We start from the raw sequence: 113,723 nt of genomic DNA on the forward strand, positions 1-113,723 counted from the left end.
CTTCTCATTCCACTCCACCAAGAACGCGTCGAACTCTTCCCGGAACTTCGGATCCAAATACGGACGGTAATCCTCCATCAGCGCACCAGCATGACCGTCGCTGGAGATGATCGTGAACGCGTTACTCGTTGACATGGAACTGCCTCCAGCGTGGTCGAAGGGCGCTTACCGCGACGCTATCCAGTGTCTCACTGACGCCGTCGCCGGGACATCCGGGACGCCCCCCACGTCGGCACCAGGCCGACGTCCGCCGTCCGCCTGCGTCGCCGCGACAGGACGGCCAACTGCCCGCGTCGAGCCCCGGCTGAGCCGAACCGGGTGAAGGACCGCTGCCCGCCCTGATCATCCGACATCGGAAGGTTTTTGAAACGGAGTAGACCAGTCGCGGCAGAGTACGGGGAGCGCGGTGGGAGCGTCAATAGTCTGACTCCGGCAGTCAGTCAGTAGCTGGCCAGCTCCCGCACTGCGGTGACGATGTCCGCGCGGCCGGGCAACCAGGCCTGTTCGAGGTTCGGCGCGTACGGGACGGGACTGGCCGGTCCGCCCAGCCGGACGATGGGGCCGTCCAGATCGGCGAAGCAGTCCGCACCGACGCGCGCCGCGATCTCGGCGCCGAGTCCGTGGGCGGTAACGCCCTGTCCGGCGATGAGGAGCTTGCTGGTGCGGCGCACCGATCCCTGCACGGTGGCGTAGTCGACCGGCGCCACTGTCCGCAGGTCGATGACCTCGACATCGATGCCGTCGGTCGCGAGCTCCGCCGCGGCCGCGAGGGCCTCGTTCACCATCTGCGACCAGGCCACCACGGTCAGGTCCGAACCCGGCCGGACGACAGCAGCCGAGCCGATCGGGACGACGTAGTCCTCCGGCGGACGGGGTCCCCGGACCCCGTACAACAGCCGGTTCTCGATCACCACGACCGGATCGGGATCCAGAATCGCCGCGCGCAGCAGGCCATAGGTGTCGGCCGGAGTCGCCGGCATGACGACCTTGAGACCCGGCACGTGGGCGAGCAGGGCTTCCAGACTCTGCGAGTGCTGGCTGCCCGAGGAACGACCGATCCCGTACTGCGTCCTGATCGTCAGTCCCATCGGCGCCCGCCCGCCGGTCATATAACCGAGCTTGGCCGCCTGGTTCATGATCTGGTCGAAGCAGACCCCGATGAAGTCCAGGTACATGATCTCGACGACCGGCCGCATCCCGGCCATCGCCGCACCGACGGCCACGCCCACGATGGCCGTCTCCGAGATCGGCGTATCCAGCACGCGTCGTCCGAACCGCTCGTGAAGCCCCCGGGTCAACCCGAACACGTTGCCCCCCGCACCGACGTCGATACCGGCGATGAACACCTCCGGATCGGTCGCCAACGACACCTCGAGCGCATCGTGGACGGCGTCCATCGTGCGGAATACCGGAGTCGTGGCAGTGGCTGCCGCCGGCGTCCACGCGCCCGCAGCCGGCCCGCCCGAGACCGGTGCGGTGGACGTCTCGGCCTGGCTCGTCGCCGGCTGTCCGACCGGGGCGACGATCGGCCGGCGCCAGGTGTAGTCGGTCAGCGTGGCCGGATCCGGCGCGGCCGCGGACCGCGCCTGCTGCACCGCCTTGTCGATCAGCTCGCCGATTGCATCGTCGATTTCGTCCAGCCGCGAGACGGCGACGCCCTCGGCGATCAGCCGCTGACGCTGCCGGGCGATGGGGTCGCGTTCGGCCATGGCAGCCCGCAGTGCGTCGTTGTCCCGGTAGCGCTGCGGGTCGCCCTCGTAGTGGCCGCGCCAGCGATAGGTGGTGGCCTCGATCATGGCCGGGCCGGCTCCGGCCCGGACCCCGGCGACGACCTCGGCCATCAGCTCGGCGACGGCGACGACGTCGTCGCCGTCGACCGCCCAGAACGGGATGCCGTAGCCGGCCGCCCGGTCGCGCAGCGAGGCCGCGTGCAGCTGGTCGTGCCGGCTGAACTCGGCAAATCCGTTGTTCTCGCAGACGAACACCACCGGGCTGGACCACGCCCGCGCCAAGTTGACTGCTTCGTGGAAGGCGCCGTGCGCCACGGCGCCGTCGCCGAAGAACGACACGGTCACCAGGCCGTCCTGCCGAAGCTGGCTCGCCGTCGCGGCGCCCACGGCGATCGGCAGTCCCGCAGCGACGATGCCGTTGGCCCCGAAGATGCCCTGGGTGGGATCGGCGATGTGCATCGAGCCGCCACGTCCGGAGTTCGTCCCGGTCTGCCGGCCCATCAGCTCGGCGAGCATCGCCACCGGGTCCAGTCCCTTGGCCAGGCAATGACCATGGCCGCGGTGCGTCGAGGTGATGACGTCATGGGTACCCAACGGCCAGCAGGCGCCCACCGCCACGGCCTCCTGGCCGACCGACAGGTGGACGAAACCGGGTATCTCGCCCTGGCTGTACAGCGAACCGACCCGTTCCTCGAAAACTCGGATCAGGACGAGTTGGCGGTACATGTCGAGGCCGTCGTCGAGCTCGGCCGCGGCCTGCACGGACCCGGCTGCCACCGCTTCGGTCATGACCGGGAGTATGCGACACATCGACGTCGTCGACGGAAGGGCAGCCGGTGGACGACCCCACGGACTCGGTCGAGATCCTGGTGATGAGCACTCCCGGTCACCAGGAAAACGCCGACCTGCACGACGGCCTGGTGGATCTGATCGAAAGCGGCGACATCCGGATCCTCGATCTGGTCGCCGTACGGCGGCACCCGGATGGTTCGGCGACCTTGATCGACCGGACCGCCGCAACAGAGCGGTTCGGCTTCGCCGCGGTTATCGCCGTGACCGGCCAGCTGATGAGCCACGACCAACTGGCCGCGGTGGCCGATCGAGTTCCGCTGGGCACGACGACCGCGGTCATGGTGTTCGAGCATCTGTGGCTGCGACGGGCATTGGACGCCATCACCGCAACCGGGGCCACGGTGCGCCTCCACGAGCTCTGCCCGGCGTCCGACGTGCGGTCGCTGCTGCGCCGTACCCGGCTTCCCGCGAGCTGAGCGCACCCGACTCTGGTTGGCCCAGAACCCGACTCTGGTTGGCCCAGAAAAGGTCCCGCGGGTGACACCACGGTGAGTGGTCACGACGTCCGGGTGGTGCAACTGCTTGACAGGACCAAGTCGCTCGATAGCATGACCGCGAAATAGCGCAGGCGGTCGACTGTTTGCTGGCCGTTTCGGCACGTCACGGGGCCCGGTCGCCCTGGCAGTGTCCAGCCGGACTGATCCGCTGGTCGTCTCCGTCGTCGACTTCGCCGCACGACAGGTCCGCAGCCGCCACCGTGCGCGGCATCCTTCATGCGCCTGTGCCGACTGGGAAGGTGGAGGTCCGATGTCGACTGAACTGGCGGGCAAGGTCGCCGTCGTCACCGGCGGCGCACGCGGCATCGGTCGCGCCTGCGCCCTCCGGCTGGCATCGCTGGGCGCCAAGGTTGCCGTCGTCGACCGGAATCTGGCCGGTGCCGCCGAGTTCGGTGAGCAGCTCGGTGCGGACTCCGTCGAAGACGAACTGCGTGCGCTAGCCGGAGACGCCGCGGCCTACCAGGCCGATCTCGGCTCGGGCGGTGGGGCCGACGCTGTGATGGAAGCAGTGCGCCAGAACTGGGGGCGGCTCGACGTCCTGGTCACTGCCGCCGGTGGGGGGATCACGCCGTACGAGCGCAGCCGGGCCAGCGACACCACCGACGAGGATCTCGCCGTACAACTGCAGGCCAACCTGTGGTCGATGATTACCAGCTGCCGGGCAGCTGTCCCGCTGATGCGAGACTCCGGCGGGGGCTCGATCGTGACGATCGGCAGCACGGCAGGCTTTGCCCTGGCCATGCCGGACGGCCACGTCGCCGCCTACGGGGCGGCGAAAGCAGGGGTGCACCACTTCACCCGCTACCTGGCCGCCGACGTCGGCCGGTGGAACATCCGGGTGAACTGCATCGCTCCCGGCGTGATCGCCACTGCACGACTCAACGCGCAGTCGGTCAGCCACGGTCTCACCGACGACGTGGCCAGCTCGATTCCGTTGGGCCGGCGGGGGACCCCGGAGGACATCGCCGATGCCGTGCAGTACTTCGCCACGCCGCTGTCGGCGTATGTCAGCGGACAACTCCTCCCCGTGAACGGTGGCAGTCACTGATGGGCCTGAGCGAGTTCAACATCGAGGGCCTCGTCGTCGGGATCTCCGGTGGCGGCAAGGGCATCGGGCGCGCCTTGGTCCTCAAGGCCGCCGAGGCAGGCGCCCACGTGTTCACCTGCAGCCGCACTCCTGCCGACCTCGACAGTGTGCTGGCGGAGGCGAAAGATCTCCCGGGCCGCTGCGAAGCGACCACGATCGACCTGACCAGCCCGACCGGACCTGACGAGTTCATCGCCTTCGGAGCCAAGACCTTCGGCCGGATCGACGCGACGATCAACAACGTCGGCTACAACTTCGCCCGCCCCGCTCTGGAGTACTCGCGCGCCGAAGTCGACAACTTCTACCACATCAACCTCGGCTCGCTGTATGCCTGCTGCGTCGCGGCTGCGCAACACATGGTGGACCACTCGGTCGCCGGCTCGATCGTCAACATCACCTCGAAGGCCGGCCTGATCGCCGCGCCGCTGCGCGCGCCGTACAGCGCGATGAAGGCCGGCGCCACGCACCTCACCCGAAGCTTGGCCGCGGAATGGGCCGAGTACGGAATCCGGGTCAACGCCGTATCACCGGGTGCCACCGCAACGCCCCTGATGGCGGGCAACGTCAACCTCGACCTCAGTTCCGTCCTCGACAAGATCCTGCTCGGTCACCGGCAGGCGACGCCCGAGGAAGTGGCGCTGCCTGCCCTCTTCCTGCTCAGCCCGGCCGCCGGCCGGATGACCGGTCAGGTCCTCGCCGTCGACGGCGGTTCGTCGCTGGGCGTCTGACAAGGCCCGATACGACCGGAGCAGGATCATCGCTCGATTCGACCGACCAGCACCCGGACCGCGCAGCACTCCGCTGTTCGTCCAACCCCGACACCAGGGGAACTCGTCGCCATAGGAGGAACATGTCCGCCGACCCCGTCATCCTCGTCGCCACTGTGACGCCGCTGCCCGAGCACCGCGAGGAGGTCCGCGCGGCAGCCACCGCTGCGGTGCCCGCGGCCCACGCCGAGGACGGCTGCGTGCTGTTCGCCTTGCACGAGACCGACGACGCGTTCGTCATCGTCGAAATCTGGCGCGACGAGGAAGCCCTCACCGCTCACAGCGTGGGGCCGCAGTTGACCGAGTTCCGGGCTGCCGTGCGCGGCAAGCTGACCGGCCGCATCGCCGTACAGCGACTGTCGGCGATGCCGCTGGGCGAGGCGGACAAGGGCGTCCTGCGTCCCGTCGGCTAGCGAACCGCTCGGGGGTGGCTGCCGGTGCCGGCACCCCGGGCTGTTCGGCGGGCAATCCCGAGCCGCGGGCGGGGCACGAGCAGGTCGAGGCCGGTCGACGATCAGGTCCGCGATCGGCCCTTGCCCCGGGCCACCCGATCGCGACGCAGCAGGCCGGCACCGGCCAGACAGAACTCGACCACGGCAGACACCTCGGCCGGGGTCGCCGGTGCCAGTTCTGCGATGTGGCGGTTCAGGGCGCCCATCGTGACGTCGTGGACCGCGAAGGCGTCCACCCGGGGATTGCTCGCGCCGGCCTGCCGCATCGGCGTCACCAACATGAGGCCGAGCGTCTCGCGGATATCCGTGGCCTCGGCGACCCGGCGTCCCTGAATCGCGTACACCTGCCGGGTGACCGCCCGGGATTCCAGGGAGATCCGGCGGGTCTTGCTCTGCGCCAGCACGCCCTCGATCCACCGCACGACCTGGCGGTCCGGTTCAGTTTCCTTGCCCATCTGATGGGTCAGGTAGGACCGCAGCCGCTGTACGCCGCGGTCCATGACCGCGAGAATTACATCGTCCTTGCCGGCGAAGTAACGGTAGAAGGCCTGATTCGACGTCCCCGCCGCGGCGATGATGTCGGCAACCCGTGGGCTGTCCGGTTCGGCCGCGCAGATCACCTCCAGCGCCGCGTCCAGGATTCGCTCCACCTCGGCGGCCGCGTCGCGGGTACGTCCATCCAGGCCGCGCTCGATCGCCTTGGCGGCCAACGCCACTGGTGGATTGGCCCCGTTGCTGCTGGTCACGGCTGGACACTATGGTCGCCAGGCTCCCGCCGCCAAGAGAACAGTCGTCTCGTCGCGGGATTCGCTGAGAAAGGTCGGTCGCCGTGCTCGCAGCGCAGGTACCTGTCCACGGAGATCCCGAGGTCATTCAGATCCTCGAGATCCCCGATCCGGTGCCCGGTGCCGGCGAGGTCGTGGTGGACGTCGTGGCCGCCGGGGTGAACTTCCCCGACGTCCTGGTGGTCGCCAACAAGTATCAGGTGTCGATCGAACCACCGTTCGTCCCCGGCACGGAGTACGCCGGTATCGTCCGGTCGGTCGGCTCCGACGTGACGCAGTGGCGACCGGGCGACCGGGTTCACGGCTGGTCGATGGTCGGCGCGTTCGCCGAACAGATCTGCGTACCAGCCGACAGGCTCAGTCGGCTCCCCGACGGCGTCGGATTCGGCGTGGGCGCCACGTACTACGTGCCGTACCTGACCGCGCAGCACAGCCTGCGCTCGGTCGCCGACGTCCAGCCGGGCGAATGGGTTTGCGTCCTGGGTGCCGCCGGCGGAGTCGGCCTGGCGACGATCGAACTCGCGCAGACCATGGGCGCTCGGGTCATCGCCGCGGCCTCAAGTACCGAGAAGCTGCAGCTGTGCCTCGCGCGGGGCGCCAGCCACGCGATCGACTACGTCGCGGACGACCTGCGGGACCGTTTGAAGGAGATCACCGGCCGCGGTGCCGACGTGGTCATCGACCCGGTGGGCGGACGATGGTCCGAGCGAGCGATTCGCGCCACGGCTTTCGGCGGGCGCTTCGTGACAGTCGGCTACGCCTCCGGAGAGATCCCGCGGATCCCGCTCAACCTGGTCCTCCTCAAGGGCCTGGCCATTCTCGGCATCGACATGCGGACGTTCTCCACCAACGCCCCCGACCGTTACCGGCGTGACGTCGAGGAACTGGAACAGACCTTGATCAGCGGTCACATCAATCCCCAGGTGGGTGACGTCTGGCCGTTGCGAGACGTCCCGACGGCCCTGCGGCGGGTCGCCGACCGGCTGGTCCTGGGCAAGACCATCGTCCACGTCGCCCCGGAGGTACCCCTGCAGATTTGACGTTCTGCCATGGGGGAACGTTATTCTGCACGCGGAGAGAGGTGGTGTCGTGAGTTCGGTCCGCGAGACAGTGGACTCTGGCGACCTCGGCTACTTGCGTCCCGCCGCTCTCGCCCACTGGCTGGACGCGCACGGCGCTCCCGGCGCCGGCGAACCCCTGTCGATCGAACGGCTCTCCGGCGGCACGCAGAACGACCTGTTCGCACTCCAACGCGGCGAGCACCGCATGGTGTTGCGGCGGCCCCCCCGAGTCGTGCCGAGCGGGCGCGCCCAAGGGATGCGCCGGGAACACCGCCTGCTGCAGGCGTTGCGCGGCACCGACGTACCGCATGCGCGCCTGATCGCCGGTGATGACAGCGACGACTTGATGGGCACTCCGTTCTACGTCATGGAGTGGGTCGAGGGCTGGTCACCGACGAAGCAATGGGAAACCCCTTTCGATGTCGATCTCGAGGCGCGCCGCGAGCTGGCCTTCGAGCTGATCGAGAGCGCGGGGCAGCTCGCCCGGGTCGACTGGCGGGCCAACGGCCTGGAGGGCTTCGGCCGTCCAGAGGGGTTCCACGAGCGGCAGGTCGACCGGTGGCTGGCCTATCTGGACGAGTACCGGGTGCGCGATCTCGACGGGATCGACGTCGCGTCGGATTTCCTCCGCCGGCATCGCCCGGACACCTTCACCCCGGGCATCATGCATGGCGACTACCAGCTGTTCAACGTGATGTTCCGGCACGGGCTTCCGGCCAGCCTGGCCGCGATCATCGACTTCGAGATGACGACCATCGGCGATCCCCTGGTCGACCTCGGTTGGGCCGTGCTCGACTGGGGACCGGGCTGCGAGGACATCCGGCGCGTCGAGGTCGACCTCGCCGGAATGCCCGAGCCGGCCGAGGCGCTGGCCCGGTACACCGCCGTCAGCGGGCTGACCACCGACCGCCTCGACTACTACGTCGTCCTGGCCCGCTGGAAACTCGCGATCGTTCTGGAGAAGAGCTACGCGCGGTGGCAGGCCGGCGAAGCCGTCGATCCTGCGGTGTACCGGTTCGAGGAACTCATCCCGAACCTCATGCGACAGGCTGCCGAACTCGCCAGCACCTCCGACCTCGAAGAGAGACACCTATGAGCTATCTGGATGACGTGTTCGGCCTGTCAGGCAAGGTCGCCCTGGTCACGGGGGGCAGCCGAGGGCTGGGGCGCGAGATGGTGCTGGCGTTCGCCCGGGCAGGCGCCGACGTGCTGATCGCGAGCCGGAAGATCGAGACCTGCGACGAGGTCGCCGAGGAGGTCCGGCGTGAGACCGGCCGCCGCGCCGAGACCTTCGCCGCTCACATGGGTCGGTGGGAGCAGGCCGACGCACTGGCGGACTATGCCTACGAGACCTTCGGGCGGGTCGACATCCTGGTGAACAACGCCGGGATGTCCCCGCTGTACGACGGTGTGGAGAACGTCACCGAGAAGCTGTACGACGCCACGCTCAACCTCAATCTCAAGGGCCCGTTCCGGCTGTGTGCCCTGGTGGGTTCCCGCATGGTGCGCGACGGCGGCGGATCGATCATCAACGTCAGCAGCGTGTCGTCGATCCGGCCCGAGCCGGGCACTCTGCCGTACGGGGCGGCCAAGGCCGGTCTCAACTCCCTCACCCAGGGCTTCGCCCGCGCGCTGGGCCCGACGGTTCGCGTGAACGCGCTGCTGTGCGGGCCGTTCCTCACCGACGTGAGCAAGGCCTGGGACATGGCCGCCTCCGAGGCGAAGGCACAGAACTTTGCCTCGAAACGTCTCGGCAGGCCGGAGGAGATCATCGGCGCTGCCCTCTTCCTCGCCTCCGACGCTTCGAGCTACACCACCGGCTCACTGGTCCATTCCGACGGCGGCATGCCGTAACGCGGAGACGACGCGACCGCGACCTCGGCGTCGCACGACAGCACACCTTGTGGAGGGCTACGAGCATGGCATGGGACTTCATCACCGAACCTGAGTTCCAGGAGAAACTGGACTGGACCAGCGAGTTCGTCCGCGAACACGTCGAACCGCTCGACGTACTCTGGCCGTGGGACAACTACAAGGAGCTGACCCCGGAGCAGGCAGCAGTCGTCCTGCCGCTGAAGGAGCAGGTGCGAGCCCAGGGACTGTGGGCCTGCCACCTCGGGCCGGAGCTCGGCGGCAAGGGCTACGGCCAACTCAAGCTGGCCCAGCTCAATGAGATCCTGGGCCGGACCTACTGGGGACCACGGATCTTCGGCTGCGCCCCGCCGGACACCGGCAACGCCGAGATCCTCGCCCATTTCGGGACCGCGGAGCAGAAGGCGCGGTACCTGCAGCCGCTGCTGGACGGCGACATCGTCTCGTGCTACTCCATGACGGAGCCGCAAGGCGGTGCGGACCCGGCCGTGTTCACCACGACGGCCACCCGGGACGGCGACGAGTGGATCATCAACGGCTGGAAGTACTTCTCCTCCAACGCCCGCTACGCGACGTTCCTCATCGTCATGGCCGTCACCGACCCCAACGCCGGCCTCTACCAGGGCATGTCCATGTTCATCGTCCCGGCTGACGCTCCCGGGGTGGACATGGTCCGCCACGTCGCGGCCGCCGGCGAGCCGGACGAGCACGGCTCCCATTCGCTCATCCACTACGACAACGTCCGCGTCCCCCAGGACGCCATGCTCGGCGGCGAAGGTCAAGCCTTCCTCGTCGCACAGACCCGCCTCGGCGGTGGCCGCGTACACCACTCGATGCGGGCGGTCGGCATGGCACAGCGTTCACTCGACGCGATGGCCGAGCGGGCGCTGAGCCGGGTGACGAAGGGTCAGCAGCTGGCGAACTTCGAGTTCGTGCAGGGCGACCTGGCCGACTCCTACCTGCAGGTGCAGCAGCTGCGGCTGCTGGTCATGTACACCGCCTGGAAGATCGACAAGTACGAGGACTACAACCTCGTCCGCAAGGAAATCTCCGCCATCAAGGTCGCGGCGCCGAAGGTGCTCGAAGACGTTGCGCGCCGCGCGATCCAGCTGCACGGCGCGCTCGGCATCAGCAACGACGTGCCCTTCATGGGCTTCATGCTGTGGGGCATCCACATGGCGCTGGCCGACGGCCCGACCGAGGTGCACAAGGTCACAATCGCCCGGCAGCTGTTGCGTGACTACCAGGGCATCGACGAGATGTGGCCCACCGAGTACATCCCGCACCGCCGGGAAAAGGCGAACCAGGAACTGCTCGGCAAGTAGCCGGTCACGCGAGCCCCGTGCCCAGACCTCGCGGGCCGGGTGGTGGGGCGGCGGCTCACGGCGCCAGCCGCTCCACCACCCACGCCGCGGCATCGTCGAGCCGGGCCAGACGGTCCGCGGCCGTGCGGTAGCGGAATCTGTCGTGCAGCCGCGACGGTCGGCCGTGCCACAGCTCGACGCTGCGCGGCCGTACCAGGTATCCGCCCCAGAAGTCCGGCACGGGAACAGGTTCCGGCTCCGGGTACCGCGCGGCGACATCGGCGTACGACGCCTCCAGGGTCGCCCGATCCGGTAGCACCGAGGACTGCCGGCTGGCCCACGCTGCCAGCTGGGACTCCCGCGGCCGGGAGACGGCGTACGTGTCGCTCTCCGACCGAGGCAGCAGTTCCACCGAACCGGCGACGACGACCTGTCGGCCCATCGCGTACCAGGGAAACACGAGCGACGCCTGCGGGTTGGCAGCCAGCTCGCGACCCTTGTGTGAGCGATGGTTGGTGAAGAACACGAAGCCGCGACCGTCGATCCGCTTCAGCAGCACCGTTCGCGCGGAAGGCCGGCCGTGCTCGTCCGCCGTGCCGAGCACCATCGCGTTGGGTTCGGCCACGGCCGCGGCGACGGCATCGGCGAGCCACCCGGCAAAGGCGGCCAGTGGCGTCGCCGGGAGAGTGTCGACGTCCCACGACGGCGGCTCGTATCCGGCACGCATCCCCGCGAGGTCGCCCGTCTGGTCCGGCCCGGTGCTGGTCACCGCCAGATCACACCACCTCCGCTGTCCGGAGCGACCGCCGGAGGAGTTGAATGACCGCGACCCCACCCCCGGTCGCCTGCGCCGCACGACGGCGCGGAGGTGTCCAACCGCCCCACGAGGAGTAGCGCATGTCCGACTTCGTCCCCGGACTCGAAGGTGTCATCGCGTTCGAGACCCAGATCGCCGAACCCGACCGAGAAGGCAGCGCGCTGCGCTACCGCGGCGTGGACATCGAGGACCTGGTCGGCCGCGTCTCGTACGGCAACGTCTGGGGTCTGCTCGTGGACAACGAGTTCAACCCGGGGCTGCCGCCCGCAGAGCCCTTCCCGATTCCGGTGCATTCCGGCGACGTACGGGTGGACGTGCAGTCCGCGATCGCGATGCTCGCTCCCGCCTGGGGACTGCGGCCGCTGCTGGACACCGCTGACGCCGATGCGCGCGACCAGCTCGCCCGGGTTTCGGTGATGGCGATGTCGTTCGTCGCGCAGTCCGCGCGCGGGCAGGGCACGCCGATGGTGCCCGAGAGCCGCATCGACGAGGCCAGCACCGTGGTGGAGCGCATGCTCGTGCGGTGGCGCGGCGAACCGGACCCCCAGCACGTGCAGGCCGTCGACGCCTATTTCGTCTCAGCCGCCGAACACGGCATGAACGCCTCGACCTTCACCTCGCGGGTGATCGCCTCCACCGGCGCCGACGTGGCTGCCGCCATCTCCGGCGCCATCGGGGCGATGAGCGGACCGCTGCACGGTGGTGCGCCGTCCCGGGTACTGCACATGATCGAGGAGATCGAGCGCACCGGGGACGCCGGGGCCTACGTGCGCGGTGTCCTCGACCGTGGCGAGCGGCTGATGGGATTCGGCCACCGGGTGTATCGCGCCGAGGACCCGCGGGCGCGCGTCCTGCGCCGGACCGCACGCGAACTCGGCGCGCCGCGGTACGAGGTCGCCGAAGCGCTGGAACGAGCGGCGCTCGAGGAGTTGCGGTCCCGCCGCCCGGACCGCGTCCTGGAAACCAACGTCGAGTTCTGGGCCGCGATCATCCTCGACTTCGCGCAGGTGCCGGCCGCGATGTTCACGTCCATGTTCACCTGTGCGCGGCTGGCCGGATGGAGCGCACACATCCTGGAGCAGAAGCGGACCGGCCGCCTCATCAGGCCGTCGGCGCGCTACGTCGGACCCGGTCCGCGGCGTCCGGAGCAGGTGCCGGGCTGGGACGCGGAGATGGTCGCGCCGTCCGGCTACTCCCCCTCCCGCTGAGCCGGCCGCGGCAGCGCCCCGGGATTTCCAGACCCCCCGGGGCGCCTAGGGTGTGGCCATGGTGAACGCCGCGGACATCGTCATTCCTGCCCACCTGCTGCCCGCCGACGGCCGCTTCGGCTCCGGCCCGTCGAAGGTCCGCACCGAGCAGGTCGACGCCCTTCGCGCGGTCGCCACGACGTACCTGGGCACCTCCCACCGGCAGGCCACCGTCCGCGATCAGGTCGCCCGGCTCCGCAGCGGGCTCGCCGAGCTCTTCACGGCCCCCGACGGCTACGAGGTCATCCTGGGCAATGGCGGGTCGACCGCGTTCTGGGACGCCGCGACCTTCGGACTCATCCGCGACCGGGCACAGTTCCTGTCGTTCGGCGAGTTCGGCTCGAAGTTCGCCGCCGCGGCCGCCGCCGCGCCGCAGCTGGGCACTCCTACCGTCATCACCAGCGAACCCGGGGATGCCCCGGAGTTCACCGCCGAGGCGGGCGTGGACGCGTACGCGACGCCGCACAACGAGACCTCGACCGGTGTCGCCGTCACCCCCCGCCGGGTCGCCGGCGCCGACGACGACGCGCTGCTGCTGGTCGACGCGACCTCCGGCGCGGGCGGCCTGGCCGTCGATCTGGCCGAGGTCGACGCGTACTACTTCGCGCCGCAGAAGAACTTCGGGTCGGACGGCGGCCTGTGGCTCGCCGTCCTCTCGCCGGCCGCGATCGCGCGCGTCGAGCAGCTGACGGCCAGCGGCCGGTGGACCCCGGCGTTCCTCGATCTGGCCATCGCGATCGAGAACTCCCGGCTGCAGCAGACGTACAACACTCCCGCCCTCGCGACGATCTTCCTGATGGCCGAGCAGGTCGACTGGTTCAACTCCCAGGGCGGTCTGTCGTGGTGCGTCGACCGGACCCGGCAGTCGTCCTCGTTGCTGTACGACTGGGCCGACAAGAGCCCGGTGGCAACGCCGTACGTCGTCGACCCGGCGAAACGCTCGCAGGTCGTGGTCACCATCGACTTCGTCCCCCAGATCGACGCGGCGACGATCGCCAAGGTGTTGCGGCGCCACGGCATCGTCGACGTGGAGCCGTACCGCAAGCTCGGCCGCAACCAGTTGCGGGTCGCCGTCTTCCCGGCCGTCGAACCGGACGACGTCGCGGCACTGGTCTCCTGCCTGGACTACGTCACAGCAGCACTGGGCTGACGCCCATTCAGCGGCTGCGCCGCTCGACGCCTACTCAGCGGCTGCGCCGCTCGACGACGACGATGAGGACGGCCGCCGCCAGCACCAGCAGCCCGGCCACCACGGCCCGGCCCAGCTGCGGCCCCGGCTCGGCCACCGCGGCGGCCGCCGCGGTACCGCCCGCGTCACCGGCTGCGGGAGTTGCTCCCGAGGTCGCCGCTGGGGTAGCCGCCGGCTGCGGATCGGCGGCGATCGCCGCGGCTGTCCACGCCTGCCTGGGCAGCTCGACCCGCCAGAGCCGGCCGTCCCGTTCGCTGGCCACGAACAGGCCGCGACCGTCCGAGGTCCAGGCGACGGCCTCGCCCTGAGGTTGGGCGGGCAGCGCCACGCGGGCCAGTTGCTGTCCGGTGGGCACGCCGTCGTACACCGTGGCTGCCACGTAGTCGCGCAGCACCGTACGGCTGCCGTCGCCGGAGACGGCCCCGTCGGTGATCAGTCCCCCCACCGTCGCACCCTTGACCGCCAGCAGCGGCGAACGGCCGGTCAGCGGCGGCAGCGCGTAGGCGGCGCCGCTCGCCAGCAGTTTGCTGACCACCCACAGCCGCGGCCGGGTCGGATCGGCCAGCAACGCCTCGGCGTCGTGCGACCCGTCGGGATACCGGAAGGAGTACGGCGTCGCGGTGACGGTCTGGTCGACCAGCCGCGCGGGCTCCGGTACGGCGGCCACCGACACCGACTGCTGGGTAGCGGTGTTGTCGCCGATGTCGCCGACCCACAGCACCGGTCGACCGGCGGCGTCGCTGCCCGCGGCGACGGCCTCGAGATCGCGCGCCCGGATGCCGGCGATCGTCAGGCGCGCCCGGATCCGGCAGGTCGAGGTATCGAGCGCGTACAACAACGGCCCGCCGCCGGAATCCTCGTGCAACCAGAGGATGCCGGGATGCCGGGCCGACGGTGCCATCCCGCTGATCTCGTTCAGCCGGTTGTCCGCGATCGTGCAGGCCACCGTCGCCGAAGCCGGCGTGGCCGGGCTCACGGGAGCGGCGACGACCGGGCCGGCGAACGCCACGGCACTGGCCGGACCCGCGGCCACGACGCCGATCAGGACGATCGCCGCCACTGGCCACCCGATCCGGGTCCGGCGGCCGCTGCGGCGAGGGTGCCGGAGCCGATCGTGCGGCACGCGGCGAAACGACCGGGCTGGCACGTCGGCGATCTTTGCACCACGAGGTCCTAACCTTGCGCCCGTGAGCCCTACCGAGCCGTCGATCCTGTCCGGCTCCGCCACCGGGCCACGCGGGCCTCGCCCGGTGTGGCCGCGAGCGTTGGCCGTCGTCGGCGTCGCCGCTGTCGGCGGGCTGCTGGCCGGGGCGGTGTGGGGGCTGTCGGGACGCAGCTCGGGCGCGCCGTCGGCCTCGCCGAGCGGTTCGCCGACTCCCAGCGCTTCGCCGTCTCGGCCCAACTCCTCGCCGAGTCGCTCGACCAGCTCGCCGAGCAGTTCGGCGAGCAGCTCGGGCCCGGCGGCATCCACGCCGCCAGCGGCGCCGGCCGGCAACGCGTTGTCCAGCAACGGCTGGACGGTGTCGAACTACACCACGCCCAACGTCGACGGCCATCTCACGGTGAAGGCAACGGTGCGGCACAGCGGCACCACGGCCGCCACCGGCAACCTGACGATCTTCGTGTACGTCGGGGGGAACCTGGTCGCGACCACCCGCGCGCAGCTCACCAGTCCGGTCCCCGCGTCGGGCACCCCGGTGACCTTCACCTCCACCGACCGATGGGTGCCCGGCAGCAAGGTGCTCGTCCTGGCTACCGGCTGAGATGACCGGATCGGACGACGGCGTTCGGCCCGGCGGTGGTCGACGCCACGGCGTCGGGCCCGGCGATGTCCCGCCCGGCGATGTCCCGCCCGGCGATGTCAGGCCCGGCGACGTCAGGCTCGATGGTGCCGGCTCGGTCCGGCCTGAAACGGTTGCGCCCCAGCCAGATCGCGCCGGATCAGCGGACGAGGGCGGCCACGACGACCGCAAGGACGAGACCCGCGAGCACCACGAGGGTCACCATGCGACGGGTGCGGGCATCCATCCCGGCAGCGTAGGGCCGGCCACGGCCACCCCGGCTCCGTCGGGTGCCATGGCGCCACTGGACGTCGACGGTGTCGTCCCGGTCGCCGCCCTGACGGCGGCCTGGGCGGTGGCCCTCATCGTGACGGTGCTCAGTCGCGCGAGCCTCGACAGCGCCGGGCGCGGCTGGTGGGTTGGCGTGTGCGTGGCCGGCGTCATCGTGGGACTGGGCGCGCTCGGATACGTCGTACGCCGCCGCCGGGTGTACCGCGCGGCACCGGCCGGGCCGGCGACACCGACCTGAGTGACGACGCGGGCCTGAGCGGCGAGTCGGGCCTGAGCGGCGCAGGGCACCCGCCGGGCCGGTTCACCGGCCGATGGTCGGTATTGCAGCGGTCAGGAGTGGCCCAGCTCGGCGGCCTCGGCACCCGGAGCGGCGTCGGGTGCGTCGCCGGGGCCGGGGCCGGGGCCCGGGTCGGGGTCGGCGTCGTCGGCGGCGGCGGCGGCGTCCAGGTCGACCAGGTCGTAGCCGCCCTCACCGGCGGGACGGACGTCGATCACCCGGACCTCCGCCTCGGCCTGCGAGTGGGCTCCGCAGCCGTACTCGAGTGAGACCACACCGCCGTCGGCCGGCGACAGCGGATGCGCGCAGACGCCGAAGGCCTGGCCGAACGGCCCGCCCACCGGCACCAGGAAGCCGCACGAACTGCAGTGCGCGGGCGCGGCCTTGGCCATGGGCGACTGCGGGCCACGGTCCCCGGACTGCCACCGGTCGAACGCCTCCAGCCGTCCGATGCTGGACAGCACCCGCGGCCGGCCCAGGCCCAGCTCCCACTGCTCGGGACGCAGTGTGCTGTCGGCTGTCTCGCCTTCGGGGTCGTCCGCGCCGCTCCAGCCGGGCGCGAGCCGCAGGTCGTCCGGCGGACTCGGCAGGACGTCGCCGACCCCGAGGTCGCCCGGACGCACCCGGTCGTGCCACGGCACCCACGGCGGCGCCAGGACGGCGCCGTCGCCCGGCAGCAGCACGACCTCGTCGACGGTCACCTTCTTGGCCCGGGAAGCGCGGGCCACGGTCACCGTCCAGACCCAGCCGCGGTAGCCCGGCGCCGACGACGCGAACCGGTGACTGCCCACCCGCTCGTCGTCGGCGACGAAGCCCAGGTGGTCGCCGACCGTGCCGGCCGGCGCGTCCAGCTCGGCCGCGGCCCGGGCAAGGTCGACCGCTGCGGCGCAGGTCGCGTCCGGCGTGGGCGGGCGGGCGGTACGTCGCACGGGCATGGGGCGATTGTGTCGCACCCAGTCGGACCGACGCGGCCGGCCCGACTGGGCCGTCGGTACCCTGGCGGCCCATACCTCTCCTGGAGTGCACATGATCCGCGCGCGTCGCGCCCTCGTCATCGCTGTTGCCGCCGCCGCCGCGGCCCCGCTGCTGGCAGGCTGCGAGAAGCCCGCCCCCGGGGTGTCGGTGTGGTCCGGTACGACGAGCATCAACCGCGAGGCCCTCTGCTGGACGGCCGATGCCGCAGCGGCCAGCGCCACGTCGTGCGCAGAGGACGTCGTGCAGAAGGCCCTCAGCGGCGACCGCGTGCCCACCCTCAACGCCGTCGCCGGCTCGACGCTCGGCATCAGCGTCGACACCGTGGTCGCGAGCACCGGGTGGTACCCGACGATCAACGGTCAGCGGCTCACCCAGGATGCGTTGCACGACACGTACTACCGGCTGACGTTCCCGCAGGCCGCGCAACGACAGAACTACACGCTGGCCGTCATCGCCGGGCAGGGGAGCACGACCAGGGGGCTGTGGGCGTTCAAGCTGGACGTCTCCGCCGGCTGAGAGGTCCAGCGGAGGCCGTACGGCGTGCCGCCGGGGCAGCGACGAACGCGACGGCGCCGTAGCCGGCCGGGCCAGCCGCCGGCCGGGTCAGCCGCCGGCCGGGTCAGACGGCGCCGTAGCCGGCCGGGCCAGCCGTCGACCGGGTCAGACGTCGATGTCGTCGGCGACCGCCCGCAACACGCTGGCGACCTTGTGCGCGTGCTTGTCGTCGGGGTAGCGCCCGCGCCGCAGCTGGTTGGACAGGCCATCGAGGAGCTTGATCAGGTCCTCGACGATCACCGCCATGTCGTCGGCCGGCTTCCGATGGGACCGGGCCACGGCCTTGGCCACCGAGGGCGCCGGTTCCAGCACGGTCACCGACAGCGCCTGCTTGCCACGCTTGCCGTCCACCACGCCGAACTCGATCCGGGTCCCCGGAGTGAGGGAAGCAACGCCCGCGGGCAACGTCGACGCGTGGACGAACACGTCGGCACCGTCGTCGGCCGTCACGAAGCCGAAACCCTTCTCCGCGTCGTACCACTTGACCTTGCCGGTAGGCACGGCAGTCGACCTCACTCGCACACTCGGGGAGACGGACGCAGCGACGCACGCGCTGTCCGCGGGGAACGTCCAGGCTACTTGCTCGGGCGCGGCTCCCCCAACGCCATTCCTGGCACTGACCGCCGCCGGACTACCCTGCGGTCGTGACTCCCGCAGGACTCGGTACGGCGAACCCGACCCCTGGCACGACGGCCGCCGATCGGCTGCTGCGACTCGGGCTGGCGGTGACCGTCGTCGGACTGTGCTGCACCCTCGTGGCCTGCCTGCCGCTCATCGTGACGACGTGGACGCTGCCGAGCGTCTGGTGGGCGCTGTCGATGCTGACCGGGGTAGGGCTCGTGCTCGTCGCCGTCGGGCTCGTCGTCGCCGCACGCGCCCGGGCTCGTCGGCTTGCCGCGGTCCAGCAGCGCCTCGCCGGCCACCCGGATCGCTGACCCGCGCTCCGATTACGCCGATGCCACTGCGGGTCGCCCCGTCCCCGCCGACAGCACACGCCCGCCGATGACACCGCCGCCCCCGACCGCCAGCCCGGACGTCGCCGACGGGCGCCCCCGCAGCCTGACCGACGAACTGCGCGCCCGCAGCGACGCGGACCTGGCCGAGCTCCTGCGGCACCGCCCGGACCTCGCCCATCCCGTGCCGGCCGACCTTGCCGCGCTGGCGACGCGCGCCGCCACCGTGACGTCGGTGGGCCGGGCCCTGGACACCCTCGACCGGTTGAGCTGGCAGGTGCTCGAGGTACTCGCCGTGCTGCCGGAGCCGGTATCGCAGGAAGCGGTCCGCGCTGCGGTCGGGGTACCCGATGCCGACGGGGCCGTCTCCGAACGGCTGGGCCTGCTCGGCGAGCTCGCCCTGCTGTGGGGTGCGGCGGACGACCTGCACCTGGTGCGGGCCGTCCGCGACGCCCTCGGCCCGTACCCGTGCGGGCTCGGGCCCGCGCTGGCCGACAGCCACGTGCGGATCCGCCGGTACGCCGCCGACCCGCAGCTGCTGGCAGCGGAGCTGGCCGCCGCGCCGCCGGCCGCCGTCGAAGTCCTCGATCACCTGCGATGGGGGCCGCCGGTGGGCCGGCTCGCCGACGCCGACCGGACAGTCACCGAAGGCAGCGCCCGGACGCCGGTGGAATGGCTGCTGGCCCGGGAACTCCTCGTGGCCCAAGGCCCGGACTCCGTCGCGCTGCCCCGCGAGGTCGCGCTGCACTTGCGCGACGGCGCGCTGCTGGCGGACGTGGCCTGGCCGCCGCCGTCGACCGCGGGGCCGACCCGCGATCCCCAGCTGGTCGACCGGACCGCCGGCGCCCACGCGCTGACCGCAGTCCGCCTGCTGGGCCGGCTGCTGGACGCCTGGGCGGTCGAGCCGCCGGGCCTGCTGCGGTCTGGCGGCCTCGCCGTACGGGACCTGCAGGCGGCGGCCCGGCTGCTGGACACCGATCCCACCACCGCGGCGCTCCTTATCGAACTGGGCTACGTCGCCGGGCTGCTCGCCTCCGACGACGAGGCGGATCCGGTCTGGTTGCCGACACCGGCGTACGACGTGTGGTCGGCCGCAGAACCGGGAACGCGCTGGGCGTTGCTGGTCCGAGCGTGGTCGGTGACCACGCGGGCGCCGGGACTCGTCGGGCTCAAGACCGAGCGCGACGGCCGCATCAACGCGCTGGTGCCCGACACGATCCGTCCCGCCGCGCCCTGGCTGCGCCGCTGGATGCTCGGCGTCCTGGCCGCCGGCGCGCCCGGTGAGGGGATCACGCCGGACCGGCTGCTGGCCGCACTGGAATGGACCCGGCCGCGGCTGGCCGGTCCGGCGCAGGCCGACCTCGTCCGCTGGTCACTGCGGGAGGCCGAACTGCTGGGAGTGACCGGATTGGGCGCGCTGGGCACGGCCGGCCGAGCCCTGCTGGCCGATGCCGGCGTCGCCGAGCTGGCCGCCACGGTCAGCGCGCTGATGCCGGCACCGGTGGATCACATTGTGCTGCAAGCGGATCTGACCGCGATCGCGCCGGGCCCACTGGAAGCCGGCTTGGCGCGCCAGTTGGATCTCGTCGCCGACGTCGAGTCGACCGGCGGCGCCACCGTCTACCGCTTCAGCGAGACGTCGATACGCCGCGCCCTCGACGCCGGGCAGGACGGCGCCACCATCCTCGAGTCGTTGGCACGAAACTCGAAGACCCCTGTGCCGCAGCCGTTGTCCTACCTGGTCACCGACGTCGCCCGACGCCACGGCGCGGTGCGGGTGGGCATCGCGTCGGCGTACCTGCGGGCCGAGGACGAGGAGCTGATCCAGGCGGTGCTGGCGTCGCGGAGCCTGGCCGGCCTCGGCCTCGTCCGGCTCGCCCCCACCGCCGTGGCCTGCCGTGCCCCGGTCGACGAGGTGCTCGACTCGCTGCGGGCGGCCGGCTTCGCACCGGTGGCGGAAGCACCGGACGGTCGGATGGTGCTGCGGCGCAAGGATTCCCGCCGTACCGCGCCGGTACCGCCACCACCGGTGTTGCGCGGCGAGCCGCCGGCGCCCGACGACGTGTGGCTCGCCGGCGCGGTCCGCGCGCTGCGCGCCGGCGACCGGGCGACTGCGGTCGGCCGCCGGGCGCGCCGGGCTCCGGCGACCTCGCCGCAGCGGCTACCCCGGTCCGACCCGGCCGCGACCATGGCCGCGCTGCGCACCGCGCTGGCGGCCGGATCGGCGGTCTGGATCGGCTACGCCGACACCGCCGGCGCGACGATCGAACGGGTCATCGACCCGGTGCGGCTGCAGGGTGGTGTGGTCACGGCGTACGACCACCGGACCGAATCGCTGCGCGACTTCGCGGTGTCCCGCATCACCGGACTGCTGGCGGTCGACCACGCGGACGCCGCCGAACCTGACTGAGTCGCCGGGCGACCCGACTCCGGCTAAGTCAGGGACGCAACTGCTCTTCGTGCCAGCGCGTCGCGGTCATCAGCAGGTCAGGCTCCGGATGGACGGCCGCACCGACGGTATGCGGGATCCGCAGCACGCCATCGGGAGGTTCGTCCCGCACCGTGACGTCCGAGGCGAAGACCATGCTGCCCTGGCAGATCTCGCTGGCCGTGCAACCAGGCAACCCCGACAACACCAGGGCCGCCGAACGCCCGATCCCCGACTGCAGCATGTCGTTGACCACGAACGGGATCCCCGCCTGCACGCAGAGGTCGTGAACCTCCACGGCGTGTCCGATCCCACCGACGCCGCTCGGCTTCGCCGAGATCTTGTCGGCCGCGCCGAGGGCGATGACCGAGCGCACCGTGCCCAGACTGCGCACCGACTCATCGAGCATCACCGGGGTCTGCATCCGTTTCGCCAGGGCGGCATGGGCGGTGAGTTCGTCCGCCGCGAACGGTTGCTCGACGTGCTCGAGGCCGAAACTGTCGAGCGCCGCAACCGTGTCGATCGCCTCCGGTGGGTAGGCCCCCCAGGCGTCCACCGACAGGGTCAGATCCGGCCAGGCGCTGCGGACGGCGGCGACCGGAACGAGATCCCAGCCCGGCCGGATGGCGATACGGATGCTGCGGTACCCGGCGTCCACGAACCTGGCCACGGTCTGCAGGACGCCGTCGACCTGCCCATCGGCCGGCAGCGAGACGGTGGCCTTGCCCACTCCCCGAGTCGCCACGACGCCGAGGTGCGCGGCCAGCGATTGACCCTGCCGCCGCAGTTCGGCGTCCAGGACAGCCTGTTGCAGGGCGCCTCTCGCGCGGGGATGCGCGGGGAACACCGCGGTCGCCGCCGCCAACGACGTCGCGGTGACCGTGTCGCCTACCGACCACAACACCGGCAGCATGAAGCTGCGCAGCACGTCGATGACACCGTCGGTGTATTCGTGGTTGGAGAACGGCGCCATCGGTGCGGCGGCCTCACCCCACCCCTCCACGCCGTCAGAGCACCGCAGCCGGAGCAGGACGGTGTCCCGCTCGTACCACGTCGCGGTGGGCAGCCGGAGCGGTTCGCGGAATGGCAGCGAAACGCGGAAGAGCTCGACGGCCTCCACGCGCATGACGTCAATCTATCCACGTCGGCGACAATGACGCGGTGACCGACGGCCCATTGATCGTCCAGAGCGACAAGACCCTGCTGCTGGAGGTCGATCACGATCGCGCCGACGACTGCCGCCGCGCGATAGCCCCCTTCGCCGAGCTGGAACGCGCTCCCGAGCACGTCCACACCTATCGGCTCACTCCCCTCGGGCTGTGGAACGCCCGGGCGGCCGGCCACGACGCCGAGCAGGTCATCGATGTCCTGCTGTCCTACAGCCGGTATCCGGTCGCCCACGCCGTCCTCGTCGACGTCGCCGAGACCATGGACCGCTACGGCCGGCTCCGGTTGGTGAACCATCCCAGCCACGGCCTGCTGCTGCAGACCACCGATCGCGCGGTCCTCGAAGAGGTGCTCCGCAGCGCCAAGATCACCCCCCTGGTGGGTGCGCGTATCGACTCCGACGCCGTCGTGGTCCATCCCAGCGAACGCGGCCATCTCAAGCAGGTGCTGCTGCGGCTGGGCTGGCCGGCCGAGGACCTCGCCGGCTACGTCGACGGCGAAGCGCACCCGATCTCGCTGGCCGAGTCCGGCTGGTCGCTGCGGCCGTATCAACAGGAGGCGGCCGAGAACTTCTGGCACGGCGGTTCCGGCGTCGTCGTACTGCCCTGCGGCGCCGGCAAGACCATCGTCGGGGCGGCCGCCATGGCGAGGGCCCAGGCCACCACGCTGATCCTGGTCACCAACACGGTGTCAGCGCGGCAGTGGCGTTCAGAACTGTTGCGCCGTACCACCCTGACCGACGACGAGATCGGGGAGTATTCGGGCTCCCGCAAGCAGTTGCGCCCGGTCACCATCGCGACGTACCAGGTGATGACCACGCGCCGCAAGGGCGTGTACCAGCACCTCGAGGTCTTCGACGCCCGCGACTGGGGTCTGATCATCTACGACGAGGTCCACCTCCTCCCGGCGCCGATCTTCCGTTTCACCGCGGACATCCAGGCGCGGCGGCGACTCGGCCTCACCGCCACCCTGATCCGTGAGGACGGCCACGAGGCGGAGGTCTTCAGCCTGATCGGTCCCAAGCGGTACGACGCACCCTGGCGGGAGATCGAGGCGCAGGGCTGGATCGCCCCGGCGGACTGCGTCGAAGTCCGGGTCACCCTTCCTGGACCCGACCGGATCGCCTACGCCACAGCCGAACCGGAGGATCGATACCGGCTGGCTGCCGCCAACCCGGTCAAGATCCCGGTGGTGACCGACCTGGTCGATCAGCATCGCGGCGAACAGATCCTGGTCATCGGCCAGTACCTGGACCAACTGGCCGATCTCGGTACGGCGCTGGGGGCGCCCGTGGTGACCGGAGAAACCACGGTGCGGGAGCGAGAACGGCTCTTCGAAGCGTTCCGCTCCGGCGAGGTGACGACACTGATCGTGTCGAAGGTCGCCAACTTCTCGCTCGATCTCCCCGACGCCACCGTGGCGATCCAGGTCTCCGGCTCATTCGGGTCGCGGCAGGAGGAGGCCCAGCGACTCGGCCGGATCCTGCGGCCGAAGTCCGACGGGCGGACGGCCCGCTTCTACACGGTGGTCGCCCGCGACACCGTGGACGCGGAGTTCGCCGCGCACCGGCAGCGGTTCCTCACCGAACAGGGCTACGCCTACCGGATCGTCGACGCCGGCGACCTCGGCGTCGAGGACTCGCCGAACTAGCAACCGCCCGGGGACGGCACGAACCGTGCCGCCCCCGGGCGGTTGACGATCACGTCGCCGAGAACTGTGCGGCGCGGCCTTCCACCCGAGCGGCGAAACCCTCCTGCGTATCGGGAAGGGTGAACAGGTGCAGGTGACGCTCGCTCTCCAGCAGGATGAACGAGTCGAAATCACGACGCTCCGCTTCCACGAAGTTCGACTTCATCGTGGTCAGCGCGAACGGTGCGGCGGCCGCCAGCCGGGCGATGACCGCCTCGACCTCCTCGGCGAAGACGGCGTCGTCGAAGACCCGCGCGACCAGCCCGAGTCGCAGCGCCTCGTCGGCGTCGAACTTGCCCGGCATCATGCACAACTCGCGAGCGCGACCTGCCCCGATCAGCCGGGGCAGCGACCACGGCAGGCCCATGTCGCCGGCCACCGCGACGTCGAGGAAAGCGGTATTGAACTTCGCGCGCCGGGTGGCAAGCCGCAGGTCACACGCTGCCGCCCAGCCCAGGCCCGCTCCTGCGCACGCCCCGTTGATCGCTGCGACCGTCACCTGCGGCATGTGGTGCAGCAGCGTCGTGACGAGGAAGTCGTCTGGTTCCAAGCGGTCGCCGAGCTCGTCGCCGGCGGCGACGGCCTTCATGTCCGCACCGGGACAGAACATGGAGCCGGCCCCGGTCAGTACCAGCACCCGGACATCGGACCGCTCGGCGACGGTCTGCAGGGCCGCCTTGACCTCGCGGACCATCGTCCGCGACATCGTGTTCAACCGGTCCGGTCGATTCAGCGTCAGCCTCGCCACCGGCGCTTCCACCGACAGAATCAGCGTCGAATACTCCGCCATGCTCACCGCACCTCGCTTGCGTCGCGACGACCCTCGCCGACAGTGACGGCGAAGCCAACAGGCCGGGGCCGCAGTCCGGCCCGGCACCGCGACAGTACCGCGCGGCACAGCCGAACCCTTCGGCCCCACCCGGCGAACAGAACGCCATGGCACCACCGCCGCGGCCACCGAGAATGACGCGGCCAGAAAGTGCCGTGGCCACACGAAATGCAGTGAGCACAGGAAATTCAGCGCACGGGAAATGCAGCGACCTCGGAAATGCAGCGACCTCGGAAATGCCGTGGGGCGGTGGCCCGGGAAATCCAGGCCACCGCCCCAGGCGGTGTTCGTCGTACGACGGACTCAGCGTTCGCTGCGGACCTCGTCGTCCTGACTCACGTCGGCAGACCCCCGCTCACACCAGGGGCCTGTCTCCGCTCGCTCGTCCTCAGAAGTCGCCACTCGGGACTCCCTCGTCCTCACTCACTTCGGCAGACCCCGGCTTACGCGGGGGCCTACCTCCGCTCGCTCGTCCTCAGAAGTCGCCACTCGGGACTCCCTCGTCCTCACTCACTTCGGCAGACCCCGGCTTACGCGGGGGCCTACCTCCGCTCGCTCGTCCTCAGAAGTCCATCCCGCCCATGCCGCCGTCGCCACCCGGCATCGCCGGGGCCGTCTTCTCCGGCTTGTCGGCGATCACGGCTTCGGTGGTGAGGAACAACCCGGCGATCGAAGCGGCGTTCTGCAACGCCGAACGGGTCACCTTGGCGGGGTCGATGATGCCGGCCTTGAGCAGGTCGACGTACTCACCGGTCGCGGCGTTGAGGCCCCAACCCGGCTCGAGGTTGCGCACCTTCTCCACCACGACGCCGCCTTCGAGACCGGCGTTGATCGCGATCTGCTTCAGCGGCGCCTCGACGGCAACCCGGACGATCCCGGCACCCGTCGCCTCGTCGCCGTCCAGCTCCAGAGAGGCGAACGCCGGGACCGACGCCTGCAGCAGCGCGACACCGCCACCGGCGACGATGCCCTCCTCGACAGCGGCCTTGGCGTTGCGCACCGCGTCCTCGATGCGGTGCTTGCGCTCCTTGAGCTCGACCTCGGTCGCGGCCCCGGCCTTGATGACCGCGACACCGCCGGCCAGCTTGGCCAACCGCTCCTGCAGCTTCTCGCGGTCGTAGTCCGAGTCGCTCTTCTCGATCTCGGCGCGGATCTGGTTCACCCGGCCCTGGATCTGCTCGGCGTCACCGGCACCCTCGACGATCGTGGTCTCGTCCTTGGTCACCACGACCTTGCGGGCCCGACCCAGCAGGTCCAGCCCGATGCCGTCGAGCTTCAGGCCGACCTCCTCGGACACGACCTGGCCACCGGTCAGGATCGCGATGTCCTGCAGCATCGCCTTGCGGCGGTCACCGAAGCCGGGGGCCTTGACGGCAACCGAGCGGAAGGTGCCCTTGATCTTGTTGACGACCAGCGTCGCGAGCGCCTCGCCCTCGACGTCCTCGGAAAGGACCACGAGCGGCTTGCCCGACTGCATGACCTTCTCGAGGATCGGCAGCAGGTCCTTGACCGCCGAGATCTTGGAGTTGGCGATGAGGACGTACGGGTCCTCGAGCACCGCCTCCATGCGTTCGGCGTCGGTGACGAAGTACGGCGAGACATAGCCCTTGTCGAAGCGCATGCCCTCGGTGAGCTCGAGCTCCAGGCCGAAGGTGTTGCTCTCCTCCACGGTGATGACGCCCTCGCGACCGACCTTGTCCATCGCCTCGGCGATGATCTCGCCGACCTCGGCGTCGGCAGCGGAGATCGAAGCGGTCGAGGCGATCTCCGCCTTGGTCTCGACCTCCTTGGCCAGCGACAGCAGCTGCGAGCTGACGGCCTCGACTGCCTTCTCGATGCCCTTCTTCAGCGACATCGGGTTGGCGCCGGCCGCGACGTTGCGCAGGCCCTCACGGACCAGCGCCTGGGCCAGCACGGTCGCCGTCGTCGTGCCGTCACCGGCGACGTCGTCGGTCTTCTTGGCGACCTCCTTGACCAGCTCGGCCCCGATCTTCTCGTAGGGGTCCTCGAGCTCGATCTCCTTGGCGATGGAGACGCCGTCGTTGGTGATGGTGGGCGCGCCCCACTTCTTCTCCAGGACGACGTTGCGGCCCTTCGGGCCGAGGGTCACCTTGACCGCGTCGGCCAGGGTGTTCATGCCCCGCTCGAGCGAGCGGCGCGCGTCCTCGTCGAACGCGATGATCTTTGCCATGGGGTGGGGTTCCTCCCGGAACGGCTGGGATGCTCACCGGGCGGCGCCCGCGACGGACGACCCGTCGACCGCGGCATCCCTGCCGCTGCGGTCCCCGGGCCTCGCCGGCCGGTGCGAACTGTGCTCGGACGCCAGGCGACCGAAGCATGGTTGTCACTCGGACCTGCCGAGTGCTAACGACATGATTAGCACTCGACACCGGCGAGTGCAAGCGAGTCCGCCGAGGCCGGCGCAGCGCTGGCGCGGCTCGGCGGGCCGGTTGAGGATGTCGGCCAGACGCAGTCGCCGGCCGCGTGGCCGGCGGGGAGGGAGCACGATGACCGAACCCACCGGCGGGGCCCAGCCGTCCGGCCGTGACGACCCGACCAGCGACGACCTGACCAGCGACGACCTGACCAGCGATGACAGGGCCGAGGACACGCTGGCCACCGACGACGAGCCGGGGTACGGCGAGAGTGAGTACGCCGGAACCGGTATCGGCCACGAGCCCTACGGGGAAGCGGCGTACGGCCATGCCGGCGAACGCGGCGACGAAGTGGCGACCGCGCTGGCCGGCGACCTCGCCGAGGAGTACGAGACCGAGACCGACGCGACGGATTCAGGGTTCGACGACGTCGCTGCGGAGACAGCGGCGATGCACGTCATCGGCGAGGACGAGGTCGCCCGGCAGTCCCACGTGGACCGCTAGATCCCCTGCCGTGACCGCGACCGTCAGCCGCGGGACCGCGACCCTCAGCCGCCGGCGACGGCGGGAATGACCGAGACCGACGTCCCGGTCGGCGTCGCGGTCGCCAGGCCCTCGGCGAAGCGGACGTCGTCGTCATCGACGTACACGTTGACGAAACGCCGAAGTCGGCCGGTGTCGTCGAGCACCCGGGCCCGGATGCCGGGTGCCTGCGCCTCCAGCGCGTCGAGCACCCCTTGCAGCGTCTCGCCCGCATCCTGACCGGCCGGGTCCACCGAGACCTCGGCAGCGCCGCCGGTGTACGTGCGCAGGATCGTCGGGATTCGGACGGTGACGCTCATGCAGTTCCTCCGGACTGTGCCCTACCCAGTGCGGCGACGACCTCGGCCACCTGCGGCCGGATCGTAGCTGTCGGCCCGACGGCGGGGCTGACGGCCTCCAGCGTCTTGAGGCCGTCGCCGGTGTTGCAGACCACGGTCTCGGCGGCCGGGTCGAGCCGGCCGTCGGCGATCAGCCGGCGCAGCGTCGCGACGGTGACCCCACCGGCGGTCTCCGCGAAGATCCCTTCGGTCTCGGCCAGCAGCCGGATGCCCTCGACGATCTCCTCGTCGCTCACCGCCGCCACGGCGCCCCCCGTACGGCGCACCGCGTCCAGCGCGTAAGGCCCGTCGGCCGGGTTGCCGATGGCCAGCGACTTGGCGATGGTGTCCGGCCGCACCGGGCGTACCACGTCCGCGCCGGCGTCGAATGCCTGCGCCACCGGAGAACAGCCGCTGGCCTGGGCCCCGAACACCCGGTACGGCGAGTCGGCGACCAGGCCGAGTTCGACCAGTTCGCGCCAGCCCTTGTCCACCTTGGTCAGCAGCGCACCGGACGCGACGGGGATGACCACCTGCGACGGCAGCCGCCAGCCGAGCTGTTCGGCGATCTCGTAGCCCAGCGTCTTGGAGCCCTCGGCGTAGTACGGCCGCAGGTTGACGTTGACGAAGCCCCAGTCGTCGGTCAGCGGGTCGCCGATCAGTTCGCTGCACAGCCGGTTGACGTCGTCGTACGTGCCCTCGACGGCCAGCAGCTGACCGCCGTACGACGCGGTCGCGACGACCTTGCCGGCCTCCAGATCCGCGGGGATGACCACGACGGACCGCTGCCCGCCCCGCGCGGCCGCCGCGGCGACGGCATGGGCCAGGTTGCCCGTCGAGGCGCACGACAGGGTCGTCAACCCGAGCCGGCGGGCCGCGGACTGCGCCACGGCCACGACGCGGTCCTTGAAGGAGTGGGTCGGGTTGGCACTCTCGTCCTTCACCCACAGCGTGCCGGTCATGCCGAGCGCCCGGGCCAGCGAGTCGGCCCGCACGAGGCGGGTCAGCCCCGGATGCAGGTTGGGCTCGTCCGCGGCGTACGACGCGACCGGCAGCAGACAGGAGTAGCGCCACAGTGAGGGCGGCCCGGCCTCGATCCGGGCCCGGCTCACGTCGGTGAACCGGTAGGACACCTCCAGCGGGCCGAAGCACTCGGCACAGGCGTACGCCGCGCCCAGCTCGAAGGTGGCCGAACACTCGCGACAGGTCAGGTGGGATGCGGGCCCGAAATCGGGGGCCAACCGCAGGTCGGGGTCAACGACGCTGGTCACGGACAGAGCCTCTCCTCATCTTCCCCCGGCACCACGCCGAGGACGGACTTGGCACCTTCCGCCGTCTGGCGTGGTTGCCGGGGCTTCACCGGGCCGTATCCCTCTGCCCCTCTGGATGAGCGATCTTCAATTGTGTCGGCCGCAACCGGTCTCGACGTCAGAACGCCGTCGGTCCGGATCGGTCGACAGGGACCGGTCGCGGGCCGGTGGCGTTCAGCCCCCACACTGTACCCGACGCCGACCGCACGACCGGAAGGGGAAAACGTGCGCGAGGACGCCGCCGCCTGGTTCGCCCGTCGTACGTCGCGGGCGCAGGACTGGCCTGCGGAGCTGGTCCGCCGCAGCAAGGGTTCGACCCGCGTCAGCGTGGTGCTCCCGGCGCTCAACGAGCAGGAGACCGTCGGCGTGATCGTCGCGGCCATCCGCGACCACCTCATGGCGGCGCCCAGCGGCGCTGGACGGTCCACCGGACCGGATTCCGTCCCGCTGGTCGACGACCTCGTCGTGCTGGACTCCGGCAGCTCGGACGCGACCGCCGCGGTCGCCGCGGCGGCTGGCGCCCGCGTCGTCCACCGCGACGACGTGCTGGCCCGCATCCCCGCGGTCCGGGGGAAGGGTGAGGCGATGTGGCGGGCCGTCGCGGCCACCGACGGCGACATCGTCGTGTTCGTCGACGCCGACCTGCGGTCGTTCACCCCGGCGTATATCACCGGGCTGCTCGGCCCGCTGCTCACCGATCCGTCCGTGGCGCTGGTCAAGGCGATGTACGAGCGCCCACTGGTCAGCCCCGGCGGCACGGTCACCGCGGGCGGCGGCCGGGTCACCGAATTGGTCGCGCGGCCCCTGCTCAACCTGCACTGGCCACACCTGTCCGGGGTCGCCCAACCGTTGGCCGGCGAGTACGCCGCCCGACGGTCGCTGCTGGAGGTCCTGCCCTTCCCCTGCGGCTACGGCGTGGAGTTCGCCCTGCTGGTCGACGCCGCCGAAGTCCTCGGCCTCGACGCGCTGGCCCAGGTCGACCTCGGGGTACGGATGCACCGCCATCACGACGAGCCGCGGTTGGGGCGGATGGCCGCGGAGATCTGGCGGACGGCGCTGGCCCGGCTCGACCCCGACGGCCGGCTCGGCCGCCCCGGCGACGGGCTCGCCCAGTTCGAGCGGGGTCCCGGCGGTCTGATCGTCGTCGACCACGAGGTGAGCGCGCTGGAACGACCGCCGCTGCTGGAGATCGCCGAGTACGCCGGAGACCACGACTCCGCCAGAAGCTGACCGACGCCGGGCCGGTCGACAGGACCCCGGCTGGGCAGGAACCGGGCGGGCGGGCCGGAAGCCAGCTGCGCGGGAAACCGGCTGGGCGACTAGCGCTTGCGGTAGTCCGGGCCGAGCACCAGCACGATCCGGCCGGCGGTCGCCGACGACGCCGGGCTCGCCGTGGGATAGCCCCTGCCCAGGTCGCGTTGCAGCGTCTGGGTCGCCGCGTCGTGGCCGACCGCAAGGACCTTCGTGGCCCCCACCACGGGCCGCTGGTTGCCCACCTCGATCACCTTCCAGCCGGCCCGTCGGAGCTGGGCCGCGACAGCGGCGGCCAGGCCGGTGGTGTGCGTCCCGTTGCGCACCACGACCGGCACGGAGCGGTCGGGGCCGGTCTCGGCAAGCCCGGGGGCGGCCGGTGGCGTCCCCGTGCCCGGCGCCGTCGATGCGGTCGGCGAGGCCGTCGGCGTGGCGCCGGACGGTACGGCGGTCGGGGTGGCCGCGGTACCGGCGGGCACCGAACTGCCGGCGGGAGCGCGCGCGGTCAGCGCCGACTGGTCGGCGGCCGTCCGCAGCTCCCGCCGTACCGGGACGTCGCGCCAGGCCACCGTCAACGCCGAGGCCGCAGCGGCCAGCAGGACGATCACCAGTACGAGCTGCAGCGCCGGGCTCGCGCCGCGGCGCGCCCGGACCGGATGCGAGATGACGACGGTCGGCCGGGCAGGGGCACCGGGAGCACCGGTGGACAGCGGGCCCGGTACGCCGTCAGGTCCGGCAGCGGCGGCATCCGCCGACCAGGACCCGGCCGGCGGGGCGTCCGTCGGCGTGGCATCAGGCAGCACGATGGCCGGCTGCGACTGGTGCGGCGACCGCTGTGGGGCCTTCACGCGGCGATCATCCCAGGTCCGGCGCGTGATCGGGGCTGGGACGATCGGACCGTCGTGGGCCGTCTATCGGTCCGGCTACAGGTCGATGCCGAGGCGTCGCGCCGACCGGGCCCGCTGGCGCGCTGCGCGCATCCGGCGCAACCGCTTGACCAGCATGGGGTCGAAGGCCAGCGCGGCCGGATCGTCGATGAGGGCGTTCAGGAGCTGGTAGTAGCGCGTGGCGCTCATGTCGAACAGCTCCCGGATCGCCTGCTCCTTGGCACCGGCGTACTTCCACCACTGCCGCTCGAACTCGAGGATCGCGCGCTCGCGCGCACCCAGTCCCTCGTCCGCGCCGACGGCGTCGACGGAGGATCGGGCGGCGTCCATGCGGTCTCCAGCTCGTCGTCGTACCGGTGATCGGTCGAACCTGTGATCGTGCTCGTGCCCTGGTCGTGACCGTCCCGCTCGATCACAGTGCGCCGGTCGGTCACGTCGTGCGCCGCCCGGCGGGAGCGTCGCTCAGCCAGGCGTCGAGCGCATGCTAGAGCCGAATGCCACCGCTGTCATTCACCCTCGCCGGTCCCCAGCCGGCCCGGCCGGGCAGCCAGCGCCTCCAGCCGGGCGGCCACCGCCTCCAGCCGGGCGATGGCGTCGGCCACCGGCAGCTCGTCGCGCTCGCCGTCCGTCACGCCGCCGGCCTGCGGCCCGCCGGACTCGACCATGCCGGCACGGCGGCTGCGCCGGTCCAGGAACCGCTGCGAGAGCGTGGCGGTGACGATCGACAGCAGCGCGACGCCGTTGAAGAACAGGGCGACGGCAACCGCGCGGCCGAAGAACGTGATCGGGTAGTAGTCGCCGTACCCGACGGTGGGAATCGTCACCAGTGCCCACCACAACGCATTGCCGAACGTCGTGATGTTGGCGCCGGGCGCGTTGCGCTCGGCGACCAGCACGAGCACCGCGGCGAAGAACACCACGAGCGTCGTGAGATACACCGCCACGAACTGGACCCGTTGCGCGAACCGTGCCGGCGCATCCCGGGTGAGGATCTTGAACGCCCGGCCGAGCAGCAGGATCCGCAGCGCCGGGATGATCAGGGCGATCAGTGCCAACGGATTGCGCCGGATGTAGCCGAGCCGGTCGTCGGTCAGCAGCAACGACAGGCCGTAGTCGAGGAAGAACCCCAGCCAACACAGCAGCAGCAGGCTGCGCGCGGAGGCGCTGTCTCCGCCGCTGTCCAGCAGCAGGACCAGACCGACGCAGAACAACACCGCGAGCAGGAACATCGGGTACTGGCTGTGGCGCTCGTACGCCCGGAACCACCGGGCCCGCCGCTGCGGCTGCTGCCGGGTCACGCCGTCAGGATGGCCGACGATCACTGCTGGCGACGGGAGGCGTGCCGGGCGAAGACGTAACCCCAGCCGTTGAGCGCCCAGTGCAGTGCCATCGGCGGGAACAGGCTGCCGATGAGCTGCCGGAGCAGGCAGAACACGACTCCGAACGCGCCGGTGCCCAGCACGGACAGGCCCACGGCGACGACGTTGCCCCGGCGCCCCTGGCCGGCAACGTTGCCCAGCGCCGCGTTCGACTCGTGGCTACCCAGCGACGGCAGGATGTGCCACAGGCCGAACAGGATCGAGCACCACGCGATCGCCCATGGCACGCCGGACCGCGAGACGAGCATGGCGTACAGCACGCCGCGGAACGCGACCTCCTCGAACAGCACGGTGCCGAACGGCAGTTCGACCAGGGCGTTCCAGATCGCCCGGCGGGTCGACATCGCCGCGATACGCCGGTCGGCGAAGGCCCGCTGGGTACGCCGCCACGCGAAGCCGACGGCATACACCACGAGCACGATCCCGATGAGCACGGCCGACCAGATGAGGCCCGCCGGCCAGGTCGACGGCGCAAGGCCGAGGTCGCCCAGTGTCGCGCCGTCGAGCAGGCCGATGGCGAGCACCACCACGGAGCCGCCCAGGCACCAGAACAGGTAGAGCTGCGGCATCTGATGCGATGCGACGTTGACCAGCAGCATCATCACCAGCACGGCGCCGATGGCCACGAGGCCCAGGTCCAGGAAGCCGGTCACCTCCGCCGTCAAGACCGGCCTCCCTCACTCCCCGGGCCGGCGGTGCCCAGCCGCCGGTGCCCAGCGCGCTCGCATCCTAGGTTCCCTGGCGCAACTCGCCCACCGCGCCGCAGCGCCGACCGCTGCGGGTCAGGGATTGACCGACAGGAACAGGAAGGCTGCCAGCAGGACCAGGTGGACGCCGCCGTGCAGCCGGGTGGCGCGTCCCGGCACGACGGTGAGGATGGTGACGACGACGGTCATCGCAAGCAGGACCAGCTGGGTGGGACCCAGGCCGAGGAACAGCGTGCCGTCCAGCCAGATCGAGGCGACGGCGATCGCCGGGATGGTCAGCCCGATGCTGGCCATCGCCGATCCGAATCCGAGGTTGAGGCTGATCTGCACCCGGTTGCGCGACGCGGCCTGCACCGCGGCGATGGTCTCCGGCAGCAGCACCACCAGCGCGATCACCACGCCGACGAACGATGCGGGGAAGCCGACCGCCGCCACCCCGGCCTCCAACGCCGGCGACTCGACCTTGGCCAGCCCGATCACGGCCACCAGCGCGATCAGCAGCAGACCGAGACTGGTCCACGCCGCGCGGGTCGTCGGCGGCTCGGCGTGATCGTCGCTCTGCTCGTGCGGTGGTCCGGCGTCGGTGCCCTCGACGCCGACCGGGAGGAAGAAGTCGCGGTGCCGGCCCGTCTGCGTCACCACGAAGAGCGCGTACAGCACGAGCGAGGCCATGGCCGCGAACGTCAGCTGGCTGGCGGTGAACTGCGGACCGGGCGCGCCGGAGGTGAACGTCGGGACGACCAGCGTGAGCGTCGCCAGCGACGCCACGGTGGCGACGGCGGCACCGGTGCCTTCGGCGTTGAACAGCGCCACGCCGTACCGCAGCGAACCGACCAGCAAGGACAGGCCGACGATGCCGTTCATCGTGATCATCACGGCGGCGAAGACGGTGTCGCGCGCCAGCGTCTGGGCCTGGTCGCCGCCGGACACCATCAGCGTCACCACGAGCGCGACCTCGATGACGGTGACCGCCACGGCCAGGATGAGCGACCCCATCGGCTCGCCGACCCGCAGCGCGACGACCTCGGCGTGGTAAACCGCGGCGAGCACCGCGGCCACCAGGACGACCGCGACAACGGCCACCAGTGCCACGGGCAGCTCGCGACCCCAGGTGAGGATCAGCGTCAGGGCACCAACAGCCGGTACGGCGACGGCCCAGGGCGCTCGTCGTACCGCCGACATTGCGCCCGCGACCACCGGGCCACCCTAGGTGGTGACGACGGGCCCGGACCGGATCTGGAGCTCCGGCTCGGATTCGAACCGAGGACCTTCCGCTTACAAGGCGGGCGCTCTGCCAGCTGAGCTACCGGAGCGGCGGGGCCGAGGGTAACAGGGCAGGAGACGGCCGCCGTGGGACCCGGCAGGTGCGGTCCCGGGCCGCAGTGGGCATGAACCCGGGTGGCGGCAGACGCCGCCCCGTCCGTCACACCGGCCTCTACGGTGGGGCGATGACCGGCGCAGGCAGTGAAGGGACACCGATGGGCCAGTCAGCCAACGACGTCGTCGTGGTGGCCAACCGCCTGCCTGTCGACGCCACGGCGGGTCCCGACGGGAGCACCCACTGGGAGCAGTCGCCCGGCGGCCTGGTCACCGCGCTGGATCCGTTGCTGCGGGAGCGGCCGGTCACCTGGATCGGCTGGAGCGGGCGGTTCGCCGACGACGCGGCCGACGCGGTGCCGTTGCCCGACCGCGTCGGATCCTGCGACCTGGTGGAGGTGCCGCTGACTCGCAGCCAGGTCGAGGACTACTACGAAGGGTTCTGCAACGCCACCATCTGGCCGCTCTACCACGACGCGATCGTCGCGCCGGTGTACCACCGGCGTACCTGGGAGGCCTACCAGCAGGTCAACCGCGTCTTCGCCGACGCGGTAGCGGCCGTCGCCGCACCAGGCGCCACCGTCTGGGTCCACGACTACCAGCTGCAGCTGGTCCCACAGTTCGTGCGGCAGGTGCGGCCGGACGTCACCATCGGATTCTTCCTGCACATCCCCTTCCCGCCGCACGAACTGTTCGCGCAACTGCCGTGGCGCCGGCAGATCATCGAGGGCATGCTCGGAGCGGACCTCGTCGGCTTCCACCGGCCAGAAGGCGTGCTGAACTTCCTCGTTCTGGCACACCGGCTCTGCGGCCTGTCGCCGGAGTCCGGCTCGGTCCAGGTCCGCGGACTGGACGACAACCGGACGGTGCGCGTCGGGGCCTTCCCGATCAGTATCGACTCGCGCAGCCTCGACTCGCTGGCCCGCGACCCGCAGGTCCGCGAAAAGGCCCGCCTGTTGCGGCACGACCTGGGCAACCCCGGCACGATCCTGCTCGGGGTCGACCGGCTGGACTACACCAAGGGAATCGACGTACGGCTCAAGGCTTTTGCCGAGTTGCTCGACGACGGCGACCTCGATCCGACCGACGTCACCCTGGTCCAGGTCGCCACGCCGAGCCGGGAGGGCGTCGAGGAGTACCAGCGGATCCGGCAGGAGATCGAACTGGTCGTGGGCCGCGCCCTGGGCGATCACGGCGCGATCGGCTCGGTCCCCGTGCGGTACCTGCACCAGTCGATGCCGCGCGAGGAACTGGTCGCGTTCTACGTCGCCGCGGACATCATGCTCGTCACGCCGCTGCGGGACGGCATGAACCTGGTATGCAAGGAGTACGTGGCCTGCCGAACCGACGAGGACGGCGCGCTGGTGCTGAGCGAATTCACCGGCGCTTCCGCAGAACTGTCCGAGGCGTACCTGGTGAATCCGTACGATGCCGAGGGGGTCAAGCGCGCGATCCTGGACGCGGTCCATGCGCCGCAGGAGGACCGGATGCGGCGGATGCGATCCATGCGCGCCACCGTGTTCGACAACGACGTCGAACGTTGGGGCACCTCGTTCCTGGAGGCGCTGCGACGGGCCGGGCACAACCGATACGAGACAGTCGACTCACGTACGGCAGCGGAGATCAACGAATGACGATCCATCCTTCGGATGTGACCACCCCCGGCGGCCCGGAACAGGGGCCCGAACCTCTCGACAGTGAACTGCGACAAGCACTACGGCAACTGGCCCGGACTCCGCACCTGCTGGTGTGCTGCGACTACGACGGCACGCTGGCGCCGATCGTGCCCAATCCCACCGACGCCCGGCCGCTGCCGGAGTCGATCACGGCGTTGCGGAACCTCGCGGCGATGCCGTCGACGACCGCGGCGGTCATCTCCGGCCGGTCGTTGCGTGACCTCGCGGCGCTCAGCCGGCTGCCGGGCGAGGTCCACCTGGTGGGCAGTCATGGCTCGGAGTTCGACATCGGCTACGTGACGGCGATGGACGACGACAACGCCGCCCTGCTGCGCCGGGTAGACCAGTCGCTGGCCGAACTGACCGACGGGGTACCGGGGGTCAGTCTGGAGCGCAAGCCGGCGAGTATCGCGGTGCACGTGCGCCGGGCGGACCCCGACGCGGCGGCCACCGTCCTGCGGGCCCTCGACGAGGGCCCGGTGACCTGGCCCGGCGTCCATGTGACCAAGGGCAAGGAAGTCGTCGAACTCGCCGTGGTCGAGACCAACAAGGGCTCCGCGGTCGACATCCTGCGCCATCGGACCGGCGCGACGGCGGCGATCTTCGTCGGCGACGACGCGACCGACGAGCGCGCCTTCGCCCGGCTGCACGGGCCGGACATCTCGGTCAAGGTCGGCCCGGGAGACAGCCTGGCGCAGTACCGGATCGCCGATCCGCACGACGTGGCGCGACTGCTGGCGATGATGGTCGAGGAACGGCTGTCGTGGCTCACCGGCGTCGACGCCGTCCCGATCGAACGCTTGTCGCTGCTGGCCGACGGCGCCTCGGTGGCCCTGGTCACGCCGCATGGCGCGATCAGCTGGCTGTGTCACCCCGACCCCGACAGCCCCGCCGTCTTCGCCCACCTGCTGGGCGGGGAGGCAGCCGGCCACTTCTCGGTGCATCCGGTCCGGCAGGCGATGCCGCTGGCGCAGGCGTACGTCGCGGACACCTGGACGCTGCGCACCCGCTGGCCCGGCCTGGACGTCCTGGACTACCTGGAGGTGCAACCGCCCAACGACGGCACCCGCCGCCACGCCCGGCTGGTCCGCGTCCTGCAGGGAACCGCGCGCGCCCGCGTGGTGTTCGCGCCCCGGCCCGAGTTCGGCGGCGTCCCGGTACGGCTGCAGCCGGGTCCCGACGGGGTGGTCGTGGTCGGCTCCGCGGAGCCGATGGTGCTGCACGCTCCGGGACTCGACTGGGAGGTCCACCGCGACGGCATGCATGACACGGCCGTGGCGACGGTGGACCCCGGCGCGGGATCCGTCGTCCTGGAACTGCGGCTGGGCACGGACGACCTGAGTGACCGCACCGAACCCGAGCCCGAGCGCCGCGCACGCACCGAGTCGTACTGGCGGTCCTGGGTGAGCGGGCTCCGCCTGCCGGCGACCCGGCGGGCGGCCGTGGTCCGGTCGGCACTGACGCTCAAGGCGTTGTGCTACCAGCCGACCGGCGCAGTCCTGGCTGCCGCGACCGCGTCGTTGCCAGAACAGATCGGCGGCATCCGCAACTGGGACTACCGCTACTGCTGGCCGCGAGATGCGTCGATGAGCGTCGAAGCCCTCGTGCAGTTGGGCAGCACCGCGGAAGCCGACGCCTTCCTCGACTGGCTGGCCGGCGTGCTGGAGACCGTGGGCCGGCCCGAGCAGCTACACCCGCTGTACACCATCTTCGGCCGGACCCTCGGCGCCGAGGCCGTCGTGGACACCCTGCCGGGATACGCCGGCAGCCGGCCGGTCCGGGTGTCCAACGCCGCCCAGGGCCAGCTGCAGCTGGACGTCTTCGGCCCGGTGGCGAGCCTGCTCGCCGTGCTCGCCGACGAACGTGGAGCGGTCAGCGACCGGGATTGGCTACTGGCGCAGGAGTTGGTGGCCGCGGTCGAGGCGCGGTGGTACGAACCCGATCACGGCATCTGGGAGATCCGTGACGTCCCCCGGCACCACGTGCACAGCCGGGTGATGTGCTGGCAGACAGTCGATCGCGGCCTGACGCTGGCAGCTGCGCGTGGCGTCGACCGGCCGGACTGGAAGCAACTGCGGGACCGCATCGCGGAGAACCTGTTCCTGCACGGCACCGACCCGCAGACCGGCGCCTTCGGCACCGCCTTCGAAAGCCGCGACGCGGACGCCGCGACGCTGGCGGTAATCCTGTCCGGGATGCTCGACGGGTCCGACCCCCGCGCCCAGGCGACGGTCGCCCACGTCGAGTCGGAGTTGCGCCGCGGACCCACCGTGCACCGCTACCTGTTCGACGACGGACTGCCCGGCCACGAAGGCGGGATGCACATCTGCACCGGGTGGCTGATCGAGGCGTACCTGGCCGTAGGCCGCCACGAGGACGCCGAGCAACTGTTCGAGGCGATGCTGGCGACGGCGGGCCCGACCGGGCTGCTGCCGGAGCAGTACGACGGCGTACGCGGCCGGTCACTGGGCAACCACCCGCAGGCCTACTCCCACCTGTCGGTGATCCGGGCCGCACTGCTGTTCGACGCCATCGCCCGCTGACCCGGCCACCGAACGTTGCGGCGTTCCGCGCCACCGCCGACGGTTTCGCTTTGCGCGCCGAAGTGTCGCTATGAGGCGGCGAAGCGGCCGAGATAGCGACCACAAGGCGCGCAACACTGGACCGACACTGGGCGCTGACGTACGGCTGAAGCGGACCGGCCGTACGGCGGGGCGACGATCGCTACAGTCCGCGGATGGAGCTCGACCAGGACCTCACCTCGGTCTTCGTCGTCGCGCTCATCGCCGCGGTCACCCCACTGCTCGTGGGGTTCTTCCGGCTCAGAGTCGCCGAAGTAGTCCTGCTCCTGGCGTTGGGGGCACTGGCTGGTCCCAGCGCCCTCGACCTGATCGAGATCACCGACGCGGTGACCTTGCTGCAGAACCTGGGGCTCGGCTTCCTGTTCTTCGTGGCCGGGTACGAACTCGACCCGCGGCTGGCACGCGACCGCGAGGGGCTGCTCGGCGGCCTGGGGTGGCTGGCCTCCCTCGTCCTCGCCGGCGTCACCGCCGTCGTCCTCACCGCGACTGGGGTCGTGTCGGACTCGGTCGGCGTCGCCATCGCCTTGACCAGCACCGCACTCGGGACGCTGCTGCCCATGCTGCGCGACCGCGGCCTGACCCGGACGCCGTTCGGTCGTTACTTCATGGGCGCCGGCGCGGCCGGCGAGTTCGGCCCCATCCTCGCCATCTCGATCTTCCTCGGCAGCCGCAGCTCGGAGGGCTCGCTCATCGTGCTCGCCCTGTTCGGCGTGCTGGCCGTGGCCATCGCGATCGTGCCCCGTCGGATGGTCGGCGAACGGCTGCGCGCGATCCTGGAACTGGGCCGTGAGACCAGCTCGCAGACTCCGGTTCGCTGGACCATCCTCCTGCTCGTCGGGCTGCTCGCGTTGTCCGACAGGTTCGGCCTCGACGTGGTCCTCGGCGCCTTCGTCGCCGGCGCCATCCTCAAACTCTGGACGCCCGCCGAGAGCGAAGGATTGGACCGCAAGGTCGAAGGTATTGCCTTCGGCTTCTTCATCCCGCTGTTCTTCGTGGTGTCCGGTGCCGCCCTCGACCTGGCCAGCATCGCCGAGAATCCGTTGCGGCTGCTGCTGTTCTTCGTCCTGCTGCTGGTGGTGCGCGGTGCGCCGCAGCTGCTGGTGTACCGCCGCGACATGCCGCTGCTGATCGAGCGAGTGCGATTCTCGCTGTACGTCGCCACCGGGCTGCCCATCATCGTGGCGGTCACCGGACTGGGCGTGGCCGCCGGGGTGATGCTGCCGGAGAACGCCGCCGCGCTGGTCGGTGCCGGCGCGTTGTCCGTCCTGGTCTTCCCGCTGGTGGCCGACCTGCTGCCGGGACGGGGACTCGATCCTGCCACCCGGCCGCTGCCGGCGCGGGACTGATCGCCGACACATCCGGGTCGCCGTACGTCGGGGTCCGGCGACATACGTCAGTCCCGGCGGTGCCGTACGTCGGGTCCGGTGTTGTCGTACGTCGGGTCCGGTGCTGTCGTACGTCGGGTCCGGTGTTGCGGTGCCGTACGGCCGGTCCGGCGTCGCCGTACGTCGGGTCCGGTGTTGCCGTACGTCGGGCCCGGTGTTGCGCGCCTTGTCGTCGCTATCTCGGCCGATTCGCCGCCCGATAGCGACGCTATGGCGCGCAAAGCCGAGGGGTTTGGGCCCGTCCCCGCCGATAGCGACGCCACGGCGCGCGCAGCGAGAAACTCCGAGTCGCCGTGCGTCGCGTCGCTGTTGCGCGCCTTCTGGTTGCTAACCCTCCGATTCGCCGCCTGATAGCGACAGTACGGCGCGCAAAGCCGGCCGCCGGGGTAGTAGTAAGCCGGCCGCCGGGGTAGTAGTAAGCCGGTCGCCCGGGTAGTAGCCGGCCGGGTAGTAGTGGTAGCCCGCCGGGTACTGGCCGGCCGGGGGTTAGTCGCGGTGGGGGGCTGCGTCGGTACGGCGGGCGCGGGCGACCTCGTGCAGCGCGATCCCGGCAGCGACCGAGGCATTGAGCGACTCGGTGGCCGCCGTCATCGGAATCGACGCGAGCAGGTCACAGGTCTGCGCCACCAGGCGCGACAGTCCCGCGCCCTCGCTGCCGACGACCAGCACGACCGGGCCGGCCAACACCTCACGGTCCAGGTCGTCCCAGCTGCTGGCTCCCCCAGCAGCCAGTCCGACAACGGTGAAACCGCTGCGCTGCAACGAGACCAGCGCTCGCGTGAGGTTGACGACGCGGGCGACCGGGACGCGCGCCGCGGCGCCGGCGGAGGTCTTCCACGCCGCCGCGCTGACACCGGCGGCCCGCCGCGCCGGTACGACGACGCCGTGCGCACCGAACGCTGCCGCCGAACGGATCACCGCGCCGAGGTTGCGCGGATCGGTCACCGCGTCGAGCGCGACGAGCAGCGGTTCCTGCCGGGCCGAGCCTGCCCCGGCGAGCAGGTCGTCGAGGTCGGCGTACGAGTACGGCGGTACCCGCAGCGCCAGGCCCTGGTGCACCGCCCGGCCGGCGATCCGGTCCAGCTCGGACCTGCCGACCTCCAGGAGCGCGATGCCGCGGTCGGCGGCCGCCGCCAACGATTCGCGGATCCGGTCGTCGGTGTCGACGTACTGCTGGACATACAACGTCGTGGCCGGCACCTGCGCCCGCAACGCCTCCACGACGGCGTTGCGTCCGACGACGAGTTCCGGCCCGTCCTTGGCGGGGCGGGCCGGCGCGGTCGCGCTGCCCGGCGCGCGAGCGGGCCGTCCGGACCCGGAACCGGCGCGCTGGTCGGCGGCGCGAGCCCGCCGGGCGGCGGGATGCTTCTCGCGCTCGGTCGCCTTGGGCGTCGGGCCCTTCGGCTCCAGGCCGCGACGGCGCTGGCCGCCCGAACCGACGACCTGGCCCTTCTTGGTGCCGGCCTTGCGCATCGCTCCCTTGCGCTGGGAGTTCCCGGCCATCAGCCCTCCCCGGCCAGCGTCCAGCGCGAACCACCCGGCGCGTCCTCCACGGTGACACCGGCCTCGTGCAGCCGGTCGCGAATCAGGTCGGCGGTCGCGAAGTCCTTGCGCGCCCGGGCATCAGCGCGCTGCTCGAGGACCAGGTCGACCAGCACGTCCAACGCGCGGTGGGTACGCGCGTCGTCGCCGCGGCCGGACCCGGCCGGCCCCGGATCGATCCCGAGGACCGCCGCCATCGCAGTTACCTCGGCGACCGTGGAGTGCAGCGTGACGCGGTCGCCGGCGTCCAGCGCCGCGTTGCCCCGGCGTACCGTCTCGTGCAGCACCGCCAGCGCCTGCGGGACGGCGAGGTCGTCGTCCAGTGCAGCGTCGAACGCCGCCGGCCGGCCGTGACCGCCCGATGCCGGGGCGGCCGAGTCACCCAGTGCTCTCGCGGCCGAGTCATCCAGCGCGGCCGAGCCGCCCACCGCAGTGGCGGCCGAGTCGCCCAGCGCGGCGGTGCCGCGCCGCAGGAAGCCTTCCAGCCGCCGGTAGCCGGCCGCCGCCTCCTCCAGCGCGTCGACGGAGAACTCCAGCAGCGACCGGTAGTGCGCGCTGGCCAGGTAGTAGCGCAACTCCACCGGGCGGACCCGCTCGAGCAGCGTCGACAGCGCCAGGGTGTTGCCCAGCGACTTGCTCATCTTCTCGCCCGCCTGTGTCAGCCAGGCCGCGTGCAGCCAGTACCGGGCGAAACCGTCACCGACCGAGCACGACTGCGCGAGTTCGTTCTCGTGGTGGGGGAAGACCAGATCCAGGCCGCCGCCGTGGATGTCGAACACCGGGCCCAGGTACGTCGTGGCCATCGCCGAGCACTCCAGATGCCAGCCGGGCCGGCCCGGCCCCCAGGGCGTCGGCCAGGACGGCTCGCCCGGCTTGGCGCCCTTCCACAGCGCGAAGTCGCGAGGGTCACGCTTGCGGGATTCGTGCGGAGAGTCCGCGGCCGGATGCATGTCGTCCGGTCGTTGGCCGGACAGCGCGCCGTACTGCGGGAAGGACCGGACGTCGAAGTAGACGTCGCCGCCGACCGGGTACGCCGCACCGGCTGCGATGAGGCGCTCGATGAGGTCGACCATCTGGGTCACGTGGCCGGTGGCGCGCGGCTCGACCGTCGGCGGCAGGCAGCCGAGCAGGTCGTGCGCTGCGGCGAACGCCCGTTCGTACTGCGCGGCCACCGCCCACCACGGCCGGCCCTGCGCCGCGCCCCGCGCCAGGATCTTGTCGTCGATGTCGGTCACGTTGCGGCACAGCACCACGTCGTACCCGCTGGCGATCAGCCACCGCCGCAGGACGTCGAAGACGACGCCGGTGCGCAGGTGGCCGATGTGCGGAGCTGCCTGCACCGTGGGCCCGCAGACGTACATCGTGACGGTCGGTGGCGCGATCGGGGTGAACACGCGGACCGCGCGTGCGGCGGTGTCGTACAGGCGCAGGCTCACGGCGGGGAGCCTAACCGGCGGCAGGCACGATCAATGCCGTCGCGACGGCGGCCAGCCCCTCGCCCCGGCCGGTCAGCCCCAGCCCGTCGCTGGTCGTGCCTGCGACGCGCACCGGCGCGCCACAGGCATCCGACAACGCCGCCTGCGCCGCGTCGCGGCGAGCGGCGACGCGGGGGCGGACTCCGATCACCTGGACCGCGACGTTGCCGATCCGCCAGCCGGCCTCACGAACCAGCCGGGCGGCCTCGGCCAGCAGGACGACACCGGCGGCGTCGGCCCACCGCGGATCGGTGGTGCCGAACACCGAGCCGAGGTCTCCCAGGCCGGCGGCGGATAGCAACGCGTCGCAGGCCGCGTGCGCGGCGACGTCACCGTCGGAGTGCCCGGCCAGACCCGGCTCACCCGGCCACAGCAGCCCGGCCACCCACAGCGGCCGGTCCGCGGCGAAGGCGTGGACGTCGACTCCGACGCCGACCGCCGGCAACGCGGCCGGCAATTCCGCCGGCGACCAGGCCGGCACATCGGCCGGCCGGTCAGACCCGGTCTCGGCCGACGGCTCGGCCGGCAGCTCAGCCGACAACGCCGGCCGCCCGTCGACGGGCCAGGACGGCCTCGGCGAGCACGAGGTCGAGCGGCCGGGTCACTTTGAACGCGTCGGCGTGGCCGGCGATCACCAGCACGGTCCCCCCGTTGCGCTCGACAAGACCGGCATCGTCGGTATCGGCAACGGCGTCGGCGGTGGTCGCGGCATGGGCGGCCTGCAGCACCGCCCGGCGGAAGCCCTGCGGCGTCTGGACGGCCCGCAGCGCCGCCCGGACCGGCGTGGCCACGACGCGGCCGGCCCCGTCGACCTCCTTGATGGTGTCGGTCACCGCCAGACCGGGCACGACGGCCGGCGCGCCGTCGCGGACCGCCGCGGCGACCTGGTCGACCAGTTCCACCGGGGCCAGCGGCCGGGCAGCGTCGTGGACGAGGACCACGTCGACGTCGGCGGGCAATGCCAGCAGTGCGCGGCCGACCGACGATTGCCGGTCGTCCCCACCGGGGACGACCTCGACGTGCGTGGCGCTACCCGCGCCTACCCCGTGGTCGGCCAACAGGACCGCGACCGCCTCGACATCGTCACGAGGCGCGGCAACGACGATGAGATCCACCGACCGCGCCGCCGCCAGCAGCCGGACCGCGTGGACCAGCATCGGGACGCCCCCCAGCGGCCGCAGCGCCTTGGGGGTTCCCGGGCCGAGGCGCTCACCGCGGCCGGCCGCCGGGACCACAGCCGCGGTACGACCCTCCCGGCCGGCCGTGCGCGGGCCGGCGGGGCTCACGTCTCCCGCGCCCCGGTCTCCTGCGCTCACGCCCCCGGCGCCCACGTCCCCGGCGCTCATGGCCCCGGCTCGTGCGTTGTCGGGCCGGCCGGCCCCGGCTCGTGCGTTGTCGGCCTCGGCCCGGGAGTCGCCGGGCCCGCCGCCGGGCCCGCTTCGTGACCGGCGTACGGCGCGGCAGCCGGGCGGGCGAACACCATCCGGCCGTTCGCGGTGGTCAGCACGCTGGTCACCGTCACGTTCGCCTCCCCACCGACCAGGGACCGGCCGCCTTCCACGACGACCATCGTGCCGTCGTCGAGGTACGCCACGCCCTGCCCGGCCTCCCGACCCGGCCTGCTCACCACGACCACCACCTCGTCGCCGACCACGACCGGCGGGCGCAGCGACACCGCCAGCCGATGCAGGTTCAGCACGTGCGCGCCGGCCAGCGCGGCGACCTTCGCCAGGTTGGTATCGAAGGTCAGCAGCGCGGCGTCGCGGTCCAGGCAGATCCGGACCAGCTTGCCGTCGACCTCGGCCACGCCTGGCGCCTCGTCGGGGATGATCCGCAGCTCGACTCCCGGCTCGTGCCGCAACGTCTCCAGGACGTCCAGTCCGCGCCGGCCCTTGCTGCGCCGCAACGGATCCGCCGAGTCCGCCATCGCCTGCAACTCGCCCAGCACCGGGCGGGGGACCAGCAGCAGGCCCTGCGCGAAACCTGCCCGAACCACGTCGATGATCCGGCCGTCGACCGCCACCGACGTGTCCAGGATCCGAGGCAAGGTCGCCGGCGAACGCTGTGGAGTCACCATCCCGGCGCGGGGTCCGACGGTCCCGAGCACGGCTTCGCGTCGGTTGCGGCCCACCCGGAAACCGAAGATCGCGCCGACCAGGACCAGCAGGACGAACAGCGGCAGCATCAGTTTGGCGTCGCCCACCAGGAACAGCGGCCAGGCCACGATCGCCACGAGGGCAGCGCCGCCGACCGCGCCGACGCCGCCGGCGACCACCTGCTCCGCCGATAGCCTCGACAGCGCGCGCTCGCCTTCGTCGATCGCCTGCAGTACGGCTCGGGCCAGCACCCCGCCGAGCGAATAGCCGAGGCCCGCGCCGACGATGCCGCCCAGCCAGATGCCGTTGAACGGTCCCAGCACCGGGTCGTCGACCTCGCCACCGAGCGCCTGGCCGATCTCGAGCCCCAGCCCCGCGCCGAAGATGACGATGAGAATCCGCAACGCCTCCACCGCGACGCTCGGCACCCGCGTCAGCCGGGGATTCACCGCCGAACCCAGCCCTGCGGCCGCCCCGACGCGACTGACGCCCGGCCGCTGCAGCGGGCCGGGCGTCGGTCGGATGTACCGAGGTCGGTCAGGACGCGAGAACCTCGTCGAGGATGGCCTCGGCCTTGTCTTCGTTGGTCTTCTCGGCGAGCGCGAGTTCGCTGACCAGAATCTGCCGGGCCTTGGCGAGCATCCGCTTCTCTCCCGCGGACAGCCCCCGCTCCCGCTCGCGACGCCACAGGTCGCGTACCACCTCGGCCACCTTGATCACGTCACCGGACGCCAGCTTCTCGAGGTTGGCCTTGTAGCGGCGTGACCAGTTCGTGGGCTCTTCGGTGTAGGGCTGGCGAAGTACCTCGAAAACTCGGTCGAGACCTTCAGCGTTCACGACGTCCCGGACACCGACCAGATCGACGTTGTCGGCGGGGACCCGAACCGTCAGGTCACCTTGGGCGACCCGCAGGACCAGATACTCCTTGTCGATCCCCTTGACCTGCCGGAGTTCGATCGCCTCGATGAGGGCGGCACCGTGGTGCGGGTAGACGACCGTGTCCCCAACCTTGAACGTCATCAACCCAATCCCCTTTCGGCGAAACCCGAGGTTATCACGATTAGCCGACATCGCCGCGGGAAAGCAGCCGGTCCCAGACGGCCACCGGCCCGGCGGAGGCCGCCGCCCGGGCTGCGCTAGGCGGCGGCGCGAGCCGGCCGCCACGGGCCACCCCCGCCGGGATCGGCCCGCTACGCTGACGCGGGCGCGGGGCCGTCCCAGCGGACCAGCCGATCGCCACGATCACCGCCGTACGAACCGAGGAGTGCCGCCGTGACCTGCACCCCCGCTGCCAACCCCGGCACGCGGTCCCTCCGGACCCGGGTACGCCGCGGCGTCGTCTGCGCCGTCGCCGTCGTGGCGCTGGTGCCCGCGCTGGCCGGCTGCTGGCAGGGCTTCAACGCGGCGACCAACAACGTCGGTACCGGCGGCAACGGCGTCGAGGCCACGTCCGGCCCGGTCTCGATCTCCGCGGCGACCATCGTGCTGGGACCGGAGCGCAGCGGCTCGGCGACGTTGACCGGCACGCTGATCAACGCCGGGCCGGGCGGCGACGCGCTGGTCGGTGCGCGGCTCGGGGACACCCCGGGCTGGATCTCCGGGCAGGGACCGCTCGAACTGCCGCCGCGGACTCCGATCCAGCTCGGCCACAACAGCAACGTCTACGTGAACTTCTACGACGTCGACCTCGAACCGTCGACGTACGTCGAACTCACGTTGCTGTTCCGGGCCGCCGGAGCACTCAAACTGCAGGTGCTCACCGTGCCCCCCACAGGCCAGTACAGCTCCATCGCGCCGGTGCCCGTGCGGTCCCCCGCGGCCGTGTCGTCGCCGGCGGCGGTCACGTCGTCCGCCAGACCGACACCGGCTGCGGCCCGCAGCTGACCCCCGGCGTACCGGCGTCGCTCATCGCCGGCACCGCATCGCTGGCACCTCCTCGCCGGGCACGGGTGCCGCGCACCGGCGTACTCACGGTTCGAGCTTGTATCCCAGGCCGCGGACGGTGACCAGATGGCGCGGCCGCGCCGGATCGGTCTCCACCTTGGCGCGCAACCGCTTCACGTGGACATCTAACGTCTTCGTGTCACCGACGTAGTCCGAACCCCAGACGCGGTCGATGAGCTGACCGCGGGTCAGTACCCGGCCGGTGTTGCGCAGGAACAGTTCCAGCAGGTCGAACTCCTTGAGCGGCAGGCTGGTCGTCGTCCCGCGCACGGTGACGACGTGCCGCTCGACATCCATGCGCACCGGACCCGCCTCCAGGACACCGGAGACCACCTCCTCCGGCTCACCGCGGCGACGCATCACCGCACGGATCCGCGCCACCAGTTCGCGCGACGAGAAGGGCTTGGTGACGTAGTCGTCCGCGCCCAGTTCGAGGCCGACGACCTTGTCGATCTCGCCGTCCTTGGCTGTCACCATGATGATCGGCACGCTGGAGCGCTGCCGCAGCGTCCGGCAGACCTCGGTGCCGGGCAGGCCCGGCAACATCAGGTCCAGCAGCACCAGATCGGCACCGTGCCGGTCGAACTCCGCCAGCGCCGCGGTACCCGTCGTCGCGACGCCTACTTCGAATCCCTCCTTGCGCAGCATGAACGACAGCGCATCGCTGAAGGACTCCTCGTCCTCCACGACCAGGACTCGCGTCACGAGACGACCTCTCCGTCGGGCAGGCGGCTCGCCGCCGTGCCGGGCCTGGACCGCCTGCTACGGGGCGGGTCGAGCGGTTGCGGCGAGCCGGCGGTTCGCGCCGATGCCGCCGGCACAGCCGGAACGTCAGCCGTCATACCGTGCGCCACAGCCGATTCCGCCGGTTCGGTCAGCCCGGCAGGCCCGGGCGACCCCGTCGCCGCAGCCGGCACAGCGGGCAGCCGCAGCGTGAAGGTCGAGCCCTCGCCCTCGACGGACCACACCACCACGTCGCCGCCGTGGCTGGAACACACGTGCTTGACGATCGACAGGCCGAGGCCGGTGCCCCCGGTGACGCGAGAACGTGCCGGATCGATCCGGTAGAAGCGCTCGAAGATGCGGTCCACCTCGCCGGCCGGGATTCCCATGCCCTGGTCCTTGACCGCGATCTCTACTCTCCCCCGAGCGACGCGCGATGCGACTGCCACCCGAGTTCCGCTGGGAGAGTAGGCGACTGCGTTGGACAGCAGGTTCCGTAACGCCATCACCAGTTGCGCCTCGACCCCGTCGACCTGGATGCCCCGCTCGCCACCCACCACGATCTCGATCTGCTTGGCGTCGGCGATCATCCGCGTGGTGTCGACCGCCTCGGCGATCACGAGATCGACGTCGACCAATGCCGCGTGCGACAACGGGTCGTCGCCCTGCAACCGTGACAGGTCGATCAGGTCGTTGACGAGATTGGACAGCCGCTGCGACTCGACCTGCATCCGGGTGGCGAACCGCCGTACCGCCTGCGGCTCGTCGCCGGCGGTCAGCACGGCCTCGGCCAGCAGGGTCAGCGCGCCGACCGGCGTCTTCAGCTCGTGGCTGACGTTGGCGACGAAGTCCCGCCGTACGGCGTCGACCCGGCGCTCCTCGGTGAGGTCCTGGACGAGCAGCACGGTCAGTTCCCGGCTCAGCGGCGCCGCCCGCACGCGCAGTTCCAGCAGCCCGCGCCGCAGCGGTACCCGCCGTACCGTCGTCTCGACGTCCTTGACCTCCTGCGACCGGCGGGCCGCCGCCGCGACGGTCAGCAGCTCGTCGTGCACCACCCGGCCACGTCGCACCAGACCCATGTGCTCGGCCCGTGCTGAGCACAGCGCGACCCGGTCGTCGGACTCGAGCACGATCGATGCCTCCGGCAGGACCGTCAGCAGCATCGCCAGCTCGTCGGAGAAGGACTGGCGTACGCCGGTCGTCAGGGGCCCAGCCGGGGGGTGCCCAGCCGTCGCGTGCCCGGCGGCGGAACTCCCGGCCGTGGCCGGATCGGCCGTGCGCGGGTCGACGCTGGCCTCGTCAGGGCCGCTCGGTTCGGCCGACACCGACGATTGCCGAACCGCGGCGGTCGTCCCGGTGGGCCCCGCCGGTGGCGGGGGTGTCGGCGCGACGTCGGAGGAGCCGGCCGACGGGGCCGCGGCCGACGACCGGTGGCGGCTCACGAGCGCGGTCACCGTCGCCCCGGCCGCCACCCCGGCACCGGAGGCGAGCACCGCCAGCAGGCCCGCGTCCACCGGGTCAGGATAGGAGCGTCCCGCCCCCGTGTTCTGCCACGGCGCAGGGGCCGCGAAGCCGGTTGGTCCAAGGTTCACTTTCGCGGTCCGAGGTTCATCCCATCGTCGCTCCACGTTCACCGTCGGCCGAGGCGGCTGCGCACAACCCGGCCTACGCTGACCGCACACGGTCGATCAGGAGGGTCAGATGCGCGAGTCGTACCACGAGCAGCTCGACGCGATCAGTGACGAGCTGGTCCAGATGACCCGGCTCGTCGGTTCGGCGATGAACCGCGCGACGCAATCCCTGCTCGATGCCGATCTGCAGCTGGCCGAGAGCGTGATCGTCGGTGACGACGCCGTCGACGCCCTCACCAGCGAACTGGACGAGAAGTGTTTCCAGATCGCCGCGCTGCAGCAGCCGGTGGCCACCGACCTGCGGATTGTCATGAGCGGCTTCCGGATGGCCTCGTCGCTGGAACGCATGGGCGACCTCGCCGCCCACGTGGCCAAGCAGGCCCGGCTGCGCTATCCCAAGCCGGCCGTCCCGCAGGAGCTGCGGGCGACCTTCGCGCAGATGGGTGCGCTCGCCGAGGCGATCGTGTCCAAGACCGGCTCGGTCATCGCCACCAAGGACCTGCAGCTGGCGGCCGACATCAACCGTCACGACGACGACATGGACCACCTGCACCGTGAGCTGTTCCAGATCGTGCTGTCCCCCTCGTGGTCGCACGGGGTGGAGGAGGCGATCGACGTGACGCTGCTGTCGCGGTACTACGAGCGCTACGCCGACCACGCCGTGACCGTGGCGCGGCGCGTCGTCCACATCGTCACCGGTGAGCCGTACGCGATCATCGCCGTCGACTGACCGCGCCGCGGTGCCGTGTGGCACCGCAATCGGCCGGCCATCCGGATCGGGCCGGATGATTGCCGGCGCGGGCACTGGGGGACAATCGCTGCGGCGACCTCGCGCGGCCCGTCCGGCCGGCATCGCACGGTCTGTCGCCGAGGAGGTCCGGTGGTGCGGCTGCTCGCGGTTCCGCGGCCTACGCCGCGCCGGGTCGCCGTCCTCTCGGTCCACACGTCGCCGCTCGACCAGCCCGGCACGGGCGACGCCGGCGGGATGAACGTCTACGTCGTGGAAACCGCGCGGCGGCTGGCGGCCGCCGGCGTCGAGGTCGAGATCTTCACCCGGGCGACGTCCTCGCAGATCCCTCCCCAGGTCCAGCTGGCCGACGGGGTGACCGTCCGCACGCTCACCGCCGGACCGTACGAAGGCATGCCCAAAGAGGACCTGCCCGGTCAGCTGTGCGCGATGACGTCTGCCGTGCTGCGCGCCGCGGCGCGCAAGCCCGAGGGGTGGTACGACCTCGTCCACTCCCACTACTGGCTGTCCGGGCAGGTCGGTTGGCTGGTGTCGGAGCGGTGGCACACCCCGCTGGTCCACTCGATGCACACGATGGCCCGGGTCAAGAACGCCCAGCTGGCCGACGGCGACAGCCCGGAGCCGGCGATCCGCGTGGTCGGTGAACAACACGTCGTCGATGCCGCGGATCGCTTGGTGGCCAACACCTCCGACGAGGCCGACCAGTTCATCTCGTTGTACGGCGCCGACCCGGATCGGGTGGATGTCGTCCACCCCGGTGTCGACCTCGAGACCTTCGTCCCCGGTTCCCGCGCGGCAGCCCGACGGCGGGTCGGTCTCGAGCCGGACGCGGACGTCCTGCTGTTCGTCGGGCGGCTGCAGGCGCTCAAGGCCCCCGACATCCTGGTCCGCGCTGCGGCGCAGCTGGTCGAGCGCGAGCCGTGGCGGCGGCAGCGGCTGCGCGTGCTGATCTGCGGCGGGCCTTCCGGTACCGGGTCCGGCGAACCGGGACGCTTGCGCGCGCTCGCGGCACACCTCGGCGTGGCCGACCTGGTCCGCCACGTCCCCCCGCTGCCGCGCGACGCGCTGGTGGACCTCTACCGGGCTGCCGACGTCATGGTCGTGCCGTCGCACTCGGAGTCGTTCGGCCTGGTCGCACTGGAGGCGCAGGCCTGCGGCGTACCGGTCGTGGCCGCTGCGGTGGGCGGCCTGCGGACCGCGATCGCCGACGGCCGCTCCGGCGTACTCGTCGACGGTCACGACCCGCGCGATTTCGCAGCGGCCGTGGCCGGGATCCTCGCCGACCCGGCGCGCCGGGCGCGCCTGGCCGCCGGTGCCCGGCTGCACGCGGAGAACTTCGGCTGGTCGGCGACCGCGGCCGGGCTGCTCGACAGCTACGCCACGGCGCTGGCCGGCCGGCTGGACTTCTCCGCCGACTTGGCGGCAGGAGACCGTTGACGACGCCCGCGGCTGCCGCCGCGACCGTGCGGGGTTACCTGCGCGACCAGGAGCTGCGCTTCGACGAGGACGCTCCTGGCGCGTTCGTCGTCGAACTTCCCGGGGAACGCAAGCTGATCACCGCGCTCGCGCTGACCATCGGCCGGCACGCCATGACCAGCAACGCCTTCGTGGTGCGCCGTCCGGACGAGAATCACGAGGCGGTCTACCGCTGGCTGCTGGAGCGCAATCGCCGCACCTACGCCGTGGCGTTCGCCCTCGACCACCACGGCGACGTGTACCTCGCCGGGCGTACCCCGCTGGCAGCCGTCACCGCCGACGAGTTGGACCGAGTGCTCGGCGCCGTACTGGAGTACGCCGACGGATCGTTCAACCCGTTGCTGGAGATGGGCTTCGCCACCGCCATCCGGCGTGAGTGGGCCTGGCGGACCAGCCGTGGCGAATCCACCGCGAACCTGCAGGCCTTCACCCACCTCGCCGGCGACGCGGCGCCCAGGGCTGGGGTCGCACCGCAGGACGATTGACCACGGCCGACCGGGGCCCGTGCCGGCTGGCAGGATGCGCGCCATGAGTGACGCGCCGTACACCCTCGTGCTGCTCCGCCACGGCGAGAGCGAGTGGAACGCCAAGAACCTGTTCACCGGCTGGGTGGATGTCGACCTGAACTCCCGCGGCGAGGCGGAAGCGGCCCGCGGCGGCGCGCTGCTGGCCAGCTCCGGGCTGCGGCCGGATATCGTGCACACCTCGGTCCTGACCCGGGCCATCCGGACCTCGATCATCGCCCTGGAGGCCGCGGACCGGCTGTGGATCCCGGTGCGCCGGTCGTGGCGGCTGAACGAACGCCACTACGGCGCGTTGCAGGGCAAGGACAAGAAGCAGACGCTGGCGCAGTTCGGCGAGGAGCAGTTCATGCTCTGGCGCCGCTCGTACGACACCCCGCCGCCGCCGATCGACCCGGACGACGAGTGGGCGCAGACCGCGGACGCGCGTTACGCCGAACTCCCGCCGGAACTGTTGCCGGCCACCGAATGTCTCGCCGACGTCGTGTCCCGGATGCTCCCGTACTGGTACGACGCCGTCGTCCCCGACCTGCGCACCGGCCGCACCGTCCTGGTCACCGCGCACGGCAACTCGTTGCGCGCCTTGGTCAAACACCTCGACTCGATCTCCGACGACGACATCGCCGGGCTCAACATCCCGACCGGTATCCCGCTGGTGTACGAACTGGACACGAACCTGCGCCCGGTCACCGCCGGCGGCCGCTACCTGGACCCGGATGCCGCGGCGACCGCTGCCGCGGCGGTCGCCGCGCAGGGCAAGCGCTAGCCGCAGCAGCGGCCGTCAGCCGGGCTGCGACGGCCGGCTCGCCGGCGCCACGACCGACCACGGGACGGTCAGCTCGCCCAGCCGCCACCGACCCGGGCCGTCGAGCACGCTGATCCCTTGGGCACGAACGGCAGTGATCGTGGCGAGCCACCGCTGCCGTTGGCCGAAAGACCGCTGCGGAGCCGACGCATCCCAGGCATGGTCGAGCCGGGCGAGCAGGTCGTGCACCGACTCGCCCGGCACGTTGTGGTGGATCAACGCCTTCGGCAGCCGCTCGGCCAGCTCCCCAGGGCGGCTCAGCGTCCGCAGCTGCGCCGCCAGCGTCAGGGTCCGCGGGACCACCTGCCCGCCGGGCCCGCGCGGGTCGGCGGCGTACACCGTCACCCAGGCGCCGCGGCGGCCGGTCTCGTCACACGTGCCTTCGACCAGGATTCCTTCGGGGTCCAGCCGATCGACCAGCCCGCGCCAGGCTGCGGTGACCCGGTCTTCGTCGTACTGCCGCAACACGTTCAAGGCCCGCACGGCCAGCGGCGCCTCGCCGACCGGCAACTCGAACCCGCCGTGCACGAACTGCAGCGAGCCATCCGGGGGAGCACCGGCAGTACGGCGAGCGGCCAGCTGACGACCCGCCGCGACGCGGGCCGGGTCGAGTTCGACTCCGGTCACCCGCAGCTGCGGTCCGAGACCGGTACGCAGCCGGTCGAACAACTCGACGGTGGTGACGGCGGTCGCGCCGTACCCGACGTCCACCACGAGCCGTGCCTCGGTACGGCGCAGCAGCGGCGCCAACCGCGCGATCAGGTACCGGTCCACGCGCCGCAACCGGTTCGGAGCGGTCGTGCCCCGCGTCGGCTCTCCCCAGGGCCGCGGCCGGCCGCGGGTCACCACGGACCGCGCCGGGCTTCACGTTGGGCCGCACCGGCGGTCGGCGTCAGGTGTCGTACCTCGCCGCAGCGACGCGTCACCGTCGACCGCGGCTCACCGCGGTCGCCTCACCAACGGCGCTGGGTGACGTCGATGAGCTTGGGCCGCACCTCGAAGAGGTACACCAGCGCGATCACGACTCCCGCTATGCCGAGGATGCCCAGCGTCAGCTGTGGCAGCAGCCCGGTCAGCGCCGTGATCCCGGTCAACACCAGCCACAACGCCTTGGTCTGCCGACCAGCGGCGGGGAAGGCGTCGTCGCGGCGGCGGACGCAGTCGACGAACGCCCACAGCTTGATCACCAAGAAGACGGCCCACAGGACCCAGGTGACGATCGTCGTCGTCGCGCTGAACAGCATCGAGCCAACCTACGGGATCACCCGCACCGCGCCGCGACGGTGCGACCGAAGCGGTGAACGCGCCGCGTCAGCCGCTCGGCGGCCGCTGCCCGGACAGCAGCGTGTCGACGCTCGCCGAGCCGTCCCGGTAGCGCCGGGTCAACTCGGCCGACAACGCGTCGACCACCGTCTGGACGGCGTGCCGGTTGGTCGACACGTCCCGCTCGTGGCGGCGCAGCCGAGCCAGCGCCGACTGGAGCTCGGCATCGCTGCGATGGGTGACGTCGGAGATGAGCGGATCGGCCACGACCGCCTCGGCGGCGCGGCGGTGCTCGTCGACCCGCGACGGTTCCACGCTCAGATGCCGCCCGAGTCCGCGGGTCGAGCGCTGGTCGTCGGCGAGCACGTCAGCGAGGTGCTCGGCCACGGCGGCCTCGGCGGCGACCGGATCGCGGTGCCGCAGCTCCGCGGTGACGATGTCGATCCGGCCGTGCAACAGGCGGCGCAGGTAGGACAGGTCCGCCTCTTCCTGCTCGGCCTCCCGCCGACGCGTCCGCAGGTCGGCCAGCTCCAGGTCGGCGAGGCCGGCGACGAAACCGGGGTCGAGCACGCGGTCGATGCGACGGCGGCCGCCGGCGTACGGCGTCGTCATCGCGGCGCCCTCGCGAACCGCGTCGGTGTCACCGGGACGTCCTTCCCACCGTGGGGCGCAGCTGGCCGCGCGCCGCTGCGGCGAGGGTAGTCCAGCCGTGCGCGGCGTTGCCCGCCGACGCCGGTGGCCGTTCGCCTGACCCGTTCCGGTGACAGTGCCTCAACGCCCCGGCGCCGGCCGCCGATGCACACAGGACCGCCCGACCGAGGTCACTGCGGCGACCGTCGCGAAGTCGTTGCACCACCGCGCCGTCCCTCTCGACTGGAGCCCGCCGATGACCGTCGTCGACGCCGTGCCTGACGTCGCCGGGCTCGTGCGGGCACTGGGCGGCCAGCGCTGGACCGGGTGCGTGGTGCTGATCGACGACGAGCGGGACGAGAGCCGGTTGTGGCTGCAGTCCGGCCGGGTCGTCGCGCTCGAGCGGCCAGGTCGCCGGATGGCGCTGGGTACCCGGCTGCAGGCTGCCGGCTCGCTGAGTCCACAGGCGCTGGCGGACGCCCGCGAACTGCAGCGCACGACCCACCCCGAGCTGCCCGTCGACGAGATCCTGTTCCGGACGGGGCTGATCGGCAGTACGGCGCTGGCCGACGCGGCTGCGGACCTGGTCGCGGAGTCGCTGGCCGAGCTGCTGGTCGCGCCGTACCGACGTCACGAACTCCGCGACGGCGAGCCGCCGGGGTCGGCCGCGGCGCTACTCGACGGCGGCCTGGACCTCGAGGCCATCCTCGACACCGCCGCAGCCCGCCGGGACCGGCTTGTCGCAGCCCTGCGGCCGCTGGGCGGCCCGGACGCCACCCCGGTCCTGGCCAGCCAGGAACTCGTCGACGACGACGTCGTGCTGGGCCCGGCCGAGTGGGCACTGCTGTGCAAGGTCGACGCGGTGCGCACCGTCGTCGACCTTGCCGACGCCTGCGGGTTCACCGTCGCCGAAGCCGGTGAGGTCGTCGGCGGCCTGGTGACCGCGGGCCTGCTGGACCTGCGGGAGGGGTCGGGCCTGCCGGACTGGCTCGGTGCGCAGCACGATGTCCCGCAGCCCTTCTCCGAGGTCGTCCCGCAACGGGTGTCCGATGAACCGGTGCCCAGCGAGGCGGCCGGCAGTGACGGCGCCGCAGCCGGGGTCGCCCCAGCGGACGTCGATACAGCGGACGTCGATACGGCGGACGTCGATACGGCGGAGGTTGACACCGCAGACGCTGCCGCCGTGGACACCGCGACGCTGCCGGTGCCGCAGCGAGAGATGGCCGACACCGCGGCCCTGCTGCGGGAACTGTCCAGCCTCGGCGGGCTCGGCGACGAGCCGACCCGGCCACCGTCGGCGGCACCGGGCGCACAGCCACCGCAGTCACCGGTCGACCGGCGACGCAAGCGCGGCCTGTTCGGCGGCCACTGAGGCCAGCCGAGAAACCGGCAGCGCTCCGGCTACGGAACGACGACCACCTGCTGGGCTGCCGCCGTCGAGCCGACCGACAGCACGGCGTCGGCCGGCGTCGTCCGCCGTACCAGCGCCGTCGCGACCGGCCCTAGCTCGTGGTGACGCGCCACCGACCCGACCTGACCGACCACCCGGCCGTCGCACACCACCTCGTCGCCGTGCGCGGGCAGCGACGGGGAGCTGCCGTCCAGGTGCAGCAGGACCAACCGGCGCGGCGGTCGGCCCAGATTGTGAACCCGGGCCACCGTCTCCTGGCCGCGGTAGCAGCCCTTCGCCAGGTGCACGGCCGGCCCGATCCATCCGACTTCGTGCGGCAGCGTGCGGTGGTCGGTGTCGTGCTGCAACCGCGGAACGGCGGCGGCCACCCGCAACGCCTCCAGGGCCCAGGTCCCGGCCGGCTCGCCGCCGGCCGTCAGCCGGCCGAGTAGCTGCGGGCGCGGGACCAGGACCTCCCGCCCGACCAGGACGTCCGGGCGGACCGGGACGTAGCGATCGGCGGTACCGCCGCGATCCTGGCCGGCTGGAGTGACACCGGTACCGGCGTACTCGGCGGGCACCAGCCAGGTCGGCCACTGCGGGTCGACCGCCCGGACCGGCTCCCACACGACCGCCCAGTCGGCGGTGACGTCGGCGACCTCGACCCGCAACAGGAACTGCATGCCGGTCAGGTAGGCCACGACAGCGTCGACCGTCCCCGGTTCCACGCTGATCCAGCTCGCCGTCCCGTCGTCGACCAGGTGGAACTCGTGCTCGACGTGGCCGTGAGGATCCAGCACCAGGGCGAGCGCGCTGCTACCCGGTTCGAGGCGCTCGAGCTGGGCGGTGGTCAGGCTGTGCAGCCAGCCGAGCCGGTCCGGCCCACCGATCCGCACCACGCCACGATGAGACAGGTCGACCGCGCCCTGCCCGGACCGCAGCCGGCGCTGCTCGGCGTGCGGGTCGCCGAAATGCCACGGCACCCCCGCGTCGGCCGATCCGGCCGGGGCATCGCAGGCACCTGGCAGCTCCAGCGAGGACCCGGGAACCGGTACCGCCGGCGCTGACGCCGCAGGAGTGCTCATAGTTCTGCCGAACGCAGCGGCGCTGCCCGATCTTCCGGGAGGAGCGCCTTGCCGGCGCAGTCGGCACAGCGACCCTGCACGGACACATGACTGACGTCGGCCTGGAAGCCGCGCTCGGCGTCCAGGGCGGCCACGAAGCCGACCGCGACCCGGGCGTCGACGCTGTCCACCCGGCCGCATCGGTCGCACACCAGGTGGATGTGGGCCGCCTCCCGCACGGTGTGGTACGTCGGCGCGCCGTGGCCGATGTGCGCGTGGGTGACCAGGCCGACGGCTTCGAGCACGTCCAGCGTGCGATAGATCGTCGACAGGTTGACCCCGGTCGCGGTCCGCTGAACCTCCGCGAGCAGCTCGTCGGGGGTCGCGTGGCTGAGCCGGTCGACCGCCTCCAGCACGAGCTGGCGCGCCGGGGTGATACGAAACCCGCTGTCGCGCAAGCGCCGCTCCCAATCCGCCGGCGCTGCGGGGGCCACGGTGCGCGGTTCGGTCACGCGACCACCGACCGCAGTCGCGCCGCCAGGTGGTTGCCCAGCGGCCGATCGCCGGCGGCCATGTCGAACGTCCACAGCAGTTCGTCGCCGACGAGGCCGTAGAGCCGTTCGCCACCGCCGTACGGCTTGGCGGAGGCAGTCCGGGCGACCACGTCGGACTGCAGGTGGATCCTCGCGCCGCTGATCCGGGCGGTCTCCATCGCGGTCACCGTGACCTGGCCGTACCAGACCTCGGCGTACCCGGTCGGATGGGCCAGCAGCAGCTCAGCCCCGTTGTCCGGGCGCGGCCGCCAGAAGCCGGTCTCGGCCGCCAGCGGGCGGACGCGGTCACCGGCGTCGTCGAGCAGCCAGCTGCGGGACGAGTGCCAGAGGAATGGCTGCCCGTCCCAGCTGATCGTCAGTTCCTGGCCGAAGCGGAAATCGTCGATCCCCGGGTACTGCCCCAGGCCTACGCCGGCCCAGTGCCCGACCAGCCACGACAACGGCAGCAGTTCGGCGGGCAGCGCGGTGACCGGCCCGGCCGTCACTTCGCCCTAGCCCTGTCCCTTGTACAGCTTGTAGACCACGTAGCCGGCGAACCAGGCGATGACGACACTCATCACGACGAGCAGGCTGGTGTAGAAGGCTTCGACCACGCGGCAACTGTAGCGGGCAGCCCTAGGCTGCCGGGATGCCCAGGTCGCTGGTCGTGAAGCTGACCGCCGGAACCGACGCGCCGGAACGCAGCAGCCAGGGACTCACGGTCGCCGCGACCGCGGTGGCCAGCGGCGTACCGGTGTCGCTGTGGCTGACCGGGGAGGCGGCCTGGTTCGCCACCCCGGGCGGCGCAGCCGCGCTGAGCCTGCCGCACGCCGCCCCGGCCACGGAGCTGCTGACGGCGATCCTGGCGGGCGGGACGGTCACGATCTGCACCCAGTGCGCCGCGCGGCGCGGGATCACCGAGCCGCAGCTGCTGCCCGGCGTCCGGCTGGCCGGAGCCGCGACGTTCGTCGGCGAGGTCCTGGCCGACGACGTACAGGCCCTGGTCTACTGACGTACGCCGGGGGTGCCCGAACTCACTGGGCCGCAACACGAACCGAGGCCCACAGGACGAACTGAGGCCCGCCGCGACGAGCGCGGCGGGCCTCAGTTCTCGCGGTCGGCTCAGGCCGGCAGGTCGACGGCCACCTCGGCGACCTCACCCTGGGCAGCCACCACCGTGCGGTCCAGCGTCGCTCCAGGCGCCAGGGTGCGCAGCGTCCACGTGCCGGGCGCGGCGAAGAACCGGAAGGCTCCGGTGTCGTTCGTCGGCACCTCGGCGGTGAACTCGCCACCGTTGTCCAGCAGCCGCACGTAGGCGTTCGGCACCGGCTGGCCGCCACGGGACACCGTCCCCTGGATGACCGTCTCTTTCGCCACGTCAATCCCTTCGGTTGAGAATCCCCCGGTCTTGGCACCGCACATCAGGCAGCCCCGCCCTGCGGCTGACCCGGGTTGTCGCCGAGCTGAACCGGGACGCCGACGAGCGCGCCGTACTCGGTCCAGGAGCCGTCGTAGTTGCGGACGTTGGGCTGGTCGAGCAGCTCGTGCAGCACGAACCAGGTGTGCGCGCTGCGCTCCCCGATCCGGCAGTAGGCGATGGTGTCCTTGGACAGGTCGACACCGGCCTCCTGGTACAGGGCAGTCAGTTCCTCGTTCGACCTGAACGTGCCGTCGTCGTTGGCCGCCTTGCTCCACGGCACGTTGACGGCCGTGGGGACGTGACCGGCCTTCTGCGACTGCTCCTGCGGCAGGTGAGCCGGGGCGAGCAGCCGTCCGGCGTACTCGTCAGGAGAACGCACGTCGACCAGGTTCCCGCCGCCGATCGCGCTGACCACGTCGTCACGGAACGCCCGAATGGACGTGTCCTGTGCCTTGGCGGTGTAGGTGGTCGCCGGTCGCGCGGGAACCGCGTCGACCAGTTCACGGGACTCCAGCTCCCACTTCTTGCGGCCGCCGTCGAGCAGCTTGACCGCGTCATGGCCGTACAGCTTGAAGTACCAGTACGCGTACGAGGCGAACCAGTTGTTGTTGCCGCCGTACAGCACCACGAGGTCGTCGTTGGCGATGCCCTTGGTGGACAGCAGCGCCTCGAACTGCTCCTTGCTCACGAAATCGCGACGGACCGGGTCCTGCAGGTCCTGCCGCCAGTCGATGCGGACGGCACCGCGAATGTGGTTCTTCTCGTAGGCGGCGGTGTCCTCGTCGACCTCGACCAGGACGACCTTGGGGTCGTCGAGATGGGCCTCGACCCAATCGGCGTCCACGAGCACGTCGTTGCGGCTCATGCCGTTTCGTCTCCTTGTTCATGCGCCGGGCGGCGCGGGGCGGTGCGCCAGGCGGCGCGTTCATGGACCGCGGGGCCTGGCGACAGACCCCGCAGGGGTGGTTCAGCGAACGGCGGGATGCCGCACGCGTAGACCGATCAGGTACAGCTCGCAGCCGAGGCAGAGCCCGAACACGGCGTTGAGCAGCGCGGCGGCCAGGGCCGCCGCCACGGCGACGGCCGCCACAACGGTGGCACCGGCCAGCAGGCCGACGAGGCCGGCGGCGACGAACACCAGTCCCAGTCCCTGGGCGAACCGGGGAGGCCGAGCGTCCTCGAGTTCGGCTGGCGGGCCGAGCCGAGGGCGGACCAGGCGGGCGTAGAGCACGGCGTACGGATGCCGCCGTACGCCGCCGGCGACGGCGATCGCGAACGCCACCGTCTGGACGGCGAGCAGCACGACCCCGACCGGGGTCGTCAAGGTGAGCAGCACGGCGGCGAGCACCACCGCGGTGACGGCCGCGACGAAGCGCTGGCCGCGAGGATCGACCTTCATGGGACGTGCTCCTGACAGGGACGGACGAACAGGCCGCGTCAGGACGGCGAGAGCCGTCCGGTCAGGACAGACAGGCGCAACTGGCAAGCAGGCCGTAGTCGACCGCTCGCCGCTTCGTCAGGCTCAGCTGGGCACGCACGTCGCTCACTGTACGAGACCGACGCCGCTCACCCGCCCCCGTGTCCGCATCGTGGACATCGGGGCGGGTGAGCCCCCGGGGAGGGCTGAGGACCCGGGGCCACGGAGCAGTGGCTACGGAGCTGTGGCTACGGAGCTGTGTCTACGGGACGACCTCGCCGAGCGCGGCGAGGACGTCCGCCTTGCGCGGCGCGCCCACCGCTCGGCGGGCGATCCGGCCGCCCGGCCCGAGCACCAGCACCGTAGGGGTCCGCAGGACGCCGAGTCGGCGGACGAGGTCCAGATGGGACTCCGCGTCCACCTCGACGTGCACGACGCCGTCGACCATGCCCGAGACCTCGCTGAGGACACGGCGCGCGGCGCGGCACGGCGCGCAGAACGCCGTCGAGAACTGCACCAGGGTCGCGCGGCTGCCCAGGCCGGCGCCGAGGTCACGTTCGGTGAGGACGTCCGGCGTTGCGGCGACCGGCGATGCGGCCGACTCGGCGGGACCGGAGCCGGGGGCCCCGGCCGCGACGCCGCGGATCCGGCCGTCGTTGAGCCGATGCCAGATGCCGACAGCGGTCGCGATCACCAGTACAGCGACGAGCGCCAGCACACCGATCACGCTGCGCCAACGCGAGGTCGCGAGCCGGTGTTCCCTGCCCACCTATGCCGCCACTGGCGCCCGCGCTCGTCGGCAAGGCCGCGCCACAGGGGTCGCCGCCGGTCTGCTGCCGATCAACCGCCGGCGAACGGTGGCAGCACCTCGACGCAGGCGCCTGCCGGTACGCGGACCGCTGCGAGATCACGGGAGGCGGTTCCGACCGGCAACTCGTCCACCAGGAAGGAGGCGGCGCGCAGCACCGGGTCGAGGGCGCCGCCGGGATGTCGAGCCCGGACTACAGCCAGCACCGTTCCCAGGTCGGTCGACCTCGGACCGGTCGAGCCGGCGGCGAGACCGGCCGAGCCGGTGGCGGGCTGTGCCGGCGGACCGGTGGCGCCCTCGACCACGATCTGCTCGCTGGCCACACCCGCGGCGTCGCGGGCCGCGGCCCAGTACCGGACGGTCACCTCGACGGCGCCAGCGGCGGCCGATCCGGTCACGAACGGTCGCCGATCGGAGCTGTCGTCACCGACGGCGTTGCTGTCGCTGGCGGCGTTGCCGTGGCTGAGGGCGTTGCCGTGGCTGAGGGCCCTGCCGCGGCTGCGGTCACGCTCCACGCTCCGATCCGGTCCAGCAGCCGTCCGGACATGGCCGCCTCGGCATGCCCCAGGCCGGGCTCGATCCACAGCTGCACGTCGCCGGCACCGTCGCCGTACGCCGCGGCACCGTCGTACGCCGCTTCAGCCAGCGCCAGCGGATGCTCGACGGGGAAGAACGGGTCGGCGTCCCCGCCCACGACGAGCACCGGCAGCGGCGCCAGCCGCCCCGCGGCCTCCACCGGTGCCATGGGTGCCGGCTGCGGCCACGGCGGCCGGTCCAGCCGGGCACCGAGCCAGGCGCGCATCACCACCCGGGCGGCGGCGCTGTCCACGGCACGGTGGAGCCGTCGCATCACCGGCGTACCGCGGTAGTACCAGAAGGCCGGCCCGCTCACCAGGACGGTCGCGGCGACGCCGCCGTACAGCGCCGCGTGCCGGACCACCACGGCCGAGCCCAGCGAGAAGCCCACCGTGACGACCCGGTCATATCCGAGGCCGCGGGCCCACCGCACGGCCGCGTCGACATCGTGCTGCTCGAGCCGGCCGAGCGTGGACAACCCCGCCGAACCGCCGTGGCCTCGCAGGTCGACGCCGACGACGCCGCCGTACGCCGCGAACCGGCGCAGCACGCGGCGCACCGCCCGGCGCCGCCACGACCCGGCGAAGCCGTGCACCACCACGAAAGCGAGCCCGCCGTCGGGCGCGGGTAGCTCCGCGGCGCGGGCAGGCCGGTAGTGGACGACGGCGACCGGCACACCGTCGACGGTCAGGGCAGTCCCGGTGAGGGGCGCCACGGCGGAGTCGCCCCCGCCGCGCCACGCGCGGGGCGGGTCGACTCGAGGGGCTCTCGGTGGGGTGACCATCGTCTTGTATCCTCCCGCGCAGGACCCGGGCAACGCCGCCCGATGGCCGCCGTGACCGCGCGATCCGCGGTTCATGCCGGCCGGCGGGCGCGGTCCACCGCACAGGTGGACGCTCCCGGGTCCTTCGCCATCGCGGGCCCGGACTGCCCGGCCGACGCAAGCGAAGGAGTGCCTCGTGAGCCGCCTCCTACTTCTGACCAACTCGGTGCAGTCGTCCACCGAGGTCCTACCGGCACTCGGCCTGCTCACCCACCACGTGCGGATCCTGCCTGCCGAGGGAAGCACCTTGCTGGACGCGCCGCCCTGCGACGCGATCCTGGTGGACGGCCGACGCGACCTGCCGCACGTCCGCAGCCTGACCCGGCTCATCCGGCAGACCGGAGTGGACGTGCCGCTCGTCGTCGTCCTCACCGAGGGCGGGCTGGCCGCGGTCCACACCGACTGGGGCACCGACGAGGTGCTGCTGGAATCGGCGGGGCCCGCCGAGGTGGAAGCCCGGCTCCGGCTGGCGGTGGGCCGGATCGCTGCCACCGCGGCCGCCCGCGACGACGGCACCCCCGACGAGATCCGCAGCGGCGAGTTGTCGATCGACGAATCGACGTACACCGCCCGGATCAAGGGCCGCACGCTCGACCTGACGTTCAAGGAGTTCGAGCTGCTGAAGTTCCTGGCCCAGCATCCCGGCCGGGTATTCACCAGAGCCCAACTGCTGCAGGAAGTGTGGGGCTACGACTACTTCGGCGGTACCCGCACCGTCGACGTTCACGTCCGCCGGCTGCGCGCCAAACTCAGCGTCGAGCACGAGTCGCTCATCGGTACGGTCCGCAACGTCGGTTACCGCTTCGTCCCCCAGCGCACCGACGAGGCCACGCGAGCGACCCTCGACGTCACCGACGGCCGGCCGCTGACGGCGTTGGTCGACTGAACGTCGCCGGTCCGCGTGGCACCGTCCGCCGGGTGGTGTCGCGAGCTGCAGGGCGCTTCGAGATCCTGTCGCGGTGGCCGAGCGCTTCGAGATCCTGAGCCGGCTGGCTGACGCCGAGGTCCACGCGGTCGGCCTGCTGGTCGAGCAGGTCACCGAATCCGACGCGGAACGCCCGCTGTCCGAAGAAGCCACGCTGCAACTTCGCCGCGGCGCCACCGCCCGCCATGTCCTGGTCTGGCACGACACCGCCGACCGGGAACGGCTCGTGGGCTACGGCCAGGTGGGCACCGGACCCGGCGCCGCGGCGGAACTCGCGGTCCATCCGCAGCACCGGCGCCGAGGTCTCGGCCGGGCCCTGCTGCGGTTGCTGGAATCCGAAGCCGCCCCGGATCCGCTGTCGGTGTGGGCTCACGGCAACCTGCCGGCCGCCGCCCAGCTGGCACAGCGGCTGGGCTGTGTCCCGGCGCGCACGCTGCTGCGGCTTCGCCGGTCCCTGCCGTCGCCGCTTCCCGCGCCGCGCTGGCCGGCGGGCATCACGGTCCGGACCTTCCGCCTGGGGCAGGACGAACCTGCCTGGCTCGAGGTCAACCGGCGCGCCTTCACCGCCCTGCCCGACCAGGGCGGCTGGGGCCGCGACGAGCTCGACGCCCGGCTGAGGGAGCCGTGGTTCGACCCGAGCGGGTTCTTCCTGGCCTACGACGATGCCGGCCGCCTCGCCGGATTCCACTGGACGAAGATCCACCCGGCCGACGCCGGCGAGGCCGGGTTCGGCGAGGTGTACGTCATCGGCGTGGACCCCGACTACGGCGGCCTGGGCCTCGGCCGAGCGCTGACGCTGGCGGGGCTGGCGTACCTGCGCGACCGGGGGCTTGCGGTGGTGACGCTGTACGTCGACGCCGGCAATACCGGCGCGCTGGCGCTGTACCGGGGGCTCGGGTTCAGCCTGCTGGGCACCGACGTGCAGTACGTCGCGGCACCGGATTCGGCCGACTGAGGCCGCTGCGACGTCGGCGCGCCGCCTGTCGTCCATCTTGCTGTGGCACCATCCGAACATGGTCGCCGAACCGTTCGACACATCCGTGGCGGTGGACTCCGTCACCGGTCCTGCGGGCCTCGCCGAGGCGCTGGCGGGACCGTTGCTCGCCGAGCTACCGGACGACCGCTTCCTGGACCGGGAGATGTCGTGGCTGGCGTTCAACCAGCGCGTGCTGGAGCTCGCCGAGGACCGCGACCAGCCCTTGCTGGAACGCGTGAAGTTCCTCGCCATCTTCGCCAGCAACCTCGACGAGTTCTTCATGGTGCGCGTCGCCGGGCTCAAGCGGCGGATTGCGACCGGTATCGCCGTACGAGCCGCCAGCGGGCTCATGCCTCGCGAGGTACTCGAAGGCATCTGGGCCCGCGGCGCAGAACTGATGCAACGGCAGTCGCGGTGCCTGCACGACGACCTGCTGCCGGCGCTGGCCGACGAGCAGATCGAGTTGCTGCATTGGGACGACCTGACCGCGCCCGAGCGCGACCAGATGACGGAGCTCTTCGACGCCAAGGTGTTCCCGGTCCTCACCCCGTTGGCCGTCGATCCGTCCCACCCGTTCCCCTATATCTCCGGACTGTCGCTCAACCTCGCCGTCGTGGTCCGAAACCCGGGGACCGGCACGGAACTGTTCGCCCGGGTGAAGGTGCCGCCGCTGCTGCCGCGCCTGGTCGCGGTGTCTGCGCAGCGTTTCCTGCCGCTCGAGGAGCTCATCGCCGCCCACCTGCACGAGCTCTTCCCGGGGATGGAAGTCCTGCAGCACCACGCTTTCCGGGTCACCCGCAACGAGGACCTGGAAGTCGAGGAGGACGACGCGGAGAACCTGCTGCAGGCGCTGGAGCGGGAACTCATGCGCCGCCGGTTCGGGCCGCCGGTCCGACTCGAGGTCGAACAGTCCATCGACCCGTACGTGCTGGACCTGCTCGTCAGTGAACTGGGCGTCAACGAACACGAGGTGTTCCGGTTGCCCGGGCCGCTCGACCTCACAGCCCTGTGGACCGTCGTCGGCCTGGAACGCGACGACCTCAAGTCCGAGGCGTTCGTCCCGAAGACCAGCCGCGCCCTGACCGAGGTCGAGACCGCGTCGGCTCCCGACGTCCTGGACGCCATGCGGCAGCGCGACATCCTGGTCCACCACCCGTACGACTCGTTCTCCACCAGCGTCCAGCGGTTCCTGGAACAGGCCGCCGCCGACCCGCAGGTCCTGGCCATCAAGCAGACGCTGTACCGGACCTCAGGGGACTCGCCGATCGTCGACGCGCTGATCGACGCCGCCGAAGCCGGCAAGCAGGTGCTGGCCCTGGTCGAGATCAAGGCCCGTTTCGACGAGCAGGCGAACATCACCTGGGGCCGCAAGCTGGAGGAGGCCGGCGTCCACGTCGTGTACGGCCTGGTCGGCCTGAAGACGCACTGCAAGCTGTCGATGGTCGTCCGCGACGACGGTGACCGGCTGCGGCGCTACCTCCATATCGGCACCGGCAACTACCACCCGAAAACGGCTCGGCTGTACGAGGATTTCGGCCTGCTGACCACCGATCCGGTCGTCGGCGAGGACGTCGCCCGGCTGTTCAACGTGCTGTCGGGCTACTCGATGAACACCGAGTACGACCGCATCCTGGTCGCACCCCACTCGGTGCGCACCGGACTCATCGAGCGGATCGACGCCGAGATCGAACACCGGCGCGCCGGGCGGCCGGCATACATCCGTTTCAAGTGCAATTCGCTGGTCGACGAGGAGATGATCGACGCGCTGTACCGCGCGTCGGCTGCCGGCGTCCGGGTGGATGTGTGGGTCCGGGGTATCTGTGCGCTGCGGCCCGGAGTGCCCGGGCTCTCGGACAACGTCCGCGTCATCTCGATCCTCGGGCGCTTCCTGGAACACTCTCGTGCGTACGTCTTCGCCAACGGCGGCCAGCCGCAGGTCTGGATCGGGTCGGCCGATCTCATGCACCGCAACCTGGATCGCCGGGTCGAGGTGCTGGTGCGGCTCGGCGCAGCCGACCACGTCGCCGAGATCGACGGGTTGTTCGACCTCGCCTTCGACGAGAACACCTCGGCTTGGCATCTGGGGTCCGACGGCACCTGGGAGCGACGGACCCGCGGCGCCGGCGGGACGCCGCTGCGTCAGTTGCAGGAGTCGCTGATCCGGCGCAAGCACCGGCGGGGCGCGTGACCGACGCCGCGTCGCCCAGCACCTTCCGCGAGGTCGAGCGCAAACTGCGCGTGCACGCGCTGTTCCGACTGCCCGACCTCAGCGCGCTGTCACCGGCGGTGGCCGAGGTCGACGAACAGCCCACCCGCGCGCTGACCGCGGTGTACCACGACACCGAGGATCTGCGGCTGTTCCGGTGGGGTGTCACGCTGCGTCGCCGGGAAGGCGGCGACGACGAGGGATGGCACCTGAAACTCCCCGTCGACGGCTCGTCGCCCGGAGTTCGCGACGAGATCCGGGTCCCGCTGGCCGAGGCGGAGGTAGGGAACGTCCCCGCCGCTATCGCCGAACTGGTCACCGCCTTCGTCCGCCGTTCGCCGCTGGTTCCGGTGGCGACGCTGCGGACGGAGCGCACGCCGTACGTCCTGGTCGACCACGACGGTACGGCGGTGGCCGAACTCGTCGACGACGTCGTCTCCGTCCTGGACGGCGACCGCGTCGCAGCCCGGTTCCGGGAGATCGAAGTCGAGTCCCTCGTGGCAGGCGACCACGAGGTGCTCGACGACATGGTCAGTGCGCTGGTGGAGCACGGCGCCGTACCCGGGTCGTCGTCGAAGGCAGCCTTTGCGGTGGGGCCGCGAGCCAACGCCGCCCCTGACGTCACCGAGCCCGCTGCAGTCACACCGGAGGACCCGGCCGGCGACGCGGTCCGCGCACATCTGCAGACCCACGTCCGGCAGCTGCTGCTGCAGGACGTTCGGGTCCGCCGTGACCTGCCCGACGCGGTGCACCAGATGCGGGTGGCAGCTCGGCGGATTCGCAGCGGGCTCAAGGCGTTCCGGCCGTTGCTGGACGAGGAGTGGGCGCGGGCGCTGCGCGACGAACTCGGCTGGCTGGCCGGCGAGCTCGGCGCGGTTCGGGATCTCGAGGTGCTGCTGGCTCGCCTCGACGAGCACGCCGCGGAACTCGACCGGGTCGACGCCGACGCGGCCCGCAGCGCCATCGACCCGGCGCTGCGCGAGCGCGCCCGAGTGGCGCGCGCCCATGCCCTGGGCGCCCTGCGCTCCCCCCGGCACGTCGCGCTGCTGGATCGGCTCGTCGCCGCCGCGAACACCCCGCCGATGTCGGGCGAGGCGACGCAGCCGTGTACCGAGGCGCTGCCACCGCTGCTGGACAAGGCATGGCGGCGACTGCGCAAGCAGGTCCACGACGTCGATCTGGACGGCCCGAGCGCGCCGTGGCATCAGGCCCGAATCGCTGCCAAGGGCGCGCGCTACACCGCCGAGGCCCTCGTGCCGGTGTTCGGCAAGCCCGCGAAGCGGTTCGCCGCCGCCGTCGAACAGGTCACCGAAGAACTCGGCGAGCACCAGGACGCCGCCGTCGCTGCGGAGGTCCTGCGCGACATCGCGCAGTCACCCGACGTCGACGGCCGTGCCGGATTCGCACTCGGGCTGCTGCACGCCGAACAGGAACAGCGCGAACTGCTCGCGCGCATGCGGTTCCTGAAGATCTGGCCCGACGTCCGGCGCGTCCACCGCCGGACGCACCTGTCGCGGTGAGTTCACCCTCGGCCGGCGGCCCCGTGCGCGCTGCCGGCGTCGTGCTGGTCCGCGGCGGCAGCCACGGCCGCGAGACGCTGGTCATCCATCGGGCGCACCGAGCTGACTGGTCGCTGCCCAAGGGCAAGGTCGAGCCCGGCGAGCACGTGCTGACGACGGCAGTCCGGGAGTGCGACGAGGAGACCGGCGTCGTGCCGATCCTGGGTGCCCGCTTGGCGACCCAGACCTACGTCGCACTCGGCGAGCCCAAGATCGTCGACTACTGGGTGGCCCGGATCGGCAGTGACCAGGGCTTCGCCCCGGACGACGAGGTCGACGAGATCCGGTGGATGACTGCGCGCCAGGCCCACGCGCAGCTGACCTATCCGCGGGACGCCGACCTGGTCGACGCCGCGCTGGCCATGCCGGATACGACGCCACTGATCGTGCTGCGGCACACCCAGGCGCTGCGGCGCACCGCCTTCAACGGCCAGCACGATGCCGATCGACCGCTGTCCGGCCGTGGTCGCAGCCAGGCCAAGGCGGTGGTCCCGCTGCTGGCGGCGTACGGCATCACCGCCGTGCATTCCTCCGACGCGGTCCGGTGCCGGGAGACGGTGCGCTACTTCGCCGAGTCCGTCGGCGCGACCGTGGAGAACGAACCCAGCCTCTCGGAAGAGGGCCACGAGCGGGCCCGGCGGGACTCGCGGACACGGATCCTCGAACTCGCCGCGATGCGGGTACCCGTGGTCGTGTGCACCCACCGACCAGTCCTGCCGACGATCGTGCAGGCGCTCGCGACGCTGCCCGGCGGCGACAAGCATGCGGACTCGTTCGATCCGCGGCTGCCTCCCGGCGGCTGCCTGGTGGTCCACCGCTCCTTCGACGATGCCACCGACGACTCCGTCAACGGCGCCGACAACGGGGCCGAGGTGGCCGCACCACGGGTGATTGCGGTGGAGCGGCACGAGCTGTAGCGAGCCGCCGATCGTGTCGTTCGGGCGTGTGGTGACCGAGGTCACGGCCGAAGCCGCCTGTCGGACACCGTTCGTTCATCCTCGGTTCACCCTGGCCGGGCCGGCAGGTCACCCGTCATGCCTAGCGTCCCGTGCCGTACCCACTGGCAGAAACCATGGAGGACCAGGGTGAAGCACACCCGCACGCTCACGCTCGCCGCCGCTGCCGCCGTCGGCGCGCTGACCCTCGCCGGCTGCGGGTCGAGCACCGGCGGTGGTTCAGCGTCGACGAGCTCAGGCAACTGCGCCTCAGGCACCATCAAGGCCTCGGGCTCCACCGCGCAGGCCAACGCGATGGACAAGTGGAAGGACGCCTACCAGGACAACTGCGCCGATGCCACGATCGAGTACCAGGGCGTCGGCTCCGGCGCCGGGGTCACCCAGTTCACCGGCAAGCAGACGGCCTTCGCGGGTTCGGACTCTGCCCTGACGCCCGATCAGCAGACCCAAGCTGACGCTCGTTGCGCGACTGGGCCGGCGCTCAACATCCCGATGGTCGGCGGCGCGATCGCGATCATGTACAACGTCAGCGGGGTCAACAAGCTGGTGCTGAACCCGGCCGTCGTCGCCGGGATCTTCAACAACACGATCACGAAGTGGAACGACCCGAAGATCGCTGCGCTGAACGCGGGAGTCACCCTGCCCGACGCGACCATCGCCCAGTTCCACCGCAGCGACTCGTCCGGCACCACAGGCAACCTCACCAAGTACCTCGCTGCCACCGCGCCCACCGTCTGGACCACGCCACCGAGCAACGACTGGGTGGCACCTGGTGGACAGGGTTCCAAGGGTTCGGACCAGGTGACGGCGTCGGTCAAGAGCACCCCGAACTCGATCGGGTACGCCGAATTGTCCTTCGTGACCGATCCAGTGAAGGCGGCCTGGATCGACAACGGTTCCGGAGCGGTCGAGGCGACCAGCGATAACGCGGCGAAGACCATTGCCGGCGCGACGGTCAAGGGCTCGGGCAATAACCTGCCGCTGTCCATCGACTACGCGACCAAGGCCGCCGGCGCCTACCCGATCGTCCTGGTGACGTACGAAATCACCTGCCAGAAGGGGCTGTCGGGCACCGACCTCGCGGTAACGAAGAGCTTCCTGACCTACACCGCGTCAGACGCCGGCCAGGCCCTGCTCGGCCCGGCCAAGTACGTCCCGATCACCGGTGACCTGCTCACGAAGGTCCGGACCGCCGTCGCGGCGATCTCCTAGCCGCCAGACGGCTCGACCATCCCGAACGCCGGCATGACGGCCCCGCACGGTTCAGGCGACATCCTCGTGCGGGGCCGTCTACTGTCGGCCTACCGCCCCCGACAACCGCGGCTGGTGATGTGGTGAGCACTCCGTTGGACACCGGCGAGCCCGTGCCGCCGGGTGCGCGCGATAGCGCGGAGACGGCCCTCGGGATGCCCCTCTCGAGCGCCCTGGCAATCGGCGGCGGGGAAGGGCCGCCCGGTTCGTCGATCAGCGGGGCATCGGTTCGCCGGGGCGACAAGGTGTTTCGTGGCGTCTCGCGCGGCGCCGGCATCTTCGTTCTGCTGCTCATGGCGCTTATCGGCGCCTTCCTTATCTGGAAGGCGATCCCGTCCCTCACGACCAACTCGGCGAACTTCTTCACCGAGCAACAGTGGCTGCCGGACCAGACTCCCCCGGTCTTCGGCATCGCCGTACTGGCCTTCGGCACGCTGGTGACCGCGGTCATCGCGATGGTGCTGGCCGTCCCGGTCGGCTACGGCATCGCCCTGTTCATCGCCTACTACGCCCACCGCCGGGTGGCCGCGGTCCTGGCGTTCGTGGTCGATCTGCTTGCCGCCGTGCCGTCCATCATCTTCGGCCTCTGGGGTCTGCAGTTCCTCATGCCGAACATGGAAGGCCTGATGGCATGGCTGGCGACGTACTTCGGATGGATCCCGTTGTTCGCCAACGACCAGCAGCTGTACACCAAGAGCATCATGATCGCCGGCGTCGTGCTCGCGATCATGATCCTGCCGACCGTGTCGGCGTTGTCGCGGGAGGTGTTCGTCCAGGTCCCCCGGACGCATGTCGAAGCGTCGCTCGCGCTCGGTGCAACCCGCTGGGAAATGGTCCGGATGGCGGTGGTGCCCTTCAGCAAGCCGGGCATGATCTCCGCCGCGATGCTCGGCCTGGGACGCGCACTCGGTGAGACCATCGCCGTCGCCCTCATCCTGTCGGCCGTCTTCGACATCAACTGGCACATCACTGAACCTGGGGGCAACTCCTTCGCGGCCAACATCGCGTTGAAGTGGGGCGAGGCTCAGGAGAACGGCCGGTCCGCCCTGATCGCCTCAGGCTTGGTGCTGTTCCTCATCACGCTGCTGGTCAATATGGCGGCACGGGCGATCATCGCCCGCCGCAAGGAATTCTCTGGAGCGAACTGATGACGCTCACCACCCCCGTGCCGACGGCGCCGACCGCGGCGAGCCAGTTGCGTGGCCGGCGGTTGCCGACCTGGGCCGGGTACGGGGTCGCAGCGGCGGCCGTCCTGTTGGCCGTCGTCCTGAACCTGACCACCTCGGTCGACGGCGTCGCCGGCACCACGGTCGTCGCCGTCCTGCTCTTCCTTGTCGGGCTGACCGGCTGGAGTTTCGCCGTCGAAGGCCGACGGCATGCCATCGACCGGCTGGCGACCACCGTCGTATACGCGACCTTCGTCGCCGCCTTCGTCCCGCTGGCCTGGATCCTGCTGTCGGTGGTGGCGAAGGGAATCGGTGTCCTCAACTGGGCATTTCTGACCGGCAACATGCGCAGCATCAGCGCCTCCGAGGAGGGCGGCGGCGTCATGCATGCCCTTATCGGGACGCTGCAACAGGTCGGCCTGGCGACGCTCATGTCGGTGCCGATCGGGGTACTCGCAGCGATCTATCTGGTCGAGTACGGCGCCGGCAAGCGCCTCGCCTACTGGATCAGTTTCTTCGTCGACGTGATGACCGGGGTGCCCTCGATCGTCACGGGCCTGTTCATCTACACCGCGCTCATCCTGGCCGTCGGTCTACCCCAGTCCGGCTTCGCCGCGGCCCTCGCGCTGACCATCCTCATGATCCCGGTCATCATCCGGTCGACCGAGGAGATGCTCAAGATCGTGCCGAACGACCTTCGCGAGGCCGCATACGCCCTGGGCATCCCGAAGTGGAAGACCATCCTGAAGATCGTCATCCCGACGGCGTTGTCCGGCATCATCACCGGCGTCATGCTCGCCGTGGCCCGGGTGACCGGCGAGACCGCGCCCCTGCTGCTGGTGACGTTCCTGGCGCAATCCACCAACTGGAATGCCTTCAACAACCCGCAGACCTCCTTGCCCACCTTCATCTGGGACCAGATCTCCCGCGGCACCGACCAAGCTGTGGCACGGGCCTGGGGCGGCGCTTTGGTGCTCATTCTCGTCGTCCTGGTCTTCTACGGCGGAGCGCGACTGATCGCCGCCCGTTTCGCACCCAAGCGCTGACCTGACCTGCTCTGCCTACCGAAACCCGAAGGAATCCCTATGGCCAAGCGGATCGACGTCTCCGACCTCGACATCTATTACGGCAAGTTCCTGGCCGTCGAGGGCGTCTCGTTCAGCGTCGAACCCAACGGTGTCACCGCTTTCATCGGTCCTTCCGGCTGCGGCAAGTCCACCGTCCTGCGCACCCTCAACCGGATGCACGAGGTCATTCCCGGGGCGCGAGTCGAGGGCAAGGTCATGCTCGACGGTGAGGACATCTACGGGCCAATGGTCGACCCGGTCAACGTCCGACGCACAGTCGGCATGGTCTTCCAACGGCCGAACCCCTTTCCCACCATGTCCATCTACGACAACGTCGTTGCCGGACTCAAGCTCGAATCGAGCAAGAAGCGCGGCGGGCGGTCGATGGACGAGGTGGTCGAACGGTCACTTCGCGGGGCCAACCTGTGGGAAGAGGTCAAGGATCGGCTGCACCGGCCGGGATCGGGGCTGTCCGGCGGCCAGCAGCAGCGACTGTGCATCGCGCGGGCGATCGCCGTCGAGCCCGACGTGCTGCTGATGGACGAGCCCTGTTCTGCGCTGGACCCCATCTCGACGCTCGCCATCGAGGATCTGATCCAGGAACTCAAGGAGCGGTTCACGATCGTCATCGTGACCCACAACATGCAGCAGGCCGCCCGGGTCAGCGACACCACAGCGTTCTTCAATCTCGCCGGAGTAGGCCAACCCGGCAGGCTCGTCGAACTCGGGCCGACCGGCAAGATCTTCTCGCAACCGGAGGAGAAGGCCACCGAGGATTACGTCTCCGGTCGATTCGGCTGAGATGCCGATGCAAGCCGCACAACACGAGATCCGGCTGCTGGAACGCCCCGGGGGATTCCTGCAGGCGGTGTGCTCGTGTGGCTGGCTCGGTGCGGCACGAAGCTCTCGAGTCCTGGCCCGCCAGGAGGCCCGCGACCACGCGCTGCTGTACGCGGGGACCGTGCTGGACGGCGATACGGCCGCCCTGCTGGGGGACATCGAAAGTGGCCACGGGTAAGGCTAGGGAGTCAACCGGCGGCGTGAATTGGTGCCGGCAGATCCAGCGGCTCTGGCCGAGCACCTCGCCTGGGGTAGAGCAGTTCGGTGAGCACCGCTCCGACAGCTGCGCCCACGACCTGGAAGCCGATGAAGGCCGGCACACTGGCGGGGGCGATGCCAGCAAAGCTGTCGGTGAAGGCCCTCCCGATGGTCACTGCCGGGTTCGCAAAGGACGTCGAGGACGTGAACAGATACGCGGCACCGATCCAGGCCGGAACGACCACAGCGCCCCAAGCGCCTCTACCCGAGCGAGTCAGCGCTCCGATAGCGAGGAGCAAACCCGCCGTCGCTACTATCTCGCCGATCCACACCCCGGTGCCGCCGCGGTAGTCGGTGGATGCCTCGACGGCAGGCAACGAAAACATCACGTTGGCCAGCATCACCCCGACGACCGCCCCGACGAGCTGCACGACGACATAGGCCGCGGCTTCCCGAGCCCGGACCTCGCGGCGCACGAGCGCAACTCCGGTGACCAGCGGATTGAAATGCGCGCCGGACACCGGGCCCAGCACTGCAATCAGGACCCCGAGACCAGCCACGGTGGCGCCGGCGTTCAAGAGAAGCTGGAGTCCGACGTCGTTGCTGAGACTCGTGGCCATGATTCCCGACCCGACAACAATCGACACGAGCAGACCGGTGCCGAGGAACTCGGCCAGCAATCGCCGAGGAAGATCCATCAGCAACAGGCCTGGGGCGCAGCGGCTCCAGACGACGCGGAGGATGTGCAGCAGTCCCCGTCGTTGAGGGTCGTCAGGACCCGCCGGCCGTCGGGACCGTGCGCCGGGCTCTGCGGGGCGTCGTCAGTGACCACGTAGACCTCCCACGGTGCGCCCGCGGGGTCGTGCACCCACACCTTGTCCTGTACTGCGTAGCAGCAGGTGGTTCCGCGCTCGTCAACCGTGGTCAGACCGGCGGTGGCGAGTCGGTCCGATGCGGCGGCGACCTCGGCCGGGTCGCTCACCTCGACTCCCAGGTGGTTGAGAGCGCCGAGGACGCCCGAACCTCGGGCTTCGACCGATGTCTCCAGCAGGACGAGCTTGAGGGGTGGCTCGATCACGGCGAAGTTCGCGTAGCCCGGGCGCCGTTTGTGAGGCTCGACGCCGAAGAGTCGGGTGTAGAAGGCGACTGACGCCTCCAGATCGGAGACGTTGAGCGCGAGCTGGACCCTGGACACGGGACCTCCTGGCCTTGACGCAGCACATTGATGGTGTTCGATACCCACCAGGGTGGCGCACCATATCGACAGCTGTCAATATTGAGTCCCGTCGATGTTGGCGAGAGGATGAGAAGGGGCCAGCCATGAGTCGATCTCGGACAACGTTGACCGTGCTCGAGGATTCTTGCTGCCCAACAACTCTCGCCGACCCACTCCCGCGCGACGTCGCTGAGGAGCTCGCACATCTGCTCAAGGCGGTGGCCGATCCAGCCCGCCTGCAGCTGCTGTCACTCATCGGCCGCAGTGCCGATGGCCAGGTGTGCCAGTGTGACCTGACCGGCCCTTTGGGCTTGTCGCAGCCCACCGTGAGCCATCACTTGCGAGTGCTCGTCGACGCCGGCGTCCTCAGCCGCGAGCGGCGGGGGTCATGGGTCTGGTTCTCGCTCGTGCCGGACCGGCTGTCGCAAATTGCGGCGATCTTCGGCTGAGACGAGGGGTTGACTGCTGACTCTTGCTCCATGACTATTGAGTCAATGAGTGCGGAGTGGTCAACGGAGCTTGTAGCTCGGGCACGAGCGCATGCGGCGCTCGGCGAACCCGCGCGCCTCGCCATTGTGGAACGGCTGACCCTGGGCGACGCCGCGCCCTCCGAGTTGGCGGCCGACCTGGGGATTGCGTCCAACCTGCTGGCTCACCACCTCAGAGTGTTGGTCGACGGAGGCCTCATCATCCGAACTCGATCCGAAGGTGATCGCCGCCGCTCCTACGTGCAGCTGATCCACCGTTCACCGGACACGCTGCCGAGTGCCGACCGCCTCGCAGCTGGGCGCGTCGTGTTCGTCTGCACCCGGCACTCGGCACGCTCTCACCTGGCCGCAGCGGCCTGGGCCCGCCGCAGCACCGTGCCCGTGGCCTCGGCCGGGACGCATCCGGCCGGGGCAGTGCATCCGGGTGCGACCGCGGCTGCCCGACGGCGCAACCTCCGCATTGCGCCAGTTCGGACAGCCCACATCAACGACGTAGTCGAGTCCGGCGACCTCCTGGTCGCGGTCTGCGACAACGCGTACGAGGAGCTCGCCGCGGTTGGACCTGTCCCGCGGCTGCACTGGGCTGTGCCAGACCCGGTACGGGTCGACAGCCCGGCGGCCTTTGACGCCGCCCTGGACAACATCGAAGGTCGGATCGAACTTCTAGCGCAGGCAGTCGACGCATCGGAGGAGCCACCATGACCGGTACCACTCAGCCCCCGTATTCGGAGATCACGCTCGACCAGCAGGTCGCGCTGAAGACTGCCGCCACCCGACTGCAGCAGAACTTCGACGGCACCTTCGGCGTCGAGACGATCGAGAAGTTTCTCTACTCCTCCTACGACCAGTTCGCCGATCGGTCCAGCGTCGCGAACTTCCTGCCACTATTGGCCGAGCGGTTCGCTCGGCAGCGACTGCGGGCGCTGGCGCGCGTCGAGGGTAAGGGCGCCGACGCGGGCATCCCGACTGTGCTCTTCCTCTGCGTCCACAACGCCGGTCGGTCCCAGATGGCGATGGGCTTCTTCGAACACCTAGCTGGCGACCGAGCTATCGCGTGGTCGGGCGGCTCCGAACCCGGACACGAAGTGAACCCGTCGGCCGTCGCGGCGATGAAAGAGAAGGGCATCGACATCACCCAGGAGTACCCGAAGCCCTGGACCGACGAGATCGTCCGGGCAGCAGATGTCGTCATCACTATGGGTTGCGGAGATGCCTGCCCTGTCTTTCCCGGCAAGCGCTACCTCGACTGGACCCTGGAGGACCCCGCCGGGCAGGGCGTTGAGGCCGTACGACCCATCCGCGATGAGATCGAAAGGCGAGTCCGCGAGTTGCTCACCGAGCTCGGCGTTCCCGCCGCTGCCTGACGATCGACCGCAGCCCCTGCCGACCAGTTCGAAGCCGTACCGACGGACCGCAGGCAGGAGCCCGCTGTGCCCATCAGGCACATCGTCACGGTTGGCGGCAGCGACGCAGGCCTTGGCGCCGCACTTCGAGCCCGAGAGTTCGACCCGGATAGCGAGGTCACCGTCCTACGTGTCCGGAGAGGTCAGCCATTGGACAAACCTCGCGCACCGCACCGCGGCGGACCTCGAGGCAGCTGGGACAACGTTGTGCACGAATACGACCGCAATGCAGATCGACGCCCCTGGCCGACGGTTGATAGTTCGCGATCGCGACGGCCGCGCGGGGTCGATCCGGTACGACGCCCTGGTGGTCGGCACTGGGGCGATCAGCGTCCGGCCACCGATCGCCGGGCTGACCGGTGCGGCTGCGCTCGGCCCCGCGGACGGGGTGCACCTGCTGCACTCGATGGGTGACATGTTTGCGTTGATGGACACCATCGTCAGTCGGGAAGCCAAGACAGCCGTGGTGGTCGGCGCCGGCTATCGGCGTAGAGATGGCCGAAGGCTTGACGGCCCGCGGATGGTCGGGCGCCGCGGCGCCCGAGATCTCCAAGCGTGTTGACGTCTTCGCGACCGCTATTTTCCACGAGATGTCCGTGGCTGAGCTCAGCGAACTCGACCTGTCCTACACTCCACCGCTCGGGTCGCCCTGGGATGCCGTACAGATGGCGGCCCACGCCTGGAAGCGAGCCCATTCGGCAATCGACCACGTGACCTCGTAGGTTCGGACCAGCCCTAGGCGGGCGCGTACACCTTGACGTAGTCAATCTCGACAAACGGCTCGGAGAAGTCGCCTACGGGGACGCCGATCCCTTCCGCCTGAATGGCTAAGTGCATCGGGACGGCCAGGAGCCGGCGAACAGCGGACATGCGGAAGGTGAACGGATACCCCCACGGAAAGCGACGCCGAACGGGAGCGGGCCGCTACCGAGCGTCGAGGGGAAGCTGCTCGGCCAGCCGGTCGTCGCCGGTCAAGGTGACGACCCGGTCACGGCCGCCGGCCTTCGCCAGGTACATCGCGCGGTCTGCCCGCTCAAGTGTCGTGTCGATGCGCTCGGGCGCCGAGCGCTCCGCGATGCCGATGGACACCGTCTGGCCGGCCGGGGTCGCGTCGCGCACCAGTTCCAGCAGAGCCTCGGCCTCGGCCAGTCCCACACCCGGCAGTACCGCGGCGAATTCCTCTCCGCCGTAGCGGGCCAGGAATACCCCGGTCCGGTCCAGCACGTCGCGCCAGGCACTGGCGCAGCGTCGAAGCAACGCGTCGCCGGCCACGTGGCCGAACTCGTCGTTGTAGGCCTTGAAGCGGTCGAGGTCGAGGATCGCCACGCTCATCGGTATCCCGCGAGCCGCGCAGGCCGCCGTGACCCGCTCCAACTCGAAGTCCCAGCTGCGCCGGTTGGGCAGCCCGGTCAGCGAGTCCACCCGGGCCAGTTCGGCGAGCAGGCGTGACTGGTCCTGCACGGTCACGAACAACAGCCGGACCCGCCACAGCACGAGGGCGATGACGAACAACGAACAGGTGGCCAGCAGCCGGGACTCGGTGAGGCCGCTGGAGTAGACGACCAGCACGAGCAGACAGGGCCCGATGAGCGCGCCGACGACCACTGCGGCGAACCGGGCCCGCGAGATGCTCGACCGCGGCACCGACCGGGGCCGCACGAGTTCCCCGGCTTCGGAGTGGTTGATCGCCACGGCCAGGACCAAGGTGGCAGCGGCGAAGACCACCTGAAGCCAGGACGGCGTCGAGTCGGTGACGCCGTGCAACACCAACAGCTCGAAGACGATGTCGGCGCCGAGCATCAGGGCCTGGCTGGTGATGACCAGCACCAGCACCGGTTCCCGCAGCCCGCCGCCGACCGACAGCCGCAACAGGACCGCGAGCACCACGACGTCCATCACCGGGTACGCCGTGGACACGACGACCGAGAAGGCCGACTCGGCGGTGTCGGCCAGCAGCGGCACGATGAGGAACGCGCCCACGACCGCGACTGCGGCCGTACTCATGATCGCCGCGTCCAGCCACGCCTCGCGGTCACCGTCCGGCTGCCGGGCACGCACCAGCAGCACGAGGGCGATGGCGGTGGCGACGTACGACAGCAGGTAGGCGAAGTCCGACGGCCCCGGGTATGCCGCTTCGCCGTCGGTGACAATCGACCAGTTGTAGACGGCGTCGCCGACGAACCACAGCACGCTGGCCAGGGTGAAACTGCCCCACACGCGCCGTGCGCCGCGCGGCAACCGGGCGAGCCCGATGCCGGTGGCCACGACCGCGAGCAGGGTCGCCGCGGTGTACGCCGCCACCTGTCGGCGGGAGTCGAGCGGGGTGAACAGGACCGCGACGGTCGCCACCGCGCTGAGCACCAGCAGGGCCCTCGTGCCCCAGTCCAGGACACGCGTGCCGACGGCGTTCACTTCCCGTGCATCGGCCAGCCGGCTGGCCCTCTTGAGGCGCGAACTCACCCGTCCGGCGCTAGAGGACCTTCTGCGCCTTGCCCAGCACGACGACGCCCCCGCTGCTGACGGTGTAGCGGCCCCGATCGGCCTCGAGGTCGACCCCGATCTGGGCGCCGTCGGGCACCTGCACGTTCTTGTCGAGGATCGCGCGGCGGACCACCGCGTTACGGCCCACCCGTACGCCGGGCATCAGGACCGACCCTTCGACGTACGCCCCTTGCTGCACGTTGACGTCGTACGACAGCACCGACGTGCGCACGTGCGCGCCCGCGACGATGGAACCGGCGCCCACCATGGACTCGTGGGCATTGCCGCCCTCGACGAACTTCGCGGGCGGCAGGGGCGGCAGCGACGTCAGGATCGGCCAGTGCCGGTTGTAGAGGTTGAAGATGGGGTGCACGGACACCAGGTCCATGTGCGCATCGTGGTACGAGTCCAAGGTGCCGACGTCGCGCCAGTAGCCCCGGTCCCGATCGGTCGAGCCCGGGACGACGTTGCGGGCGAAGTCGTACACCTGGGCGTCCCCGGAACCGGTCAGCATCGGGATGATGTTGCCGCCCATGTCGTGGACGCTGGACTCGTCCTTCGCGTCGATGGACAGCGCTTCCAGCAGTGCCTCGGTGGTGAACACGTAGTTGCCCATGGAGGCGTAGGTCAACTGCGGCGCGTCGGGGATGCCGGGCGGATCAGCCGGCTTCTCCAGGAACGACCGCAGGCCCAGGCCGTCGGCGGCGACGTCGATGACACCGAACTGGTGCGCGTCCTTGCGCGGCACCCGGATGCCCGCGACGGTCACGCCCGCGCCGCTGTCGATGTGCTGCTCGACCATCTGCCGCGGATCCATCCGGTACACGTGGTCGGCACCGAACACCACCACGTGGTCGGGCTGCTCGTCGTACACCAGGTTCAGGCTCTGGAAGATGGCGTCGGCGCTACCGGTGAACCAGCGCGGCCCCAGCCGCTGCTGCGCCGGCACCGGGGTGATGAAGTCGCCCACCATCGACGACATCCGCCACGTCGTGGTGATGTGCCGGTCCAACGAATGCGACTTGTACTGCGTCAGCACGCAGATGCGCAGGTAGCCGGCGTTGACCAGGTTCGACAGCACGAAGTCGACCAGCCGGTACACGCCACCGAACGGCACCGCCGGTTTCGCCCGATCCGCGGTGAGCGGCATGAGGCGCTTGCCCTCGCCGCCGGCGAGGACGATCGCCAGGACCCGAGGACCCGCGCCTGCCACGCCGCCCAGCGTAGTCACGGACCGCGACGCTCACCACGCGGTCGCCGCAGCCCGGCGGTGTCGCCGGGGAGGTTCTAGGCTCGCGGCGTGCGAGTCGGGATGCTGACCAGGGAGTGGCCGCCTGCGGTGTACGGCGGCGCCGGAGTTCACGTCGAGCACCTGGTCGCCCAGCTGCGTCCGCTCGCCGAGGTCGACGTCCACTGTTTCGGTGAGCCGCGGCCGGACGCCGCAGCGCATCCCGTGCCGGCCGAACTGGGTGGCGCGAACGTCGCCCTGCAGACCCTCGGCGTCGATCTCGCGATGGTCGACGCGCTGGCCGGCGTCGACGTCGTCCACTCCCATACCTGGTACGCGAATCTGGCCGGGCACCTGGCGCACCTGCTGTACGGCGTACCTCACATCCTGACCGCGCACTCCCTGGAACCGCGTCGGCCGTGGAAGCAGGAGCAACTCGGCGGCGGCTACCGCATCTCCAGCTGGGTCGAGCGTGCGGCGTACCAGGAGGCCGACGCGGTGATCGCCGTCAGCGAGGGGATGCGGGCGGACGTGTTGGCCTGCTATCCCTTCGTCGATCCGGCGCGAGTCCACGTCGTCCACAACGGCATCGACACCGACGTCTACCGGCCGGTGGCCGAGGACGACGCGCTGGCGCGCTACGGCGTCCCGACCGACCTGCCGATCGTGCTGTTCGTCGGGCGCATCACCCGGCAGAAGGGGATCGGTCACCTGCTCGCGGCCGCGCGGCGGTTCGACGACGACGTCCGCCTGGTGCTGTGCGCCAGCTCCCCGGACACCCCGGAACTTGGTGCCGAAGTCGCCGCCGCGGTCGCCGAGTTGCAGGCAGAACGAGGCGACCGGGTGTGCTGGCTGCAGGGCCAGGTGTCGCGCCCTGACCTCGTGCAGCTGTTCACCCGCGCTGCGGTGTTCGTCTGCCCGTCGGTCTACGAGCCGCTCGGCATCGTGAACCTCGAGGCCATGGCGTGCCAGACCGCGGTGGTCGCCAGCGACGTCGGCGGCATCCCGGAGGTCGTGGTCGACGGCACCACGGGACGGCTCGTGCCGTACGACGCCGCGGATCCGGGCGGCTTCGAGCGTGCCCTGGCCGACACGGTCAACGCCGTGGTCGGCGATCCGGCCCTGGCGACGCTGATGGGCACGTCGGGCCGGCAACGCGCCCTCGAGCGGTTCGGCTGGGATGCGATCGCCCGCCAGACACTCGAGGTCTACGCCGCCGCCGGTGGTCAGCCGGCGCCCGGAGCCGTTTCGTCGTAACCCGGTCGCCACGTCAGAGCAAGCCGATGCACCTGACGCACCCGCTGAGCGGACGTCCTCACAAATGCGAGTCGCGGCGGGTGAAACATCAGACCCGTTCGGGCGACGCCGCGGTTTGATCGGCGGTACCTGCTGACCCACCATGATCACGAGGAAGTCGAGGGCGGGCCGGCAGATCGGGGACGGGGGCGCGGTGGACGACGTGAGCACCCGGCGTCCGGGCCACGCCCACCTGCACGAACTCGCGCAACTGCATGCCCGCACCGTTCCCGGCACCGACGGACTTCCCGGGACACTGCCGGAAGCCGCGCAGGCCGCGGCGGTCCGGGCCGAGGCAGCCCGGCGTACGGCCGAGGCGCTGGCCACCCTGCCGGAACCGTGGCTGGTGCTGCACTCGCTACCGGTCGAGGCCAGCCGCCGTCATCTCGCTCCCGACCACCTGGTCGTCGGGCCGGCCGGCATCGTCGCGATCCGGTTGGTCACCAGCGCGGACCGGGCGCGTCCGGACGTGGCGTCGGTGGCCGAGCACGTCGCGGCACGGCTGACAGCGGCGCTGGGCGAAGACCTCCCGGTAGACGCGATCACGGTGCGCGACACCGACAACGACGCCCCACACGCCGTCGAGAACCTGCTCGGCAGGCCGGAACGACTCGCCGGCGCACGGTTGGCCCGGGTGCAGTCGACCGCCCGCCGGCACTCGACGTGGGTCAGCAGTCCCCGGCCGGACGGGCCCGTCCGCCACGAGACGCAGGAGCTGGCCCGGCAGCTTGCCGCCGGGCGGCGTCTGACACCGCCAGGCGGTTCCATCGCCGTCGCCGTACGACAGGAGCGGTACGGGGCGAATGTCCCGCGCCGCATCGCGCCACACGAACGGGTCCGGCTCCCGGTCCCCGCCCACCGCGGCCCGGACGGCCTGTCGCGACAGTGGGCGCTGGCGCGCTACGAAGTCGTCGGCGTCGTTCTGGTCTGTGCCGTCGTGGCGGCTCTGGCACTCCTGCTCGCACCGGTGCTGACGACCACTCCGGCAGGGTCGCCGGGCGCTCCGGGCCAGACTGAACCGATCACGAGCGAAACTGCCGGAAGCGGCGGCGGATAGCCTGTGCGAGGGTGGATCGGTGAACGACGAAACTGGTCGACCGGAGCCGCGGTACCACCCGGAACCGGTAGCCGGCCCGCGCGCCGCAAGCAGCAGTTCCAGCGGCGCTGATCAGCGTCCGGCAGCCGACTACACGGCCGCCGACGTCACCGGAATGCTGCAGGACCGGATGCAGCAGGCCTATACCGAACTGGGCCGGTTCAATCTCGCCGTGTTCGGTCGCACCGGTGCCGGCAAGAGCACGCTGATCAACGCGATCTTCGGGGCCGAGGTGGCGGCAACCGGCATCGGCGCGCCGGTCACGACCGGCCTGTCCTACCACCTGCACCCGTCGGGCTACCTCGGGCTCTACGACTCCGAAGGTTTCGAAACCGGCCAGGCCGGCGATGCAATCGTCGCCGCCCTGCAACACGCGGTGCGATCGCGCCGCGCGCTGCCGATGTCCGAGCAGATCCATGCCGTCTGGTACGTGGTGCGTTCCAGCGACCTCCGGTTCGAACGCAGCCAGGGTGACTTCGTCCGGTCGCTCGCCGAACTGGGTTTGCCGGTCATTCTCGTCCTCGCCCAGGTCCCGTCCCGCGACGGCCAGGTGCACCCTGCCGTCGCCGAACTCGCGGCTCATATCGAGTCGCTGCGGCTGCCGATCCGGCCGGACGGACGCGTCATCGCGACCAACGCCGTCGCCGATTCCTTCCATGGGACACCGGCTTTCGGCCTGTCGGCGCTGCTGGACGCGACGTACGCGGTGGTCCCGGAGGTGGTCGAGCAGGCCCTGACCGCGGCCCAGGTACTCGACCTGGGCCGGAAAAGAGCTGCCGCCAGAACGGTGATCAACAAGGCGGTCGCCGTGGCAGCGGGCATCGGAGCGACTCCGATCCCGTTCGCCGACGCGGCGTTGCTGATCCCGGCCCAGACCCTCATGATCGCCCGGATCACCGCGGCGTACGGCTTGCCGCCGCGACAGGCCCGGGCAGCCGCCATCGCCGGCGCCGCAGCCTTGACCACCGGAGCGACCATGGCCGGCAAGTCGCTGGTCACCGGGATTCTCAAACTGATTCCCGGTGCCGGGACGGTCACCGGCTCGACGATCTCCGCCACTGTCGCCGGCACGTTGACCAAGGCCGTCGGCTGGGCGTGGGCCCAGGTGTGCGAGCACGTCCTGGCCCTGCCGGCGGAGGAACGAGCCCGATTCCTCACCGGTCCGGGCGCCCGCGACCTGTTCGTGTCGGTCCTGCGCTCCCGCGGCCGCGATGCGGCAACGGGACTGGGGCGCAACTGAACTCGATCGGGCCGCTCAGGTCGACGCGATCTGACGATCGGTAGCCCGGCGACCGGCGGCGTGGCGACCGGCGGCGGTGCGGACCAGGTCGTGGACGAATCCCAGCTTGGCGACGACGGCCGGCGGTATGACGAACGGGTACAGGTCGTCGCGGCCCATGCTGCGGTTGACCGCGTTGAGCGCGTACGTGAGCGGCAGCCACAGCCGGATGACGTCGGAGATGTCCTCGATCGGCGCGAGGTCGTCGACCGGGCGGGCGGACAGCGGGGCAACCGGGTCGCGGCGTACCGGAGCGTCCGGCCCCGCCACGCTGATGCCGTACGCCGACGCGGTCTGCAGGGTGTCCTGGATGTGCAGGTAGTGAGCGAACGTCTCGGCCCAGTCCTCCCAGGGGTGCGACGTCGCGTAGCTGCTGACGAAGGACTCGGGCCATTCCGGGTCCGGCGGGCCGGCGTAGTGGCGCTGCAGCGCCTCCCCGTAGTCGACCGACTCGTCGCCGAACAGCTCGCGGAAGGCGTCGAGGTGCTCCGTACCGCCGACCAGGACGTCCCAGAAGTAGTGCCCCACCTCGTGGCGCAGATGCCCGAGCAGGGTCCGATACGCCTCGCCCAGGTGGACCCGGCGCGCCTCCCGGCGCGGGTCATCAGCCTCGGCGAGGTCCAGGGTGACCACGCCGTCGTCGTGGCCGGTGACGACCGGACTGTCCCGGCTGGACAGCAGGTCGAACGCCAGGCCGTGCTCACCATCGGTGGCCCGGTCCACCACCGGCAGCCCCAGGTCGTTCAACTGGAAGACCAAGCGCCGCTTGGCTGTTTCGACCCGAGCGAAGGCGACGAGCGCATCCGCGTCGTCGTCAGCCGGCCTGGTCCGGGTCAGCGCGCACGACTCGCAGAACACCGTGTCGGCGGCCGCGAGGACCAACCAGTTGCACGAGGCCAGCGCCAGGTTCGCGCACGGCACCCAGGAGGCTCCGTCGGCGTCCTCGTACTGCGGCGGGCGGTCCTCGTCGACCGCCAGGGCAACCATCGTTGCGGCCTGCGGCAGGTATCCCAGCGACGTCCCGCAGTTCAGGCACAGGGAGTTCTCGAACGAGACCAGCTGATGGCAGCGAGGGCAACCGAAGGCACGCATGGCCGGTGTCTACCCCAACGCCGTCCCGAGCGAACCCGCGCCATCCCGCACTCCTGGCCGCGTCGTCAGGGGTGCGGGACAGCCAGGGCGACAGTCAGGGCCGGCTGCCGGTCACGACCTGCCGGTCAGGGGCCACCGGTCAGGGCAGCCGGCCAGCGGGCACTGTCCCCATCCGGCCGGCCTGGAAGTCCTCGATGGCCGCGACGATCTCGTCGTGCGTGTTCATGACGAACGGACCGTGGTGCACCACCGGCTCGCGTAGCGGCTGGCCGCCCAGCAGCAGCACCTCGAGCGCCGGGCTGGCGACGTCCTGACGGGCCTCCGCCGCCACGGTCACATAGTCGCCGGCGCCGAACACCGCCAGCTGTCCCTCCTGGATCGGCGTGCGTTCGTCGCCGACCGTGCCGCGACCGGACAGGACGTAGACCAGGGCGTTGTACGACGACGGCCACGGCGCCTGCAGCCGGGCACCGGCCGCGACCGACGCGTGCGCGTAGACGATCGGCGTCCACGTCACCCCCGGCCCCCGGTAGCCGCCGAGTTCGCCGGCGATCAGGCGCAGCAGGGTGCCGCCGTCGTCGCTCGCGACGAGGGTCACGTTGCCGCGGCCGATGTCCTGGTACCGCGGCGCGGTCATCTTCAGCGCGCTCGGCAGGTTGACCCACAACTGCACGCCGTGGAACAGACCGCCCTTGGCCACCAGTTCCGGCGGGGGCGTCTCGATGTGCAACAGGCCGGATCCTGCTGTCATCCACTGCGTGTCGCCGTCGGAGATCAAACCGCCGCCGCCCGTGGAGTCCTGGTGGGCGAAGGCGCCGTCGATGATGTAGGTGACCGTCTCGAAACCCCGGTGCGGGTGCCAGGGAGTTCCCTTGGGCTCACCTGCTCCGTACTCGACCGCCCCCATGTGGTCCAGCAGCAGGAACGGGTCGGCGACACTCAGCGGAAGCCTGCCGGGGAAGGGGCGGCGTACCGGAAAGCCCTCGCCCTCATAGGTGGACAGAGCGGTCACCACGCGCGAGACCGGCCGCGCCGTCGAGCCAGGCGCGGGAGCGGCGAGGCGGGGCAGGACCAGCAGATCGGCCACGGTCACAGCGGGCATGACAGCCTCCTCAGCGATTCGTTGACGACTCAACCATCGCAGGAACCCGGGCATTCCGGCGGTGCCGCACGGCAGGGTGGGCCCATGAGTCCCGTCCAGCCCGATCCGGTGCAACCCAGTCCCGTGCAGCCCAGTTCTGTGCGACCCGGTCCTGTGCAGTCCGAGCCCGTCGGCACGTCCGAAGCCCAGCGTATGGCCGACGCCGGCAGCCCGGAGTACGGGCCGGAAGAAGCCGGGCCGTGGTACCGGTGGGGTCCGTACCTGTCGGAGCGCGGCTGGGGTTCGGTCCGGGAGGACTACTCCGCGGACGGTGACGCCTGGAAGTCCTTCCCGTACGACCACGCCCGGAGCCGGGCATACCGCTGGAACGAGGACGGGCTGGCCGGCCTGTCGGACCTGCACCAGGACATCTGCCTGGCGATGGCGTTCTGGAACGGTCGCGACGACCACCTGAAGGAACGCCTGTTCGGCCTGTCCGGACCGGAGGGCAATCACGGCGAGGACGCCAAGGAGTACTGGTGGTACCTCGACGCCACCCCGAGCCACGCGTGGCTGCGGTGGCGCTACCACTACCCGCAGGCGGCATTCCCGTACGACGACCTGCGGGCGACCAACGCCCGTCGCGACCGGACCGAGCCGGAATACGAACTGCTCGACACCGGGGTATTCGACGACGACCGGTACTGGTCGATCGACGTCAGCTACGCCAAGGACTCGCCCACCGAGATCTTCGTCCGGGTGCAGGTCACCAACGAAGGCCCCGAAGCGGACACCATCCACGTCCTGCCGCAGCTGTGGTGCCGAGACGAGTGGACCTGGGGTCGCCGTCACCAGCGGCCCGAGGTGCGATTCGACAACGGCCGGATCGTCTGCGAGCACTGGCGTGCCGGCGTCTACCACCTGCAGGCGGCGCCTGGCCCCGATGGCGTGATGCCCGAGGCTCTCTTCTGCGACAACGAGACCAACGTCGCCCGCGTGTTCGGCGCGACCGACGTCCCGTCACCGGCGTACCCGAAGGACGGCATCAACGACCACATCGTGGCCGGGGCGCCGACGGTCAACCCCGCCCGGGTGGGTACGAAGGCGGCGTGGCACCACGTCGTCACGGTGCCGGCTGGCCAGACCGTCGAGCTGCGGTTCCGGCTGTGGTCGCCCAGTAGCGAGCCGGAGATCGAGACCGACTGGGCCGGAACGGACTTCGACCGCGTGCTGGCGCAACGTGAACGCGAGGCCGATGAGTTCTACGCCACGTTGGGCCCGGCCGGGTGCGCGCCGGCGGAGCTGCAGGTGATGCGGTCGGCATTCGCCGGCATGATCTGGACCAAGCAGTTCTACCGCTACGACGTCCGGCTCTGGCTGACCGGCGACCCGGGCTCGCCACCCCCGCCGGACGGGCACCAGCACATCCGAAACAGCAACTGGCGGCATTTCGACGCCTACGACGTGCTGTCGATGCCCGACGCCTGGGAGTACCCGTGGTTCGCAGCCTGGGATCTGGCCTTTCACACCGTCGTGTTCGCCCACGTGGATCCGGGTTACGCCAAGTACCAGCTGCTGCTCATGCTGCGCGAGTGGTACATGCATCCCAACGGTGCGCTGCCCTCGTATGAATGGAACTTCGACGATCGCAATCCGCCGGTCCACGCCTGGGCAGCCATCCGGGTGTTCGAGATCGACGGCGGTCGCGATCACGCCTTCCTCGAGCGCGTGTTCCACAAACTGCTGCTCAACTTCACCTGGTGGGTCAACCGGGTGGACGCGGACGGAAACAACGTCTTCGAGGGCGGGTTCCTCGGACTGGACAACATCGGGCCGATCGACCGTTCCCACCTGCCGGGCGGCTGGCGGATCGAGCAGGCCGACGGCACTGCCTGGATGGCGTTCTACTGCCTGTCCATGCTGCGCATCGCCCTGCGGCTGACCGAGCACAACGAGGTCTACGGCAGCCTCGCCCTGAAGTTCCTGGAACATTTCGCCGCGATCACCGACGGCTTCACCACTGCTGACATGTGGGATCCAAGCGACGGCTTCTTCTACGACCAGTTGGTGCTGCCGGCCGGTGAGCGAGTGCCGTTGCGCGTCCGCAGCGTCGTCGGGGTGATTCCGCTGCTGGCGGCGGCGCTGCTCGAACCGATCCCTGGTGTGACGGCGACCGAACGCACCCGGCGACGGGTCTTCGACTTCATGCGCCGGCGCGGCGTCGACGAGGACGCCATCGACACCGACAAGGCCGGCTTCGTGTTCCGGGCACCACAAGCGGCTGGGTTGCTGCTCACCGTGGTCGACCCCGAACGGCTGCGCCGCGTCCTGCTCGAGGTCCTCAGTGAGGACTCGCTGCTGTCGCCGTACGGCGTGCGTTCCCTGTCGCAGCGGCACCGGGACGATCCCTTCGTCGTGCGGGTGGCCGACCAGGAGTTCCGTATCGACTACGAGCCGGCCGAGTCGACCACGGCGATGTACGGCGGAAACTCCAACTGGCGCGGGCCGGTGTGGTTCCCGATCAATCATCTGGTGGTGGAGGCGCTGGAGCGCTACCACATGTACCTCGGCGACACCTTCACCGTGGAGTGCCCGACCGGCAGCGGGACGATGATGACGCTGCAGCAGGTGGCCGACGAACTGCGTCGCCGGCTGATCTCGCTGTTCCTTCCCGGGGCCGGTCGCGTCGCGCCCGCTTTCGGCGAGCGCGACCGGTGGACCGACAGCCGCTGGTCGCAGCATCCGCTGTTCTTCGAATACTTCGACGGCGACACCGGTGCCGGCCTGGGCGCCTCCCATCAGACCGGGTGGACCGGGCTGGTCGCCGATCTGATCATCGGCCGGAAGGGCTGACCTCAGCAGTCACATCAGTACCATCAGCCACGCGAGTCGTGGTGCTCGCTCAAGCGCGCCCGCATTCCGGCCGAGGAGGTGATCAGTGACCGCACGACGGCACGGCAGGCACGCCGCCGAGCCGCAGGAAGGAGACGCCGTGCCAGGCCGTCCGAACCGGGCTGTCGCCATCACCCTGGGACTGATCGCCGGTGGCGCCGCAGTTGCCGTCGGCGTCCCCCTCTCGACCGGTCTGACCATGTCGTCCTCACCTGTCGCCGCCGCGGCCACGGGGTCGAGTTCGCCTGGGTCGAGCGGTGGCGCCAGCGCCCAGTCGCCGGCCGCCACGGCCAACGCCGCTCCCCCCGCGTCGATCCCCTCCCCAGCCGTCGCCGGCGCCACGATCCCGTCCGCGACCATGGTCGCCCCGTCGGCCGCGCCGAGCACCTCGCAGCTGCCGGCCACCGAGGCCGGACCGACCGGGTTGCCGACGACCGGCGCCGCTGCCGGCGAGCTGGTGACGACCGGCGGGCCGACGCCTGCGGCCACGACAGCCGCGCTGGCGGCAACGGTGGTGAAGCCGGTACTGCCGGTCCGGGCGGGCAGCGTCGGTGCCGACGTCACCGCCGTACAGCAGCGGCTGAGCTGGCTCGGCTACCGCATCAAGGACACCGAACTGGCAACAGCGACCTTCGGGCGGACCACCCAGCAGGCGGTGAAGTCGTTCCAGGGCAAGTGGTCGCAGCGTGCCACCGGTGTGGTCAGCAAGCCGACATGGGCCGAACTGAAGCGCAAGTCCGGAACAGTCGGCTCGCTGCCGGCCGCCTGCACCAGTGTGCGAGCCGCGCTGTGCGTGGACAAGGATCAGAAGGTCCTGCGGTGGGTGCGCGACGGCGTCGTCGCCCTCACCGTCGACACCCGATTCGGCCCCGAATACTCGGCGGCTCTGCGCACTCGCGAGGGCATCTTCACCGTGTACCGCAAGAGCCGGGACCACGTGTCGTCGAAGTACCACACCTCCATGCCGTTCGCGATGTTCTTCTCCGGCGGCCAGGCGGTGCACTATTCGCCGTACTTCGCCCGGGACGGCTACGCCGGCAATTCACACGGCTGCGTCAACGTCCGCGACTACCAGGCCATCAAGAAGTTGTTCGACCGCGTCGCGATCGGTACCCGGGTCGTCATCTACCAGTCCTGAGATCGCCGGCGGCGCACGAGCCGACGGCGGGACCGCGACAGGGCGGCGAGCTGACCACGGGCGACGACCGGGCGGCGGCGCGACCAACCCGCCGGCGCAACGCCCGCTGCAGGTGGCCGGCTGCGTCTGGGCTCCTGCGTCTGGCTGCTGCAGGTCGCCGGCTGCAGCTGGGCCGCTGCGACAAGACTGCGACCTGCTGCGCTGGACGTCATGTGCCTGCGGGGCCACCATCGTGCCAACCGGCCCCGGAGGTGCCCATGACCGCTCCCACCACCCCGCCCACCAGCGCCGCCGGGCTGCAAGGCCGGCCGCTGGAGCTGATGCGGCAACAGCGGATCGGCCTCAAACAGGGCATGAGCGGCCTGGAGTCCGCATTGGCGCAGCCGGCGCCGGGCCGGTTGAGTGCCTGGGCTGACGGTGCGCGGACAGCCAGCGCGACCCTCCGGACCGCCTTCGAGGTCCACGTCGAGGTCAACGAAGCGCCCGACTCCTTCCAGCACTCGGTCGTCGTGCACGCGCCCCACCTGCTCGGCAAACTGCAACGGCTGGAACGAGAACACGTCCGGCTGCGGCGGGATCTCGACGAACTCGACCGCGTGCTGCAGCAGGTCGAGGACGATGACCAGCTGGCGGAGGCACGCGAGCGGGGCAACCAGCTGCTGCTGGCGCTGGTGCACCACCGGCAGCGTGGCGCCGACCTGGTGTGGGAGGCATTCGCGGTCGACGTGGGCGGCGAGGACTGATCACGCGGCGGCGGCATCGCCGGGCTTGCCGCGGCTCGACCGGCCCGGTATCGGCCTGTCGTGGATTCCTGGCTTTGTCAACGGATTATGTAGGGATACTATGGCGCTCCGGTCCGTCCAGGAGAAGGAGCGTCGCCGTGGCTGCCGCGCCTCGTATCGCCGTACTGCCGAGCCCCTCGCTTCGCAGGAACGCGAGCGGGTCGACATGCCAGCGCGGGCCCGCCAGACCCGATCCGGCAACGGCACCGGCACCGGCACCGGCCGAGGGGGCGGGCGCCGGGGCCGTCCTCGCCCGGTTGATCCGACAGGGCGTCGACTGGCGGTCGGTCGTGCGTTACGACGACGCCGACCGTTGGTTCACGCGACTGGGCGTGGTGGACGGGCACGAGATCTGGCTGCTGTCGTGGCTTGCCGGCCAGCAGAGCCCACTGCACGACCATGGGGATTCCTCCGGCGGCTTCGCCGTACTCGACGGTGGGCTCGACGAACTGGTGGTGCATCGTGACGGCACGCTGGTCCGACGACGCTGGTTCCCCGGTGCCGTCGCGACGTTCGGCGCCGAGCACGTCCATCGGGTGGGCAACGACCTGGCAGCGCCAGCCGTGAGCCTGCACGCCTACACCCCTCGGCTGCGCACGATGCGCCGCTGGACCTACGACGACGGGGCGTTGACGCTGGTGGGGACCGAGCGCGCCGGTGCGGACTGGTGACCGGGTCACGCCCGCCGGGCGCTCGGACGATCGACGAGTTGCTGGCGGCTGCCCGCAGCAGGTTCGAACGACTGGATCCGACGAGCGCGGCGGCAGCCGTGGCGGGCGGCGCGGTCCTGGTCGACATCCGGCCGGCCGCGCTGCGAGCGGCCGAAGGCGAAGTGCCCCAAGCACTTGTCGTGGAACGCAACGTACTGGAGTGGCGGTTCGACCCGACGTCTGACGCGCGGCTGCCGATCGCGGACTACGACCTGCAGGTCGTCGTCATCTGCCAGGAGGGTTACACCTCGAGCCTGGCCGCCGCGGCCCTGTTGGACCTGGGTGTCGGCCGGGCCACGGACGTCATCGGCGGGTTCGCGGCGTGGCGAGCGGCCGGCCTGGCCACGACGACCCCGCCGTCGACACCGTCGCCCGGCAAGGTGTCAGGAGCTCTTGCGTAGCGGCCGAACCCGCTGCGCCTTCGTCACGGCGGCTTCGAGTTCCTCGCGCGACATCTTCGACCGCCCGGCGATCGCCAGATCGCGGGCCAGCCGGTCGAGGTCGGCGCGGGTCATCGCCGCGACGTCGCCCGCCGGCGGCGGCGTGGCCCGACCGGCGCGCTTCTTCGACGGAGCCGGCGCTGCGTGCAGATGCCGCCCACCGGCGGCATGCTCGTCGGTGCTGTCCTCGCTCGCCGCAGCCGAGGCCTGACTGGCGGCGGAATTCGCTTCCACGCTGCGGCGCAGCGCCTCCATGAGGTCCAGCAACTCGTTCGAGCTGTCCGGCGCCTCGGCGGCGACGTACTCCTGGCCCGCCCCCTTGGCCTCGATGAGCTCCATGACCTTGGCGGTGTAGGTGTCGGCGTACTCCGCGGGATCCCACGGCTTGGCCATGATCTCCACCAGGTGCGCGGCCATGTCCAGCTCCGGCTTCGAGAACTCGTGACCGTCCGGCAGGGTGGACAGTTCCTCGCGTGGGTCGCGAATCTCGTCGGCGAAGAACAGCTCCTCGAGCACGAGCATCCCGTTGTGCGCGCGGACGAGCACGAGCGCCTGCTTGCCGCGCATGACGAACATCGCGACGCCGGCCCGGTTGGTCTTCTCCAACGCGGCCAGCAACAGGGCGTAGGTCTTGCCGCCGTCGGCCTTCAGCGGGGCCAGGTAGAACGTCTTCTGGAAGTACATCGGGTCGACCTCGGCAAGGTCGACGAACGCCATGACGTCGATCGTCTTCGACCTGCCCGGAGCCACGGCGTCCAGCTCCTCGGGTTCGACCACGACGTACTGCCCGCCGCCGAGGTCGTAGCCCTTCACGATGTCCGAGCCGGCCACCTCGTCGCCGGTCCGCTCGTTGACCTTGCGGTAGCGGATGCGATCGGCGGTCCCGCGCTGCAACTGGTTGAAGTGGATGGTGTGCTCGGACGTGGACGGATAGAGGCCGACCGGGACGCTGACCAGTCCGAAACTGATCGCGCCGGTCCATAGGGGTCGCGCCACCGGACCTCCTTCTCAGGTCCGATCACGCTACCCCGCTCCCCTGCCCTGTGCCCACCTGACGCGCGTCCCACTGGTCACTCTGGGCTCAGGCCCGCAGGGTGGGCCACTGCCACGAAGCGGGCGGGTACGGCAGCGTCGTGCGAGCGGGGACAGGCGTCCAGGGGTCGCAAGGGCAGGGACAGGTCGCCGGGCGGAGCGGTACGACGGGAGGCTCGGCCGGTCGCGGCGGCGATCAGCTGCCGAGCAGCTCCCGGGTGTGCTGGGTCCGCCGGCGTGCTCGCTCCCGGCGCAGCCGCTTCACCACGAGCGGGTCGTACTGCAGCGCGGCCGGCTGATCGATGAGGACGTCGAGCAGTTGGTGGTACCGCCGGGGCGAGAGCCGGAAGATGGTCCGGATGTGCTCGGACTTCGGGCTGGCGAGCACAGGGGCGTACCGCTCGAGTTCGAGCATGGCGCGGTGCCGGTCGGTCAGGCCGCTGGACCCCGCCCCGCTGGACCGCATTGTGCCGGCCGGCGTTTCACCGGACTGCGTTCGGCCGGACCCGATGCCACTGGACTCGATGCCGCTCGACTTGGTCATGTCACGACCGTAGGAGCCGGGTCTGACAGTCCGCCGTGCCACCGCCAGGGCGCCGGTGACCGCTCGACTGCGAGCCCGTGCCGTGGCATCGGGCAGCAGGGCGTCGGCGAGACCGCAGGAGGGACTAGCTGAGTGAGTACTCACTCAGCTACCCTCCTGGCCGTGACGCTTCCCACCCCGACGGTCGTCGCACCCGGGCGCGCCCGGCCATTGCCCGCCGACGAACGGCGGGCGCTCATCGTCGCCGCCGCCCTGCCACTGCTGCGCCGGCATGGCGCCGCAGTGACGACGCGCGAGATCGCCGAGGCGGCAGGGATCGCCGAGGGAACGATCTTCCGGGTGTTCCCGGAGAAGCAGGCGCTCATCGATGCGGCCGTCGCCGCTGCGCTCGACCCCGGTGCGGCGCTGGCGGACCTCGACCGGGTCGACCTCGCGGCGCCGCTGGAACGCCGGCTGCATGCGGTGCTGGAGATCGGCATCGCACGGATGACCGAGATCATCGAGCTGATGTTCGCCCTCGGGGGCAACCGGCGTACGACCGACCGGCCGTCGCCACCGCCCGCGTTCGACCGTGACGCCATCGTCGAACGGATCGCCGAGATCCTGCAGCCTGACGCCGCCGCACTACGCCTCACGCCGCTGGAGGTCGCCGGCCTCGTGCGGACGTTCGCCTTCGCCGCCGCCCATCCGGTGCTGCGGCACCCCAACCCCATGACCGCCGACGAGGCCACCCGCCTGCTGCTGCACGGGGTCGACCGGCGGCCGGCACCCGACGCGATCGGAAACGATCCGGCGGCAGATCCGATCCAGGGAGATTCGTGTTGATGTATCGACGGGGGGGCTCGTGCTGATCGCCCTACTACGACGGTTCCTGCGGCCGCACCGCCGTGACCTGCTGGCTGTCGTCGCGCTGCAATTCGTCGCGACAATGGCCGCGCTCTACCTACCGAGCTTGAACGCCAACCTCATCGATCTCGGTGTGGCGCAAGGAGACACCGGCTACATCGTCCGCACCGGCGCGGTGATGCTCGCCATCACCCTGGTGCAGGTGGCGGCATCGATCGCCGCGGTCTACTTCGGTGCGCGAGCCGCCATGGCGTTCGGGCGCGACACCCGTGGCGCGGTGTTCGCCACCGTGGGCACCTTCTCGGCCCGCGAAGTCAGCCACTTCGGCGCGCCGTCGCTCATCACTCGCACCACGAACGACGTCCAGCAGGTGCAGGTGCTGGTGCTGATGAGCTGCACGCTCATGGTCTCCGCGCCGATCATGTGCGTCGGCGGGATCATCATGGCGATGCGCGAGGACCTGGGACTGTCCTGGCTCATCGCCGTGGCCGTCCCCGTCCTGGTCCTGCTGATCGGCAGCGTGATCCTGCGGATGGTGCCGCAGTTCCGGCTGATGCAGAAGCGGATCGACAACGTCAACCGCATCCTGCGCGAGCAGATCACCGGCATCCGGGTGGTCCGGGCTTTCGTCCGCGAACCGGTGGAGCGGGCGCGGTTCGCGGTCGCCAACGACGACCTCACCGTGACCGCGTTGCGGGTAGGGCGCCTGATGGCGTTGATGTTCCCCATCGTGCTGATCGTGCTGAACCTGTCCAGCGTTGCCGTGCTGTGGTTCGGCGGCCACCGTGTCGCCGACGGTGCGATGGAGATCGGGGCGCTGACGGCATTCCTCAACTACCTCATGCAGATTCTCATGTCGATCATGATGGCGACCTTCATGCTCGTCATGATTCCGCGAGCGGCCGTCTGCGCGGAACGACTGGGTGACGTGCTGAGGACCACCACCTCGGTCGTCATCGCGGACCGGCCGGTGACGACGGTGCCGGAGCGAGCCACCGTCGAGTTCCGGGACGCCGCCTTCGGCTACCCCGGTGCCGCGGAGCCGGTGGTCCGCGACCTGCGGTTCCGGGCGACGGCGGGCACGACCACCGCGATCGTCGGCAGCACCGGCGCAGGCAAGACCACACTGCTCTCGCTGATCCCGCGGCTCGTCGACGTCACCGCCGGCGCCGTCCTCGTCGACGGTGTCGACGTCCGCGAGCTGGATCCAGCGGCGCTGTACTCCCGCATCGGCCTGGTGCCGCAGCGGGCCTACTTGTTCACCGGCACGATCGCCTCGAATCTGCGGTACGGCAGGCTCGCGGCGACCGACGAGGAACTGTGGGACGCCCTGCGGATCGCGCAGGCCGACGACTTCGTCGCCCAGTTGGCCGACGGCCTGCAGGCCCCCGTCGCCCAAGGTGGGACGAACTTCTCCGGCGGCCAGCGACAACGACTGGCCATCGCCCGCGCCATCGTCCGCCGACCGGAGATCTACCTGTTCGACGACTCGTTCTCCGCGCTCGACCTGGCGACCGACGCGCGGCTACGAGCCGCGCTGCGCCCCGTCACGTCGCAGTCCGCGGTCATCGTGGTGGCCCAGCGGATCTCCACGATCCGGGACGCCGATCAGATCATCGTGCTGTCCGACGGGGTCATCGTCGGGTCCGGTACGCACGACGAACTCGTCGCGACGTGTCCGACGTACGACGAGATCGTCACCTCACAGCTTCCCGCGGAGGCGTCGGCATGAGCGACACCAGACCGCAGCGGAGTCCGGCTGGCCCGGCCACGACCACCGCGCCGAGCGGACCGCCGGCCCGGGGACCCGCGGCGGCGATGTTCGCCGGCATGCCGGCGGAGAAGGCGCTGGAATTCGGTCCGTCGGCTCGCCGGCTGCTGCGCCGGATGTCCCCGGACCGCCTTCTCGTCCTCGTCGTGCTGGCGGCCACCGTCGTCAGCGTCGCGCTCAACGTCATCGGGCCGAAGCTGTTGGGCGACGCGACGAACCTCATCTTCGCGGGCGTGGTCGGCCAGCAGTTCCCCGCCGGTGCGACCCGTGACCAGGTCATCGACCAGGTAGCCGCCAACGGCGACAACGGCCTGGCCAGCATGCTCGGCGGGGTCGCGTTCACCCCCGGCCAGGGCGTCGACTTCACCGCGGTAGCCCATGTCCTGGCGCTGGCGGCCGTGCTCTACGCGCTGGCCTCGGTGTTCCAATGGCTGCAGGCCTTCGTGCTCAACGGGATCGTGCAACGGACGGTCCGCCAGCTGCGCGACGACGTCGAGGCGAAACTGCACCGGCTCCCGCTGTCCTACTTCGATTCCCGGAGCCGCGGCGAGGTCCTGAGCCGGGTGACCAACGACATCGACAACGTCGGACAGAGCCTGCAGCAGAGCATGAGCCAGCTGCTGACGTCCGTCCTCACCGTGATCGGCGTCCTGACGGCGATGCTGCTCATCTCGCCGCTACTGGCGATCGTCGCCGTCGTGATGATTCCGCTGTCGATCGTGCTCACCCGAGCCATCGCCAAGCGCTCCCAACCCCTGTTCGTCGCCCAGTGGTCACACACCGGCCGGCTCAACGGCCACATCGAGGAGACCTACACCGGACATGCCCTGGTGAAGGTGTTCGGCCACCAGGGCGATGCCGAGGCCGAGTTCGACGCCCGCAACGGCGAGCTCTACCGCACCAGCTTCGGGGCGCAGTTCCTCAGCGGCGTGATCATGCCGACGATGATGTTCCTGGGAAATCTGACCTACGTGCTGATCGCCGTGGTCGGCGGCCTGCAGGTGGCGAGCGGATCGATGAGTCTGGGCTCGGTGCAGGCGTTCATCCAGTACTCCCGGCAGTTCACCCAGCCGCTGACCCAGCTGGCATCGATGGCCAACATCGTGCAGTCCGGAGTGGCCTCCGCCGAGCGCGTCTTCGAGTTGCTCGACACCGACGAGCAACGCCCGGAGGTAGACGCGGCGGGCCCGGCCGGGCCGGCGCACGGCCGCGTGGAGTTCGAGCACGTCTCCTTCCGCTACCTGCCGGACACGCCGCTCATCGACGATCTGTCCCTGGTGGCAGAACCGGGCCACACTGTCGCGATCGTCGGTCCGACCGGTGCCGGCAAGACCACCCTGGTCAACCTCGTGATGCGGTTCTACGAGCTGGACGCTGGCCGGATCACGCTGGACGGCCGCGATATCGCGCTGATCCCGCGCGACGAGTTGCGGAAGAACATCGGCATGGTGCTGCAGGACACCTGGCTGTTCCACGGAACCATCGAAGAGAACATCCGCTACGGCCGACCGAGCGCGACCGCCGAGGAGGTCCGCGCGGCAGCGCGCGCCACGTTCGTCGACCGCTTCGTGCAGACACTGCCCGACGGCTACGCCACGGTGATCGATGAAGAGGGCGGCAACGTCAGCGCCGGCGAACGACAACTCATCACGATCGCCCGGGCGTTCCTGGCCGCGCCGAGCCTGCTGATCCTGGACGAGGCGACCAGTTCGGTGGACACGCGGACCGAAGCCCTACTGCAGCGGGCGATGTCAGCGTTGCGAACCGACCGGACGAGTTTCGTCATCGCCCATCGGCTGTCGACCATCCGCGACGCCGACCTGATCCTGGTGATGGCCGACGGCCGGATCGTGGAGCAAGGCAGCCACGGACAGCTGCTCGAGCAGAACGGGACGTACGCCGCGCTCTACGAAGCCCAGTTCGCCGGCGCGACGGCGGCGGCCGACGCCTGACCCCGTCGGTCACGCCGGCGCCCCGGCTGCTGTGAGAACAGGGCCGGCGGGGTCCCGTGACCGCCGTCGGTCAGGTGGTGAAGGGCGGTTCGACCCGGCCGGGAAACACGTCGGGCAGGTCGGCCGGGACCGTGCCGGTGAAGGCCGCGTCACGCCGGTCGAAGAAGGACGCCACCCCCTCCGTCGAGTCCGGGCTCAGGCCCCGCAGGTACATCGCTCTGGACTCGACGATGTTCGCCGCCATGGGATGCGGCTCGCCGAGCATGCGCCACACCATCTGGCGGTTGAGCGCCACCGAGACAGGAGACGCCTGCTTGATCTGCGCAGCCAGGGAATACGCCGCCGGCAACAACTCCTCGGGCGGGTGAACCGCGCTCACCAGGCCGGTGCGCAACGCTTCGGCGGCATCGAAGACCCGGCCGGTGAATGACCATTCCAGCGCCTGCGACACCCCGACGACGCGCGGCAGGAACCAGGTCGAGCAGCTCTCCAACACGATGCCGCGCTGGGCGAAGACGAAGCCGAAGCGCGCCCGGTCCGACGCGAGCCGGATATCCATGGGAAGCGTCATCGTGACGCCGATGCCGACCGCGGCGCCGTTGATGGCGGCGATCACCGGCTTCGTACAGTTGAAGATCCGGACCGCCAGTTCGCCACCGGAGTCCCGCAGCCGGTCAGCCTCGGGTTCGTCCAGTCGAGCGAACGTCTGTGGCCCCGGGCTCAGATCCATCCCCGCACAGAACGCCTTGCCGGATCCGGTGACGACGACGACCCGGACGTCGTCGTCGGCGTCAGCACGGTCGAAGGCGGCCATCAGCGCGTCCTTGAGCGCGATGTTGTACGTGTTGAGCTCGGCGGCCCGATCCAGGGTGATGGTCGCCACCTGGTCGGCCACGTCGTAAGCGATCATCCGGCCACCCTGCCGCGCCCGGGGCCCGATGTCACGTCACCGGCAGTCAGGGCGACGCCGTCGTCCCGACTCCGCACCGCGTTCGCTGACCGGATGGCGTGCGTGTAGGCCTGACCTGGCCGGGTAGGACCGCCGCGCCGCCGGAAGGCGGCGCAACGCACGGCTACGAGTCAGCGCCGTGCAGCCGTCCACCGAGGAGGTTCGTGCCGTGAGTGGCATCGACAAGCTGAAGAACGCCGCCGAAGACGCCGTCGGCAAGGTCAAGGAGGTCGTCGGCGACAAGACCGACAACCACGACCTGGAGGCCGAGGGGAAGACCGACCAGACGAAGGCCGACCTGAAGGATGCTGGCGAGAAGGTGAAGGACGCCTTCAAGCACTGAACAGCCGCCATGCACGAACGGCCACGTACTGAACGGCAGTGCGATGAGCCGAACCGACTAGCCGCCGGCACCGCGCTCTCACGGGCGACGGTGCCGGCGGTTCGTCATGTCAGCTGCGCCGACAGCTGCGCACCGGACAGCGCCGAAGCCAACATTGGTCGCCCCGGTGACGAACTCAAGAGCGAGCCGTCAGTAGCCGACGGTGAAGCGCTGCCGCGAATGCCGCTGCTGTTCCACCTCGTCGATGATGGCGACGGCATAGTCGGGTACCGAAATCGCGCTCTTGCCGTCGGCGCCGACCAGCAGGGCGTCCCCACCGACCCGGAAGTTCGCGGTTCGCTCGCCTGGCCCGAACCCGGGAGATGGGCTGAGGTAGGCCCAGTCCACGTCCTGCACCGTGCGCAGGTAGTCCAGTTCGGCGACGTGGCCGCCGGCCCATTCGCGGAACTGTTCCGGGATGCCGCCGCTGTCCAGCAGGCTCACGCCGGGCGCCACTTCGAGGCTGCCCGCGCCACCGACCACGATCAATCGCGGCGCGGCATCACCGAGTTCCCGAAGCGCGGCCACCAACGACTTCGCGGCGGCCAGAAACGCTGCCGGCTCCTGCTGGGCGCCGTGGGGCGCCTTGTAGGCGCTGATCACCACATCGGCGCCCGCGGCGAACGAGCGAACCGCCTCGGAATCCAAGACGTCGGCGGTCACGCTGCTGACGCCCGCCGGCGCGTCGAATGGCGCGATCCCGCGGGTCACCGCGGTCACGTCGTGACCGCGCGCCACGGCCTCGGACAAGATCGCCCCGCCGACGTTGCCGCTCGCCCCTACCAGAACGATCTTGCTCACAGCGACCCCTTCGTCCGACTGCTCGTGTTGGCCCCCCGGCAGCAGGCATCCTAGTCACGGAAGCGGTCCGCTCCGGCGCGGGCCCCTTGGCCGATGACGACCGACGCCGCTGTTCGGCAGGTCAGCCGGGCCGCCCTCGCAATCACCCGCCGCGCGGCGCGTGTCAGACCAACACCGCCCCGCCCGCCACGTCCACGACGATGCCGCTGACCCAGGCCGCAGCGTCCGAGGCCAGGAACACCGCGGCGGCCGCGACGTCGTCCGGGGTGCCGAGCCGGCGTAACGGGTGTTCGTCGGCCAGTCGCCGCTGCAACTGACCGGGGATCTTGCGCAGATTCGCCTCGGTCAGGATCGTGGCGGGCGCGATGCAGTTTGCCCGGATGCCGTAACGACCCGCCTGTGCCGCCAGGTCCTTGGTCAGCAACTCGATACCCGCCTTGGCCGCCGCGTACGCAAGAGGAGACCCCGAATTCGGCCGGCGGGCCGCCGACGACGAGACGGTGACGATCGACCCATGACCGCGAGCCTTCATACCGGGCAGGAATGCCTTGATAGTGAGGAACGTCGCCGTCAGGTTCGCCTCGACCGAGTCGCGCCACCCTCGCTCGGGATGTCCTCCAACGACATCGGCGGTATCGGGCTGCCGCCGGCATTGGCAACGAGCACGTCCACGACGTCGAACCGTCGTTCGATCCGATCGCGCATCGCTTCGACCTGTTCGCCGTCGGTGAGATCGGCGACGACCACCATGGCGTCACCGCCCGCGTCGGCGATCCTCGCTCGGACCCGCTCGAGGGCCTCCCGATCGCGACCGTGCAGCACCAGGTGCGCTCCCTCCTCGGTGAACCGCAGCGCGATAGCCGTACCGATGCCACGAGAACTTCCGGTGACCACGGCGACTCGACCTGCCAGGGCATTCATCGACCATGTCCCGGCAGCCGGTCCAGCGAGCGGATCAGGAAGACCGGATGGTCAGCGGGATCCGGCAACGCGTGGAAGGTCCGTTCGACGGTCGGGCGTTTGCCGAACTCTCGCCGATATGCCGACAGCAGCGGCGGCCGTTCGCCAACCGGTATCTCCACCACGCTGAATTGCTGGGTTCGGCCGCTCCGCGTCAATTGGCCGCGCCCGGCGGCGCGCAGGTTCCGTGACCACTCGGTGTCGCCGTACGCCGCGACCAGGTACTCCTGGCCGTCGTATCGCAGTACTGCCACCGATACCGACTGCCGCTGCCCCGAGGTACGGCGCACCACGGACAGCCGGCCAACGATCGACGGACGAAACAGCCGCGCCAGCCGACTGCCGACGACCCGAGCTGCCCACGGCGGTCGCACGTACCGTCGGGTGCTCATGCCGTCCGCATGGTTCCGGCCGCACCGGTCGCCGCCGTACCACCCGGGGCGACCCGGCCGACGAGCCGGCGCGACCGCTGGTGCGGCAACAGCAGGCCGGCCACCACGAGCCATCCCAGCGCCGGGAAACGGGCGATCGGCACCGCGACGGCCAGTTCCGGCCAGATCAGAACGACAGTGACCAGTTCGCAGCCGATCGCGATGACGAGCCCAGCGAATGCCACGGCACGGGGCAGTAGCCCGAGGATCAGCGCGGGTACGGCGATACCCGCGAGCAGCAGGCCGACGAACACCACGCTCGCCGGTCCCCCGGTGAGGAAGCTCAGGTCGTGTAGTGACCGGAGCAGCGCCGGATCGCCGGCGACGGCGGGTCGAGACAACGTCCACTGCACGAGGCCGGACAGGCTCAACGAGCCGGCCGACAACAGCCCGCCTGCCAAGGCGATGGTGGCCCCGGGCGCGGTCACGCCGAGCTGGCGCAGCCGCGCAGCGGCGGTCGCGGCATAGACCGCCAGCGGGACCGCCGCGCCGAAAACCAGGACGCCGCTGGCCTTGATGGCGTCGGGTTGCGCGGCGACATACGCGGTGATCGCTGCTGGATCGTCGAAGGGCGAGGGCAGGACTCCGCCCAGCACAGCGCTGACCACTATGCCGCCGACGAACAGCCCGGCCGAAACCCCCGCCAGCAGCCCCAGCGGCGGGCCGCTCTGCGCTCCCGGACGCGACATGCGCTGCCTAAATATATGTGCTGACGAATCGTTCATAGTCTGAACGATATAGCGCCTGTATGATCTGCGCAAATGACTCCGCCCGCCGCTTCCCGCCGCCAATCCGGGCCCGGGCAACTCGCCTTCCTGCTCGCCCAGCTCGGCGGTCTTGCGGCGATGAGATTCGCCGAACGGCTCGCCCCTCTCGGCTTGTCGCCGCCGCAGGCCGGCCTGCTGCGGGCGATCGACGGCGATGCCGGCCGGTCGCAGCAGGCCGTGGCCGCCCAACTGGGATTGCTGCCGAGTCGACTCGTCGCGCTGATCGACGAACTCGAGCGAGACGGGCTCGTCGAGCGCCGACAGAACCCGGCCGATCGCCGTCACCACGCGCTCTACCTGACCGCCGACGGCGAGCAGCGGCTCCGTGACATCGGACGAGTCGCCACTGAACACGGAGCGGACTACTTCGCCTCCCTCGACGATCATGAGCGGACCGCGCTTGCCGAACTGCTCGGCAAACTTGCCACCCAGCACGGCTTGGCACCCGGTGTTCATCCGGCGTACCGCATGCTCGGGGCCGACAGCCAGGCCGGGCGGGTGGAGTGACCCGCCCATAACCCGGTGCGCCACATCAGTTCGCTCGAGAGGAAACATCGATGGACTTGCAACTCGACGGCAGGGTGGCGCTCGTCACCGGCGGCAGCCGGGGAATCGGCCTGGCGATCGCGCGCACGCTGCTGGCCGAGGGCGCCACGGTCGCCGTGCTCGCTCGTGACCGACAGCGACTCGCCGCGGCGCGCGACGAGCTGGCTGCCACGGCGGGCAGCTCGGTCACCGTTGCCGCCGTAGCAGCGGACACCACGGACGACGCCGCCGTACGGGCCGCGGTCGACCGGGTCACCGCCGAACTCGGAACCGTCCAGGTCCTGGTCAATGCCGCCGCGACGCCGGGCGGAAGTGCTCCCGGCACACCGCCGACCGGGGTAAGCGACGCCGACCTGTTGGCGGAACTCGACACCAAGGTCGTGGGCTACCTGCGCACCGCGCGCGCGGTAGCGCCCGGGATGATCGAACGCGGCTGGGGCCGCATCATCAATATCGGCGGCCTGGCCGCCCGCACCACCGGCACGCTCAGCGCGACGGTACGCAACGTCGGGGTGCACGCGGTGTCCAAGAGCCTCGCCGACGAACTGGGGCCGGCCGGCATCAACGTCACGACGGTCCACCCCGGAGCCACCGTCACCGAACGACTGCCCGAACTCATCCGGGCCCGAGCCGCCGCGAGCGGAATCGACGAGGCCGACGTCGCCCGCCGCATGGCTGCGGGATCGGCCATCGGCCGGTTGGTGACCGCCGACGAGATCGCCTGGGTCGTCGCCTTTCTGGCGTCCCCGCGCAGCGTGGCGATCAACGGCGATGCGGTGGTCGTGGGCGGTGGGTCTCCCGGCGGGGTGTACTACTGACCCGACGCCGGTGACGGCCCCGAGCGGTCGACCACGCGTCCGCGATCCCGGTACGTCGCCGGGCCATCCGTACGCCAGGAGGATCCGTGGAACTACCCGACGTCATTGCCCGCCAGGACATCCAGCGAGTGATCAACGCGTACGCCGTGTGCTTCGACTACATGATCTGGGACCGGATGGAAACCCTCTGGGCCGACGACGCCGTACTGATCCCCCCGGGCGGAACTCGGATCGAGGGCCGGGCAGCGATCATGAGCCGGCTGCGCCGGATGGAGATACGCGACCTCATCGCCGCGGGCGCCGCGGCCGCTGGCCGCGCTCCCCTGACCTTCATGCGCCACCACGTCACGACCTGCGACATCACCATTGATGACGCCACGACTGCCCACGGCACGACCTACTTCGCGGTCATCACCGACGCCGGTCTCGACCAGGCCGGCGTCTACCGAGACGAGTTCCGCCGGATCGACGGCCGCTGGCTCTTCAGCGTCCGGCGGGCCCGCGTCGACCTCATCACCCCTGATGCCTACTTCGGTGTGACGCGGGCGGCCGTGGCCGCCGACCTGGCCCGTGAGGGGTTGGACAGGTAGGCCGCACGGGAGCGGACGACAGGATCACCCGTGGCCCGGCCTACCGGGTCTCGTACCCGCACAGTTGGGCGCCGTCGGCCGGCAGGTGGGTGCTGTCCCGCGCGGCACGATGGCCCGGATCGGCCGGACACCGGATCTGAACCGTTCGGGTCGGAATGATGACCGGTGTGCCGGACGCGACGCCACCACGAGCGACGGCACCGCAGGAGCGTCCTGGGTCGGCGTGGGAAGTGCTCGGGGTCGCCCTCAAGCTGGGGCTGACGTCCTTCGGCGGCCCCAATGCCCACGCCGGCTACTTCCACGCCGAGTACGTCGTCCGCCGACGCTGGTTAAGCGACGAACTATTCGCCGAGTTGCTCGCGATTTCTCAGGCGTTGCCCGGGCCGTCGTCGTCGCAGCTGGGCGCGGCTATCGGGTTCTGCCGATCCCGCACCCGCGGTGCGGTCGCGGCCTGGCTGGGTTTCACCCTGCCGTCGGCGATCCTCATGATCGGGTTCGCCTGGTTCGCCTACGGTCGGGACCTGCGCGGCGCGGTGTGGTTGCACGCCCTCGGCCTGGTCGCGGTCGCGGTCGTCCTGGACGCCGTACTCTCCCTCGGCCGGCGACTGGCCTCGACGTGGCCGACCGCGGCGGCGGCGGTCGGCGCAGCGGTCGCCGTCCTGCTGATCCCGTCGCCGGTCACGCAGGTTGCAGTCCTGCTCGTCGCCGCAGCCATCGGAGCCGTATTCCGTCGCCGCACGATCACCGCGGCGATGCTGTCGACGCTGCCTGCCGTCACTCGCCGCGCCGGACGCTTGTGCCTGGCCGCGTTCGTCCTCGGCCTGGTGCTCCTCGCGGCGCTCGCGAACACGTCACCACTGGCAAACCTGGCACAGGCGATGTATCGCTCCGGGACCCTCGTGTTCGGCGGGGGTCACGTCGTCCTGCCGCTACTGCAGGCCTCCACCGTGCCGAACCTGGTCAGCGAACAGCAGTTCCTCACCGGATACGGTGCGGCTCAGGCCATCCCCGGGCCCTTGTTCACGTTCAGCGCGTTTCTCGGGCAGTCGTCGACGGGCCCGGTCGGCGCCATCGTCGCGGTAGTCGCCATCTTCGCGCCGGGCATGCTGCTGCTGTTCGGCCTGCTGCCGTACTGGACGCGGATTCGCACGGCACCCACCGTCCACGCCGGGTTGGTGATGGTCAACGGCGCCGTGGTCGGCCTGCTCGCGGCGGCCTGGTACGACCCGATCATCGTCAGTTCGGTTCACGCGCCGCTCGACGTCGCGTTCGCGGCGGCGCTGTTTCTGTTCTTGCGCTTGCGGGTGCCGCCGTGGGCCGTTGTCGTCGGCGCGATCGCGGCCAGTCCACTCCTTGGCTGGTGACGGCAGCTGCGAGAGCCCCCAACGATCGGCGACCGCATGGCGACCGGAGCTGGTGATGCACGAGATGGCGCGGGTGGACAATGTGCTACATTGAAGCATGAGCGAGGTCGGCATCCGCGCGCTGAAGCAGAACGCCTCTGCCGTCGTGGCCCAAGCAGCGACGGGCGAGACAATCACCATCACCGACCGGGGACGAGCCGTCGCCCGGCTGACGCCCTTGCCGTTGTCGCGACTCGCCGAGTTGGTCGGGGCCGGCCAAGCCCGCCGTCCACGCCGCGACATCACGAAGCTGCAAGCTCCCAAGCCTGGACCCAGCCTCACTGACGATCTGATCAAAGCCAGAAACACCGAGCGTTACTGAGGTGGCGCACTACCTGGACACCTCGGCCCTGACCAAGCTCGTCGTGGCTGAGGCGGAGAGCGCGCCGTTGCTTGCTTGGCTGCGGGCAGACCGCGAGCCGGTAACGTGCGATCTAGCTCGTACCGAACTCATCCGGGCGGTACGACGATCCGCTCCCGAGCGAATCCTGCAGGCCCGCGCTGTCCTCGACTCGTTGACCTTGATCGACGTAACGACTGCGGTGTTCGAGCAGGCCAGTCGTCTCGATCCGCTCACATTACGGAGCCTCGACGCGATCCATCTGGCCGCAGCGCTCGATCTTGGCGACGATCTGGACAGCATTGTCACCTACGATGATCGACTCGCCGAGGCAGCCAGTTTCCACGGAATAACTGTCACCGCACCCAGCTAGCCAGAGCCTGGCACGAAGCCGACGCGATCTTCGCTTCTCACCGAACTGGTGACCGCTACCCCCGGCCATTCGCCAGTTCCGCCCGTGGATCACCAGCACGTGCGACCACTCATTGCCTCGCTTCGGTGCGCTCCGCCGGCGCAGCCGTGGCCTTCAGGGTCGACGATATCCGGCCGATAACGCCGGACCGGCCAGCTGGAGAGAACTACTTCACAGTTTGTGCCCGCCGGTCCGACTGCCAGGCTGGGTCGCGGCCGATGAACGCCATCAGTTTGTCCTGCGCGGAGGCGTCGTCAGCGACAGGCACGGCCGGACCGTACTGCCCGCTGTCCCGCAGTAACTGTTCGATGGGTTTCATCGCCGCGAGAGCTGCGGCGCAGCGTTCCTCGCCCAAGTCAGGCTCGCGGCCCAGTGCCTTGGCGAGGTCCCAGGAGTGCAGCCAGATGTCGCCGGTGTAGAACTGATCGATCGCCTCGTCCACGGGCCTGTCCCCGGTATGCGGGTTGCTGAGCACCCGCCCGGCCGGGTCGTCGAGAATGGCCTGGATGTCGTGGACGTGCTGCTGCCACGCGACTACCGGGTCGGCCTCGACGTCCAACGACGGCAGCTCGATACCGGCACCGCGCAGGAAACCCCGCGACCAGCTGACCAGGTGGTCGACGACGCCGACCGCCGTCCATTCGAAGACCGGGCTGGGCCGCGTCCAGTCGGTGGTCGAGGCGGAATCGACCAGTGCGGTGAACCGGGCCGCGTCGTACGCGTGCTGCTGGGCCGGAGTCATGGCCGCTGGCGTCACGTCAGGCCTGCTTCGCGAGCAGTTCGTCGAGTTTGTCGTAGCCCTCGTTGACCCCGACGTCCATGCCGCTGGACAGGATGGCGTCGCGGGTCTCGAAGTCCGCCACCACGCTCAGCACCTTCAGTCGGGTCCGGTCGCCGTCGAGCTGCTCGAAGGTCGCTGTCTCCAACGACACTCCGTCGGGCTGGCCCTCGTACGTGAAGGTCCACACGATCCGCTCGTGCGGGCGTACCTCGTGGAAGCTGCCGTAGAAGGAGGCGATCTGTTCGCCGTCTCGATCGTTGGCGAAGGCCCACGCGCCACCCGTGCGGGCATCCCACCTGGTGATCCGCGTGGTAACCGAACGTGGTCCCACCCATTGCAGGTAGAGCTCGGGGTCGACGTGAGCACGGAATACCCGCGCCGGAGCCGCGTCGAAATACCGGATGATCTCGATCGTCGGGACCTTCTCGTCCGCCCGGATCTCCGTTTCGTGGTTGGTCATGGTCACGATGCGTCCCTTGTGTCGGTCCGGTTGTTGTCCTTGCCGTCCATCCGCTCCAGCAGAGCGTCGAGGCGCTGGTAGCGCTCCTCCGCCGCCTGGCGGTAGCGCTCGATCCATGTCGTCATCAGGTCGAACACCTTCGCGTCGAGGTGAACTGGGCGGCGCTGGGCGTCCCTACTGCGCGTGACCAGTCCGGCCTCCTGGAGCACCTTCACGTGCTTGGAGATTGCCTGCAGGCTCACGCCGTACGGCTCCGCCAGTTCGCTGACCGTGGCGTCTGCGCGGGCCAGCCGGGCTACCAGGTCCCGCCGGGTGGGGTCTGCCAGCGCCGCGAACACCCGGTTGAGCCGTTCAGTGTTTCTTGCCGCCACCTGTCGTCCTCAACTCATCGGTTGAACGAGACGGTACGTCGGTGGCCATGCGTTGTCAACCACATGGTTGAGGACGGGGGGATCAGCCGTGGTGGACTCCGTCGGTGACTGCAGTTCAGTGGCCTGCGGCGATCGAACGCGCAACCCCGCGGATGAAGGGTCGGAACCGCGGTCGGTCGACTAGTGCTCGGGCTGTCAGACGCCGGTAGCCAACGGCTTCCGTACGTCGCCGCGGGGAAAGTAGTCGTGGGTCGGCGGAGTCAGAATCTCTTGCAGGCTTGGTCCAATGAGCCGGGCCCGGGACTCCAGGGCATCGGCGTCTAGCTTCCAGAGCGCGGCGGCGTTGCCGCCGAGCATGAGTCGGGCTTCCTCAGCGGACACGCCCGCGGCGCCCAGCGTGGCCCGCAGATAGGCGACGTTTCCGGGCCCCGATCCCCAGGTGCCCTCGTGGTGGGGATAGTCGACTCCGATGGCGATCTTGTCGACACCGATCTCGCTACGGGCCTGCGCTTCGGCGAGGGAGAACAACGACGACCCCAGGTGACACTGCCGACCGAAGTACTCCGACGGCTTGTGTCGCACCACTTCCCGCACGTCACGCCGCAGGTAGCTGCCCTCATACGAGTAGTCCATGCTGGTGAGAGCTCCGACGACCCAGCCCGAACCCTGTTCGGTGAGGACGACCTGCAGGTCCGGATGACGTTCGAGAACACCACCCCAGATGAGGTGGGTCAGAATCTCACGAGTAACGAAGAAACCCTGCGACGTGAGGATCGGGAAGGCACAGCTGGGATGAGGAGCTGCCGCTACTGCGCCACCGGGTATCGCCTTGGTGATCGCGCTGATCCCGGTATGGCTGTTAGCCGGCATGCCGAGCTCCTCCAGGACATCCCAGATCGGCTCATGGCGGGCATGGTAGAACGGCGTCGACTCGTCGACCGCAGGCAACACGATGCCCTGCAGACCCGCTGATTTGGCCCAGCGGATTTCGGCCACTGCGGCCTCGACGTCGTCAAAGCCAACAATCGCCAGACCGACGAAACGGTCCGGTGCGCCGGAGACGAAGTCGGCCAGCCAGCGGTTGTGGGCGCGATTGGCGGCCTCGACCTGTTCCGGAGTCCGGGTCTGACCCTTCAACGCCGCGAGCACCGGTGGATCGAGTTCGAACGCCAAGCCGAAATCCGGGAACAGGACTTCAGCTGCAACGCCCTGCCGGTCGAGTTCTGTCAGCCGTTGCGCCGGGTCGGACTGCCCGGCCAACCGGCCTGGCTCGATGACGGTGGCGGTCCATTCGTCAACCAGGTAGGGATCCATCCGGGCCAGCAGGCTCTTCGGATCGATCGTCCGGGAACCTTCGCGTCGGTGAACCTCACAGAACGCGTCGAATTCCTCGCGCATGTCGGCGGGCAGATACGGCCGGTAGTCGGGCATCCGGGCAACCGCGTGACCGTCGGAGGAAACAATCACGACGGGATCCGGCGTGCCTGCATTCGGCGGCTGATGACCCTGTGCAGCTGCCCACATCGACTCGTCCCTCCCCATCCCGGTGCTGACGCCATTGCGCTGCCGGCCGTCCGTGGCGTGCCGAACGTATAGTCCCGGCCGGCGCGCAGCAACGGTTCGCCGACGAGGTCCGGTGCCGCCAGGTGATCGTTCGCCGGTGGCGCTCGCTGCTGCCAGCCAGCGCCGATGGCGACGTCTAGCCTGCTCTGCGGCGGTGGGCCCCGCGGGGATCGAACCCGCAACCCGCGGATTAAAAGTCCGCTGCTCTGCCAATTGAGCTAGAGGCCCCGCTCGGTCGCGCACGCCACCGTACCGAGCGCCGCGGGCCGGGCGCGGGCCGGGCGCGGGCCGGGCGCGGCTAGCCTGAGCCGCCGACGCGAAGGAGAACCGATGGCGCTGGACCCCGACCCGGGCTTCGACCAGTTCGCGCTCCCGCCGGAACACGAGCAGTTGCGGCGGTCGGTGCGCTCGCTGGCCGAGGAGGTCATCGCGCCACGCGCCGCGGAGATCGACCAGACCGAGCAGTTCCCCTGGGACGTGCACGAGGCCCTCGCCGCGGCGGGCTTCAGCGCTGCTCACGTACCCGAGGCGTACGGCGGTGCCGGCGGCGACTCCCTGGCCGTCTGTCTGATCATCGAGGAAGTGGCCCGCGTCTGCGTGTCGTCGTCGTTGATCCCCGCGGTGAACAAGCTGGGCAGCCTCCCGATCATGATCGCCGGCTCCGCCGAGCAGGCCGAGCGCTACCTGGGACCGCTCGCCCGCGGCGAGGCCCTCATCTCCTACGCGCTGTCCGAACGCGAGGCCGGGTCAGACGCCGGCTCGCTTCGTACCCGCGCCGTACGCGACGGCGACGACTGGGTCATCACCGGGCAGAAGTCCTGGATCAGCGGGGCCGGTGAGTCGGCGTACTACGTGGTCATGGCCTCGACCGACCCGGCCGCCGGGGCCCGCGGCATCTCGGCTTTCGTGGTGGAGAAGGACGATCCGGGGCTGTCGTTCGGTGCGCCCGAACGCAAACTCGGTGTGCGCGGTTCACCGACGCGGGAGTTGCTCTTCGACTCCTGCCGCATCCCCGGTGACCGGCTGATCGGCGAACCCGGCACGGGTTTCGCCACCGCGATGCGCACGTTGGACCACACTCGCGTCACCATCGGCGCGCAGGCGGTCGGCGTCGCGCAGGGTGCCTTGGACTACGCGACCGCGTACGCCAGGCAACGGCAGCAGTTCGGCCGCAGCATCGGGGACTTCCAGGGAATCCAGTTCCTGCTGGCCGACATGGCGATGAAGGTGTCCGCCGCGCGAGCGCTGGTCTACACGGCTGCGGCCAAGAGCGAACGCGACGACCCGGATCTGCGCTACTTCGGTGCGGCAGCCAAGTGCTTCGCCGCCGATACGGCGATGGCGGTGACCACCGATGCCGTGCAGGTGCTCGGCGGTGCCGGATACGTCCGCGATCACCCCGTCGAACGCATGATGCGCGACGCCAAGATCACCCAGATCTACGAGGGCACCAACCAGATCCAGCGCGTGGTGATGGCCCGCCACCTCCTCGGGTGACCTGACCGGGGTTCACCGGGGTGGCGAGGGTGCGCCAGCCGACGAGGTTCACTTCTCGGACGAGGGTGGCCGGATGGGGTCACTGCTGAGCCGCAACGCCAGCGGCAGCACCACCCACAGGCCCACGACGATCACCACGCAGCCACCGATGATCCACGGCGTGGATCCGCTGGTGCCCAACGCGACCCGCGCGACGAGCGCGACCGCGCACAGCACCGACACCATGAGCAGCAACAATCCGACGACGGCCAGCCAGTGGCTGACCACGACCAGTTCCGGGCGGCGCTTGCGCTGGAACAGCGCCCGGTGAACGAGTACCGGTGACATGAGGAAACCGAGCGCGGCGGTCGAGGTGACCAGCGTGAGGGCGTACAGGATGTGATCGGTGTCGACCAGGCGATTCGAGCCCGCGCTGAACGGCAGCAACAGCAGGAACCCGAACAGCAGCTGGACGCCGGTCTGCGCGACCCGCAGTTCCTGCAGCAACTCGCCGAACTGTCGGTCCAGCCGCTGCCGGGGATTCTCGGTCGAACGGTCGTAGCGGTCCCGACCGCTGCCCTGGTCATGGCCGCCGGGTGCCGTGCTCATGTCCATGCCGCCGGTGGCGTCAGGAGGATCGTCGGCGGGGCGCGGTGTCCGGAGCGCTCCCTGTCGCCTCGCCGCCGGACGTCGCCTCGCTCGCGTGGTCGTCCGCCCTGTCCGGCTCAGCGTCCCCGCCGACGGCAGCCGCGCCTGCGGATGGCCCCGTCGCGTCGGGCTGCCCGCGGTAGGCGGCCTCGTCGGCAGCCGGGCCCCCGGCAGTGTCGCTGGCGTCCGCTGGCGCGTCGGCCATCGCTTCCTCAGCCGTCGTGTGCTCTGCCGAGCGCTCCGTCACGCTGCCCTCCGGGTCAAAGTCACCTCGATGTGCGGCCACCTCGATGGGTGCCCGGCCGGCGGTCAGCCGTCGACACCGGCCTCTTCGGCGTACGACGGCAGCGCACCGAGTCCGGCCAGCTGCATGACCTTCCCGACCACCAGCGCGACCGGGAGCAGGGCGACACCGACCCAGAACAGCCACGGCCGGTCGACGATGAGCGCGAGGGTGCCGACGAGGAAACCCACGCACACGATGATCACGGTCGCCCACGCCGCCGGGGTCCGTCCGTGCTCGTACGTCGGCCGCCGCGCCGGATCGGTCGCCGTACGCTCGGCCTGCTGATCGCCGGTGGCACTCATCGCGGCGTCCCTCCTCCTGCTCGGCCCGCCGCAGCGGGAGTGCGCGTCGCGCCCCGGCCCGGGGCCGACCTGGCGCCGAGCACCTGCTCGGTCGTGCGGTGCAAGGTATCGGCTAGCCGCTCCCAACCGTACGAGGCTCGGGCCCGATCGCGAGCGGCCGCCCCCATGGCCTCCCGTAGCACGTCGTTGGACAGTTCGCGCAGCGCCCGGGTCAGCCCGGCCAGGTCGCCCTCGCGGATCGTGCGGCCCGTGACGCCGTCGACCACGACGTCGTCGAGCGCCCCGGCGGCGACAGCCACCACGGGGG

Annotated in this window: 115 protein-coding genes, 2 tRNA genes, 3 pseudogenes and 1 riboswitch (1 of these 121 running past the window's edge); of the genes and pseudogenes, 61 read left to right on the plus strand and 59 right to left on the minus strand. The window is 70.7% G+C overall.

Annotated features, from left to right (window positions below; all coding sequences use genetic code 11):
- Nucleotides 1-135 (minus strand): amidohydrolase (locus EPO13_02755; GenBank protein ID TAK69926.1); only part of this gene is annotated, 135 nt, incomplete at its 3' end.
- Nucleotides 136-440: 305 nt separating this feature from the next.
- On the minus strand, nt 441-2,519 hold the full coding sequence (locus EPO13_02760) for a 2-oxoisovalerate dehydrogenase (protein ID TAK69927.1): 2,079 nt from the start codon (nt 2,517-2,519) through the stop codon (nt 441-443).
- A gap of 47 nt (nt 2,520-2,566) precedes the next feature.
- On the opposite strand from EPO13_02760, the gene EPO13_02765 reads away from it, so the two are divergent.
- The 4 genes from EPO13_02765 (at nt 2,567) to EPO13_02780 (ending at nt 5,346) form a co-directional block, all read left to right on the plus strand.
- Complete coding sequence (locus tag EPO13_02765) at nt 2,567-2,998, plus strand: hypothetical protein (protein TAK69928.1); 432 nt, start codon at nt 2,567-2,569, stop codon at nt 2,996-2,998.
- A gap of 331 nt (nt 2,999-3,329) precedes the next feature.
- Entirely contained in the window at nt 3,330-4,127 is a 798-nt protein-coding gene (locus EPO13_02770) for an SDR family oxidoreductase (GenBank protein TAK69929.1), read from the plus strand.
- A complete protein-coding gene (locus EPO13_02775; protein TAK69930.1) occupies nt 4,127-4,894 on the plus strand; it encodes an SDR family oxidoreductase in 768 nt (255 codons plus the stop codon). Before EPO13_02770 ends, EPO13_02775 begins: the two co-directional genes overlap by 1 nt.
- 122 nt (nt 4,895-5,016) lie before the next feature.
- Nucleotides 5,017-5,346: an antibiotic biosynthesis monooxygenase gene (locus tag EPO13_02780; protein TAK69931.1), complete on the plus strand. Its 330-nt coding sequence runs from the start codon at nt 5,017-5,019 to the stop codon at nt 5,344-5,346.
- Nucleotides 5,347-5,447: 101 nt separating this feature from the next.
- On the opposite strand, the gene EPO13_02785 is transcribed toward EPO13_02780, so the two are convergent.
- Nucleotides 5,448-6,131: a TetR/AcrR family transcriptional regulator gene (locus EPO13_02785; protein ID TAK69932.1), complete on the minus strand. Its 684-nt coding sequence runs from the start codon at nt 6,129-6,131 to the stop codon at nt 5,448-5,450.
- An 83-nt stretch (nt 6,132-6,214) separates the two neighbouring features.
- Between EPO13_02785 and EPO13_02790 the strand changes: the two genes are divergently transcribed.
- The 4 genes from EPO13_02790 to EPO13_02805 all read left to right on the plus strand — a co-directional run bounded on the left by EPO13_02790 (nt 6,215) and on the right by EPO13_02805 (nt 10,428).
- Nucleotides 6,215-7,210: an NADPH:quinone oxidoreductase family protein gene (locus EPO13_02790; GenBank protein TAK69933.1), complete on the plus strand. Its 996-nt coding sequence runs from the start codon at nt 6,215-6,217 to the stop codon at nt 7,208-7,210.
- A 70-nt stretch (nt 7,211-7,280) separates the two neighbouring features.
- Nucleotides 7,281-8,327: a phosphotransferase family protein gene (locus tag EPO13_02795; GenBank protein TAK70424.1), complete on the plus strand. Its 1,047-nt coding sequence runs from the start codon at nt 7,281-7,283 to the stop codon at nt 8,325-8,327.
- The gene (locus tag EPO13_02800) at nt 8,324-9,085 is read left to right on the plus strand and encodes a glucose 1-dehydrogenase (GenBank protein TAK69934.1); all 762 of its coding nucleotides are present in this window, start codon (nt 8,324-8,326) and stop codon (nt 9,083-9,085) included. The genes EPO13_02795 and EPO13_02800 overlap by 4 nt, the downstream gene beginning before the upstream one ends.
- 65 nt (nt 9,086-9,150) lie before the next feature.
- Nucleotides 9,151-10,428 (plus strand): acyl-CoA dehydrogenase, encoded by a 1,278-nt coding sequence (locus EPO13_02805; protein ID TAK69935.1) that lies wholly within the window; start codon nt 9,151-9,153, stop codon nt 10,426-10,428.
- A 55-nt stretch (nt 10,429-10,483) separates the two neighbouring features.
- On the opposite strand, the gene pdxH is transcribed toward EPO13_02805, so the two are convergent.
- The gene (gene pdxH / locus EPO13_02810; GenBank protein ID TAK70425.1) at nt 10,484-11,134 is read right to left on the minus strand and encodes a pyridoxamine 5'-phosphate oxidase; all 651 of its coding nucleotides are present in this window, start codon (nt 11,132-11,134) and stop codon (nt 10,484-10,486) included.
- Between the two features lie 170 nt (nt 11,135-11,304).
- On the opposite strand from pdxH, the gene EPO13_02815 reads away from it, so the two are divergent.
- Nucleotides 11,305-12,432, plus strand: a complete 1,128-nt coding sequence (locus tag EPO13_02815; protein ID TAK69936.1) for a citrate synthase 2 — start codon at nt 11,305-11,307, stop codon at nt 12,430-12,432.
- A 58-nt stretch (nt 12,433-12,490) separates the two neighbouring features.
- Nucleotides 12,491-13,621 carry a phosphoserine transaminase gene (locus tag EPO13_02820; GenBank protein TAK69937.1) on the plus strand — a complete coding sequence of 377 codons (1,131 nt, stop codon included), beginning with the start codon at nt 12,491-12,493 and terminating at the stop codon, nt 13,619-13,621.
- 34 nt (nt 13,622-13,655) lie between these two features.
- Here EPO13_02820 and EPO13_02825 read toward each other — a convergent pair whose 3' ends face one another.
- Nucleotides 13,656-15,170 (minus strand): hypothetical protein, encoded by a 1,515-nt coding sequence (locus tag EPO13_02825; GenBank protein ID TAK69938.1) that lies wholly within the window; start codon nt 15,168-15,170, stop codon nt 13,656-13,658.
- Between the two features lie 10 nt (nt 15,171-15,180).
- On the opposite strand from EPO13_02825, the gene EPO13_02830 reads away from it, so the two are divergent.
- Nucleotides 15,181-15,423, plus strand: a complete 243-nt coding sequence (locus tag EPO13_02830; protein ID TAK69939.1) for a hypothetical protein — start codon at nt 15,181-15,183, stop codon at nt 15,421-15,423.
- A 1-nt stretch (nt 15,424) separates the two neighbouring features.
- Entirely contained in the window at nt 15,425-15,970 is a 546-nt protein-coding gene (locus tag EPO13_02835; GenBank protein ID TAK69940.1) for a DUF2530 domain-containing protein, read from the plus strand.
- 92 nt (nt 15,971-16,062) lie between these two features.
- Here the strand turns inward: EPO13_02835 and EPO13_02840 are convergent, their stop codons facing one another.
- On the minus strand, nt 16,063-16,944 hold the full coding sequence (locus tag EPO13_02840; protein TAK69941.1) for a DUF3027 domain-containing protein: 882 nt from the start codon (nt 16,942-16,944) through the stop codon (nt 16,063-16,065).
- A 91-nt stretch (nt 16,945-17,035) separates the two neighbouring features.
- On the opposite strand from EPO13_02840, the gene EPO13_02845 reads away from it, so the two are divergent.
- Nucleotides 17,036-17,500 carry a hypothetical protein gene (locus EPO13_02845; GenBank protein TAK69942.1) on the plus strand — a complete coding sequence of 155 codons (465 nt, stop codon included), beginning with the start codon at nt 17,036-17,038 and terminating at the stop codon, nt 17,498-17,500.
- A 144-nt stretch (nt 17,501-17,644) separates the two neighbouring features.
- Here EPO13_02845 and EPO13_02850 read toward each other — a convergent pair whose 3' ends face one another.
- Nucleotides 17,645-18,040: a cold-shock protein gene (locus EPO13_02850; GenBank protein ID TAK69943.1), complete on the minus strand. Its 396-nt coding sequence runs from the start codon at nt 18,038-18,040 to the stop codon at nt 17,645-17,647.
- Between the two features lie 143 nt (nt 18,041-18,183).
- On the opposite strand from EPO13_02850, the gene EPO13_02855 reads away from it, so the two are divergent.
- Complete coding sequence (locus tag EPO13_02855; GenBank protein TAK69944.1) at nt 18,184-18,474, plus strand: hypothetical protein; 291 nt, start codon at nt 18,184-18,186, stop codon at nt 18,472-18,474.
- Nucleotides 18,475-18,541: 67 nt separating this feature from the next.
- Nucleotides 18,542-20,902, plus strand: a complete 2,361-nt coding sequence (locus EPO13_02860) for a DNA-binding protein (GenBank protein ID TAK69945.1) — start codon at nt 18,542-18,544, stop codon at nt 20,900-20,902.
- A gap of 28 nt (nt 20,903-20,930) precedes the next feature.
- Here EPO13_02860 and EPO13_02865 read toward each other — a convergent pair whose 3' ends face one another.
- On the minus strand, nt 20,931-22,046 hold the full coding sequence (locus EPO13_02865) for an o-succinylbenzoate synthase (GenBank protein TAK69946.1): 1,116 nt from the start codon (nt 22,044-22,046) through the stop codon (nt 20,931-20,933).
- A 35-nt stretch (nt 22,047-22,081) separates the two neighbouring features.
- On the opposite strand from EPO13_02865, the gene EPO13_02870 reads away from it, so the two are divergent.
- Nucleotides 22,082-23,737: a DEAD/DEAH box helicase gene (locus EPO13_02870; protein ID TAK69947.1), complete on the plus strand. Its 1,656-nt coding sequence runs from the start codon at nt 22,082-22,084 to the stop codon at nt 23,735-23,737.
- A 49-nt stretch (nt 23,738-23,786) separates the two neighbouring features.
- Here EPO13_02870 and EPO13_02875 read toward each other — a convergent pair whose 3' ends face one another.
- Together EPO13_02875 and groL are read right to left on the minus strand one after the other, a co-directional pair.
- A complete protein-coding gene (locus EPO13_02875; protein TAK69948.1) occupies nt 23,787-24,566 on the minus strand; it encodes an enoyl-CoA hydratase/isomerase family protein in 780 nt (259 codons plus the stop codon).
- A gap of 601 nt (nt 24,567-25,167) precedes the next feature.
- Nucleotides 25,168-26,796: a chaperonin GroEL gene (gene groL, locus EPO13_02880; GenBank protein ID TAK69949.1), complete on the minus strand. Its 1,629-nt coding sequence runs from the start codon at nt 26,794-26,796 to the stop codon at nt 25,168-25,170.
- Nucleotides 26,797-27,112: 316 nt separating this feature from the next.
- Between groL and EPO13_02885 the strand changes: the two genes are divergently transcribed.
- Nucleotides 27,113-27,484 (plus strand): hypothetical protein, encoded by a 372-nt coding sequence (locus EPO13_02885; GenBank protein ID TAK69950.1) that lies wholly within the window; start codon nt 27,113-27,115, stop codon nt 27,482-27,484.
- Between the two features lie 44 nt (nt 27,485-27,528).
- Here the strand turns inward: EPO13_02885 and EPO13_02890 are convergent, their stop codons facing one another.
- Nucleotides 27,529-27,822: a molybdopterin synthase sulfur carrier subunit gene (locus EPO13_02890; protein ID TAK69951.1), complete on the minus strand. Its 294-nt coding sequence runs from the start codon at nt 27,820-27,822 to the stop codon at nt 27,529-27,531.
- Nucleotides 27,819-29,111 carry a threonine synthase gene (locus EPO13_02895; GenBank protein ID TAK69952.1) on the minus strand — a complete coding sequence of 431 codons (1,293 nt, stop codon included), beginning with the start codon at nt 29,109-29,111 and terminating at the stop codon, nt 27,819-27,821. Before EPO13_02895 ends, EPO13_02890 begins: the two co-directional genes overlap by 4 nt.
- Before the next feature lie 12 nt (nt 29,112-29,123).
- Nucleotides 29,124-29,233: riboswitch (SAM riboswitch) on the minus strand.
- 142 nt (nt 29,234-29,375) lie between these two features.
- Here EPO13_02895 and EPO13_02900 point away from each other — a divergent pair.
- Nucleotides 29,376-30,380 carry a glucosyl-3-phosphoglycerate synthase gene (locus EPO13_02900; GenBank protein TAK69953.1) on the plus strand — a complete coding sequence of 335 codons (1,005 nt, stop codon included), beginning with the start codon at nt 29,376-29,378 and terminating at the stop codon, nt 30,378-30,380.
- An 89-nt stretch (nt 30,381-30,469) separates the two neighbouring features.
- Here EPO13_02900 and EPO13_02905 read toward each other — a convergent pair whose 3' ends face one another.
- From EPO13_02905 to EPO13_02930, 6 genes are all read right to left on the minus strand, one after another.
- Complete coding sequence (locus EPO13_02905; GenBank protein TAK69954.1) at nt 30,470-31,249, minus strand: hypothetical protein; 780 nt, start codon at nt 31,247-31,249, stop codon at nt 30,470-30,472.
- 75 nt (nt 31,250-31,324) lie between these two features.
- Nucleotides 31,325-31,618, minus strand: coding sequence for a DUF3263 domain-containing protein (locus tag EPO13_02910; GenBank protein TAK69955.1), 294 nt, complete (start codon nt 31,616-31,618; stop codon nt 31,325-31,327).
- A gap of 176 nt (nt 31,619-31,794) precedes the next feature.
- Nucleotides 31,795-32,586: a two pore domain potassium channel family protein gene (locus EPO13_02915; GenBank protein ID TAK69956.1), complete on the minus strand. Its 792-nt coding sequence runs from the start codon at nt 32,584-32,586 to the stop codon at nt 31,795-31,797.
- 20 nt (nt 32,587-32,606) lie between these two features.
- Nucleotides 32,607-33,332, minus strand: coding sequence for a CPBP family intramembrane metalloprotease (locus EPO13_02920; GenBank protein ID TAK69957.1), 726 nt, complete (start codon nt 33,330-33,332; stop codon nt 32,607-32,609).
- A 117-nt stretch (nt 33,333-33,449) separates the two neighbouring features.
- On the minus strand, nt 33,450-34,556 hold the full coding sequence (locus EPO13_02925; protein ID TAK70426.1) for an ionic transporter y4hA: 1,107 nt from the start codon (nt 34,554-34,556) through the stop codon (nt 33,450-33,452).
- A 55-nt stretch (nt 34,557-34,611) separates the two neighbouring features.
- Nucleotides 34,612-34,687: transfer RNA gene (locus EPO13_02930), tRNA-Thr, on the minus strand.
- A 75-nt stretch (nt 34,688-34,762) separates the two neighbouring features.
- Here EPO13_02930 and EPO13_02935 point away from each other — a divergent pair.
- From EPO13_02935 to EPO13_02945, 3 genes are all read left to right on the plus strand, one after another.
- Complete coding sequence (locus tag EPO13_02935; GenBank protein ID TAK69958.1) at nt 34,763-36,325, plus strand: trehalose-6-phosphate synthase; 1,563 nt, start codon at nt 34,763-34,765, stop codon at nt 36,323-36,325.
- Nucleotides 36,322-38,910, plus strand: coding sequence for a trehalose-phosphatase (gene otsB / locus EPO13_02940; protein ID TAK69959.1), 2,589 nt, complete (start codon nt 36,322-36,324; stop codon nt 38,908-38,910). Before EPO13_02935 ends, otsB begins: the two co-directional genes overlap by 4 nt.
- Nucleotides 38,911-39,104: 194 nt before the next feature.
- Nucleotides 39,105-40,295, plus strand: coding sequence for a cation:proton antiporter (locus tag EPO13_02945; GenBank protein TAK69960.1), 1,191 nt, complete (start codon nt 39,105-39,107; stop codon nt 40,293-40,295).
- Nucleotides 40,296-40,820: 525 nt separating this feature from the next.
- Here the strand turns inward: EPO13_02945 and rlmB are convergent.
- The 6 genes from rlmB to EPO13_02975 all read right to left on the minus strand — a co-directional run bounded on the left by rlmB (nt 40,821) and on the right by EPO13_02975 (nt 46,467).
- Nucleotides 40,821-41,837 (minus strand): 23S rRNA (guanosine(2251)-2'-O)-methyltransferase RlmB, encoded by a 1,017-nt coding sequence (gene rlmB / locus EPO13_02950; GenBank protein ID TAK69961.1) that lies wholly within the window; start codon nt 41,835-41,837, stop codon nt 40,821-40,823.
- Nucleotides 41,837-43,312: a cysteine--tRNA ligase gene (locus EPO13_02955; GenBank protein ID TAK69962.1), complete on the minus strand. Its 1,476-nt coding sequence runs from the start codon at nt 43,310-43,312 to the stop codon at nt 41,837-41,839. The genes rlmB and EPO13_02955 overlap by 1 nt, the downstream gene beginning before the upstream one ends.
- Nucleotides 43,313-43,322: 10 nt before the next feature.
- A complete protein-coding gene (locus tag EPO13_02960) occupies nt 43,323-43,832 on the minus strand; it encodes a 2-C-methyl-D-erythritol 2,4-cyclodiphosphate synthase (GenBank protein ID TAK70427.1) in 510 nt (169 codons plus the stop codon).
- A gap of 49 nt (nt 43,833-43,881) precedes the next feature.
- On the minus strand, nt 43,882-44,697 hold the full coding sequence (locus tag EPO13_02965) for a 2-C-methyl-D-erythritol 4-phosphate cytidylyltransferase (GenBank protein TAK69963.1): 816 nt from the start codon (nt 44,695-44,697) through the stop codon (nt 43,882-43,884).
- The gene (locus EPO13_02970) at nt 44,694-45,896 is read right to left on the minus strand and encodes a TRAM domain-containing protein (GenBank protein TAK69964.1); all 1,203 of its coding nucleotides are present in this window, start codon (nt 45,894-45,896) and stop codon (nt 44,694-44,696) included. Before EPO13_02970 ends, EPO13_02965 begins: the two co-directional genes overlap by 4 nt.
- Before the next feature lie 88 nt (nt 45,897-45,984).
- The gene (locus EPO13_02975; protein ID TAK69965.1) at nt 45,985-46,467 is read right to left on the minus strand and encodes a CarD family transcriptional regulator; all 483 of its coding nucleotides are present in this window, start codon (nt 46,465-46,467) and stop codon (nt 45,985-45,987) included.
- Nucleotides 46,468-46,719: 252 nt separating this feature from the next.
- Between EPO13_02975 and EPO13_02980 the strand changes: the two genes are divergently transcribed.
- Nucleotides 46,720-47,331: a hypothetical protein gene (locus EPO13_02980; GenBank protein ID TAK69966.1), complete on the plus strand. Its 612-nt coding sequence runs from the start codon at nt 46,720-46,722 to the stop codon at nt 47,329-47,331.
- A gap of 84 nt (nt 47,332-47,415) precedes the next feature.
- On the opposite strand, the gene EPO13_02985 is transcribed toward EPO13_02980, so the two are convergent.
- Entirely contained in the window at nt 47,416-48,096 is a 681-nt protein-coding gene (locus EPO13_02985) for a response regulator transcription factor (protein ID TAK69967.1), read from the minus strand.
- Nucleotides 48,093-49,628, minus strand: coding sequence for a two-component sensor histidine kinase (locus EPO13_02990; protein TAK69968.1), 1,536 nt, complete (start codon nt 49,626-49,628; stop codon nt 48,093-48,095). The genes EPO13_02985 and EPO13_02990 overlap by 4 nt, the downstream gene beginning before the upstream one ends.
- A 187-nt stretch (nt 49,629-49,815) precedes the next feature.
- Here EPO13_02990 and phoU point away from each other — a divergent pair, with 187 nt between their 5' ends.
- From phoU to EPO13_03010, 4 genes are all read left to right on the plus strand, one after another.
- Entirely contained in the window at nt 49,816-50,475 is a 660-nt protein-coding gene (gene phoU / locus EPO13_02995) for a phosphate signaling complex protein PhoU (protein TAK69969.1), read from the plus strand.
- A 153-nt stretch (nt 50,476-50,628) separates the two neighbouring features.
- Entirely contained in the window at nt 50,629-51,930 is a 1,302-nt protein-coding gene (gene mshA / locus EPO13_03000) for a D-inositol-3-phosphate glycosyltransferase (protein ID TAK70428.1), read from the plus strand.
- Nucleotides 51,927-52,454 carry a YbjN domain-containing protein gene (locus EPO13_03005; protein ID TAK69970.1) on the plus strand — a complete coding sequence of 176 codons (528 nt, stop codon included), beginning with the start codon at nt 51,927-51,929 and terminating at the stop codon, nt 52,452-52,454. The genes mshA and EPO13_03005 overlap by 4 nt, the downstream gene beginning before the upstream one ends.
- Before the next feature lie 43 nt (nt 52,455-52,497).
- Complete coding sequence (locus tag EPO13_03010; GenBank protein ID TAK69971.1) at nt 52,498-53,256, plus strand: phosphoglyceromutase; 759 nt, start codon at nt 52,498-52,500, stop codon at nt 53,254-53,256.
- A gap of 15 nt (nt 53,257-53,271) precedes the next feature.
- Here EPO13_03010 and EPO13_03015 read toward each other — a convergent pair whose 3' ends face one another.
- The 3 genes from EPO13_03015 to EPO13_03025 form a co-directional block, all read right to left on the minus strand.
- Nucleotides 53,272-54,141 carry a class I SAM-dependent methyltransferase gene (locus EPO13_03015; GenBank protein ID TAK70429.1) on the minus strand — a complete coding sequence of 290 codons (870 nt, stop codon included), beginning with the start codon at nt 54,139-54,141 and terminating at the stop codon, nt 53,272-53,274.
- Between the two features lie 107 nt (nt 54,142-54,248).
- Nucleotides 54,249-54,539: a DUF2516 family protein gene (locus EPO13_03020; GenBank protein ID TAK69972.1), complete on the minus strand. Its 291-nt coding sequence runs from the start codon at nt 54,537-54,539 to the stop codon at nt 54,249-54,251.
- A gap of 67 nt (nt 54,540-54,606) precedes the next feature.
- A complete protein-coding gene (locus EPO13_03025; GenBank protein TAK69973.1) occupies nt 54,607-55,170 on the minus strand; it encodes an aerial mycelium formation protein in 564 nt (187 codons plus the stop codon).
- A gap of 274 nt (nt 55,171-55,444) precedes the next feature.
- Here EPO13_03025 and EPO13_03030 point away from each other — a divergent pair, with 274 nt between their 5' ends.
- On the plus strand, nt 55,445-56,560 hold the full coding sequence (locus EPO13_03030) for a hypothetical protein (protein ID TAK69974.1): 1,116 nt from the start codon (nt 55,445-55,447) through the stop codon (nt 56,558-56,560).
- Nucleotides 56,561-56,589: 29 nt separating this feature from the next.
- On the opposite strand, the gene EPO13_03035 is transcribed toward EPO13_03030, so the two are convergent.
- From EPO13_03035 to EPO13_03045, 3 genes are read right to left on the minus strand one after another with little or no spacing between them, the layout of a single operon-like run.
- Complete coding sequence (locus EPO13_03035; GenBank protein ID TAK69975.1) at nt 56,590-57,663, minus strand: folate-binding protein; 1,074 nt, start codon at nt 57,661-57,663, stop codon at nt 56,590-56,592.
- The gene (locus EPO13_03040; GenBank protein TAK70430.1) at nt 57,660-58,136 is read right to left on the minus strand and encodes a transcriptional repressor; all 477 of its coding nucleotides are present in this window, start codon (nt 58,134-58,136) and stop codon (nt 57,660-57,662) included. The genes EPO13_03035 and EPO13_03040 overlap by 4 nt, the downstream gene beginning before the upstream one ends.
- A gap of 14 nt (nt 58,137-58,150) precedes the next feature.
- Complete coding sequence (locus tag EPO13_03045) at nt 58,151-58,657, minus strand: FABP family protein (GenBank protein ID TAK70431.1); 507 nt, start codon at nt 58,655-58,657, stop codon at nt 58,151-58,153.
- Nucleotides 58,658-58,824: 167 nt separating this feature from the next.
- Between EPO13_03045 and EPO13_03050 the strand changes: the two genes are divergently transcribed.
- Nucleotides 58,825-59,187, plus strand: a complete 363-nt coding sequence (locus EPO13_03050) for a sulfur reduction protein DsrE (protein TAK69976.1) — start codon at nt 58,825-58,827, stop codon at nt 59,185-59,187.
- A 110-nt stretch (nt 59,188-59,297) separates the two neighbouring features.
- Here EPO13_03050 and EPO13_03055 read toward each other — a convergent pair whose 3' ends face one another.
- The 6 genes from EPO13_03055 to EPO13_03080 form a co-directional block, all read right to left on the minus strand.
- Nucleotides 59,298-59,597: a DUF1416 domain-containing protein gene (locus EPO13_03055; protein ID TAK69977.1), complete on the minus strand. Its 300-nt coding sequence runs from the start codon at nt 59,595-59,597 to the stop codon at nt 59,298-59,300.
- Complete coding sequence (locus tag EPO13_03060) at nt 59,597-60,460, minus strand: sulfurtransferase (GenBank protein ID TAK69978.1); 864 nt, start codon at nt 60,458-60,460, stop codon at nt 59,597-59,599. Before EPO13_03060 ends, EPO13_03055 begins: the two co-directional genes overlap by 1 nt.
- A gap of 102 nt (nt 60,461-60,562) precedes the next feature.
- Nucleotides 60,563-60,994 (minus strand): DUF4395 domain-containing protein, encoded by a 432-nt coding sequence (locus EPO13_03065; GenBank protein ID TAK69979.1) that lies wholly within the window; start codon nt 60,992-60,994, stop codon nt 60,563-60,565.
- Between the two features lie 280 nt (nt 60,995-61,274).
- Entirely contained in the window at nt 61,275-61,739 is a 465-nt protein-coding gene (locus tag EPO13_03070; GenBank protein ID TAK69980.1) for a thioredoxin, read from the minus strand.
- Nucleotides 61,740-61,852: 113 nt separating this feature from the next.
- On the minus strand, nt 61,853-62,218 hold the full coding sequence (locus EPO13_03075) for a MoaD/ThiS family protein (protein TAK69981.1): 366 nt from the start codon (nt 62,216-62,218) through the stop codon (nt 61,853-61,855).
- Complete coding sequence (locus EPO13_03080; protein ID TAK69982.1) at nt 62,215-63,180, minus strand: alpha/beta fold hydrolase; 966 nt, start codon at nt 63,178-63,180, stop codon at nt 62,215-62,217. The genes EPO13_03075 and EPO13_03080 overlap by 4 nt, the downstream gene beginning before the upstream one ends.
- A 175-nt stretch (nt 63,181-63,355) precedes the next feature.
- On the opposite strand from EPO13_03080, the gene EPO13_03085 reads away from it, so the two are divergent.
- The 10 genes from EPO13_03085 to EPO13_03130 all read left to right on the plus strand — a co-directional run bounded on the left by EPO13_03085 (nt 63,356) and on the right by EPO13_03130 (nt 74,343).
- On the plus strand, nt 63,356-64,105 hold the full coding sequence (locus EPO13_03085) for a response regulator transcription factor (GenBank protein TAK69983.1): 750 nt from the start codon (nt 63,356-63,358) through the stop codon (nt 64,103-64,105).
- Between the two features lie 94 nt (nt 64,106-64,199).
- Nucleotides 64,200-65,099, plus strand: coding sequence for a mycothiol synthase (mshD, locus tag EPO13_03090; protein ID TAK70432.1), 900 nt, complete (start codon nt 64,200-64,202; stop codon nt 65,097-65,099).
- Between the two features lie 58 nt (nt 65,100-65,157).
- The gene (locus EPO13_03095) at nt 65,158-67,308 is read left to right on the plus strand and encodes an RNA degradosome polyphosphate kinase (protein ID TAK69984.1); all 2,151 of its coding nucleotides are present in this window, start codon (nt 65,158-65,160) and stop codon (nt 67,306-67,308) included.
- Nucleotides 67,194-68,846: a CYTH and CHAD domain-containing protein gene (locus EPO13_03100; protein ID TAK69985.1), complete on the plus strand. Its 1,653-nt coding sequence runs from the start codon at nt 67,194-67,196 to the stop codon at nt 68,844-68,846. Before EPO13_03095 ends, EPO13_03100 begins: the two co-directional genes overlap by 115 nt.
- Nucleotides 68,525-69,802, plus strand: a complete 1,278-nt coding sequence (locus EPO13_03105) for an NUDIX hydrolase (protein ID TAK69986.1) — start codon at nt 68,525-68,527, stop codon at nt 69,800-69,802. Before EPO13_03100 ends, EPO13_03105 begins: the two co-directional genes overlap by 322 nt.
- 117 nt (nt 69,803-69,919) lie before the next feature.
- Nucleotides 69,920-71,053 (plus strand): phosphate ABC transporter substrate-binding protein PstS, encoded by a 1,134-nt coding sequence (pstS, locus tag EPO13_03110; protein TAK69987.1) that lies wholly within the window; start codon nt 69,920-69,922, stop codon nt 71,051-71,053.
- Between the two features lie 194 nt (nt 71,054-71,247).
- Nucleotides 71,248-72,240 carry a phosphate ABC transporter permease subunit PstC gene (gene pstC, locus EPO13_03115; GenBank protein ID TAK69988.1) on the plus strand — a complete coding sequence of 331 codons (993 nt, stop codon included), beginning with the start codon at nt 71,248-71,250 and terminating at the stop codon, nt 72,238-72,240.
- On the plus strand, nt 72,240-73,304 hold the full coding sequence (pstA, locus tag EPO13_03120) for a phosphate ABC transporter permease PstA (GenBank protein TAK69989.1): 1,065 nt from the start codon (nt 72,240-72,242) through the stop codon (nt 73,302-73,304). Before pstC ends, pstA begins: the two co-directional genes overlap by 1 nt.
- A gap of 39 nt (nt 73,305-73,343) precedes the next feature.
- Nucleotides 73,344-74,126: a phosphate ABC transporter ATP-binding protein gene (locus tag EPO13_03125; GenBank protein TAK69990.1), complete on the plus strand. Its 783-nt coding sequence runs from the start codon at nt 73,344-73,346 to the stop codon at nt 74,124-74,126.
- A gap of 1 nt (nt 74,127) precedes the next feature.
- On the plus strand, nt 74,128-74,343 hold the full coding sequence (locus EPO13_03130) for a hypothetical protein (protein TAK69991.1): 216 nt from the start codon (nt 74,128-74,130) through the stop codon (nt 74,341-74,343).
- Nucleotides 74,344-74,353: 10 nt separating this feature from the next.
- Here the strand turns inward: EPO13_03130 and EPO13_03135 are convergent, their stop codons facing one another.
- Both EPO13_03135 and EPO13_03140 read right to left on the minus strand, forming a co-directional pair.
- The gene (locus EPO13_03135; GenBank protein TAK69992.1) at nt 74,354-75,061 is read right to left on the minus strand and encodes an aquaporin family protein; all 708 of its coding nucleotides are present in this window, start codon (nt 75,059-75,061) and stop codon (nt 74,354-74,356) included.
- Entirely contained in the window at nt 75,061-75,558 is a 498-nt protein-coding gene (locus EPO13_03140; protein TAK69993.1) for a glyoxalase/bleomycin resistance/dioxygenase family protein, read from the minus strand. Before EPO13_03140 ends, EPO13_03135 begins: the two co-directional genes overlap by 1 nt.
- 125 nt (nt 75,559-75,683) lie before the next feature.
- On the opposite strand from EPO13_03140, the gene EPO13_03145 reads away from it, so the two are divergent.
- From EPO13_03145 to EPO13_03160, 4 genes and pseudogenes are all read left to right on the plus strand, one after another.
- The gene (locus tag EPO13_03145) at nt 75,684-76,028 is read left to right on the plus strand and encodes an ArsR family transcriptional regulator (GenBank protein TAK69994.1); all 345 of its coding nucleotides are present in this window, start codon (nt 75,684-75,686) and stop codon (nt 76,026-76,028) included.
- Nucleotides 76,029-76,073: 45 nt separating this feature from the next.
- Nucleotides 76,074-76,769: an ArsR family transcriptional regulator gene (locus EPO13_03150; GenBank protein TAK70433.1), complete on the plus strand. Its 696-nt coding sequence runs from the start codon at nt 76,074-76,076 to the stop codon at nt 76,767-76,769.
- On the plus strand, nt 76,766-77,431 hold the full coding sequence (locus tag EPO13_03155) for an arsenate reductase ArsC (protein TAK69995.1): 666 nt from the start codon (nt 76,766-76,768) through the stop codon (nt 77,429-77,431). The genes EPO13_03150 and EPO13_03155 overlap by 4 nt, the downstream gene beginning before the upstream one ends.
- Before the next feature lie 66 nt (nt 77,432-77,497).
- A pseudogene (locus tag EPO13_03160) lies at nt 77,498-78,192 on the plus strand (hypothetical protein).
- A 202-nt stretch (nt 78,193-78,394) separates the two neighbouring features.
- Here the strand turns inward: EPO13_03160 and EPO13_03165 are convergent.
- Nucleotides 78,395-79,930, minus strand: coding sequence for a GGDEF domain-containing protein (locus EPO13_03165; GenBank protein ID TAK69996.1), 1,536 nt, complete (start codon nt 79,928-79,930; stop codon nt 78,395-78,397).
- A 10-nt stretch (nt 79,931-79,940) separates the two neighbouring features.
- Nucleotides 79,941-81,164: a glucose-1-phosphate adenylyltransferase gene (glgC, locus tag EPO13_03170; GenBank protein TAK69997.1), complete on the minus strand. Its 1,224-nt coding sequence runs from the start codon at nt 81,162-81,164 to the stop codon at nt 79,941-79,943.
- A gap of 87 nt (nt 81,165-81,251) precedes the next feature.
- Between glgC and glgA the strand changes: the two genes are divergently transcribed.
- From glgA to EPO13_03185, 3 genes are all read left to right on the plus strand, one after another.
- Nucleotides 81,252-82,436 carry a glycogen synthase gene (gene glgA / locus EPO13_03175; protein TAK69998.1) on the plus strand — a complete coding sequence of 395 codons (1,185 nt, stop codon included), beginning with the start codon at nt 81,252-81,254 and terminating at the stop codon, nt 82,434-82,436.
- A 202-nt stretch (nt 82,437-82,638) separates the two neighbouring features.
- A complete protein-coding gene (locus EPO13_03180) occupies nt 82,639-83,532 on the plus strand; it encodes an NERD domain-containing protein (protein TAK69999.1) in 894 nt (297 codons plus the stop codon).
- Between the two features lie 19 nt (nt 83,533-83,551).
- On the plus strand, nt 83,552-84,811 hold the full coding sequence (locus tag EPO13_03185; protein ID TAK70000.1) for a DUF697 domain-containing protein: 1,260 nt from the start codon (nt 83,552-83,554) through the stop codon (nt 84,809-84,811).
- 15 nt (nt 84,812-84,826) lie between these two features.
- Here EPO13_03185 and EPO13_03190 read toward each other — a convergent pair whose 3' ends face one another.
- Complete coding sequence (locus EPO13_03190; GenBank protein TAK70001.1) at nt 84,827-85,942, minus strand: hypothetical protein; 1,116 nt, start codon at nt 85,940-85,942, stop codon at nt 84,827-84,829.
- A 139-nt stretch (nt 85,943-86,081) separates the two neighbouring features.
- Nucleotides 86,082-87,044 carry a pirin family protein gene (locus tag EPO13_03195; protein TAK70002.1) on the minus strand — a complete coding sequence of 321 codons (963 nt, stop codon included), beginning with the start codon at nt 87,042-87,044 and terminating at the stop codon, nt 86,082-86,084.
- 192 nt (nt 87,045-87,236) lie between these two features.
- Between EPO13_03195 and EPO13_03200 the strand changes: the two genes are divergently transcribed.
- From EPO13_03200 to EPO13_03220, 5 genes are all read left to right on the plus strand, one after another.
- The gene (locus EPO13_03200; protein ID TAK70434.1) at nt 87,237-89,876 is read left to right on the plus strand and encodes a glucosidase; all 2,640 of its coding nucleotides are present in this window, start codon (nt 87,237-87,239) and stop codon (nt 89,874-89,876) included.
- Nucleotides 89,877-90,015: 139 nt separating this feature from the next.
- Nucleotides 90,016-91,053, plus strand: a complete 1,038-nt coding sequence (locus tag EPO13_03205; GenBank protein TAK70003.1) for a murein L,D-transpeptidase — start codon at nt 90,016-90,018, stop codon at nt 91,051-91,053.
- A gap of 257 nt (nt 91,054-91,310) precedes the next feature.
- Complete coding sequence (locus EPO13_03210; protein TAK70004.1) at nt 91,311-91,796, plus strand: hypothetical protein; 486 nt, start codon at nt 91,311-91,313, stop codon at nt 91,794-91,796.
- A complete protein-coding gene (locus EPO13_03215; GenBank protein ID TAK70005.1) occupies nt 91,757-92,506 on the plus strand; it encodes a hypothetical protein in 750 nt (249 codons plus the stop codon). The genes EPO13_03210 and EPO13_03215 overlap by 40 nt, the downstream gene beginning before the upstream one ends.
- Complete coding sequence (locus EPO13_03220) at nt 92,500-92,946, plus strand: rhodanese-like domain-containing protein (GenBank protein TAK70006.1); 447 nt, start codon at nt 92,500-92,502, stop codon at nt 92,944-92,946. The genes EPO13_03215 and EPO13_03220 overlap by 7 nt, the downstream gene beginning before the upstream one ends.
- Here the strand turns inward: EPO13_03220 and EPO13_03225 are convergent.
- Nucleotides 92,929-93,981, minus strand: coding sequence for a Ku protein (locus EPO13_03225; GenBank protein TAK70007.1), 1,053 nt, complete (start codon nt 93,979-93,981; stop codon nt 92,929-92,931). The genes EPO13_03220 and EPO13_03225 overlap by 18 nt on opposite strands.
- Nucleotides 93,982-94,213: 232 nt before the next feature.
- Nucleotides 94,214-94,483 carry a DUF3263 domain-containing protein gene (locus EPO13_03230; protein ID TAK70435.1) on the minus strand — a complete coding sequence of 90 codons (270 nt, stop codon included), beginning with the start codon at nt 94,481-94,483 and terminating at the stop codon, nt 94,214-94,216.
- Nucleotides 94,484-94,693: 210 nt separating this feature from the next.
- Between EPO13_03230 and EPO13_03235 the strand changes: the two genes are divergently transcribed.
- From EPO13_03235 to EPO13_03245, 3 genes are read left to right on the plus strand one after another with little or no spacing between them, the layout of a single operon-like run.
- Nucleotides 94,694-95,386, plus strand: a complete 693-nt coding sequence (locus EPO13_03235; GenBank protein TAK70008.1) for a TetR/AcrR family transcriptional regulator — start codon at nt 94,694-94,696, stop codon at nt 95,384-95,386.
- A gap of 19 nt (nt 95,387-95,405) precedes the next feature.
- Nucleotides 95,406-97,139 carry an ABC transporter ATP-binding protein gene (locus EPO13_03240; GenBank protein ID TAK70009.1) on the plus strand — a complete coding sequence of 578 codons (1,734 nt, stop codon included), beginning with the start codon at nt 95,406-95,408 and terminating at the stop codon, nt 97,137-97,139.
- On the plus strand, nt 97,136-99,130 hold the full coding sequence (locus EPO13_03245; GenBank protein TAK70010.1) for an ABC transporter ATP-binding protein: 1,995 nt from the start codon (nt 97,136-97,138) through the stop codon (nt 99,128-99,130). The genes EPO13_03240 and EPO13_03245 overlap by 4 nt, the downstream gene beginning before the upstream one ends.
- Before the next feature lie 70 nt (nt 99,131-99,200).
- On the opposite strand, the gene EPO13_03250 is transcribed toward EPO13_03245, so the two are convergent.
- Nucleotides 99,201-100,040: an enoyl-CoA hydratase gene (locus tag EPO13_03250; GenBank protein TAK70011.1), complete on the minus strand. Its 840-nt coding sequence runs from the start codon at nt 100,038-100,040 to the stop codon at nt 99,201-99,203.
- A gap of 208 nt (nt 100,041-100,248) precedes the next feature.
- Here EPO13_03250 and EPO13_03255 point away from each other — a divergent pair, with 208 nt between their 5' ends.
- On the plus strand, nt 100,249-100,422 hold the full coding sequence (locus EPO13_03255) for a CsbD family protein (protein TAK70012.1): 174 nt from the start codon (nt 100,249-100,251) through the stop codon (nt 100,420-100,422).
- 189 nt (nt 100,423-100,611) lie between these two features.
- Here the strand turns inward: EPO13_03255 and EPO13_03260 are convergent, their stop codons facing one another.
- The 4 genes and pseudogenes from EPO13_03260 to EPO13_03275 form a co-directional block, all read right to left on the minus strand.
- Entirely contained in the window at nt 100,612-101,262 is a 651-nt protein-coding gene (locus EPO13_03260; GenBank protein ID TAK70013.1) for an NAD-dependent epimerase/dehydratase family protein, read from the minus strand.
- Nucleotides 101,263-101,425: 163 nt separating this feature from the next.
- Nucleotides 101,426-102,183: pseudogene (locus EPO13_03265) on the minus strand (SDR family oxidoreductase).
- Complete coding sequence (locus tag EPO13_03270) at nt 102,180-102,614, minus strand: deazaflavin-dependent nitroreductase (GenBank protein TAK70014.1); 435 nt, start codon at nt 102,612-102,614, stop codon at nt 102,180-102,182. Before EPO13_03270 ends, EPO13_03265 begins: the two are co-directional and overlap by 4 nt.
- A gap of 74 nt (nt 102,615-102,688) precedes the next feature.
- Nucleotides 102,689-103,153: pseudogene (locus EPO13_03275) on the minus strand (hypothetical protein).
- Between the two features lie 261 nt (nt 103,154-103,414).
- Between EPO13_03275 and EPO13_03280 the strand changes: the two are divergent.
- The 6 genes from EPO13_03280 to EPO13_03305 all read left to right on the plus strand — a co-directional run bounded on the left by EPO13_03280 (nt 103,415) and on the right by EPO13_03305 (nt 107,490).
- Entirely contained in the window at nt 103,415-103,927 is a 513-nt protein-coding gene (locus tag EPO13_03280) for a MarR family transcriptional regulator (GenBank protein ID TAK70015.1), read from the plus strand.
- 50 nt (nt 103,928-103,977) lie between these two features.
- The gene (locus EPO13_03285) at nt 103,978-104,784 is read left to right on the plus strand and encodes an SDR family oxidoreductase (GenBank protein TAK70016.1); all 807 of its coding nucleotides are present in this window, start codon (nt 103,978-103,980) and stop codon (nt 104,782-104,784) included.
- A gap of 44 nt (nt 104,785-104,828) precedes the next feature.
- On the plus strand, nt 104,829-105,374 hold the full coding sequence (locus EPO13_03290) for a nuclear transport factor 2 family protein (GenBank protein TAK70017.1): 546 nt from the start codon (nt 104,829-104,831) through the stop codon (nt 105,372-105,374).
- A 158-nt stretch (nt 105,375-105,532) separates the two neighbouring features.
- Nucleotides 105,533-106,738 (plus strand): chromate efflux transporter, encoded by a 1,206-nt coding sequence (gene chrA, locus EPO13_03295; protein TAK70018.1) that lies wholly within the window; start codon nt 105,533-105,535, stop codon nt 106,736-106,738.
- A 97-nt stretch (nt 106,739-106,835) separates the two neighbouring features.
- Complete coding sequence (locus tag EPO13_03300; protein ID TAK70019.1) at nt 106,836-107,099, plus strand: type II toxin-antitoxin system prevent-host-death family antitoxin; 264 nt, start codon at nt 106,836-106,838, stop codon at nt 107,097-107,099.
- Nucleotide 107,100: 1 nt separating this feature from the next.
- A complete protein-coding gene (locus tag EPO13_03305; protein TAK70020.1) occupies nt 107,101-107,490 on the plus strand; it encodes a PIN domain-containing protein in 390 nt (129 codons plus the stop codon).
- Between the two features lie 205 nt (nt 107,491-107,695).
- Here the strand turns inward: EPO13_03305 and EPO13_03310 are convergent, their stop codons facing one another.
- From EPO13_03310 to EPO13_03330, 5 genes are all read right to left on the minus strand, one after another.
- Nucleotides 107,696-108,271: a maleylpyruvate isomerase family mycothiol-dependent enzyme gene (locus EPO13_03310; GenBank protein TAK70436.1), complete on the minus strand. Its 576-nt coding sequence runs from the start codon at nt 108,269-108,271 to the stop codon at nt 107,696-107,698.
- 16 nt (nt 108,272-108,287) lie between these two features.
- On the minus strand, nt 108,288-108,770 hold the full coding sequence (locus EPO13_03315) for a polyketide cyclase (GenBank protein ID TAK70437.1): 483 nt from the start codon (nt 108,768-108,770) through the stop codon (nt 108,288-108,290).
- A gap of 2 nt (nt 108,771-108,772) precedes the next feature.
- Entirely contained in the window at nt 108,773-109,141 is a 369-nt protein-coding gene (locus EPO13_03320; protein ID TAK70021.1) for an ArsR family transcriptional regulator, read from the minus strand.
- A 195-nt stretch (nt 109,142-109,336) separates the two neighbouring features.
- A complete protein-coding gene (locus EPO13_03325; GenBank protein TAK70022.1) occupies nt 109,337-110,683 on the minus strand; it encodes an amidohydrolase in 1,347 nt (448 codons plus the stop codon).
- Between the two features lie 173 nt (nt 110,684-110,856).
- Nucleotides 110,857-110,932, minus strand: a tRNA-Lys gene (locus EPO13_03330).
- A gap of 102 nt (nt 110,933-111,034) precedes the next feature.
- On the opposite strand from EPO13_03330, the gene EPO13_03335 reads away from it, so the two are divergent.
- Nucleotides 111,035-112,201 carry an acyl-CoA dehydrogenase gene (locus EPO13_03335; GenBank protein TAK70023.1) on the plus strand — a complete coding sequence of 389 codons (1,167 nt, stop codon included), beginning with the start codon at nt 111,035-111,037 and terminating at the stop codon, nt 112,199-112,201.
- Nucleotides 112,202-112,249: 48 nt separating this feature from the next.
- Here the strand turns inward: EPO13_03335 and EPO13_03340 are convergent, their stop codons facing one another.
- The 3 genes from EPO13_03340 to EPO13_03350 all read right to left on the minus strand — a co-directional run.
- Nucleotides 112,250-112,789, minus strand: coding sequence for a hypothetical protein (locus tag EPO13_03340; GenBank protein TAK70024.1), 540 nt, complete (start codon nt 112,787-112,789; stop codon nt 112,250-112,252).
- A 348-nt stretch (nt 112,790-113,137) separates the two neighbouring features.
- Nucleotides 113,138-113,416 (minus strand): hypothetical protein, encoded by a 279-nt coding sequence (locus EPO13_03345; protein TAK70025.1) that lies wholly within the window; start codon nt 113,414-113,416, stop codon nt 113,138-113,140.
- On the minus strand, nt 113,413-113,723 hold the end of the coding sequence (locus tag EPO13_03350; protein TAK70026.1) for a glycosyltransferase. It continues 1,033 nt past the right edge of the window; the window shows 311 of its 1,344 coding nt (coding positions 1,034-1,344); the start codon falls outside the window, past its right edge; it ends in the stop codon at nt 113,413-113,415. Before EPO13_03350 ends, EPO13_03345 begins: the two co-directional genes overlap by 4 nt.

This window comes from Actinomycetota bacterium (assembly GCA_004297305.1).
Lineage (GTDB): Bacteria > Actinomycetota > Actinomycetes > S36-B12 > FW305-bin1 > FW305-bin1.

Excerpts from the sequence above, each read along its gene's own strand:
- EPO13_02760 (TAK69927.1), bottom strand. The coding sequence starts at position 2,519 with ATGACCGAAGCGGTGGCAGCCGGGTCCGTGCAGGCCGCGGCCGAGCTC.
- EPO13_02770 (TAK69929.1), top strand. The coding sequence starts at position 3,330 with ATGTCGACTGAACTGGCGGGCAAGGTCGCCGTCGTCACCGGCGGCGCA.
- EPO13_02775 (TAK69930.1), top strand. The coding sequence starts at position 4,127 with ATGGGCCTGAGCGAGTTCAACATCGAGGGCCTCGTCGTCGGGATCTCC.
- EPO13_02780 (TAK69931.1), top strand. The coding sequence starts at position 5,017 with ATGTCCGCCGACCCCGTCATCCTCGTCGCCACTGTGACGCCGCTGCCC.
- EPO13_02800 (TAK69934.1), top strand. The coding sequence starts at position 8,324 with ATGAGCTATCTGGATGACGTGTTCGGCCTGTCAGGCAAGGTCGCCCTG.
- EPO13_02805 (TAK69935.1), top strand. The coding sequence starts at position 9,151 with ATGGCATGGGACTTCATCACCGAACCTGAGTTCCAGGAGAAACTGGAC.
- pdxH (TAK70425.1), bottom strand. The coding sequence starts at position 11,134 with ATGCGTGCCGGATACGAGCCGCCGTCGTGGGACGTCGACACTCTCCCG.
- EPO13_02815 (TAK69936.1), top strand. The coding sequence starts at position 11,305 with ATGTCCGACTTCGTCCCCGGACTCGAAGGTGTCATCGCGTTCGAGACC.
- EPO13_02820 (TAK69937.1), top strand. The coding sequence starts at position 12,491 with ATGGTGAACGCCGCGGACATCGTCATTCCTGCCCACCTGCTGCCCGCC.
- EPO13_02835 (TAK69940.1), top strand. The coding sequence starts at position 15,425 with ATGACCGGATCGGACGACGGCGTTCGGCCCGGCGGTGGTCGACGCCAC.
- EPO13_02840 (TAK69941.1), bottom strand. The coding sequence starts at position 16,944 with ATGCCCGTGCGACGTACCGCCCGCCCGCCCACGCCGGACGCGACCTGC.
- EPO13_02845 (TAK69942.1), top strand. The coding sequence starts at position 17,036 with ATGATCCGCGCGCGTCGCGCCCTCGTCATCGCTGTTGCCGCCGCCGCC.
- EPO13_02860 (TAK69945.1), top strand. The coding sequence starts at position 18,542 with ATGACACCGCCGCCCCCGACCGCCAGCCCGGACGTCGCCGACGGGCGC.
- EPO13_02865 (TAK69946.1), bottom strand. The coding sequence starts at position 22,046 with ATGCGCGTGGAGGCCGTCGAGCTCTTCCGCGTTTCGCTGCCATTCCGC.
- EPO13_02875 (TAK69948.1), bottom strand. The coding sequence starts at position 24,566 with ATGGCGGAGTATTCGACGCTGATTCTGTCGGTGGAAGCGCCGGTGGCG.
- groL (TAK69949.1), bottom strand. The coding sequence starts at position 26,796 with ATGGCAAAGATCATCGCGTTCGACGAGGACGCGCGCCGCTCGCTCGAG.
- EPO13_02885 (TAK69950.1), top strand. The coding sequence starts at position 27,113 with ATGACCGAACCCACCGGCGGGGCCCAGCCGTCCGGCCGTGACGACCCG.
- EPO13_02890 (TAK69951.1), bottom strand. The coding sequence starts at position 27,822 with ATGAGCGTCACCGTCCGAATCCCGACGATCCTGCGCACGTACACCGGC.
- EPO13_02910 (TAK69955.1), bottom strand. The coding sequence starts at position 31,618 with ATGGACGCCGCCCGATCCTCCGTCGACGCCGTCGGCGCGGACGAGGGA.
- EPO13_02925 (TAK70426.1), bottom strand. The coding sequence starts at position 34,556 with ATGTCGGCGGTACGACGAGCGCCCTGGGCCGTCGCCGTACCGGCTGTT.
- EPO13_02935 (TAK69958.1), top strand. The coding sequence starts at position 34,763 with ATGAACCCGGGTGGCGGCAGACGCCGCCCCGTCCGTCACACCGGCCTC.
- otsB (TAK69959.1), top strand. The coding sequence starts at position 36,322 with ATGACGATCCATCCTTCGGATGTGACCACCCCCGGCGGCCCGGAACAG.
- EPO13_02945 (TAK69960.1), top strand. The coding sequence starts at position 39,105 with ATGGAGCTCGACCAGGACCTCACCTCGGTCTTCGTCGTCGCGCTCATC.
- rlmB (TAK69961.1), bottom strand. The coding sequence starts at position 41,837 with ATGGCCGGGAACTCCCAGCGCAAGGGAGCGATGCGCAAGGCCGGCACC.
- EPO13_02965 (TAK69963.1), bottom strand. The coding sequence starts at position 44,697 with ATGAGCGCCGGGGACGTGGGCGCCGGGGGCGTGAGCGCAGGAGACCGG.
- EPO13_02975 (TAK69965.1), bottom strand. The coding sequence starts at position 46,467 with ATGACGTTCAAGGTTGGGGACACGGTCGTCTACCCGCACCACGGTGCC.
- phoU (TAK69969.1), top strand. The coding sequence starts at position 49,816 with ATGCGCGAGTCGTACCACGAGCAGCTCGACGCGATCAGTGACGAGCTG.
- EPO13_03010 (TAK69971.1), top strand. The coding sequence starts at position 52,498 with ATGAGTGACGCGCCGTACACCCTCGTGCTGCTCCGCCACGGCGAGAGC.
- EPO13_03020 (TAK69972.1), bottom strand. The coding sequence starts at position 54,539 with ATGCTGTTCAGCGCGACGACGACGATCGTCACCTGGGTCCTGTGGGCC.
- EPO13_03025 (TAK69973.1), bottom strand. The coding sequence starts at position 55,170 with ATGACGACGCCGTACGCCGGCGGCCGCCGTCGCATCGACCGCGTGCTC.
- EPO13_03030 (TAK69974.1), top strand. The coding sequence starts at position 55,445 with ATGACCGTCGTCGACGCCGTGCCTGACGTCGCCGGGCTCGTGCGGGCA.
- EPO13_03035 (TAK69975.1), bottom strand. The coding sequence starts at position 57,663 with ATGAGCACTCCTGCGGCGTCAGCGCCGGCGGTACCGGTTCCCGGGTCC.
- EPO13_03050 (TAK69976.1), top strand. The coding sequence starts at position 58,825 with ATGCCCAGGTCGCTGGTCGTGAAGCTGACCGCCGGAACCGACGCGCCG.
- EPO13_03055 (TAK69977.1), bottom strand. The coding sequence starts at position 59,597 with ATGTGCGGTGCCAAGACCGGGGGATTCTCAACCGAAGGGATTGACGTG.
- EPO13_03060 (TAK69978.1), bottom strand. The coding sequence starts at position 60,460 with ATGAGCCGCAACGACGTGCTCGTGGACGCCGATTGGGTCGAGGCCCAT.
- EPO13_03065 (TAK69979.1), bottom strand. The coding sequence starts at position 60,994 with ATGAAGGTCGATCCTCGCGGCCAGCGCTTCGTCGCGGCCGTCACCGCG.
- EPO13_03080 (TAK69982.1), bottom strand. The coding sequence starts at position 63,180 with ATGGTCACCCCACCGAGAGCCCCTCGAGTCGACCCGCCCCGCGCGTGG.
- EPO13_03095 (TAK69984.1), top strand. The coding sequence starts at position 65,158 with ATGGTCGCCGAACCGTTCGACACATCCGTGGCGGTGGACTCCGTCACC.
- pstS (TAK69987.1), top strand. The coding sequence starts at position 69,920 with ATGCCTAGCGTCCCGTGCCGTACCCACTGGCAGAAACCATGGAGGACC.
- pstC (TAK69988.1), top strand. The coding sequence starts at position 71,248 with ATGCCCCTCTCGAGCGCCCTGGCAATCGGCGGCGGGGAAGGGCCGCCC.
- pstA (TAK69989.1), top strand. The coding sequence starts at position 72,240 with ATGACGCTCACCACCCCCGTGCCGACGGCGCCGACCGCGGCGAGCCAG.
- EPO13_03125 (TAK69990.1), top strand. The coding sequence starts at position 73,344 with ATGGCCAAGCGGATCGACGTCTCCGACCTCGACATCTATTACGGCAAG.
- EPO13_03130 (TAK69991.1), top strand. The coding sequence starts at position 74,128 with ATGCCGATGCAAGCCGCACAACACGAGATCCGGCTGCTGGAACGCCCC.
- EPO13_03135 (TAK69992.1), bottom strand. The coding sequence starts at position 75,061 with ATGGATCTTCCTCGGCGATTGCTGGCCGAGTTCCTCGGCACCGGTCTG.
- EPO13_03145 (TAK69994.1), top strand. The coding sequence starts at position 75,684 with ATGAGTCGATCTCGGACAACGTTGACCGTGCTCGAGGATTCTTGCTGC.
- EPO13_03150 (TAK70433.1), top strand. The coding sequence starts at position 76,074 with ATGAGTGCGGAGTGGTCAACGGAGCTTGTAGCTCGGGCACGAGCGCAT.
- EPO13_03155 (TAK69995.1), top strand. The coding sequence starts at position 76,766 with ATGACCGGTACCACTCAGCCCCCGTATTCGGAGATCACGCTCGACCAG.
- EPO13_03190 (TAK70001.1), bottom strand. The coding sequence starts at position 85,942 with ATGCGTGCCTTCGGTTGCCCTCGCTGCCATCAGCTGGTCTCGTTCGAG.
- EPO13_03195 (TAK70002.1), bottom strand. The coding sequence starts at position 87,044 with ATGCCCGCTGTGACCGTGGCCGATCTGCTGGTCCTGCCCCGCCTCGCC.
- EPO13_03200 (TAK70434.1), top strand. The coding sequence starts at position 87,237 with ATGGCCGACGCCGGCAGCCCGGAGTACGGGCCGGAAGAAGCCGGGCCG.
- EPO13_03210 (TAK70004.1), top strand. The coding sequence starts at position 91,311 with ATGACCGCTCCCACCACCCCGCCCACCAGCGCCGCCGGGCTGCAAGGC.
- EPO13_03230 (TAK70435.1), bottom strand. The coding sequence starts at position 94,483 with ATGCGGTCCAGCGGGGCGGGGTCCAGCGGCCTGACCGACCGGCACCGC.
- EPO13_03245 (TAK70010.1), top strand. The coding sequence starts at position 97,136 with ATGAGCGACACCAGACCGCAGCGGAGTCCGGCTGGCCCGGCCACGACC.
- EPO13_03250 (TAK70011.1), bottom strand. The coding sequence starts at position 100,040 with ATGATCGCTTACGACGTGGCCGACCAGGTGGCGACCATCACCCTGGAT.
- EPO13_03270 (TAK70014.1), bottom strand. The coding sequence starts at position 102,614 with ATGAGCACCCGACGGTACGTGCGACCGCCGTGGGCAGCTCGGGTCGTC.
- EPO13_03280 (TAK70015.1), top strand. The coding sequence starts at position 103,415 with ATGACTCCGCCCGCCGCTTCCCGCCGCCAATCCGGGCCCGGGCAACTC.
- EPO13_03285 (TAK70016.1), top strand. The coding sequence starts at position 103,978 with ATGGACTTGCAACTCGACGGCAGGGTGGCGCTCGTCACCGGCGGCAGC.
- chrA (TAK70018.1), top strand. The coding sequence starts at position 105,533 with ATGACCGGTGTGCCGGACGCGACGCCACCACGAGCGACGGCACCGCAG.
- EPO13_03300 (TAK70019.1), top strand. The coding sequence starts at position 106,836 with ATGAGCGAGGTCGGCATCCGCGCGCTGAAGCAGAACGCCTCTGCCGTC.
- EPO13_03310 (TAK70436.1), bottom strand. The coding sequence starts at position 108,271 with ATGACTCCGGCCCAGCAGCACGCGTACGACGCGGCCCGGTTCACCGCA.
- EPO13_03315 (TAK70437.1), bottom strand. The coding sequence starts at position 108,770 with ATGACCAACCACGAAACGGAGATCCGGGCGGACGAGAAGGTCCCGACG.
- EPO13_03325 (TAK70022.1), bottom strand. The coding sequence starts at position 110,683 with ATGGGGAGGGACGAGTCGATGTGGGCAGCTGCACAGGGTCATCAGCCG.
- EPO13_03335 (TAK70023.1), top strand. The coding sequence starts at position 111,035 with ATGGCGCTGGACCCCGACCCGGGCTTCGACCAGTTCGCGCTCCCGCCG.
- EPO13_03340 (TAK70024.1), bottom strand. The coding sequence starts at position 112,789 with ATGAGCACGGCACCCGGCGGCCATGACCAGGGCAGCGGTCGGGACCGC.
- EPO13_03345 (TAK70025.1), bottom strand. The coding sequence starts at position 113,416 with ATGAGTGCCACCGGCGATCAGCAGGCCGAGCGTACGGCGACCGATCCG.